The 83,995-nt window shown below is 69.7% G+C and carries 82 protein-coding genes, 1 other RNA gene and 2 pseudogenes; 39 read left to right on the forward strand and 46 right to left on the reverse strand.

The window, feature by feature from the left end; genetic code table 11:
• Nucleotides 1-31: 31 nt before the first annotated feature.
• Nucleotides 32-1,909, reverse strand: coding sequence for a cellulase family glycosylhydrolase (locus tag ACWEOO_RS36665; RefSeq protein WP_452146960.1), 1,878 nt, complete (start codon nt 1,907-1,909; stop codon nt 32-34).
• Nucleotides 1,910-2,027: 118 nt separating this feature from the next.
• Nucleotides 2,028-2,936 carry a LysR family transcriptional regulator gene (locus ACWEOO_RS36670; RefSeq protein WP_452146961.1) on the reverse strand — a complete coding sequence of 303 codons (909 nt, stop codon included), beginning with the start codon at nt 2,934-2,936 and terminating at the stop codon, nt 2,028-2,030.
• 73 nt (nt 2,937-3,009) lie between these two features.
• On the opposite strand from ACWEOO_RS36670, the gene ACWEOO_RS36675 reads away from it, so the two are divergent.
• Nucleotides 3,010-3,924: an EamA family transporter gene (locus ACWEOO_RS36675; RefSeq protein ID WP_452146962.1), complete on the forward strand. Its 915-nt coding sequence runs from the start codon at nt 3,010-3,012 to the stop codon at nt 3,922-3,924.
• Here ACWEOO_RS36675 and ACWEOO_RS36680 read toward each other — a convergent pair.
• Entirely contained in the window at nt 3,871-4,509 is a 639-nt protein-coding gene (locus ACWEOO_RS36680; protein WP_452146963.1) for a flavin reductase family protein, read from the reverse strand. The genes ACWEOO_RS36675 and ACWEOO_RS36680 overlap by 54 nt on opposite strands.
• Before the next feature lie 33 nt (nt 4,510-4,542).
• Between ACWEOO_RS36680 and ACWEOO_RS36685 the strand changes: the two genes are divergently transcribed.
• Entirely contained in the window at nt 4,543-5,589 is a 1,047-nt protein-coding gene (locus ACWEOO_RS36685) for a serpin family protein (protein ID WP_452146964.1), read from the forward strand.
• Here the strand turns inward: ACWEOO_RS36685 and ACWEOO_RS36690 are convergent.
• Both ACWEOO_RS36690 and ACWEOO_RS36695 read right to left on the reverse strand, forming a co-directional pair.
• Complete coding sequence (locus tag ACWEOO_RS36690; protein WP_452146965.1) at nt 5,580-6,254, reverse strand: TIGR03943 family putative permease subunit; 675 nt, start codon at nt 6,252-6,254, stop codon at nt 5,580-5,582. The two genes, ACWEOO_RS36685 and ACWEOO_RS36690, sit on opposite strands and share 10 nt — an antisense overlap.
• Nucleotides 6,251-7,267, reverse strand: coding sequence for a permease (locus ACWEOO_RS36695; RefSeq protein ID WP_452146966.1), 1,017 nt, complete (start codon nt 7,265-7,267; stop codon nt 6,251-6,253). The genes ACWEOO_RS36690 and ACWEOO_RS36695 overlap by 4 nt, the downstream gene beginning before the upstream one ends.
• Before the next feature lie 74 nt (nt 7,268-7,341).
• On the opposite strand from ACWEOO_RS36695, the gene ACWEOO_RS36700 reads away from it, so the two are divergent.
• A complete protein-coding gene (locus tag ACWEOO_RS36700) occupies nt 7,342-8,481 on the forward strand; it encodes a serpin family protein (RefSeq protein ID WP_452146967.1) in 1,140 nt (379 codons plus the stop codon).
• Nucleotides 8,482-8,518: 37 nt separating this feature from the next.
• On the opposite strand, the pseudogene ACWEOO_RS36705 reads toward ACWEOO_RS36700, so the two are convergent.
• From ACWEOO_RS36705 to ACWEOO_RS36715, 3 genes and pseudogenes are all read right to left on the reverse strand, one after another.
• Nucleotides 8,519-8,611: pseudogene (locus ACWEOO_RS36705) on the reverse strand (TetR/AcrR family transcriptional regulator); the annotation flags it as partial.
• Nucleotides 8,612-8,908: 297 nt separating this feature from the next.
• Nucleotides 8,909-9,004, reverse strand: a pseudogene (locus ACWEOO_RS36710) (TetR/AcrR family transcriptional regulator); the annotation flags it as partial.
• Nucleotides 8,979-9,410 (reverse strand): SRPBCC family protein, encoded by a 432-nt coding sequence (locus ACWEOO_RS36715; RefSeq protein ID WP_363711230.1) that lies wholly within the window; start codon nt 9,408-9,410, stop codon nt 8,979-8,981. The gene ACWEOO_RS36715 and the pseudogene ACWEOO_RS36710, both read right to left, overlap by 26 nt.
• A gap of 141 nt (nt 9,411-9,551) precedes the next feature.
• Between ACWEOO_RS36715 and ACWEOO_RS36720 the strand changes: the two genes are divergently transcribed.
• The 9 genes from ACWEOO_RS36720 to ACWEOO_RS36760 all read left to right on the forward strand — a co-directional run bounded on the left by ACWEOO_RS36720 (nt 9,552) and on the right by ACWEOO_RS36760 (nt 16,569).
• A complete protein-coding gene (locus ACWEOO_RS36720; RefSeq protein WP_355473040.1) occupies nt 9,552-9,746 on the forward strand; it encodes a hypothetical protein in 195 nt (64 codons plus the stop codon).
• A gap of 1 nt (nt 9,747) precedes the next feature.
• The gene (locus ACWEOO_RS36725; RefSeq protein WP_452146968.1) at nt 9,748-10,422 is read left to right on the forward strand and encodes a PhzF family phenazine biosynthesis protein; all 675 of its coding nucleotides are present in this window, start codon (nt 9,748-9,750) and stop codon (nt 10,420-10,422) included.
• Between the two features lie 67 nt (nt 10,423-10,489).
• Nucleotides 10,490-11,098 (forward strand): T6SS immunity protein Tdi1 domain-containing protein, encoded by a 609-nt coding sequence (locus ACWEOO_RS36730; protein WP_452146969.1) that lies wholly within the window; start codon nt 10,490-10,492, stop codon nt 11,096-11,098.
• 22 nt (nt 11,099-11,120) lie between these two features.
• Nucleotides 11,121-11,990: a hypothetical protein gene (locus tag ACWEOO_RS36735; protein WP_452146970.1), complete on the forward strand. Its 870-nt coding sequence runs from the start codon at nt 11,121-11,123 to the stop codon at nt 11,988-11,990.
• 384 nt (nt 11,991-12,374) lie between these two features.
• Nucleotides 12,375-12,587, forward strand: coding sequence for a hypothetical protein (locus ACWEOO_RS36740; protein WP_452146971.1), 213 nt, complete (start codon nt 12,375-12,377; stop codon nt 12,585-12,587).
• Nucleotides 12,588-12,710: 123 nt separating this feature from the next.
• Nucleotides 12,711-13,214, forward strand: coding sequence for a hypothetical protein (locus tag ACWEOO_RS36745; RefSeq protein WP_452146972.1), 504 nt, complete (start codon nt 12,711-12,713; stop codon nt 13,212-13,214).
• A 50-nt stretch (nt 13,215-13,264) separates the two neighbouring features.
• Complete coding sequence (locus tag ACWEOO_RS36750; protein WP_452146973.1) at nt 13,265-14,137, forward strand: nitrilase-related carbon-nitrogen hydrolase; 873 nt, start codon at nt 13,265-13,267, stop codon at nt 14,135-14,137.
• A 22-nt stretch (nt 14,138-14,159) separates the two neighbouring features.
• A complete protein-coding gene (hydA, locus tag ACWEOO_RS36755) occupies nt 14,160-15,566 on the forward strand; it encodes a dihydropyrimidinase (protein ID WP_359936830.1) in 1,407 nt (468 codons plus the stop codon).
• Nucleotides 15,567-15,576: 10 nt separating this feature from the next.
• The gene (locus tag ACWEOO_RS36760; RefSeq protein WP_452146974.1) at nt 15,577-16,569 is read left to right on the forward strand and encodes a TIGR03842 family LLM class F420-dependent oxidoreductase; all 993 of its coding nucleotides are present in this window, start codon (nt 15,577-15,579) and stop codon (nt 16,567-16,569) included.
• Here ACWEOO_RS36760 and ACWEOO_RS36765 read toward each other — a convergent pair.
• Genes ACWEOO_RS36765 through ACWEOO_RS36775 form a run of 3 tightly spaced genes read right to left on the reverse strand, consistent with a single transcriptional unit; the run spans nt 16,553 to nt 19,088 of the window.
• Complete coding sequence (locus ACWEOO_RS36765; RefSeq protein ID WP_452146975.1) at nt 16,553-17,401, reverse strand: DUF1028 domain-containing protein; 849 nt, start codon at nt 17,399-17,401, stop codon at nt 16,553-16,555. The genes ACWEOO_RS36760 and ACWEOO_RS36765 overlap by 17 nt on opposite strands.
• Nucleotides 17,402-17,409: 8 nt before the next feature.
• Nucleotides 17,410-17,820, reverse strand: a complete 411-nt coding sequence (locus ACWEOO_RS36770) for a cytidine deaminase family protein (protein WP_452146976.1) — start codon at nt 17,818-17,820, stop codon at nt 17,410-17,412.
• The gene (locus ACWEOO_RS36775) at nt 17,820-19,088 is read right to left on the reverse strand and encodes an ABC transporter substrate-binding protein (protein WP_452146977.1); all 1,269 of its coding nucleotides are present in this window, start codon (nt 19,086-19,088) and stop codon (nt 17,820-17,822) included. Before ACWEOO_RS36775 ends, ACWEOO_RS36770 begins: the two co-directional genes overlap by 1 nt.
• A 199-nt stretch (nt 19,089-19,287) precedes the next feature.
• On the opposite strand from ACWEOO_RS36775, the gene ACWEOO_RS36780 reads away from it, so the two are divergent.
• The 3 genes from ACWEOO_RS36780 to ACWEOO_RS36790 all read left to right on the forward strand — a co-directional run bounded on the left by ACWEOO_RS36780 (nt 19,288) and on the right by ACWEOO_RS36790 (nt 21,178).
• Nucleotides 19,288-20,457 (forward strand): MFS transporter, encoded by a 1,170-nt coding sequence (locus ACWEOO_RS36780; protein ID WP_452146978.1) that lies wholly within the window; start codon nt 19,288-19,290, stop codon nt 20,455-20,457.
• A 68-nt stretch (nt 20,458-20,525) separates the two neighbouring features.
• Nucleotides 20,526-20,735, forward strand: a complete 210-nt coding sequence (locus tag ACWEOO_RS36785; protein ID WP_355697017.1) for a type II toxin-antitoxin system VapB family antitoxin — start codon at nt 20,526-20,528, stop codon at nt 20,733-20,735.
• A gap of 11 nt (nt 20,736-20,746) precedes the next feature.
• Nucleotides 20,747-21,178 (forward strand): PIN domain-containing protein, encoded by a 432-nt coding sequence (locus tag ACWEOO_RS36790; RefSeq protein WP_452146979.1) that lies wholly within the window; start codon nt 20,747-20,749, stop codon nt 21,176-21,178.
• Between the two features lie 12 nt (nt 21,179-21,190).
• On the opposite strand, the gene ACWEOO_RS36795 is transcribed toward ACWEOO_RS36790, so the two are convergent.
• The gene (locus tag ACWEOO_RS36795) at nt 21,191-22,240 is read right to left on the reverse strand and encodes a carbohydrate kinase family protein (protein ID WP_359936811.1); all 1,050 of its coding nucleotides are present in this window, start codon (nt 22,238-22,240) and stop codon (nt 21,191-21,193) included.
• Between the two features lie 102 nt (nt 22,241-22,342).
• Here ACWEOO_RS36795 and ACWEOO_RS36800 point away from each other — a divergent pair, with 102 nt between their 5' ends.
• The 10 genes from ACWEOO_RS36800 (at nt 22,343) to ACWEOO_RS36845 (ending at nt 30,490) form a co-directional block, all read left to right on the forward strand.
• Complete coding sequence (locus ACWEOO_RS36800; RefSeq protein ID WP_452146980.1) at nt 22,343-22,723, forward strand: hypothetical protein; 381 nt, start codon at nt 22,343-22,345, stop codon at nt 22,721-22,723.
• Nucleotides 22,716-22,883, forward strand: coding sequence for a hypothetical protein (locus ACWEOO_RS36805; protein ID WP_355697024.1), 168 nt, complete (start codon nt 22,716-22,718; stop codon nt 22,881-22,883). The genes ACWEOO_RS36800 and ACWEOO_RS36805 overlap by 8 nt, the downstream gene beginning before the upstream one ends.
• A gap of 186 nt (nt 22,884-23,069) precedes the next feature.
• Nucleotides 23,070-23,759, forward strand: coding sequence for a cell division ATP-binding protein FtsE (gene ftsE / locus ACWEOO_RS36810; RefSeq protein ID WP_355697026.1), 690 nt, complete (start codon nt 23,070-23,072; stop codon nt 23,757-23,759).
• A 26-nt stretch (nt 23,760-23,785) separates the two neighbouring features.
• Nucleotides 23,786-24,697, forward strand: a complete 912-nt coding sequence (gene ftsX / locus ACWEOO_RS36815) for a permease-like cell division protein FtsX (RefSeq protein ID WP_363711257.1) — start codon at nt 23,786-23,788, stop codon at nt 24,695-24,697.
• An 84-nt stretch (nt 24,698-24,781) separates the two neighbouring features.
• Nucleotides 24,782-26,230, forward strand: a complete 1,449-nt coding sequence (locus tag ACWEOO_RS36820; protein ID WP_452146981.1) for a M23 family metallopeptidase — start codon at nt 24,782-24,784, stop codon at nt 26,228-26,230.
• Nucleotides 26,231-26,251: 21 nt separating this feature from the next.
• Nucleotides 26,252-26,725, forward strand: coding sequence for an SsrA-binding protein SmpB (smpB, locus tag ACWEOO_RS36825; RefSeq protein ID WP_355473012.1), 474 nt, complete (start codon nt 26,252-26,254; stop codon nt 26,723-26,725).
• 43 nt (nt 26,726-26,768) lie between these two features.
• Nucleotides 26,769-27,512 carry a hypothetical protein gene (locus tag ACWEOO_RS36830; protein WP_452146982.1) on the forward strand — a complete coding sequence of 248 codons (744 nt, stop codon included), beginning with the start codon at nt 26,769-26,771 and terminating at the stop codon, nt 27,510-27,512.
• A gap of 160 nt (nt 27,513-27,672) precedes the next feature.
• Nucleotides 27,673-28,233 carry a DUF1707 and DUF4870 domain-containing protein gene (locus ACWEOO_RS36835; RefSeq protein ID WP_363711261.1) on the forward strand — a complete coding sequence of 187 codons (561 nt, stop codon included), beginning with the start codon at nt 27,673-27,675 and terminating at the stop codon, nt 28,231-28,233.
• A 95-nt stretch (nt 28,234-28,328) separates the two neighbouring features.
• Nucleotides 28,329-28,706, forward strand: a transfer-messenger RNA (tmRNA) gene (ssrA, locus tag ACWEOO_RS36840).
• Nucleotides 28,707-28,903: 197 nt separating this feature from the next.
• Nucleotides 28,904-30,490 carry an MBL fold metallo-hydrolase gene (locus ACWEOO_RS36845; RefSeq protein WP_452146983.1) on the forward strand — a complete coding sequence of 529 codons (1,587 nt, stop codon included), beginning with the start codon at nt 28,904-28,906 and terminating at the stop codon, nt 30,488-30,490.
• Here ACWEOO_RS36845 and ACWEOO_RS36850 read toward each other — a convergent pair.
• The 22 genes from ACWEOO_RS36850 to ACWEOO_RS36955 form a co-directional block, all read right to left on the reverse strand.
• The gene (locus ACWEOO_RS36850; protein WP_452146984.1) at nt 30,429-31,115 is read right to left on the reverse strand and encodes a sugar transferase; all 687 of its coding nucleotides are present in this window, start codon (nt 31,113-31,115) and stop codon (nt 30,429-30,431) included. The two genes, ACWEOO_RS36845 and ACWEOO_RS36850, sit on opposite strands and share 62 nt — an antisense overlap.
• Before the next feature lie 8 nt (nt 31,116-31,123).
• Nucleotides 31,124-32,200, reverse strand: a complete 1,077-nt coding sequence (locus ACWEOO_RS36855; protein WP_452146985.1) for a hypothetical protein — start codon at nt 32,198-32,200, stop codon at nt 31,124-31,126.
• Nucleotides 32,197-33,480 (reverse strand): lipopolysaccharide biosynthesis protein, encoded by a 1,284-nt coding sequence (locus tag ACWEOO_RS36860; RefSeq protein WP_452146986.1) that lies wholly within the window; start codon nt 33,478-33,480, stop codon nt 32,197-32,199. The genes ACWEOO_RS36855 and ACWEOO_RS36860 overlap by 4 nt, the downstream gene beginning before the upstream one ends.
• On the reverse strand, nt 33,480-34,772 hold the full coding sequence (locus ACWEOO_RS36865) for an O-antigen ligase family protein (RefSeq protein WP_452146987.1): 1,293 nt from the start codon (nt 34,770-34,772) through the stop codon (nt 33,480-33,482). Before ACWEOO_RS36865 ends, ACWEOO_RS36860 begins: the two co-directional genes overlap by 1 nt.
• Complete coding sequence (locus tag ACWEOO_RS36870) at nt 34,769-35,821, reverse strand: aminoglycoside phosphotransferase family protein (RefSeq protein ID WP_359936773.1); 1,053 nt, start codon at nt 35,819-35,821, stop codon at nt 34,769-34,771. The genes ACWEOO_RS36865 and ACWEOO_RS36870 overlap by 4 nt, the downstream gene beginning before the upstream one ends.
• Nucleotides 35,818-36,249 carry a hypothetical protein gene (locus ACWEOO_RS36875; RefSeq protein ID WP_452146988.1) on the reverse strand — a complete coding sequence of 144 codons (432 nt, stop codon included), beginning with the start codon at nt 36,247-36,249 and terminating at the stop codon, nt 35,818-35,820. The genes ACWEOO_RS36870 and ACWEOO_RS36875 overlap by 4 nt, the downstream gene beginning before the upstream one ends.
• Complete coding sequence (locus tag ACWEOO_RS36880) at nt 36,246-37,400, reverse strand: glycosyltransferase (RefSeq protein ID WP_452146989.1); 1,155 nt, start codon at nt 37,398-37,400, stop codon at nt 36,246-36,248. Before ACWEOO_RS36880 ends, ACWEOO_RS36875 begins: the two co-directional genes overlap by 4 nt.
• Nucleotides 37,400-38,401 carry a hypothetical protein gene (locus ACWEOO_RS36885; protein ID WP_452146990.1) on the reverse strand — a complete coding sequence of 334 codons (1,002 nt, stop codon included), beginning with the start codon at nt 38,399-38,401 and terminating at the stop codon, nt 37,400-37,402. The genes ACWEOO_RS36880 and ACWEOO_RS36885 overlap by 1 nt, the downstream gene beginning before the upstream one ends.
• Nucleotides 38,402-38,409: 8 nt before the next feature.
• The gene (locus ACWEOO_RS36890) at nt 38,410-39,639 is read right to left on the reverse strand and encodes a hypothetical protein (RefSeq protein ID WP_452146991.1); all 1,230 of its coding nucleotides are present in this window, start codon (nt 39,637-39,639) and stop codon (nt 38,410-38,412) included.
• A 25-nt stretch (nt 39,640-39,664) separates the two neighbouring features.
• The gene (locus ACWEOO_RS36895) at nt 39,665-43,873 is read right to left on the reverse strand and encodes a PKD domain-containing protein (RefSeq protein ID WP_452146992.1); all 4,209 of its coding nucleotides are present in this window, start codon (nt 43,871-43,873) and stop codon (nt 39,665-39,667) included.
• 16 nt (nt 43,874-43,889) lie between these two features.
• Entirely contained in the window at nt 43,890-45,350 is a 1,461-nt protein-coding gene (locus ACWEOO_RS36900; protein WP_452146993.1) for an RtcB family protein, read from the reverse strand.
• A 33-nt stretch (nt 45,351-45,383) separates the two neighbouring features.
• A complete protein-coding gene (locus ACWEOO_RS36905; RefSeq protein WP_363711287.1) occupies nt 45,384-46,859 on the reverse strand; it encodes a polysaccharide biosynthesis protein in 1,476 nt (491 codons plus the stop codon).
• Nucleotides 46,856-48,079: a DegT/DnrJ/EryC1/StrS family aminotransferase gene (locus ACWEOO_RS36910; RefSeq protein WP_452146994.1), complete on the reverse strand. Its 1,224-nt coding sequence runs from the start codon at nt 48,077-48,079 to the stop codon at nt 46,856-46,858. Before ACWEOO_RS36910 ends, ACWEOO_RS36905 begins: the two co-directional genes overlap by 4 nt.
• 99 nt (nt 48,080-48,178) lie before the next feature.
• On the reverse strand, nt 48,179-48,892 hold the full coding sequence (locus tag ACWEOO_RS36915; RefSeq protein WP_452146995.1) for a response regulator: 714 nt from the start codon (nt 48,890-48,892) through the stop codon (nt 48,179-48,181).
• Nucleotides 48,889-49,503 carry a LuxR C-terminal-related transcriptional regulator gene (locus tag ACWEOO_RS36920; RefSeq protein ID WP_452146996.1) on the reverse strand — a complete coding sequence of 205 codons (615 nt, stop codon included), beginning with the start codon at nt 49,501-49,503 and terminating at the stop codon, nt 48,889-48,891. The genes ACWEOO_RS36915 and ACWEOO_RS36920 overlap by 4 nt, the downstream gene beginning before the upstream one ends.
• Nucleotides 49,500-50,144 carry an ATP-binding protein gene (locus tag ACWEOO_RS36925; protein ID WP_452146997.1) on the reverse strand — a complete coding sequence of 215 codons (645 nt, stop codon included), beginning with the start codon at nt 50,142-50,144 and terminating at the stop codon, nt 49,500-49,502. The genes ACWEOO_RS36920 and ACWEOO_RS36925 overlap by 4 nt, the downstream gene beginning before the upstream one ends.
• Before the next feature lie 232 nt (nt 50,145-50,376).
• A complete protein-coding gene (locus ACWEOO_RS36930; protein ID WP_452146998.1) occupies nt 50,377-51,702 on the reverse strand; it encodes a right-handed parallel beta-helix repeat-containing protein in 1,326 nt (441 codons plus the stop codon).
• Nucleotides 51,703-51,979: 277 nt separating this feature from the next.
• Nucleotides 51,980-53,059 (reverse strand): sensor histidine kinase, encoded by a 1,080-nt coding sequence (locus ACWEOO_RS36935; RefSeq protein WP_452146999.1) that lies wholly within the window; start codon nt 53,057-53,059, stop codon nt 51,980-51,982.
• Entirely contained in the window at nt 53,031-53,696 is a 666-nt protein-coding gene (locus ACWEOO_RS36940) for a response regulator transcription factor (protein ID WP_452147000.1), read from the reverse strand. The genes ACWEOO_RS36935 and ACWEOO_RS36940 overlap by 29 nt, the downstream gene beginning before the upstream one ends.
• Nucleotides 53,697-53,838: 142 nt before the next feature.
• Nucleotides 53,839-55,035 (reverse strand): epoxide hydrolase family protein, encoded by a 1,197-nt coding sequence (locus ACWEOO_RS36945; RefSeq protein ID WP_452147001.1) that lies wholly within the window; start codon nt 55,033-55,035, stop codon nt 53,839-53,841.
• Nucleotides 55,032-55,463, reverse strand: a complete 432-nt coding sequence (locus ACWEOO_RS36950) for a MarR family winged helix-turn-helix transcriptional regulator (RefSeq protein WP_452147002.1) — start codon at nt 55,461-55,463, stop codon at nt 55,032-55,034. Before ACWEOO_RS36950 ends, ACWEOO_RS36945 begins: the two co-directional genes overlap by 4 nt.
• A gap of 30 nt (nt 55,464-55,493) precedes the next feature.
• A complete protein-coding gene (locus tag ACWEOO_RS36955) occupies nt 55,494-57,515 on the reverse strand; it encodes an FHA domain-containing protein (RefSeq protein WP_452147003.1) in 2,022 nt (673 codons plus the stop codon).
• 442 nt (nt 57,516-57,957) lie between these two features.
• On the opposite strand from ACWEOO_RS36955, the gene ACWEOO_RS36960 reads away from it, so the two are divergent.
• Nucleotides 57,958-60,261 carry a M4 family metallopeptidase gene (locus tag ACWEOO_RS36960; protein ID WP_452147004.1) on the forward strand — a complete coding sequence of 768 codons (2,304 nt, stop codon included), beginning with the start codon at nt 57,958-57,960 and terminating at the stop codon, nt 60,259-60,261.
• Nucleotides 60,262-60,333: 72 nt separating this feature from the next.
• Here the strand turns inward: ACWEOO_RS36960 and ACWEOO_RS36965 are convergent, their stop codons facing one another.
• The 3 genes from ACWEOO_RS36965 to ACWEOO_RS36975 form a co-directional block, all read right to left on the reverse strand.
• Nucleotides 60,334-61,512 carry a hypothetical protein gene (locus ACWEOO_RS36965; RefSeq protein ID WP_452147005.1) on the reverse strand — a complete coding sequence of 393 codons (1,179 nt, stop codon included), beginning with the start codon at nt 61,510-61,512 and terminating at the stop codon, nt 60,334-60,336.
• Between the two features lie 165 nt (nt 61,513-61,677).
• Nucleotides 61,678-62,364 carry an SRPBCC family protein gene (locus ACWEOO_RS36970; RefSeq protein ID WP_452147006.1) on the reverse strand — a complete coding sequence of 229 codons (687 nt, stop codon included), beginning with the start codon at nt 62,362-62,364 and terminating at the stop codon, nt 61,678-61,680.
• Entirely contained in the window at nt 62,361-62,927 is a 567-nt protein-coding gene (locus ACWEOO_RS36975; protein ID WP_452147007.1) for an ArsR/SmtB family transcription factor, read from the reverse strand. Before ACWEOO_RS36975 ends, ACWEOO_RS36970 begins: the two co-directional genes overlap by 4 nt.
• A 67-nt stretch (nt 62,928-62,994) precedes the next feature.
• On the opposite strand from ACWEOO_RS36975, the gene ACWEOO_RS36980 reads away from it, so the two are divergent.
• The 9 genes from ACWEOO_RS36980 to ACWEOO_RS37020 all read left to right on the forward strand — a co-directional run bounded on the left by ACWEOO_RS36980 (nt 62,995) and on the right by ACWEOO_RS37020 (nt 72,688).
• Entirely contained in the window at nt 62,995-63,903 is a 909-nt protein-coding gene (locus tag ACWEOO_RS36980; RefSeq protein ID WP_452147008.1) for a nucleotidyltransferase domain-containing protein, read from the forward strand.
• A 150-nt stretch (nt 63,904-64,053) separates the two neighbouring features.
• Nucleotides 64,054-66,177 carry an alpha-galactosidase gene (locus ACWEOO_RS36985; protein WP_452147009.1) on the forward strand — a complete coding sequence of 708 codons (2,124 nt, stop codon included), beginning with the start codon at nt 64,054-64,056 and terminating at the stop codon, nt 66,175-66,177.
• 36 nt (nt 66,178-66,213) lie between these two features.
• Nucleotides 66,214-67,158, forward strand: a complete 945-nt coding sequence (locus ACWEOO_RS36990; protein ID WP_359936704.1) for a carbohydrate ABC transporter permease — start codon at nt 66,214-66,216, stop codon at nt 67,156-67,158.
• A complete protein-coding gene (locus ACWEOO_RS36995) occupies nt 67,155-68,036 on the forward strand; it encodes a carbohydrate ABC transporter permease (RefSeq protein WP_355472965.1) in 882 nt (293 codons plus the stop codon). The genes ACWEOO_RS36990 and ACWEOO_RS36995 overlap by 4 nt, the downstream gene beginning before the upstream one ends.
• A complete protein-coding gene (locus ACWEOO_RS37000) occupies nt 68,036-69,391 on the forward strand; it encodes an ABC transporter substrate-binding protein (RefSeq protein ID WP_452147010.1) in 1,356 nt (451 codons plus the stop codon). The genes ACWEOO_RS36995 and ACWEOO_RS37000 overlap by 1 nt, the downstream gene beginning before the upstream one ends.
• Nucleotides 69,392-69,561: 170 nt before the next feature.
• Nucleotides 69,562-70,062, forward strand: coding sequence for a DUF1707 SHOCT-like domain-containing protein (locus ACWEOO_RS37005; RefSeq protein WP_452147011.1), 501 nt, complete (start codon nt 69,562-69,564; stop codon nt 70,060-70,062).
• Entirely contained in the window at nt 70,059-70,472 is a 414-nt protein-coding gene (locus ACWEOO_RS37010; protein ID WP_452147012.1) for a hypothetical protein, read from the forward strand. Before ACWEOO_RS37005 ends, ACWEOO_RS37010 begins: the two co-directional genes overlap by 4 nt.
• Nucleotides 70,465-71,916, forward strand: coding sequence for a multicopper oxidase family protein (locus tag ACWEOO_RS37015; RefSeq protein ID WP_452147013.1), 1,452 nt, complete (start codon nt 70,465-70,467; stop codon nt 71,914-71,916). Before ACWEOO_RS37010 ends, ACWEOO_RS37015 begins: the two co-directional genes overlap by 8 nt.
• 43 nt (nt 71,917-71,959) lie before the next feature.
• Nucleotides 71,960-72,688, forward strand: a complete 729-nt coding sequence (locus tag ACWEOO_RS37020) for a hypothetical protein (protein WP_452147014.1) — start codon at nt 71,960-71,962, stop codon at nt 72,686-72,688.
• Between the two features lie 2 nt (nt 72,689-72,690).
• Here ACWEOO_RS37020 and ACWEOO_RS37025 read toward each other — a convergent pair whose 3' ends face one another.
• The 6 genes from ACWEOO_RS37025 to ACWEOO_RS37050 form a co-directional block, all read right to left on the reverse strand.
• Nucleotides 72,691-72,870 (reverse strand): hypothetical protein, encoded by a 180-nt coding sequence (locus tag ACWEOO_RS37025; RefSeq protein ID WP_452147015.1) that lies wholly within the window; start codon nt 72,868-72,870, stop codon nt 72,691-72,693.
• A gap of 84 nt (nt 72,871-72,954) precedes the next feature.
• The gene (locus tag ACWEOO_RS37030; RefSeq protein ID WP_452147016.1) at nt 72,955-74,052 is read right to left on the reverse strand and encodes a sulfite oxidase; all 1,098 of its coding nucleotides are present in this window, start codon (nt 74,050-74,052) and stop codon (nt 72,955-72,957) included.
• A gap of 42 nt (nt 74,053-74,094) precedes the next feature.
• Nucleotides 74,095-74,703 carry a response regulator transcription factor gene (locus ACWEOO_RS37035; protein WP_359936679.1) on the reverse strand — a complete coding sequence of 203 codons (609 nt, stop codon included), beginning with the start codon at nt 74,701-74,703 and terminating at the stop codon, nt 74,095-74,097.
• A gap of 10 nt (nt 74,704-74,713) precedes the next feature.
• Nucleotides 74,714-75,847, reverse strand: coding sequence for a sensor histidine kinase (locus ACWEOO_RS37040; RefSeq protein ID WP_452147017.1), 1,134 nt, complete (start codon nt 75,845-75,847; stop codon nt 74,714-74,716).
• Nucleotides 75,848-75,871: 24 nt separating this feature from the next.
• The gene (locus ACWEOO_RS37045) at nt 75,872-76,606 is read right to left on the reverse strand and encodes an ABC transporter permease (RefSeq protein ID WP_355697074.1); all 735 of its coding nucleotides are present in this window, start codon (nt 76,604-76,606) and stop codon (nt 75,872-75,874) included.
• Nucleotides 76,603-77,505: an ABC transporter ATP-binding protein gene (locus tag ACWEOO_RS37050; protein ID WP_359936673.1), complete on the reverse strand. Its 903-nt coding sequence runs from the start codon at nt 77,503-77,505 to the stop codon at nt 76,603-76,605. Before ACWEOO_RS37050 ends, ACWEOO_RS37045 begins: the two co-directional genes overlap by 4 nt.
• A 372-nt stretch (nt 77,506-77,877) precedes the next feature.
• On the opposite strand from ACWEOO_RS37050, the gene ACWEOO_RS37055 reads away from it, so the two are divergent.
• On the forward strand, nt 77,878-78,369 hold the full coding sequence (locus ACWEOO_RS37055; RefSeq protein WP_359936670.1) for a DUF1269 domain-containing protein: 492 nt from the start codon (nt 77,878-77,880) through the stop codon (nt 78,367-78,369).
• Between the two features lie 9 nt (nt 78,370-78,378).
• Here ACWEOO_RS37055 and ACWEOO_RS37060 read toward each other — a convergent pair whose 3' ends face one another.
• On the reverse strand, nt 78,379-79,341 hold the full coding sequence (locus tag ACWEOO_RS37060) for a glucuronyl esterase domain-containing protein (RefSeq protein WP_452147018.1): 963 nt from the start codon (nt 79,339-79,341) through the stop codon (nt 78,379-78,381).
• Nucleotides 79,342-79,403: 62 nt separating this feature from the next.
• Here ACWEOO_RS37060 and ACWEOO_RS37065 point away from each other — a divergent pair, with 62 nt between their 5' ends.
• Entirely contained in the window at nt 79,404-80,045 is a 642-nt protein-coding gene (locus ACWEOO_RS37065) for a phosphotransferase (protein WP_452147019.1), read from the forward strand.
• Between the two features lie 2 nt (nt 80,046-80,047).
• On the opposite strand, the gene ACWEOO_RS37070 is transcribed toward ACWEOO_RS37065, so the two are convergent.
• Both ACWEOO_RS37070 and ACWEOO_RS37075 read right to left on the reverse strand, forming a co-directional pair.
• A complete protein-coding gene (locus tag ACWEOO_RS37070) occupies nt 80,048-80,623 on the reverse strand; it encodes a GNAT family N-acetyltransferase (protein ID WP_452147020.1) in 576 nt (191 codons plus the stop codon).
• Nucleotides 80,623-81,249 (reverse strand): TetR/AcrR family transcriptional regulator, encoded by a 627-nt coding sequence (locus ACWEOO_RS37075; RefSeq protein WP_452147021.1) that lies wholly within the window; start codon nt 81,247-81,249, stop codon nt 80,623-80,625. The genes ACWEOO_RS37070 and ACWEOO_RS37075 overlap by 1 nt, the downstream gene beginning before the upstream one ends.
• 67 nt (nt 81,250-81,316) lie before the next feature.
• Here ACWEOO_RS37075 and ACWEOO_RS37080 point away from each other — a divergent pair, with 67 nt between their 5' ends.
• Together ACWEOO_RS37080 and ACWEOO_RS37085 are read left to right on the forward strand one after the other, a co-directional pair.
• On the forward strand, nt 81,317-82,771 hold the full coding sequence (locus ACWEOO_RS37080; RefSeq protein ID WP_452147022.1) for a flavin-containing monooxygenase: 1,455 nt from the start codon (nt 81,317-81,319) through the stop codon (nt 82,769-82,771).
• A gap of 51 nt (nt 82,772-82,822) precedes the next feature.
• Nucleotides 82,823-83,995: hypothetical protein (locus ACWEOO_RS37085; RefSeq protein ID WP_452147023.1), on the forward strand; the 1,173-nt coding region annotated here is incomplete at its 3' end.

Here is an 83,995-nt window from a genome sequence, read left to right on the forward strand (position 1 = left end):
GGCCGCCGGGCAGGGCGGCCGGGGAGCTTTGTCAGGTGACCGGGATGCCTGGGTTGGTCAGGGCCCTTCCGCCGGTCATCGTGTTGCTGCGGTCGACGGTGACCTTGCAGCTGCTCGCGTTGAAGTTGGTGATGTTGAACGCGTACCGGCCGCTGCCGGTCGCGCCGGTCAGGTCGGAGGTGTTGCCGCGGAACACCGTCCCGCAGCCCCACCCGGACTGCTGGGTGTGCGTCTCGTAGCCGTTGTTCGTGGTGTTCTTGCCGGTGTTGTTCTCGATGACGTAGTTGTTGCCCTTGACATCGATCCAGCTGTCGTCGTAGTTCGCGCCGGTGAGGCCGCGGCCGTCGAAGCTGTTGCCGGACACCAGCCCGCCGGTCGTCCCCTCCTTCAGGTCGACCGCCTCGCCGCCGACGTCCGGGCCGATTGTGTTGCCGAGGATCTGCACGTGGTCGGACTTGTCGGAGGTGCCGCCCGCGCTGCCGACGTACACCCCCTCGCCCATCCCGCGACCGTCGTTGCCGGTGTCGTAGATGCGCGAGTTCTTGATCACGCCGTACGTGCTGCTGTTGCGGAAGTGCACGCCCTCCATGTCCAGCCCGTGCACGGTGACGCCGTCGATCGTCACGTGGGTGGCGCTGTCGATCATGATGCCTTTCTGGCCGCCGGTCACGGTGAAGCCGCGCACGGTCCAGTACGACGCGCCGTTCAGGTGCAGGCCGTAGCCGCCGCCGGCCTTCAGTACGGCGTTCGCGGAGCCGGTCAGCGTGATCGGCGCCGCGGACGTGCCGTCGACCGTGGTCTTGAAGTTGCCGGTGTAGGTGCCGTCGGCGAGCTTGATGGTGTCGCCGGGCTTGGCGTTGGTCAGCGCGGCGGTGAGCTGCGCGGAGGTGCTGACATCGATCGTCGCCGTGGCCGACGGGCGGTTGCGGATGTGGTCGCGGATCCAGACGCCGGCCGGCTTGAGCATCGCCGTCCCGGTGAAGTCGTCGCCGTCGCACGTGCCTTCCTTGAAGACCGCGCCGGAGCGGAAGTCGTCGGAGAAATTCCAGTTCGTCCAGCCGATCTGCTTGCTCTCCAGGAAGTCCAGGTACTTCTGCGACCAGGTGAAGTCGTTGCTGCCGTCACCGGTGTAGGTCTGGGTGCCGAACTCCGTGACGAACAACGGGATCCGGTCCGCGGCGCGCGCCAGGGCGTCGAAGTACTCCTGCTGGTGCGAGGCGGCGTAGAAGTGGAACGTGTACATCAGGTTCGACGCGTTCACCGGGTTGTTGATGACATCGGCCTCGCTGGCGCCGTCCGAGACCCCGAGCGAGGCCCAGCCGTGGGTGCCGACGAAGATCACGCCGTCGGGGTCCTTGGCGCGGATCACCGGCACCATCTGCTCGGCGTACGACTTGATGCCGGCCCAGCTGACGCCGTTCGGCTCGTTGGCGATGTCGTAGATGATGTTGACCTTGTCCTTGTGCCGCTCGGCGATCTCGGTGAAGAACCGCTTCGCCAGGTCGAGGTTCTCGTTCGGGTCGCCGGGGTCGAGTTGGTGCCAGTCGATCAGCGCGTACAAGCCGCGCTTGGTCGCCTCCTCGATGAGCGTGTTCACCAGATTGGTGTACTTCGCCGGGTCGGTCTCGTAGCCGCCTTCCTGCACGTACATCGAGATGCGCAGGATGTCGGCGTTCCAGTCGTTCGCTAGGGCATCCAGCGAGGAGGTCTTCAGGCAGTTGGCGTACCACTGCAGGCCGTGCGTGCTCATTCCGCGCAGCTGGACGGGTTCGTTGCGCTCGTTGCAGAGCTTGGTGCCGCAGACGTGCAGCTGGCCGTTGCGGCCAACCGGGGTGTCGGCGGCCGGCGTGGAGACAGGTAGCAGGGCCGAAGCAGCCAGCAGCGCGCCGGCCAGGAGTGAGTGGATCATGAACGTCCTCCGAGGGGGCGTCGGGGAGGATGATTAGGAAGGTTTCCTAATAGTTCACGAGAACGTAGCGGTCGACGCGGAACGCTGTCAACCGGTCGCGCAAAGTGATCACAACCGATCAGGCGGTGTCGCGGTCGGGCCAGGCGGCCTTCAGCGTCGCGAGCGTGACGGTGATCGCCGGGCGGCGCGAGGTCGTGGTGCGCCACACGGCGTACAGGCGACGGCTCGGGGCAGGCTGCAGTGGTACGACGACCACGCCGTCGGGGACCGGTCCGCGGCCGAGGCGGGGGAGCAGGCCGATACCGAGGCCGCGGTCGAGCATCGCCAACTGGGTCTGGTACTCCGCGACCGAGTACGCGACCTCCGGCTCCACGCCCGCGCGGCGCATCGTCCGGATCAGCCACTCGTAGCAGATCGACCCGACGGGCTGGCAGATCCAGCGCTCGCCGACGAGATCCTCCGCGCGGACGAACTCCTTGCCTGCCAGGCGATGCGTCGCCGGCACCAGGACGTCGGCGGGGTCCGTGCCGAGCTTCACCCGGGACAGCCCATCCGGCAGGGCGAGCGGGGTGTTGTGCCAGTCGTGGACGATCGCGATGTCGATCTCGCCGCGGTTCACCGCCGCCACGGCCTCGAACGGATCGGTCTCGAGCACCCGGACGTCCAGTTGCGGGTGATCGTCGACCAGCCGGGCGAGAGCGGGCGGCAGCAATCCGCGGGCCGCGGTCGGGAACGCGGCGATGCCGAGCGTCCCGATCGCCTGACCGCGTTGCTCTTCCAGGGTCAGCTCGGCGTCCTCGACCAGCTCGAGGATCCGCGCGGCCGTCGAAGCCAACTGGCGGGCCGCGTCGGTCAGCACGATCCCGCGGCCCTGACGCTCGACCAGCGTCGTCCTGGTCTCCCGCTCCAGTTTCGTCAGCTGCTGCGACACCGCCGACGGCGTGTAGCCGAGCACCTCGGCCGCCCGGTTGACCGATCCGTACTGCGCCACGGCGTGTAGTGCGCGGAGCCGCCCGAGATCGATCATGTAGCTCTCCTACATTGATAGCGGTAGTAATCGGTGCTGGTCCTTAAGTGTACTCCGGCCGAGACTGGACGGCATGAAGCCTCGTGACCTGCTCCTCGCCCTGGCCGCCGTCGTTGTCTGGGGCATCAATTTCGTGGTGATCGAGGTCGGTCTGGAAGGCGTTCCGCCGCTGCTGCTGTCCGCGCTGCGGTTCTTCTTCGTCGCCGTCCCGGCGATCTTCGTGCTCGGCGGACCACGGGTCCCCTGGCGGTACGTCGTGGGCGTCGGACTCGCGCTGGGCGTGGCGAAGTTCGGTCTGCTGTTCATCGCGATGGACCACGGCGTACCGGCGGGCCTGGCGTCGCTCGTGCTGCAGAGTCAGGTGATCTTCACGGTCCTGATCGCGATCACCGTCCTGCGGGAACGCCCGCGGCCCGCACACCTCGTCGGCATCGCGATCGCCTGCGCCGGGATCGTCCTGATCGTCCTCGACCGCAAGCTGTCCGCCCCGCTCGGCGCGCTCGTCCTGGTGATCGTCGCCGGCGCGTCCTGGAGCATCTCCAACACGATCACCCGCTACGCCAAGCCGCCGGACATGCTGCGCTTCATGGTGTGGATCAGCGCGGTTGCCGTCGTACCGCTGCTGATCCTCTCGCTGCTCACCGAAGGCCCGCGCGCCGACGTCGAGGCACTCCGCACGATCGACCTGACCGGCATCGGCGCGATCGCCTACCTCGCCTTCGGGGCCACCCTGTTCGGCTTCGGTGTCTGGGGTTACCTGCTCCGGCAGTACGCCGCCAGCACGGTCGCGCCGTTCTCGCTGCTGGTGCCCGTCGTCGGCATGTCCGCGGCGTGGGTGCTGCGGGGCGAGGCCGTCGGTCCGCAGCAGGCGATCGCCGCGGTGCTCGTCATCGGGGGCATGGCGTGCACGATCGTCCGACGGCCCGCGCCGCGGTCAGCTGTTCGTACCGACGGCCATCGGCGGCATCTGCCAGCCCCGAGCAAGTGACGACGGGTACGCCGGTGCGCCGCCCGCGAAGTACTCGGTGAACTTCATGATCAGCGGATCCCAGCGCAGCGGGTCGATGTAGCGCTCGTTGCTCATCAGCAGATCCTCGCGCACCCGGACCCGCTCGACCTTCATCTCCAGCGCGCACAGGCGCGAGTCCGGCCCGCCGATCCCGGTGATCGACTCGATCCTGCCCTCCAGGTTGATTGGGCTCTCCAGGACCGAGTCGAGGCCGGACAGCTCGCTCGGCTCACGGGTCAGCCCGCCGGCCGCGAACTTGTCGGGCTCGTGCCGGTACCCGCGGGCCCGCTTCGCGTCGGACATCTCCGCGGACCCGGTCAGCAGCGCGATCCGGTCGAGCGCCGCGACCATCGCGGGGTCGACCAGGTTCAGCACCAGCTCCGGCCGCTCGGTCAGGTTCTTCACGGTCTGTGCGCTCGTCCCCATCCCGAGCATCGCGGTGTAGCCGAGCCACCAGGCCGACGACATCGGGGCGAGATTCGTGGTGCCGTCGGGGTTGGCGGAGCTGATCAGGACGACCGGCGTACCGAAGTACAGGACCTTGGGCTCGACTGTGCGCTTCATGGAGATGAAACGCTGGTGCGCCAGGATGTGTGAGTGGACGCATCTCAAGTCGGTCGCCTGACCGCACGATGGATCGCCGAACTGCCCGGCGAGGACAGCACCGTGATCTCCGGTCTCGGCGTCCAGCCGCTGCTCGCGATGCTGGCCGAGGTTGCGGACGAACCGGCCCACACCGAGCTGGCCGACGCCGCCGGCGGCCGGTACGGCGGTCTGCTGGAGGCGCCCGATCTGCGGATGGCGTTGGGACTGTGGACGCGTCCGGAGATCGAGCTGCAGCCGGGCGTGGACCGGTTCCTGCCGCCGGAGGTCCGCGGGACGCTGACCGACCGCGCCGCCCTGGACGCCTGGGTGGTCGAGCGGACGGACGGGTTGCTGCGCCGGATGCCGGTCCAGCTCACATCCGACGTGTTGCTGGTGCTCGCGTCGGCGCTGGTGCTGAAGACGGAGTGGGTGCTGCCGTTCGAGGAGTACCCGCGCAGCGATCGGCGCTGGCTGAGCCGGGCGGATCCGGACCTCGACAGCCTTCAGGTGTACGACACCGCGACGGGTCCGTTGACCGTGGTGACGGTGCGCGGGATCGGGGAGTTCGACGTACGGCTGGTCATCGGTGACGGCGGGCGGGCGGCGGTGCTCGGCACGGCGCTGGAACTCGACGGCGACGGGCTGAGTGGTACCGAGGTGCTGGCGGCCGAGCGGTCGGCGCCTGGTGTCGAGGTGATCGAGTCGATGCAGCCGGTCGTCGCGCTGTCGATGCCGTACTTCGAGATCGAGGCGGAGCACGACCTGCTGGAGCATGCCTCGGTGTTCGGGTTGGGCGCGGCATCCGACACGCGGACAGGACATTTCCCGGGGCTGAGTCCGCAACCGTTGGCGATCGGCCAGGCGAAACAGGCCGTGCTCGCACGGTTCTCGGCCACCGGCTTCGAGGCGGCCGCGGTCACCGCGATGCCGATGGTCGCGGGCTCCGCGGCGTTCGGCGCGAAGGCGCTGTACGTGAACCTCGAGCGGCCGTTCGGCTTCGTCGCCGTACATCGGCCGACCGGTGTGCCCGCCGTCGCGGGCTGGGTGAACTACTCGTAGGGGTTGGCTGGGGCGGTCACCGGCTTGACCGTCGTGATGGTGAGCGCGGCGACGTCGCCGTCGACCCGCCGCGTCGGCTCCGCCCACTCGCCGGTCACGGTCACCCATTGGTTCTTCGCGGGCGCGGCCTGGCCGCGGGCTTCGACCATGAACGCCGTACCGTCCGCGACGCAGCAGGTCAGGCCGATGCGCGTTACGTACCAGACGCCGCTCCTCGCCGGGGTGACGAAGCCGGTCAGCTGGAACGACTTGCCCTTCATCGTCTCCTTCTCCCACACCGCCCAGACGGCGTAGTCGCGCACCGCGATCGGCTTGGGGCCTGCCGACCCGTCCCAGTACGCGTTTCCCTGCGGGGCGACCGGTTTCGCGGCGACCGGTGACTGCCGTTGCGCCGCGTCCGCGCCGAGCGCGGGCGGATCGACGACGAGCAACGCGAACACCGGGACCAGCAACAACCACGCGGCCCGCGGCAGAGCGTGGTCGTGCGCCGCGCGGGTCCGCACGAGGACGTCGGTCACCGCCAGCGCGATCAGGATCAGCCCGGCCGCGAACAGCATCCACCGCATACCGGGCTTCACATACCGCAGATACGTCCCGGAGGTCGCGAGCTGCACCATCGCGGCCCCCACGAACACGATCACCAACCCGGCAACGTTGCGTTTCACAACAACCACCATCCGGCGAGCAGGCTGGCAAGGATCGCGACCACGAAGGTGGCCGGGGCGAACCGGACCGCGAACTTCGGGCCGAAGGTTCCGGTCTGGAGGGCGATCAGTTTCACGTCGACGATCGGGCCGACGACCATGAACGCGAGCCGCGCGGTCAGCGAGAACTGGGTCAGGCTCGCCGCGACGAACGCGTCCGCCTCGGAACAGATCGCCAGCAGGACCGCGAGCAGCCCGAGGATCAGCACCGAGAGCAGCAGGTTCCCCGCGACGTGGTCGAGCCAGGCGCGCGGTACGACGACGTTCAGCGTGGCCGCGGCGGCCGCGCCGATCACCAGGAACCCGCCGGCGTGCAGGAAGTCGTGCAGCATCGCGGACCGGAACACCTCGAACTTGCCGTCGTCGTGCGCGTGCCGGTTCTTCGGCAGCTTCAGCCACGACCCGCCCTTGCCGGTCAGCAACCACAACCAGCCGAGGATCATCGAAACCGCGAGCGACGTGACCGCGCGGGCGACCACGACCTTCGGCTGGCCGGGGAACGCCACCGCCGTCGACGCCAGCACGACCGGGTTGATGGCCGGCGCCGACAACAGGAAGGCGATCGCCGCGGCTGGGGTGACACCGCGGGTCATCAACGCCGCCGACACCGGCACCGACGCGCACTCGCAGCCGGGGAGCACAACGCCGGACGCGCTGGCCACCGGTACGGCGAGGGCGGGATGTCTCGGGAGCGCTTTGGCGAAGAACGACGCAGGGACGAACGCGGTGAGGGCCGCCGACAGCAGCACGCCGAGCACCAGGAACGGCAGGGCCTGCACCGTCACGCCGACGAACATCGTCGCCCACGTGCGGATCCCGTCGCCGGTGAACCACGCGTTGAACAGCCGCCGCCCGAACAGCGCGAGCCCGACCAGCAGCACCAGAGTGCCGGTGAACACGATCGACGACCCGGAAGGCTCCCTCGCCGCTTGAGCCTCCTGGGCCTCCGGCGTCTCCTGCTCGGCCGCTGTCATGGGCGGAATGCTGGCAGAAATCCCTTGGAAATGAAAATCACCGTCATGTATCAGGTGTGTGGCAGTGTTGAGGTATGGATGCCGATGTGGTGCGCGCAGTCAACGACCTCACCACCCGCTGGGCCCGGATCTTGCCGGCCGAGAACACGGTGGTGGCCGGGCTCGGCCTGTGGCCGTTGCTGGCCCTGCTCGCGACCGGAGCGGACGAACCCGGGCGCTCCGAGCTCGCCGCCGCGGCCGGTGTGGATCCGGCGACCGCGGCAACCGACGCGATCCGGTTGGTCGAGACCATCGAGGACTCCGCCGATCTGAACGCCGCGCTCGGCGTGTGGGTCAGTGAGGACCTGAAGCTGGCGGAGACGTTCGACAGCGTGCTGCCGGCGCCGCTCGTCGGCCTGCTGACCGGCAATCCGACGGTCGACAAGGCGAAACTCGACGCCTGGGCCGCCGACCACACCGACGACCTGATCCGGGAGATGCCGCTCGACATCGACGGCGACCTGATGCTGGTGCTGGCGTCGGCGCTGCTGCTGCGAACCACCTGGGTGCGCCCGTTCACCGAGCAGATCCGGCGCATCGCCGGCGGTCCGTGGGCCGGTTCGTGGCATTGGCTGGAGCGCACGGACACCGACCTCGATTCGGTACGGCGGTACGGCGAGCTGACCGTGGTCACGGTGCGCGGCGAGGCGGATGTCGACGTACTGCTGGGGATCGGGGAGGACGCGCTGCCCGCGCTGCTCGAGGCGGCGGCCCGGCCGGGCGACGGCGTACCGGGCAGTCAGCTGATCGACCAGGACCGGCCCGGTCCCGGGTTGACGATCGGGAAGACGACGGCGGCGCGGCCCGACCTGAAGGTGTCGTTGCCGTCGTTCAGCATCGAGGTCGAGCACGATCTGCTGGCGTCCCAGGAGTTGTTCGGTTTGACGGCGATCGCGTCGGATCCGGGCGCGCGCGGGCATTTCAGTGCGCTCAGCCCGACCCCGCTGCAGCTCGGGCAGGCGAAGCAGAAGGTGCTCGCGCGGTTCTTCGCGACCGGGTTCGAGGCCGCGGCGGTGACCGCGATGGCGATGACGCGGGCCGCGATGATCACGTCGCAGGAGCGCCGGCTGGAGGTCACGTTGGACCGGCCGTTCGCGTTCGTCGCCGTACTGCGGGACTCGCGGTTGCCGATCGTGGCGGGCCGGGTCGAGCGGCCTACCGAACCGGGAGAGTGAACAACCGGTTGAGCAGCGCGGACGCCTCGTCGACGCCCGCGCGATCACCGGTCAGCAGCAGGTCGAACAGCAGGCCGCGCGAGGCGGCCAGACCGAGCCGCGCGTACGCCGGGGCCTGATCCGGCGGGATGCCGGCGCGGACGCAGAGCTCGATCAGCGGCGGCAGCCAGACGTTGATCAGGTCGGCCTTGAGGGGCTCGGTGTGCGGCAGGTCCTGCATCGCGTGGGCGCTGAGCTCGAAAAACAGCGGGCCGTACACGAGCGCAGCCTCGGTGACCCGGCGCCAGAACTCCTCGGCCTGCTCCGCGATCGGCAGGTCCGACAGCGTGGCCAGCAAGTCGCGCTGCTGCTGCTCGACCGTCCGCACCACTTCGGCGAGCAGACCCTCGCGGGAGCCGAAGTGGTAGATCAGCATCCGATGACTGGTGCCGATCGAGGTCGCGATACTGCGCAGGCTCGCGTCCCCGATCCCGTTCTTCGCAAAGTGCTCGATAGCGTCAGCCAGCAGGGTTGCTCGACTCACTGACTTCCTTCAGTTTGGCGGTCTCGGTGGCGATGTAGTCGCGGGTCAGCTTCGCGTACAGCCGGCCGAAGAGCCAGCCGAGCGGGCCTTCCTGGATGATCGTCGCGGTCGCGACGGTGCCGTCCGGCGTACTGACGACGCGGTGGCCGCCCGTGGTCTTGATCCCGGGAGCCTTCGAGACCCACTCGAAGTACTCACCCTCCTTCAGTTCCGTCACCTCCCAGACCGCGACCGGGAGCTTGGGCTGACGGATCCGGGTGCGGGCGCCGACGTGGATCCGGCCCGCGTCCAGCCGCTCGACGGAATCGACGGTCGGGGTCCAGTCGGGCCACCGCTCGACGTTGCTGAAAACCTCCCAGACCCGCTCGGGCGCGGCCTGGATCGTACTCGAGTGATCGAAGCGCATGTACCAAATGGTACATGGACCTGAGACACTCACCAACGGGTTCGCAGGGCGTCGACCGGAGCGGGACGCAGCGTGAGCGGTAGGTAAAACCGGGCCCTTGGTGAGTGGCTGGGGTCCGGGGTGCCGGTAGGGTCTGGGGCCATGGCTGACCAGAACGTCCCGCAGAACGTGGAGAACGAGCAGGACCCGGGCGCGAACACGCAGATGTTCCGCGCCTTCGTCAACGAGGGCCAGACCGAGGCCGCCGCCGAACCCAAGGTGAACGGCCGGATGCTGGCGATCGTGGGCGGTGCGGTGCTGCTGATCGCGATCATCGCCGCGATCGCCGTCCTCTGACTTGAACCTCCCCGTCGAGGTCGTCCGGGTCTTCACCGACCCCGACGGCCGGTTCGGCAACTCCCTGGGCATCGTCGACGGCCGCCTCGTCGGTGAGAGCGACCGGCAGCGCGTGGCCGCCGAGCTCGGCTACAGCGAGACCGTGTACGTCGACGACGCCGCCACCGGCACGCTCCGTATCTACTCCGCCACCGGCGAGATGTCCTTCGCCGGCCACCCCACCGTCGGCGCCGCCGCCTGGCTCCACACCCACGGTCACCCCGTCGACACCCTCCACGTCCCCGACGGCCCCATCCCCGTCACCCGCTCCGGCGACCTGTACTCCGTCCGAGCCGACACGACCTGGGGCAGCGCCTGGGACTGGCATCAGCTAGCCACCCCCGCCGACGTCCTGGCAGCCGACCCCACGTCGTACTCAGCCGGCCATACCTTCCTCTGGTCCTGGCAGGACGAGCCCCGCGGCATCATCCGCGCCCGAGCCTTCGCTCCCGCGATGGACGTGACCGAAGACGAGGCCACCGGCTCCGCGGTCACCCAACTCACCGCCCGACTGACCCGCGACCTCCTGGTCGTCCAAGGCGCCGGCTCCCACCTCCACACCACCTGGCACCCACCAACCCACGCAACCGTCGGCGGCCGCGTACTACCCGAAGCCCCGCGCATCTTGCCTCTGTAAGTCCCCGCGGAACCGGTGATGCGCTCGACCTGCAGAGCACATCACCGAGTACGTCAATATGTGACGGGTGAGTGAGACAATGCTGGAGCGGTTCAGCGCGGCCTTCGAAGTGACCGCCGGCTCGCCGAAGTCCCTAGCGGCTGCCGCCGTGGGGACAGGTGCGCACGGAATTCGCGCTCACTTCGGTGGGTGCACTTTCGAGCACGGTCTGTACCGGATCCACACCGACGTGTCAGCGACCGCCGCGGGTGAACTCGTGGACGCCGCCTTCCCGGAGTTCACGGGCCGGTTCGAGTGCTTCGGCTTCGACTGGCTGGGACGTCAGTTCGCGGTCGACCGGCAGCGTGGTCGCAGCGCGGAACCGGAGGTGATGATGCTCGAGCCCGGGACCGGTCAGGCGCTCGAGATCCCGGTTCCGGTGTCACGCTTTCATGACGAGGAACTGGTCGACTATCCGGAGGCGGCGCTCGCGCGCGGCTTCCACTCGGAATGGGTCACTGCACGTGGGCCGTCGTTGCGCTTCGATCAATGCGTCGGCTACCGGGTGCCGCTGCTTCTCGGCGGTGCGGACGAACTCGACAACCTCGAGGTGTCCGACCTGGAGGTGTACTGGAACCTGATGGGCCAACTGCGGTTGAAGGTCATTGGCTCATCGGCTGAGGGGATCGCGGAGTGAGACGGGATTCCCAGGATTGCCGATGGTGATGGACGAGGGGTTCTCGATCGGGCCGCGACCCGACGGGACTATCGAGATGGTGGTCACCGGGCCGTGGTCCGACGAGGCCGGCGCGGCGTTCGTCGATCAAGGCGCCGGCACGCTGGTGCTGAACTATGCCCTCGGATTCGACCTGCCTGACCTGCGATTCCTCGACGACCTGCCGGTGCGGAACCTGGTAGTCATCGATCGGCGCCTGCAGTCGCTGGATCCGGTCTACGGCCTTGCTTCGACGCTGAGAAGCCTGAGCCTCATTGTGGATCCTGCGTTGACCGTTGATCTCGAACGACTGCCCGAGCTGATCGAGCTCCGGGCGGACTGGCGCCAGATCAGGCAGACGTTCCGCTTCGCGGTTCACCTTGTGCGACTGTTCGCGACGCGATTCACGGAGGACGACCTATCGGTTCTGGCGCCGGCCGGCCACCTCGAGACGCTGGTGCTCAAGGATCGGCCGCGCTTGAAGTCGCTCGACGGACTCGGCGGCCTCCCGGGTCTTCGGCATCTCGGCGTCTATCTCGCGGCACGGCTCTCGGATACCGGAGCAGTCCGTGGGTCAATGCTGCGCGAACTGCATCTCGAGGCCTGCAAGAAGGTGACCGTTCTCGACGACATCGCAACGTGTGGTGATCTCGAAGTCCTCAATTTGAGTGACGGCGCAAGCTTCTCGAGTGCTGAACCACTGCGCGCGCTGACGAAACTGCAGGAGCTTCTTGTGTCCGGCTCCACGAGGATCCTCGACGGCGATCTGAGCCCGATCGCCGACCTTCCGCAGCTCCGGGAGCTGCGCATGCAGAGCCGGCGACAGTATCGGCCGAGAGTCGAAGAGATCCAGAAAGTCATCTCCGAGCGCTAGTAGTCCTGCCGGCGGTGGCGCGACAGCCGGCCAAGACCCGTGGCGCGGGAAGACGCGCGATCGCGGGTCTGCGGACCTCAGGTGCCTTCGATCGTGTCCTAATGTGCGTTCCATGACGGATGTTCTGGGTCCGGAGAGCTGGCGCCGGGTCGGCCGGGGCAGGAGAAGTGAGTTTCCTGACCTGAGAGCCGAGCAGATCGGAGCGGTGCTTGCGGCACTTCCGGCCCATCTCGGTCCTTACCGCCTGGTGCTGCACGAGCTCGTTCCCGGACCTGAGCGGTGCGTCCCCCGCACGCGCCGGGTCGACCCGGCCCGGCTCGCCGAACTGGTCGTCGAGGGCCACTGGAACTACTTGTCGTCAGCGAACGTCTGTCGCCCGGCGTCGTGGCGAAGCTGCCCGACGTCGACTCGGCCACGCTGTCCCTGAACGGAGCCATCAGCCTTCAGATCGGCGCCCGGAACCGCCTGGGCCCGGAAGCGCCGAGCCTCGGCATCGTCGCCAAGGTCGCAACCCGAGCCGGCGAGTCCCGAACCCACGACGAGTACAGCAAGATCTACGACGCCGCACTCCGCGCCGTCCGCAAAGTCACCAGCTAGTCTCCGTCACTCGGCGCTTGCACGCCGGAGTCGGAGGAAGTCCGTCGCGACTATCCGGAGCTTCGTCAGGCCCTGGGCGGTGCGGGGTGGGCGTTCGGGTCGGTTTCGTGCCTGGTTTCGAGGATGATGGAGATCGATCGGGTTCTCGTGAGCGAGGGGCTGATGCATACCTACAACCTGGTCGGTCCTGCGGTGGGGGACGACTATCGCGCGTTGTTGCGGGCCGTGGCGCCCTTGGCGGAGGTGTTCGGGGTGCTGGACAAGGGCCCGGGGACACGGATGGACGAGTCGGGGAGCGACGTACTGCGGAGGCTCGGCGGGCATCTGCTCGAGGCTGGTGAGGTGCAGGCCTGGCCTGGCTCCCTGATCGTGGGTACGTCGACCCAGGATCGGTACCTGTTCCGGCTGGACGAAGAGTCGCTCGAGGTGCTCACGACGGCCGCATCGAGCCTCTTCGACTGGGTCTGGCCGCGGCTGCCTGAGGATCTGCATTTGCTGCGGGCTGACGGGTCGACCGTGCTCGGGACGGTCGCGCAGGAGGACGATGCCTGGCTCGAGTTGACGGCGGCGGAGTACGACGCGGTGGTCGGCCGGCTACCCCGGGGAGTCCGGCTCGGGCGGGGATGAGGGGCGGGATCGGGGACATCCGTTGACGGGTGACCCGGCGCGGATGGAGCATGGGGACTCGGCTACTTGGGGAGGTTCTTGTGGCGGAGGTTGTCAGGGCTGCGCTTGTTCAGACGTCGTGGACGGGTGACAAGGAGTCCATGATCAAGGCGCACGAGGACTACGCGCGGCAGGCGGCCGCGGCGGGTGCGAAGGTGATCTGTTTCCAGGAGTTGTTCTACGGGCCGTACTTCTGCCAGAAGCAGGACGCCGAGTACTACGACTACGCCGAGTCCGTCCCGGGCCCGACCACTGAGCGGTTCGCAGCCATCGCCAAAGAGTTCGGCATGGTGATGGTGCTGCCGGTGTACGAGCAAGAGCAGCCGGGCGTGCTGTACAACACCGCCGCGGTCATCGATGCCGACGGCACCTATCTGGGCAAGTACCGGAAGAACCACATCCCGCAGGTGAAGGGCTTCTGGGAGAAGTTCTACTTCCGGCCGGGCAACCTCGGGTACCCGATCTTCGACACCGCGGTCGGGCGGATCGGCGTCTACATCTGCTACGACCGGCATTTCCCCGAGGGCTGGCGGGCGCTCGGCCTGGCCGGCGCGAAGATCGTGTTCAACCCGTCGGCGACCAGCCGCGGCCTCTCGGCGTACTTGTGGAAGCTCGAGCAGCCGGCCTCGGCGGTCGCCAACGAGTACTACATCGGCGCGATCAACCGGGTCGGGATCGAGTCCGAGTTCGGCGACAACGACTTCTACGGGACGTCGTACTTCGTCGACCCGGAGGGGAAGTTCGTCGGCGACGTCGGGCACGACCACGATCCGGAACTGATCGTCCGCGACCTGGACCTGAGCCTGCTGGACACCGTCCGCGACCGCTGGCAGTTCTACCGCGACCGCCGCCCCGACGCGTACGGAGACCTGACGAAACCGTAGCGGGGACAGAAGGGGACAGGGAATGTCGTTGCTCGTCAAGGGTGGAACCGTCGTCGGACCGACCGGGACCCGGGTCGCGGACGTGCTGGTCGAGGGCGAGAAGATCGTCGCGGTCCTGGATCCGTCGTTCAGCCCGACGATCACGGTCGACGAGGTGCTCGATGCCTCCGGCAAGTACGTGATCCCGGGCGGGATCGACGCGCACACGCACATGGAGCTGCCGTTCGGCGGGACGGCGGCCAGCGACACGTTCGACACCGGCACCCGCGCGGCGGCGTACGGCGGGACCACGACGATCATCGACTTCGCCGTGCAGCGCACCGGCGAGGTGGTGCAGGACGGGCTCGCCGCCTGGCATGCGAAGGCCGACGGCGAGTGCCACATCGACTACGCGTTCCACATGATCCTCGGCGGCGTCGACGCCGACGCGCTGAAGGCGATGGACCAGCTCGTCACCGACGAGGGCATCACGAGTTTCAAGCTGTTCATGGCCTACCCGGGCGTCTTCTACTCCGACGACGGGCAGATCCTCCGCGCGATGCAGACCGCGCGGGAGAACGGCGCGATGATCATGATGCACGCGGAGAACGGCATCGCGATCGACGTTCTGGTCCAGCAGGCGCTGCAGCGCGGCGAGACCGACCCGATCTACCACGGCATCACCCGCCCGGCCGCGCTCGAGGCCGAGGCCACCAACCGGGCGATCGCGCTCGCCGAGGTGGCGCAGGACTGCCCGCTGTACATCGTCCACCTGTCGGCCAGTCAGGCGCTGGAGCACGTGGCGGCGGCGCGGGACAAGGGCCGCAACGTGTTCGCCGAGACCTGCCCGCAGTACCTGTACCTGACGCTCGAGGACCAGCTCGGCGCGCCCGGCTTCGAGGGCGCGAAGTGGGTCTGCTCGACGCCGCTGCGCAGCAAGCACGAGCCGCACCAGCGCGACCTGTGGAAGGGCCTGCGGAACAACGACCTGGCGATCGTGTCGACCGACCACTGCCCGTTCTGCATGAAGGACCAGAAGGAGCTCGGGCTCGGCGACTTCTCCAAGATCCCGAACGGGATCGGCGGCGTCGAGCACCGCGTCGACCTGGTCTTCCAGGGCGTCGTCGACGGGAAGCTGTCGCTGGAGCGCTGGGTGGAGACGATCTCGACCACGCCGGCCCGGATGTTCGGGCTGTACCCGCGCAAGGGGATCGTGCAGCCCGGATCGGACGCCGACCTGGTGATCTACGACCCGAACGGTACGACGCGGATCGGGGTCGCGACGCACCACATGAACATGGACCACTCGGCGTACGAAGGGGTCGAGATCAAGGGCCGGGTGGGCACCGTGATCTCGCGCGGCGAGGTGATCGTGGCTGACGGCAACTACCATGGCCGCAAGGGCCGGGGGAAGTTCCTGAAGCGCGGCCTCTCCTCGTATCTGATGTAAGGGGGATGTCGTGGACTTCGGTGTGGTGTTCCAGTGCGATCCGCCCGCGTCCACGGTCGTGGAGCTGGCCCGCAAGGCGGAGGACGCCGGGTTCTCGTACGTGTGGACGTTCGACTCGCACCTGCTCTGGCAGGAGCCGTTCGTGATCTACAGCCAGATCCTCGCGACCACGCAGCGGGTCGTCGTCGGGCCGATGGTGACGAATCCGGGGACGCGGGACTGGACGGTGATCGCGTCCCAGTTCGCCACGCTGAACGAGATGTTCGGCAACCGGACGATCTGCGGGATCGGGCGCGGCGACTCGGCGTTGCGGACGCTCGGCGCGCAGCCGGGCACGATCGACGAGCTGAAGCAGTGCGTCGAGGTGGTGCGGTCCCTCGCCCGCGGCGAGACCGTCAGCTATCGCGGCCAGGAGCTGAAGTTCGCCTGGGTCGACAACGGCGCCCTCGACGTGTGGGTCGCGGCGTACGGGCCGCGCGCCTTGAAGGCGACCGGTGAGGTCGGCGACGGGTACATCCTGCAGCTGGCCGACCCGGACATCGCGGCCTGGATGATCGCGGCCGTACGGCGTTCCGCGGAGCAGGCGGGCCGCGACCCGATGGCGATCAAGTTCTGCGTCGCGGCACCGGCGTACGTCGGGGACGACCTGGCGCACCAGCGCGACCAGACCCGCTGGTTCGGCGGGATGGTCGGGAACCACGTCGCGGACATCGTCGCGCGCTACGGGGCGTCCGGCGCGGTCCCGCGGGCGCTCACGGACTACATCGAGGGCCGGAAGGGGTACGACTACACCGAGCACGGGCGGGCCGGGAACACCCACACGGATTTCGTGCCGGACGAGGTCGTGGACCGGTTCTGCATCCTCGGCCCGGTCGAGAACCACCTGGCCCGGCTGGCCGAGCTGAAGGAGCTCGGCGTCGACCAGTTCGCGTTGTACCTCCAGCACGACGCCAAGGAGGAGACCCTGGCGTCGTACGGGAAGGACGTCATTCCGGCGTTCTGACGGCGGCGACCTGACGGCGGAGCTGCTCCAGGACCACCGGGTCGAGCTGGCCGTCCACCAGCCGCTCCTCGAAGTTCTCGGTGCCTGCCCAGGTGTCGAGGGCATCGGCGAGGTCGGCGGCCGGATAACCCAGCGTTTCGAGGGCGTCAGCGACCTCGGATGCCAGTTCGCCTTCCAGTGGCAGCAGGGTGGCTGGGTCCGGTTTGCCGAAGTACAACGTGTGCAGGTCGAGGAGCCGCCCCAGTTCCTCGATGGGTGTCCGGTGGTCATCGGCGCGCAGGTCGATGGCGGTGTCCAGCACTCCGCCGTACGCCGCTCCGGCACGCCACACCCGCAGCGCCGCGCTCTGGCGCCCGCGGCGATCTCCACCGGCCCGGTCGCCGGCCGCCAGTGCCGTGACGAGTCGTCGCTCGAATGCCTGGTCGGCGTGCGCCTGCCACGCCTCAGCCATCGCCTCGACCACCTGCGGGCCGGCCAAGATGTTGCCCTGGATCGCGAACCCGTCGCCTGCTCGACCGCCTGCCCAGTCCAGGCAGGACGGTCCCGTGAACGTGGCGCCGCGGCCCTCGGCATCGACCAGGCCGACCTGGCGATGATCACGCTCGTCGTCGGCCCCGGTCAGCTGAGCCACGGCGTCGTCGGCGGTCGCGCCGCCCGCGAGCAGGTCCAGGCCGTCCGGTCCGTAGGAGAGGTTGGCCGTGGCCTGGGTGGCGACCGCGCCGGCGCCGGCCCGTCCCCAGGGCACGACCGCACCCACCGCCAGGAACTTGGACGCGACCGCGATTCCCCAGGACCGCGAGTCCGGATCGAAGGCCACGATCGAGAACGTCATCGCAACTCCTACGGGTTCGGGGTCCAGCGGTAGGCGCCGGGCAGCAGGTCGGTGACCAGGACCGACGCCGGGCCGTCGGGTGTCGGCAGGATGACGCGGATCGTCGGGTGGTAGTCGACGAGGACCTGGCGGTCGCGGCCGCACGGGGCGACCACACCGCGTCCTTCGTTGCCGACGGCCACGATCGTGGTGAGCTCGCGGGCGCCTTCCGCGCGGGCCCGGCCGAGCGCGACCAGCTCGGCGCAGGGGCCGCCGGTGAAGTGGTACAGGTTGATACCGGCGTACATCCGGCCGTCCACGCCGCGGACCGCGGCGCCCATCGTGTGGACGCCGTCGGGTCCGTCGGTGTTCGCGTCGACCGTCCGGCGAGCCAGCTCGATCAGCTCGCGGTCGTCGTCGGTCAGCGGGCGCAGCTCCATCAGCCGGCGATCCGCTGCAGCTCGGCGTCGACGACCGTCTTCACCTTCTTGATCTCGGCCGCCGGGTCGGCGCCGCTGCGGATGATCCGGTTCAGCGCGTCGGTGTACGCCGTACCGGACTTCGGCGACCACAGGATCGGGGTCTGCGCGTGCCCGTTCTCGGTCGCCAGCTTGGCCGCGTCGGCGGCCGGGCCGGTCTTCAGCTTCTCGGCCTTCTCGACCAGGCTCCTCCGGGCCGGGATGTGGAAGCCGTAGGACTGCGCGAAGTCGACCTGGTCGTCGGTCTGGTCGACCCAGAGCCATTTCACGTACTTCTTCGCGGCGTCGACGTTCTTCGACTTCGCGTTCACGCACGACCCGTACGCGCCGACCGGGACGCTCGGCTTGCCGGTGGTGGCGTTGAGCCTGGGCCAGGGGAGTACGCCGTAGTCGCCCGGCAGCGCCTTCTCGATCGCGGGCAACGTCCACAGCCCGGTGAACTGCATCGCGGTCAGGCCCTGCGTGAACGCGGACGGGTCGGACCAGTCCGTCGGGGCTCCGAGCAACAGCACCTTCGCGGTCCAGAACTCGCGCAGCTTGCGCAGCGACTCGACGGCCTTGGGGTCGTCGAACCCGAACTGGTTGTCCGCGGTCAGGTAGTCGAGCCCGGCCGACCACAGCGCCGGCCCGCCGAGGATGCCGACCCCGCCGTCGTTGCCGACGAACAGGCCCTTGACCTTGTCGTTGGTGAGCTTCTTGGCCGCCTCGAGCAGCTCGTCGACGGTCTGCGGCGGTTGCACGCCGGCCGCGCTCAGCAGGCTCTTGCGGTACACGAGCAGCTGCATGTCGACGACCTGCGGAACGCCGTACAGCTTGCCCTGGTACGTCATCCGCTCGATCAGCGCCGGGTTGAAGTCGGCCTTCGCGTCACCCAGGACGTCGGTGAGCTCGACCACCTGGTTGGCCTTGATCATGTCGATCGTCGGCCCGTTCCCGTACTCGAACACGTCCGGGCCCTGGTCGGTCAGCAGTGCCGTCGACGCCTTCTTGTCGTAGTCGCCCGGCGACCACTGGATGCTCACCGTCGCGTCCGGGTAGGCCTTCGCGTACCGCTCGACGGCCTGCTGCGTGCCCGCCTCGCCGTACTGGTGGTACCACTGCTGGAGCGTCGGTTTCGACCCGTCCGACCCACCGGGCGACGGCCGCCCGGAGTTCGATCCGCATCCCGCCACCGCCATCGCGGCCAGGCCGGCCCCGAACCCGAGGACCTGCCGCCGACTGATCGTCATCTCACGTACCTCCGTCCGGCGCGGTCCCACAGCCCGCGCACCACCCACCGACCCTACGACCGCGCGGGCCCAGAACGCCGCGTTTTCCAGCCGTCGAGAACGGTATGCTGTCCGGCATGTCTTGTCCCCGTGACTAGAGACGGCTCCCACGCCTCGCGTGGTCGAGCCCATTCCGTCGTGAATCTCTAGGAGCGTTCTCGTGTCCGGCACAACTCGTGCCGGGAGCTACCGTGCTGTCCTGCTGTTGCCGTCGGCGTTGCGCACGTTCGTGCCTGCGTTGCTCGGCCGCTTGTCGTACGGTCTGCTCCCGTTGTCCCTGCTCTTCACCGTCCGGTCGTCGACCGGTTCCTTCACTACGGCCGGCGCTGCGGTCGCCGTCTTCGGAGCGGCGTCCTTGTCGATGCCGTTCAAGGCACGTCTCGTCGACCGTTACAGCCAGCGCCGCGTCCTCCCGCTGCTCGCGGCCGGCTCCTCGGCCGGGTTGGTCGTCGTCGCCACGGCCGGTACGACGCCTGCCGCCGTCCTGCTGCTCGTCGGCGCGACCGGACTGCTCGCGCCGCCCTTGGGGCCGTCGATGCGGTCGAACTGGCGCCTGCTCACCGAGGGCACCGCGCTCAAGGAACGCGCGTACGCCGTCGACGCGGTATCGGAGGAGTGTCTGTTCCTCGGCGGGCCGCTGATCGCCGGCACGCTGATCAGCCTCCTGTCGGCGCCGGTCGCGCTCGGCTGCTCGGCGGCCCTGATGCTCGTCGGCACGCTCGCGATGGTGACGAGCCCGGTGACCACGCACACCGCGGCTTCGGCGCCGGCCCGGCATCCGTTGGGGCCGCTGGCGATCTCCGGGCTGCGGTGGATCCTGCTCGTCATCATGGTCACCGCGTCCGGGATCAGCGCGGCGTACGTGTGCGTGGCGGGTGTCGCGGCACACGCGGGACGTCCCGGGGCGGCCGGGTACGTCGAGGCGGCGATCGCTCTCGGGAGCGTGATCGGCGGGCTGCTCTGGGCACGCCGTACGCACACCCGGTCCTGGACGACGCAGCTCGCCGGGCTGATCGCCGTACTCGCCGCCGGACTGGTGGCGGCCTCGTTCGCGACCGGCCTGATCATGCTCGGCGCCCTGCTCGCTGTCGCCGGTGTCGCGGTTGCGCCGATGTTCGTGGTCGCCTACCTGGCGGCCGACAACGTCACGCCACCCCACCAACGCACCGAGGCCAGCACCTGGATCAACACAGCAAACAACCTCGGCTCCGCCACCGGCTCAGCACTCGCCGGCCTGATCGTCGACCATTCCACCTCCGCCTGGGGCTTCCTCGCCGGTGGCCTCCTCCTGGCCCTGGTCGCCACGACCCTCGCGGCGTCAGGCCGTTGACAACGATTGAGTGAATTTGTATATCCGGCCATGTAGGTCTATATATATCGGAACATACTCTCGGTGCTGTGAAGACAGTGATCGATGTGGACGACAGGGTGCTGGCACTCGCCGCGAAGGAGCTCGGGACGGTGACGAAGAAGGACACGGTCAACGCGGCGCTCGCGTTCGTCGCCCAGCGCCGGGAGCGCATCGAGGCGCTGCTCGACGATCCCTACGCGCTGGGCGTCGGCCCCGACATCGATGACCCCGACGTCATGCGCGAGGCGCGCCGTTGAGCAGTGCTGCCATGGCCGGCACGGTCGGCAAGTTGTACCTGGTCGACACCTCGGCCCAGGCGCGGAGCAAGCACCCGCTGGTGCGCTCGGTGATCGCCGGATTGATCGTCGACCACGCGGCCGCCACCTGTCTGACCGTCGACCTCGAGGCCGGATACTCCGGCCGGAACCACGCCGACGTGCGAACGATCGCCGAGCGGCGGCAGGCGTTGTACGTCGACCTGCCGATCACCGACTCCGTCGCGAGGCGCGCCCGCGAGGTTCAGCTTCGGATGGCGGCCCGTGGACAGCATCGGGCCGCCGGCGTGGTCGACGTCATCACCGCCGCGGTCGCCGAGCAGCACGGCGCGATCATCCTCCACTACGACGCCGATTTCGAACACATCGCTGCTGTCACCGGGCAACCGCACCTCTGGGTGGCGCCGCGCGGGACGCTGGACTGAGCGGGCGCGTGCTCAGGCGTCCGACAGGCGGGCGATGGTGGCTGAGGCGCGGCGGACGATCGGGACCGGGCCGGCGGGGAGGACGTCGCCGATGAAGGCGTAGTGCCGGAGGACGTCGGGGTCGACGTCGCCGGGGCGGTGCCGGCTGTGGTCGCGGACCCAGTCGATGATGTCGCCCCAGCCGGGCGCCGCGAGCGAGCCGCCGAAGTGCTGGACCGACAGGCCCGCGCACAGGTTGCCGAAGGCAAGCCGGTGGGCGAGCGGCCAGCCGCGGAGGGTGCCCAGGACGAGGGAGGCGAGGAACACGTCGCCGGCGCCGGTCGGGTCGTACGAACGGACCGGCAGCGCCGGCACCTGCTCCTCCTCGCCGGTCTCGGAGTCGATCGCGAGGACGCCGTCGGCGCCGTTCGTCACCACCGCGAGCGGCACCCGGTCGGCCAGCTTGTGCAGCGCGGCCTTCGGGGTGTCGGTGCGGGTGTAGGCCATCGCCTCGCTCGCGTTCGGCGTGAAGGAGTAGAACCCTTCGAGTACGTCGAGAACCGCCGGCGACCACTCGTCGGTCGGGTCCCACCCGACATCGCCGAACAGCAGCGCGCCGGACTCCCGCGCCTCGACCGTCCAGCCGGGCAACTCGTCGGCCACCGGGACGATCGCCGACCGCGTCTTCAGCCCGGGACCGACCAGTTTGCTCGGGTCGCCCGGCGCCTCGTGCGCGTGCGTGACCATCGCCCGGTCCCGGTCGATCGACATCGACACCGTCACCGGCGAGTGCCAGTGCCCGATCCGCCGCGAGTGCGACAGGTCCACACCCTCCTGGTCCGCGAGCGTCCGCCAGCAGAAGTCGGCGTACGCGTCGTCGCCGAACACCGACGCGAGCCCGGTCCGCAGACCGAGCCGCGCGGCCGCGATCGCGAAGTTCGCCACCCCGCCCGGGCACGACCCCATCCCCTCGGCGAAGATCTCGGTCCCGGTGGTCGGGGCGGTCTCGAGCCCGGTCATCACGATGTCGAGGAACACGGTCCCCTGCACGAACACGTCGTAGCGGTCCTGCTCGTCCGTCATCGTGACACTGCTCCTTGTCATCCTGTGTTGTCGGTGGCGGGTGGAATGGTTCTTTCGTAGCATCATCGGCCGATCAAGACCACGGAATTGGGAGGGGTGTCCGTGATCCCTACCTGGATCTCGGTTGTCGGGGTCGTGGTGACGGTGCTGAGTCCGCTGCTCGCTCTCGGAGGCGTGCTGCTGGGGTCGTACCTGACGCGGAAGTCCGATCGCGAGCTCGACACCTGGCGGCATCGTGAGGAAACGATGCGGATGGTCCGGTGGGCGGTGGAGCAGATCCTCGAGGGGGAGGACGCCGGGACGGACGCCGGTGTGGTGACCCTGCGTTCGCTGATGAGGTCGGAACTGTTACAGCCGGAGGACTACGACCTGGTCGCCGCGCTGACCGCCGCCGTTGCGATCGACCGGGTCGGCCCGGCCGCGTACGCTGATATTGCGGACGCGGATATCGAGGTCGTCGAGGGAGACAGTGAGCATGGCTGAGAAGAAGACCGTGAAGGTCTCCCGCCAAGCCGTCGAACTGGCCCGCCTGCACGTCGAGGCCGCCCGCCGCGCGGGCCGCAAACCCGACGCCGGCGTCGCCCGCATCGCCGACGCCCGCCCCGACAACGGCAACGGAGCCCCCGCCGTAGCACCCGCCTGAGCGCAAGGCGTCGTACGGGCGTTTCAAACGGACCGGGTATCGGACGGGGGCGTACGGACCGGCAGGTCTGGTCGGCGGCACGCCGTGGAGCGCCTAGACTGATCGCCGGCCGCTCCGGTGGCGTACGGTGCACTTCGTGGTTACCGTCGCGTCGCTCCCTGTTCCCGACCACGGCCGGATGAACCCGTGATCCGCTTCGAGAATGTGTCCAAGACGTACGAGGGCCAGTCCAGGGCCGCTCTGCTGAACGTCAACGTCGATATCGAGAAAGGCGAGTTCGTCTTCCTGGTCGGTACCTCCGGGTCCGGCAAGTCGACGTTCCTCCGCCTGGTGCTGCGTGAGCAGCGGACGTCCAAGGGCCACATCATGGTGGCCGGCAAGGACCTGAACCGGCTCGCGAGCTGGCGGATCCCGCAGATGCGCCGCCAGATCGGCACCGTGTTCCAGGACTTCCGGCTGCTGCCGAACAAGACCGTCGCCGAGAACGTGGCCTTCGCGCTGCAGGTGATCGGCAAGCCGCGCTCGCACATCCGCAAGACGGTGCCCGAGGTGCTGGAGCTGGTCGGTCTGGACGGCAAGGAGGACCGGCTCCCGGACGAGCTGTCCGGCGGTGAGCAGCAGCGCGTCGCGATCGCCCGCGCGTTCGTGAACCGGCCGATGATCCTGATCGCCGACGAGCCCACCGGAAACCTCGACCCGGGCACGTCGGTCGGCATCATGAAGTTGCTGGACCGGATCAACCGGACCGGGACGACGGTCGTGATGGCCACCCACGACGTGTCGATCGTCGACCAGATGCGCAAGCGCGTGATCGAGTTGCAGAACGGCCACGTCGTCCGCGACGAGTCGCGCGGCGTCTACGGCTACCAGCACTGATCGCCGAGCACAGGGACTGACTGAAGATGCGCCTGAACTACATCCTCTCCGACCTCGGCATCGGCCTGAAGCGGAACCTCTCGATGACGATTGCGGTCGTCGTCACGATCTGGGTCTCGCTGGCGCTGTTCGGCAGCGCGCTGCTGGCCAACTCGCAGGTCAGCCTGATGAAGGGCAACTGGTACGACAAGATCCAGATCTCGGTGTTCCTGTGCACCAAGGACTCCGGCGGCCGCGGCTGCTCGGGCGCCGAGGTGACCCAGGAGCAGAAGAACCGGATTCAGCAGGTCATCCAGACCAACCCGGACACCGCGCCGGACGGCGTGTTCTCGGAGTCGAAGAAGGAAGCCTTCGAGTCCTTCAAGAAGCTGTACAAGGACTCGCCGATCGTCAGCACGGTCACCGAGGACCAGATGCAGGAATCCTTCCGGGTCAAGCTGAAGGATCCGCAGCGCTACCAGAACCTGGTCAGCGCGGTCGCCGGCCTTCCCGGCGTCGACACCGTCCAGGACCTCCGCCAGTACCTCGATCCGTTGTTCAAGGCCCTCAACGGCCTGCAGATCGGCGCGATCTTCGCGGCCGGCCTGTTGCTCGCCGCGGCCCTGATGCAGATCTTCAACACCATCCGGCTGGCGGCGTACGCCCGGAGACGGGAGATCGGCATCATGCGCCTGGTGGGCGCGTCGAACTTCTATATCCAGCTACCGTTCCTGCTCGAAGCGGTGCTGGCCGCGCTGGTCGGAGCGGTGCTGGCGTGCGGCACGCTGTGGCTCGGGGTGTACCTGATCGTCATGCAGCGGGCCCAGGAGACGTTCCGCGTCTGGCAGTGGGTCGGCGCGACCGAGACCTTCCGCGCCATGCTCTACATGGTGCTGGTCGGCGTGATCCTGGCCGTCATCCCGACATTCCTGACAACGCGGAAATACCTCAAAGTCTGACCCGGGTGACCTATCGTGCAGTAACAGGAGTAACAGCAGTCACTCCCGTACCGCACAACTTCATCCAGAGCAAGGGGTCGACCTGTGGTCCCGCACTTCCCCGGTGCGAACCCGCCTGAGCGGGGGAGCATCAAGCGAGACGACAGCACCGGCACCTCCGCAGCGCCGTACCCGCGATCACGCACGCGACCGCCGGGCCGGCAGACGGTGGTTGCCGCATGCTGCCTTGTCCTGTCCCTGTCCGCCGGTGTCCTGGCCGCGGTTCCGTCCGCTCCGTCCGCGGAGGCGAAACCGCCGGACCCAGCCGCCAAGAAGAAGCAACTCGACTCGCAGATCAACCAGTCCAAGGCTGATCTCGACGACGCCTCCGACCAGCTCGGCAAGTCCGTTGCCGCGTACAACCAAGCTGTCGTGAAGTACCAGGCCGTCCAGGTCCGGTACGCCGCCGCGCAGGGCCAGTTGGCCGCCGCGAAGGCCGCCGACGCGGTGGCCGCGGGCAAGCTTGCCGCAGCCGAGGCGGCGCTGCGGGTCGCGGTCTCCGACGTGGAGGCCGGCGAGAAGCTGATCGCGGAGAAGCGGTCCGTGGCGGGTCGCGCGGTCCGGTCGGCGTACCAGCAGCAGAACGGCCTGGTCGGGCTGACGATCGCGCTGCGCGGCGCCGCGCCGGCCGACATCGCGACCGGGATGCAGGTCCAGCGGAACGTGTTCGGCATCCAGAGCAACGCGATCACGAACCTGAACAACGCGCAGGCGCAGCTCGCCAGCAAGCGGGTCAAGGTCGCGGCCGCGGAGAAGGACGCCGAGGGCGCCCGGGCCGAGGCGGCGGCGACGGTCAAGCGTGTGACCGAGCTGACCAAGCAGGTCGCGGCCGACCGGGCCGAGGCCGCGGCGATCGCCAAGGTCAAGCTGACCGCGTTCAAGGCCGCCGAGAAGGAAAAGAACACCGAGCTGGCGCAGTACAACTCGCTGCTGCGCGAGCGGAACCGGGTCGAGCAGCTCCTGATCGCGCGGGCGAAGGCCGAGAAGGCCGCCGCGGCCCGGCGCAAGGCCGCGGCCGAGAAGGCGGAGCGGGCGAAGGCGCGCAAGGAGAACCGCCCGCCGCGGAAGATTCCGGACAACCCCGGCGGCGGCGACAGCGGCGGCGGGCTCAGCTATCCCGTCAGCAGCTACATCACGTCGCCGTACGGCATGCGGTTCCACCCGGTCCTGCACTACTGGAAGCTGCACGATGGCACCGACTTCCGCGCTCCGTGCGGTACGCCGATCCGCGCCGCGGCTGACGGCAAGGTGACGGACAAGTACTACAACGGCGGCTACGGGAACCGGCTGTTCGTTTCACACGGTGTGATCGACGGGTCCTCCATCACCACCGTCTACAACCACCTCTCGCGGTACAAGGCGCACGTCGGTGAACGCGTGAAGAAGGGCGAGATCATCGGGTACGCCGGCACGACGGGCTACTCCACCGGCTGCCACCTGCACTTCATGGTCTACCAGGACGGCCGCGTGGTTAATCCCATGAAGTGGCTGTAGACGATCTGGGATACTGGTCGGATGGTGAAACAGTCCGGCCGGGAGAAGCCGATCGCGCAGAACCGTAAGGCGCGACACGACTACCACATCGACGACGTGGTGGAGGCCGGGCTGGTGCTGACCGGGACGGAGGTCAAGTCCCTGCGGCAGGGCCGGGCCTCCCTCGTCGACGCGTTCGCCGCCGTCCGCGGGAACGAGCTCTGGCTGCAGGGCATGCACATCCCGGAGTACAAGCACGGCACGTGGACCAACCACGAGCCCCGCCGGACCCGCAAGCTGCTGCTGCACAAGGACGAGGTGCAGAAGCTGATCCGTGAGGTCGAGCAGCAGGGCGTGTCCCTGATCCCGCTGTCGCTGTACTTCAAGGACGGCTACGCGAAGGTCGAGCTCGCCACCGGCCGCGGCAAGAAGGACTACGACAAGCGTCACGCCCTCGCCGAGCGGCAGGCCAACCGCGAGGCCCAGCGCGCCCTGTCCGAGCGTCGCCGGGGGTAGTGTCCGGCGCCTCGCGGACCTGGGGGTCGGCTAGGTTGCGACCGTGCTCGCTCTCTCGGTGCCGCGCTGGCTCGAAGCCGTCGGTGGGATGCTGCTCGGTTTCGCGCTGTTCATCGGCTTCGCCGTCCTGTTCGGCCTGGTGATCGCGCGCCTCGGCGGTCCGTGGGTGGACCGCGCGAAGGCCCAGCTCGCCCGCGAGCAGGCAGGCGCCGAACGGTACGGCTGGCACCCGGGAGCCGACGTCGACGGGCAGCTCCTCACGGCCGGCCGCCGTATCTTCGCGCCGGACGGGCAGCTGCGCCGGATCCTGATCGGCGAGTACCAGGGCCGCCCGGTGCGGATGGCCGAATTCGTCCACACGACCCGGGGCCGGTACCTGCCGACCACATGGGTCAACCACCTGATCGCGGTCGAGCTGCCGGTCCGGCTGCCCGACCTGGCCGTCGGTCCGGACCTCGTGTTCGGCGCGGAACCCGTCGTCGGTGACGGAGCGACCGTCGAGCCGGGTATGGAGCGGGTCGAGGTCGAGAGCGAGGCCTTCAACCGGCAGTTCCGGGCGGCCGCCGTGGACGTCCGCTACGGTTCGGCCGTGCTGCACCCGCGGATGATGGAGTGGCTGCTCGACCAGCCGCGGGTGAACTTCCGGGTCTGCGGCAGCCTGGTCGTTGCGTATGCCGCCAAGCCGTGGACGGTGCCGCGGACGCTGACGGTCCTGCCCGTCCTGAGCGGTGTCGCCGACCTGATCCCGCCGTTCGTCCTGGCCGACTACGGCCGGCAGCTGCGCTGACCAGCCGCTGAGCAGGCGCTGACCAGCCGCTGAGCAGGCGCTGACCAGGCGCTGATCGGATGCTGGTCAGGCGCCGTTCCGGGGCTTCCGGGGTCGGGTCAGGGGTCCGTCCGGGCTGAACCCGATGGGGTGCGCGGTGTCCCGCGCGCACAGTGGAACCATGTCCACTTCAGAGCTGCTGGTGACGACGGCGCAGCGCGACCGGGCCGTCGAGATCCTGAAAGAGATGTACGCCGACGGCCGCCTCGACCACATGGAGTTCGACCTCCGGCTGGACAAGGCACTCAAGGCGCGGACCCGGGCCGAGCTGAACAGCACGTTCGACGGGCTGGTGTCCCGCCCGGTGCCGACGTACGCCCCGGCCGCGTTCACCCGGCCCGCGCCGCTGCAGACCTACCGCGGCGACGGGCGCGGGATGGGCACGATCGCGCACTGGCTCGGGTACCCGACGTTCTTCGTCGGCCCGGCGCTGGTCGTCGCGAGCGCGGGCCAGAAGAACCCCGCCGTACGCCGGCACGCCGTCGAGGCGCTGAACTTCCAGCTGACCGCGTTCGGCGCGTTCGCGCTGCTGGGGATCGCCACCGGCATCACCCACGGGTTCCTGTCGTTCCTGTTCCCGGTCCTGGGCATCCTGTGGTTCCTGCTCACCGGCATCGGCGGCCTGGCCACCGCGGCCGGCGGCAAGTTCCGCTACCCGTTCACACTGCGCCTGATCAAGTAGGTCCCCCGGAGGGGAATGTCGGGTGCGGGCAGCCTGTTGGACTTGGTAGTGTGGATCTTCCACCGCGGTTCGGGTGGGAGTTTGACAACTCAACAGGGGGTGAACGGTTTCGACTTTGGACGTACGTTCCAAGGGAAGCGGGCCGAGGATCCAGGGTTATCTCGTTAACGATCTCTGGAAACCAATAACTGCCAACGCTAAGCGCAGTAGCTTCGCTCTCGCCGCCTGACGGCCTGAGCACTTAAAGAAGCGGTCAGCCCGGGGATGCTCCCGCCCCGGCTCCTGGCCTCATCTAGGGAGCTTGCTTTGTTAGCCCGGTCACGGGGCTAACACGGGACATTTACAGTGACTGAGCCTGTCAGCGAGATGTCTGTACAAACGCTGGGGCTGAGAAAAGCGACATCCAGACTGCGCCCGGAGAAGCCTTGAAACGACGCCGAAGGACGCGGGTTCGATTCCCGCCACCTCCACCCCTTGAGAACGCCCAGGTCAGAGCACATCCGACCTGGGCGTTCTGCTGTCTGCGACCACGTGGACGACCACTTGTGCCGCCACCTTCGGTGTGAACGAGGTCGCGGGCCGGGACTGGTTGCGGGCGCGCTGAATGGCGTAGGGGTTCTCGTGCGGGTGGGGGATGCCGGGGGTGCGGGGGGTCGGGAGGCTGGGGGTTATGAGTGAGGGGACTGTCACTGCGCTGGGGCATGCCGGGTTGCGGGTGGACGGGGGCGGGGTGCGGATCCTGGCGGATCCGTGGCTGTCGGACGGTGGGGCGTTTCTGGGCTCCTGGTTCCCGTTCCCGGACAACTCGCATCTGGTCACGCCGGAGTTGCTCGACGTCGATCTGGTGGTGGTGTCGCACGAGCATCTGGACCACCTGGACCTGGATCTGATCGCCGGGCTGCCGGAGAGCGTGCCGGTGCTGGTCCCGCGGTATCCGTCGACGATCATGCAGCGCCGGTTGCGCGCGATCGGGCGGACCCGGGTCGTCGTGCTGGACGCGTGGCAGCGGTACCCGCTGAACGAGCGCGACTGGCTGACGGTGATCCCCGAGCAGTGCCCGATGAGCCACGACTCCGCCGTCCTGCTGAAGCTCGGGGAGCGCAGCGTGCTGCACACCAACGACGCCCGGATCTCGCTGTCCCAGGCGCGGCGTGCGATGGCCGAGGCCGGCGGGCCGCTGGACGTGATGGGCGTGCAGATGTCGGGCGCGAGCTGGCACCCGGTCCGGTACGAGTACGACGAGGTCGAGCGGGAGCGGATCTCGACGATCAAGCGGGTCGGCAAGTTCAAGGCCGTCACCCGGCTGGTCCGGCAGGTCCGGCCGCGGCTGGTGATGCCGTACGCCGGTCCGCCGTGCTTCCTCGACGACGAACTGTTCGAGCTGAACAGCGGCCTGCGTCCGGGCGGGATCTTCCCGGACCAGGGCGAGGCGCTGGCCTGGCTCGCGGACCGGATCCCCGACCAGCGCGGGGTCTGTCTGCTGCCGGGTGACCAGATCCGGCTGGACGACCTCACGGTGGTCCGGGACGCGCACTGGAAGGACTTCGCCCTGGACGCCGGACCGGAGGAGCGGCGGCGGTACCTGAACGAGTACGCGGCCCGCCGCCGGCCGGCCATCGACGCCGCCTGGGCCGCGAACCCCGTGTCGCGGCCCGGGCTGGCCGATCGCTTCAAGACCCACCTGGAGTCACTCGGCACGCTGTCGGAGTACTTCCTCGCCCGGATCGGTATGACGCTGCGCTTCGACGTGTCTGGGCCGCACGGCGGGGTCTGGGACGCGCACATCGGACCGGACCGGGTGGTCGTCGATCTCGACGGCGGCGCCGGGCACGCCGACTACCGCCTGACCATGGACGGCCGGTGGCTCGACGGCGTGGTGTCCGGCCGGACCCGCTGGGAGGAGCTGCTGCTGTCGATGCGCTTCACCGCCCGCCGGCAGCCCGACCGGTACAACGACTACCTGGTCGGCCTGCTCAAGCACGCCGACCGGGCCGCGCTCCGGGCCGTCGAGCGGTTCGAGGCAGCCCGTGACCCGGAGGAGACCACCACGATCGTTGTCGGTGGCAAGCAGCTGCGGGTGAGCAGGTACTGCCCGCACGCCGGTGAGGACCTGGCCGAGACGGGCGTGGTGGTGAACGGCGTACTGCGCTGTCTCGGCCACAACTTCGAGTTCGACCTGACCGACGGGACCTGTCTCAACGCCCGCTGCGACCCGGTTCTGGTGAAGCCGGAGCCGGATGTGGAAGAGGCGGTCTGACCGGCACCTGGAGATCCGCCAGCCCGGCCACGAACAGCCCGGTGAGCAGGACGTAGTACAGCGTGCGGCGGATCGTCGGGCGGTCCAGGTACTCGCGGTCTGCGGCCACCCGCAGCGGCACGAGTACGTCGAGGTACCAGCGCTCCACGTCCGTCCAGGTGTCCGGCGGTACGGCGGAACGCTCGCGGTACCGCAGCTGCGCCGGACCGGTCAGCCCGGGCCGCGCCAGCAGCACCGGCCGGAACGCGTCCGGATAGCGCGCCGCCAGAGTCGCGCTTTCCGGCCGCGGACCGACCAGCGTCATCTGCCCGCGAACCACGTGCCACAACTGGGGCAGCTCGTCGAGCGCGGTCCGCCGCAGGAACGCACCGAGCGGTGTGATCCGGGCATCTGTGGCGGTGGTCACTTCGGGGCCGGAGGCAACTGTACGCATGGTCCGGAACTTGTACAGCGTGAACGACCGGCCGTTCTCGCCCACGCGGGCCTGACGGAACAGCACCGGTCGGCTGCTGGTGACGAGCACCAGTACCGCGACGATCAGCAGGACTGGCGACACCGCCACCAGTAGCAGCCCCCCGATGAGCACGTCCAGAAATCGGCGGCCCGGACCAACCTGTGCTGACATTCTGTCTCCTAACCGGTACCGGCGGCCACGAAGACCGCGGTGAACGCCTGGGCCGCCAGATCGCACTCGTGGTCGAACGAGGCGGGATCGGTGGGCATCGTCGACGGCGTCATGTGGGTGATCAGCTGCACTCCGTGCCGTCGTTCCTGGATCAGGGAGGTCCAGAGCGGGTTGGCGGCGAGGTCGGGCGCGAGCAGGCTGAACACCTTGCCCTGGTAGTGCTGACGCCAGGCCCAGATGTCCACGGCCTTCGCGCCGGCCGAGACGGGCGCGGCGATGTACGTGGCCGTGTCGGTGGCGGCCTGGGTGGCTGATCCCTGGTAGCCGTCGGCGGCCGCGAGTGCCTTGCGGGACTGCAGCGTGGTCAGCGATTCCCAGCCCTGGCCGCGGATCCGGCTCCAGATCTCGGCCTGTGCGGCCTGCTGGGTCAAGCCCCAGCCTGCATAGGTGCCAGGGCTCAGCAGCCCGGTGCTCAGGTCGAGCCGGTCGATCAGATGGCCGCGCAGGTAGCTCTCGACCGCCGCCGCACTGGCCGCCGGGTACTTCAGCCGGACCCGTTGCGCGCACCCTTCCTGGTTGCCGCCGCGCCACGGCAGGCACCCGAGCTCCGGTACGACCGCGTCGACCAGGATCTGCTTGCCGGGCGCAACTTTCGCGAGACTGCTCCGGGCCTGCCGGAGGAAGCTGGTGGCCTGCGCCGGAGAGGTCAGCCCGTCCCCGTACCCGATCTCGTCGGAGATCTTGAACCCGACTGTTCCCGGGACCGCGGCCAGCTGCCCGAGCCGGGCGACCGCTCCGTCGAAGGCGGCCGGCCCGTCGAGCCAGCGCTTGACCAGGTCGGTCTCCCACCAGATCGCGACGCCGCGGTGGTGCAGCGCGGTGGCGAGCGCGACGTACCGGTCACCGGGCAGCACGGCCGCTGCACCGCCGGTCACCGGGCTGCTGGGTGGCGGTTGGGTCGGGTCGGCCGGCGTACTCATCGGCGGTCCGCTGTCCGGGGACGTGGTCGGCTGACCGCTCGGCGAACCGTTGGAACAGCCAACGAGCAGGACGAGCAGGCCGGCGGCGATCGCGGTAGCTCTCATGGTGTTCCCTCGCCGATCACGAGGGTCGCGCGGCGGCGGGCCCGCGGTGCGCTGAGCCGCAGCAGCAGAACGATCAGCAGGGCATCGGTCGACAGGTACGCCGCGGTCGACGCGACTGCCGCGCCGAGCGCTCCGTGCCGCGGGATCAGCGTCACGTCGAGGACCACGGTGACGACGAGCCCGGCGCCGAGCACGATCGAGTTGAGCCCCGGCGTACCCCGACCGTAGAGATAGGCGCTCGCGACCCCTGAGGCGCCGGCCAGGATCATGCCCGCGACGAGGATCCGGGCCGGAGTGACCGCGGGTGCGAACGAGGCACCGTACAGCAGCCGCATCACCGGTCCGGCCAGGATCGCGACCGGGATCGCGGCGGCCGCGACGCCGGCCAGAGTCGGCCGGATCAGCCGCCGGGCCAGCTCGGCGGCCCGCTGCTCGTCGAGTTTCGCCAGGCGCGGATAGAAGACCCAGGTCAGTGCGGTACCGGGCAGCCGCAGCAGTTCGGCGTACTTCGAGGCGACCGCGTAGCCGCCGAGGACGGCGGGTCCGGCGATCGCGCCGAGGATCGCGACGTCGAGGCGGAGGTTCAGCAACGTGATCAGGCCGCCCACCTGACCCCGCAGTCCGTACGACGCGACCTGCCGCGCGAGGTCCTTGTCCGGGCGCCCCCACCAGCACGCGACGCCCAGGCGCCGCCACCCGAGCCGCCGGCCGACCCGGCGCCACGCGTCGACCGCGACGACCACGTCGGCGAGCCCGAGTCCGAGGATGATCGCACCGATGCCGTGAACGCCGACAAGCAGCGGGAGCACGAAACAGGGCAGGAACGCGAGTTCCTCGGCGGCGATCACCACGTCACCACCGCGCCGGTCCTCGAGTCCTTGCAGGGCGGTCTTGCCGAGCGTCAGCGCGAGCTGGGTCGCCACGGTCGCCCCCGCGGCCGCGATCAGCCACGGCGCCTCGTGCGGGAAGAAGACCTTGGCGAGCAGCGGCGACGCGACCACCCACAGCGCCGTACCGACAACCGCTCCGGCGGCTCCGATCGCCATCAACGTCGGCCAGAGCCGCGGCAGGTCGCGGCGCGGTACGGCGAGGAAGTAGGCGAGGGCCCCGGGCAGGCCGAGGACGCACAGCACCCCGACCAGGCCGGGCAGCATCCGGAGCAGCGCGTACTCGCCGACCGCCGACGGTCCGCCGGTGCGCGCGACCAGCACGGTGGCGAGCGTGAGCCCGAGGATGGCGAGCAGCCGCGCCGAGGTGTTGGACAGGACGGAACGGATCATCAGGCCTCCTCGTGCCGGTCCTGCATCGCGAGGACGAGCGCCGCGACGAGGCCGAGCCAGGTCCACAGGTGCCGGAAGTGCAGAACCTCGTAGAACCCCGCGGCGGTCGCCATCACCGGTCCGATGACGGCGAGCAGCCAGGGTCTCGGTACGAGTTCGGCGTACGCCTTCGGCAGGTTCCCGAAAACCAGCCGCAGGCAGCGGGTGAGCACGCCGACGCCGAACAGCAGCAGACCGATCGCCCCGATCACCCCGCGTTCCAGCAGCGTCGCGAGGTAGTCGTTGTGGGCTTCCTTGACGTACGGCGCCTGCGTGGCCTCCAGGGTCGCCTTCGTCCGGGCCGGCCCGTAGCCGGCGGCGTCGCCGCGGAGGAAGAGGTTCGTGCCCTCGCTGACGATCGTGGCCCGCTCGCCGCTGGAGTTCGCGCTGCGCCCGAACGAGTCGCGCAGCAGTGGCACGCTGCCGGCGGCCTGTTCACGGAGCTGACCGAGGTCGACGCGGGGCATGACGAACCCCGCCATCAGCCCGCCGGCGAGAGCCGCGCTCGCGAGTACGGCAAGGCCGCCGACCGCGCCCCGGCGGCGGTAGGCGGTCACCGCGGCGGCCAGGACCAGGCCGACCAGCAGGGTGAGCATCGCGCCGTTCGAGCCGGTGAACCCGATCGCCAGGAGCACCAGCAGGTAGGCGATCCGACGGACGCCGGGGGACCGTGGATGCTTGCACGCGGCCATCAGGAACAACGAGACGACCAGGTAGTTACCGGCCAGGTTGGGATCACCGAACGTGTACGGCGCACGCACACCGTCCTTGGCCGACACCCCGGTGATCGCGTTCAAGCCGACCAGGTACGCGGGCACCATGACGCCCGAGTAGAGCGTCGCCGTGTGGCACCAGGACACCGTGACGGCGCGGACGATCGCCGGATTGTGGCGACCGAGAGCGAGCGCCGCAGACCACGCGAACAGCAGCAGATCCTGGATCAGCACCAGCGCGGTGCCGACCGGCGCGACCGAGACGTACGCCGCGAACGCGCCGCCGAGGATCAGCCCGGCCACACCGGTGGCGTACGGCAGCTTGATCGGCAGTTGTTCCCGGCCCGCCCACAGCATGCTCAGCACGACGCACAGCAGGATGCCCGCGTCCGCCAGGGCCGTGTTGCCCGGACCGGCGGGCACCAGGAACGGCAGCAGGCACGTCGTCAGGCCCATCATCGCCACGAGCGCGTCACCGCGCGGCGTGCCGGGTGAGCCGACGATGCCGGCCGGTCGTACCGGCTGGGTCGAGGTGCTCATCGCGGTTCAGCTCCGTCGGTGAGCGGCCAGTACGGCAGACTCGCCAGCAGGTCCAGGTGCTGTGCGGCGAACTCGTCGTCGTTGGCGTTCGCGGCGATCTCACCCAGCCCGGCCAGCGCGGCGCCGTACCACAGGATCGTCGGCAGGCCGAGAGTTTCGAGCCCGGTGCGCAGGTACAGCCGGACCAGGTCCGGCAGCCAGCCGGCCTCGAGCAGGCCGTACCTGATCCCGGCCCCGAACCCGGTACGCCGCAGGCCGCGGTGTCCGCGCACCTCGCGACCGGGCCGGGTGTGGCGGTCGAGGTAGAGGCAGTAGCTGAGCGCGAACCGGACGAGGTCGCGCAGCGGCGAGCCGGTGCGCGCGCCGCTCTCCCAGTCGACGACTCCGGAGATCCGGCCGTCGTCGACCAGCAGGTTCCCGAACCAGTAGTCGCCGTGCACCACCGTGGTGGCGACCCGATGAGCGCGCAGTTGCCGGTCCGCGGCCGCGACCCGGACCTGTGCGGCCTCGAGTTTCGGATGCCCCGGCCAGCGGGCACGCAGCTGGCCGGCGACCTCGCCCGCCCAGGTGATCCGGGACCGCTCGCCGGCTGTCGCCAGCTGCAGGTGCCGGAGCCATCCGCCTGCCAGCGCGAAGTCCTCGGCCACCGGACGCTGCCGCGAGGTGTGCAGCCAGCGGTGGTACGCGACACTCATCGGGACGCCACGCAGTACCGTCGTCACCACGGCCGGCAGGCCGTCGCTGTCGAGCGTCTCCAGGTAGCGCGGAACGGTCCTGGCGAGTTCGCCCAGGTCCGTCTCGCCGAGCGCGATCAGCATCCGGGTCTCCCGGGAGACCGCGCCCGCGGCTGCGACCGTGACGGGGATCTTGATCGCCACCGGCCCGGCCGGGCCGTCCACGTAGGTACCGGCGGGTGGCGTGACCACGAAGGTCCGCTTGGCGTCGGGATCCTTCGACGTCGCGATCAGCACGCCCCGGCTTCCGGGCGCGAACAACAGGTCGTGCACCGACCGGGGGCGCGGCTGGAACGCCTTCGGAGCTTCGGTCATCGCCGCCTCCCGACGACGACGCGGGCCGGTGCGAGCGCGCCGGTCCAGCGCCAGGGTGCGCGTCGTGCCAGCCCGAGCAGTGCGGACGCCGGTACGGCGAACGCGAGTCCCGGAGGCACCGTGGCCACCGCGGTCCAGAAGTGCCTGATCGCCTCCTCGACGTCGTCGATGACCACCATCGGCCGGTCGAGCGTCGGCAGGACGACGAACTCGCGCTCCACCACGACCCCGAGCTCACGCGCCGTCCGCCGCAGCCGGCGACGACTGCGCGGCCGCTGGTCGATCAGTACGACCGGCCCGTCGGTGGACACCTGATCCGCCCGGAGCGGTCCGCAGCGGAGGTCGTGCTCGACCGTCCCCGGCGGGCACAGCTGCAGCCAGGGCGACATCGGCCGCCGGATCCGCTCGGCCGTTTCCGGACTCGTCATGACCCCACCAGCTCCGCCGGCCGTCCGGCGGAGTACACCTGGTCGAGCACCTCGGCCAGGCTCTCGGCATCGTACGTACTGCCGGCCGACGCCTGCCCGCGCCGAGCCATCCGCTCGGCCTTCGGGCGGTCGTCGAGCAGGTCGTCGACCGCTTCGGCCAGCAGTCGCGGACGTCCCGGTGGAACCAAGATCCCGCTCTCGCCGGGGATGACCAGGTCAGGCACCGAGTTGACTGCGGTCGCCACGACGGGGAGGCCGCAGCGCATCGCCTCCACCACCGCGCAGGGCAGACCCTCGTACCGGCTGGCCATGGCGAACACGTCGAACGCCGGCAGCAGTTGGGGTACGTCGGACCGCTCGCCGGCGAAGACGAACCGGTCGGTCAGACCCGAGCGGCGGACCAGCTCCTTCGCCTCGCGATCGCCCGGACCCGAGCCGATCCAGACCGCGACCGCGTCGGTGTGCCGCAGCCCGGCGACCGCGGCGATCAGGTGTTCCGGCGCCTTCTGGTAGTCGATCCGGCCGACGGTGCCGATCAGCGGGGTGGTCGCGCCGACCCCGAGCTCGGCCCGCGCCGCTGTACGCGAGCTGTCCGTGCGCGGAACGGTGACCGACTCCACGACGGGTGTGATCGTGCGCAGCGAGCTCGGCGTCGCGAGCCCGAGCCGCAGCGCCTCGGTCGCCACCCCGGTTCCGATCGCGAGCACCGTATCGGTGATGCGCGCCAGCCGGCGCTCGACGGCGATGTACGCCGTACGCCGCAACGGGTTCTGGAACTGGTGGAACGGAAAGCCGTGATAGGTGTGCACGATCCGCGGCACACCGGCCCGGTGCGCGGCGAGCCGGCCGAGCGCCCCGGCCTTCGCGCTGTGCGTGTGGACGACGTCGTACCTGCCGGCGGCACACAACGCGGTCAGTTCCCGCAGGGCCCGGCGGTCGTCGGTCGGTGACAGCGGTGCGACCAGTGACGGCTCGATCAGGACGCGCATCCCGGCGGCTGCGGCCCGGTCGGTGAGTGGGCCGCCTTGTCCGGTGATGATCGTGACTCGGTAGCGGTTCGGGTCGAGCGGAAGGACGCCGCGCAGCGCGACGCCACCGGCACCGGCGATGAAGCGGGTGACGATCTGGGCGACCTCGATCCGGGTGCCCATCAACCGGCCCGCCCGGTCCGGACCGCGGCGAGTGGGCGGCGGAGCAGTTCGGTCAGTCCGGCGCCGGGCTCCCGGCCGAGCAGCAGTTCGACCGCGGGCAGCCGGGTCGTCAGCCGCGCGGCGATCTCCTCGATCGGCGGGTGCACCGGCCCGCATCCCGTCGCGGTCGCGACGAGCGCTGCGATCGACCAGAACCGGCGGAGTTCACCGGCCGCGTAGGTGCCCGCGACGAGCCGGCGAGCCGCCTCCGCGGGGCTGAGTTCGCGCAACGTGGGCGACTCCTGGGTCCCGCGCCGCAGGACGACGACGAGCTCCGGCGGCAACGACCTGACCCGGTGCATCCACGGCTGTTCGCGCCGCCCGTGCAACGCCCGCCGCCCGGCACCGTCCAGCAGCCGCAGTGGTTCGGCCACGCCGTACGCCGTCATTCCGTCGCAGGCCGCGAGGTTGTCGCACGTTGCCCGCGAACCGTCGGCCAGGGCGCGCGCGACCAGCGTCGACTTGCCGACGCCGCCCGGTCCGGCCAGCAGGACGACGACACCACCGATCTCGACGACCGAGACGTGCAGCGGCGCGAACCGCTGTTGCATCGCGAACCACAACGCCGGGTAGTGCAGCAGGACCTGGCTGTTCAGCGCACGCTGCCGAGCCGGGAGCAGCCTGGCTGCGACGGACTCCTGGTACGACGGCCGCCACCGGCTGGCGACCCGGAGGCCGTCGACGTCGACCGCCCACCGCTGGTCGAAACCGGATCCGCCGACGTTCGTCAGCACCACTTCGCCGCCCGGTGTCGCCCAGACGCCCCGCGTGATCACCTCCGCCCCGTCCGTGCGGAACGGCCGGCGGGTCTCCTCGATCGCGAGGACGACGTTCGGCGGATCCGCCGCCGCGAGCCCGGGTCGCTCGGGCCCGCCCGCGGCCGCGAGCAGCGTGCGTACGGCGCTGTCCGGACCGTGCAGTGCCACGCGCTGGCCGGCTGTGTGGAGCATGGCGGTTGTCATCCGGCTGGTCACCGCAGCCTGCCGAAGCGGCGTGGTGCCGGACCGTGCACAATGCCCAGCACCGGCCAGCGAACGGCCTTCAGGACGTCGTCGAGGTCGTCGAGCCGGCGCAGGAGCACCGTGCCCCTGGACACGACGACGACCCCGGCCGTCATCTCGTCCTCGGGCGTGACGGCCGACAGTCCGGTGAAGCGGACATCGGTGAAGCCGTCGATGTCGAAGACCGGCCCGCCGTCCCCCGGAGCGGCAGGTTGCTTCGTCTGCTTCGAGGCGTGCGTGCGTCCGGACAGCGAGAACAGCAGCTTGCTCACGGTGTCCGCGTCCTCGTCGTCGGCGCCCATCAGCACGACCGCGTCGACGCCTTGCCGCCGGGCTGCCAGCGCCATCGTGTTGCGGAGCGACTCGATGTCCTCGGTCGACTTGCCGAGCACCGGCGCCTGCAGCAACCGGGCCAGCGCGCGGATGCCGGTGACCCGTGGGCGGAACGTCTCCAGGACCGTCGCCGCGGTCAGGCCGAGCACCAGACCGAGCAGCAGTGCCAGCGCGAGTTGCGGAAGGATCGAGTGCGGTTCGCGCCGGATGTCGGGCTGGGTGCCGACCATGACGACCTGGTCCTTGGTCGCGTTGTCCGCGACCAAGGTCGCCCGTTGGCTGCTGAGTTGGCTCAGCAACTGGTTGGCCGACTGGATCTGCACCCCGAGGTCGGCGCGGGCGGTCACGTCGGCAATGCCTCGCAGTTGGGCGACCAGCTTGTCCCGGCGTGCGGTCGCGGCGTCGATCTGGCTGGTCAGGTCCGCCAGGGTGCTGCGGAAGGTTGCCTGGTCACCCTGGTTCATGAACGCCGCGACCCGGGCGGCGAGTTCGGAGACGACCCTTCCGGCCACCAGCGGGTCGTTGTCGCTGACGCTGAGCTCGACGATCGAGGACCCGCCGATCCGCTGCGCGGCCACGTTGGTCGCCGCGTACGTGTCGACGTCGCGCTGCGCCTGCGCAGTCTCCAGCGCCGCACCGAGCACACTCGGCGTCGTCGCCACCGCGAGGACCCGGCTGTTCATCCCCTCGGCCTCGGTCGCCGACTTCGGTGAGCCGGAGATGACCTGGAGGCGGATCGAGGCAATGCTCGGGTCCGGCCGGTTCGCCACCAGGATCGCGGCACCGGCCACCGGTACCAGGATGCACACCAGGATCAGTGCCAGGTGCGCCCGGACGATCCGGCGGAACATCTCTTCGAGCGTCATAGCTGAGCCTTCCTCGTGCCGTCCATCACTGGACCTTCACGCTCTTGGTGGTGGTGCCGGTCAGCCCGCCCGTGTCGGTGACGACGACCTTCACGGTGAAGGTCCCCGCGGCCGGGTAGGTACAGGTCGTGGTCGGGGCCGTCTGCGGCGGCAAGGTGGTGCCGGTCCCACAGCTGAACTGGTAGGTCGCGATCGGCGTCTTGTCCGGGTCGGTCGAGCCGGATGCGTCGGCGGTGATCGACTGGCCGCGCTTGATGGTGTTCTTCGACAGGTTCAGCGCCGCGGTCGGTGCCACCTCGGCCAGGATCCTGACCTTGGTGGTCGCCCGGCTGGTGAGCCCGTCGGTGTCGGTCACCGTCACCGCGACGGTGTAGGTGCCGGCGGCCGGGTAGTCACAGGTCGTCGTCGGTGTGGTGATCGGACCTGTGGTGTGCCCGTTGCCGCAGTCGAAGGAGTAGGAGACCAGCGGCCGGCCGTCGGCGTCCGAGGACGCGGAGGCGTCCAGTACCACCTGCTGCGGTGCGTACGCCTGGCTGGGTGTGGCCGTGATCCGTGCTGTCGGTACGCCGTTCGGCTTCACCACGATCGGCGCACCGGTCCAGGTGGCGGTGGCGCCGGTGGAGTCGGTGACTGTCGCGGTCGGCGTGAACGTCCCTGCCGCACCGTAGTGGCAGACACCGCTGGACTGTGTCAGCACCGTGCCGTTGCCACAGACGATCTGGTACGACGTGATCGGCGCGGGGCCGGCGCTGTGCGAGGCGTCGATCGTCACGTCGAGCGGTGCGAAACCACCGGTCGGGGAGACGGTCACGACGATCACGAGGCCGTTGAACTCGAAGGCACCGAGATCGGCGAAGGTGACCGGGCCGGTGCCGGTGTTCGCGACGGCCGGGTCGTCGATCGGGGTGCCGCCGTCCTTGTCGGTCGCGCTCCAGCCGGCCGGCGACGTGTCGGCGGCGTCGATGGCCGGGGAGGTCCCGGTCAGATGCAGGTCACGGCCGGCCAGGTTGACGAACTGCGGGTTCGCCGCCTTGCCCGTCGGTTCCTGCCCGCTGACGGCCTGGTAGGAGCTGAGCGTCGTGTACGGCTGCGACGCCCACTCGAACAGGGGTCCGCCGTTGCTCTGGAACACCAGGTCCCGGTCCAGGCTGGTGCCCTGGCTGGACGTCTCGTCGACCCGGATCTCGCCGATCGTCCGGGTGCTGCCGACGGCGTTGTCCATCGTCACGTTGTCCCGGGTGAGGGCACCGGTCGAGCCGCCCTCGAAGTTGATCCCGGCGGTGGCGTTGCCGACCACGGTGTTGCCGATCACCCGCGAGCCGGGCGCCTGGAAGTCGTCGATGCCGTGGTCGCCGTTGTCGTAGACCACGTTCCGGCGCACCAGAGTCCCGGTCGCGCCGGTGTAGGACTCGATGCCCGAGTCGTCGTTGCTGTAGGACAAGTTGCCGTCGACAACGGTGTTCTGGGCGGCCGACGACACGTCGATACCGGCCGCGATCCGGGTCGAGAGCCGCTTGTTCCGGTACGTCGTCACGCCGGTCACCGTGTCCCGCGCGCCGCCCTGCACGCTGACGCCGTGGAAGCTGTTGTCGTGCGTGACCGAGGTCTTCACCGTGCTGTCGGTGCTGCTGAACAGCCGGATGCCGATGGACTGGTTCGCCGACGCCTGGATGCCGCTCAGCATGACCTGGCTGGAGTTGTCCGCGGTCACGCCCTGGGCGCCGGACTGGGCGGTGTCGACGGTGTCGAGGGAGACCCGCTGCACGGTGTCGAAGTACACGCCGCTCAGGTTGGTCTGCCGGACTGCGAAGCCGCTGACGTTCACGTCGGTGACCTGGCGGAGCAGGATGCCGAAGCTGCGCGCGCCCGCGCTGACGGTGTGCCCGGTGGCCGGGTTCGTCCCGCCGGTGTCGACGTACAGCGTCGCCGTCGGGGTGTCGTAGAACCACGTGCCGCTGGTGGTCGTCGTACTACTCGTTGCCTTGGCCAACGGTTGGCCGTCCAGGAAGACCTGCGCGGGCACTGGGGTGAAGGCGTGCTTCCACGCCGTCGTCGACGTGGCGGACCAGCCGGCCGCGTCGGACACGTCGTTCGTGCCGAGGATGACCGCCGACGGCGAGGTCGCCCGCAGCGTGATCGGCGCGCCGGCCTCACCGCTCGCGGTGACCTGGACCTGTTCACGGTACTGGCCCGCGCCGACCAGCGCGGTGTCGCCGGCCAGCATCTTCTTCGTGGCCGCGCCGATCGTGCAGAACGGGGTGGCGGTGGTGCCCGGCCCGCTGTCGCTGCAGGACGGGTTCGTCTGCTCGACGGAGTACGTCTGCACCTGCCGGAGGCTGACGACCTCCTGGGCGGTCGCGGTGTCGGTCAGCCCCGCGGTGTCGGTGACCGTGGTGGTGACGGTGAACGTGCCGGTTGCCGCGTACTTGTGGGTCGCGGTCGCCGTCGCCTGCGGACCGACGACGGTGCCGTCACCGAAGTCGAACGTGTACGACGCGATGCCGTTCGTGTCGGCGTCGCTCGAACCGCTTGCATCCGCGGTCACCGGCGTCGCCGGCGGCATGTTCACCGCGCTCGGGTCGAGCACCACGGCCGCGTGCGGCGGGTAGTCGGCCGGGCCCGCGATCGGCTGGTACTCCAGCGCGCCGCGGTCGGCGTACGCCGGCGTCCCGGCGCCGGTGTCCGGCACGATCGGGTCGTCGGCGAGTGCGTTGCCACCCTGGTCGGCGGCGACGAAGTTCGCCGGCGACGAGTCGGCCGAGTCGACCGCGGCGGAACCGGCGGTCAGCCGGAAGTCCGCGCCGGCCGGGTTGACGAAGTCCGGGTCGACGGACAGGCCGTGGGCCTCCTGACCGGTCGCGGTGGCGAAGGCGGCCAGCGTCTTGTAGATGACGCCGTTGACCTTCGTACTCGGTGCAACCACGTGGTTGTAGGCCATGTCGCGGTCGGCGGTGAGACCGGAGTACGAACCGGCGTCGACGTACAGGTCGTACTCGGTCGCGGTGGTGCCGTTGTCGACCAGGAGGTTGTTGACAACGGTGGCGCCGGTCGAGGTGCCCTCGATCGAGATGCCGTCCCGGCGGTTCCCGTACGCCGTGTTGTTCAGGTATTGCACACCGGTCGAGGTCAGCGTGTCGAAGCCGTGGTCGCCGTTGCCGTAGGAGATGTTGCGCGCCACCAGAGCCCGGTGGCTGCTGCTGTAGACCTGGAACCCGCTGTCCTGGTTCTGGTAGGCGACGTTGCCGATCACACGGTTGTCGGGCGAGCTGGTGTCGACGTCGATGCCGTTGGCGGTCGCGTTCGGATTCAGTGAGACGTTCGCGTACGTCGTGTTACCGGTGAGCAGGTTGTTCGCCGAGGTGGCAAGGCCGATCCCGTGCAGGCCGTTGTTGTGGCTGCCGGACGCGGTGACGGTCACGCCGCTGGACGCGTTCAGCTTGATGCCGGTGGACAGCGCGTTGTCGACGGTCGCGGAGCGGATCGTGATGGAGCTGCTCGGGCAGGTGTCGACGAGGACGCCGTTACCGGCCGACTGGGACGTGGTGACGTGGTCGACGGTGATCCCGGACGAGGACAGCAACCGAACACCGGCCAGGTTGGCGCGGTCGAGCTCGAGGTTGCTGACGACCACGTTCTGCTTGCTGCTGGTGGTGACGCCGAACGACTGGGCGCCGGCCTCGACCTGGTGCCCGTCGCCCGGGTTGGCGCCGCCGATGTCGACGTACAGAACCTTGGCGGTCCCGTCGTAGAACCAGCTGTTCGGCGTCGTCGTGGTGGCGGAGGTAGCGGTCGCGAGGCGTTGGTTGTCGACGAAGACCTGCTTGGGCGCGGACGGAGGCGCGTACGGCGTGGACCAGGCCGTGGTAAGGGTCGCGGTCCAGAGCGCTGCGCCGGCCAGGGACCGGGTGCCGAGCACGATGACGCCCGGGGCGTCCCCGACGACGGTGATCGGGTCCGTGGCGGTGCCCGACGCGTTGATCGTGACCTGCTCCCGATAGGTGCCCGGAGCAACATGCACGGTGTCGCCCGGAAGCACGGCCTTCTTGGTGCCCTGCGAGATCGTGCAGAACGGCGCCGCCTGGGTTCCCGTGCCGGTGTCGCTGCAGGTGACGGTGTTGTTCACCCAGTAGCCGGTGCCGACGGCGTTCGCCGGGCTGCTCGTCACGACCAGCACCAGCGCCGCGGTCATGCTGATGACCGTGGCCGTCGCCAGACTCCGTAGCCGCTTGTTCATGTTCTCTCCCGAACCGTCAGTGCAGAACTGCGACAGGTCGCATCCGCGCTACCGGCTTGACCAGCCCGTGGCGGACGAGGACGTCGAGGGCCGCGTTCACGCCGCGATCGTCGAAGTGGTGGGCATCGGTGGGCGCGCCGTCGTCGTAGCGGTAGCGGCGGGTCTTGTGCTTCAGCGGGTGGTCGCCGGAGATGCCGCGCGCCACCAGGTCGGAGACCACGGTGCCGGCGCCGTGACAGGCGGAGTACAGACTGCTCGCCGCACGGTCGCCCGCCACGGCCAGGTAGCTGGAGGTGCGGTGCGTACCGGGCAGCAGCACGGCCTGTCCGGTCTCGGCGAACGTCGTCCCCGGCGACATCATCGAGGCCGGGAAGGCACGGCAGGAGTTGTGCCGGTGGACGACGCCGGTACGGTCCCCGACCGGCTCTTCGTAGATGCTGTTGTGCGGCGAGTCGACCACCAGCCGCCCGGTGGCGCCGCCGAAGGAGTCGGCCGCGATCCGGCGGAGTGCGGCGTACGTCGCGGTGCGGAAGGCGAAGCCGTAGTTCATCGCGGCCGCGGTCGCGAGCATCAGCCGCTGGCCTTCGTCACTGGCCAGCGGAAGCGGCGTGCAGCCGGCGGTGAAGTACAGACCGAGCCGTGCGCGCAGTTGCGCGAAGGAGCGCGCGGAGCGGAGGTGGAACCACGGCTTCAGTGCCGCGTTCACGGCCTTGATCTGAGCGGGATAGTCCTTGCGACGGAAGAACAGGCGCCCGATCTCCCCGGTGAAGACCCCGCCGCCGCCGTGGTACTGGATGGTCAGCTGGCCCTCGGTCACTCCGAGCTTGGCGGCCCGCTCCGGGTCGAGGATCTCCTCGACCCGCTGGAGCTCGACGAAATGGTTGGACGGGCCAATGGTTCCGAAGCGGTACCGGGCCAGCTGGAATGCGATCCCCGGAAGCTCCGCGCGCAGCCGGTCGAGGCCGCCGTACCGCTCCAGGTCGATCCGGCCGCCCTCCTCGATCCGCTCCAGGTCCTCGGCCGGTGCGCCCCAGCGCTCCACACTGAACTCGGACCCGGCGCCGACCGCCTTGGCGACCTCCTGGCGGCTGAGTTCGGCGGTGCCCCGGGTCGGGTACGGATAGCGCTCGCGGACCGCTCGCATGAAGACGTCGACGGCCTTGTCGTCGGGGACCTCGGAGTCGACCGCGATCAGCGCCATCCCGCAGTTCACCGACGAGCTGGTCAGCTCGGGACGGACAGTGCCGCTGGTCGCGACCGCGACGCTCGACGGCAGCTCCATCTTCGACTTGTGGTGGAAGTCCGGCAGCACCACTGGCGGGGCGGCCAGGTCCGCGCCCTCGACCCGATGTCCGAGCGCCGTGATCGTCGCCCGGCCCGCGGGGAGCAGGGTGGGGTCATCGAAGACCGTCGGGGGAACATCGACGGTACCGTCGAGGACGCGGACGTCCAGTGGCGGCCTGGCCTCTGTGGTCATGCTGTACTCACAGTCTGTTGTCGGGTGGGCAGGTCAGAAGTCGTCGGGATAGGGCGCGCAGGCCGACACCAGACCGGGCGTCGGGCTGTACTCCGGAACGAGCCGGCGCAGGTGCCGGAAGACCTCGTCGGGCCGGTTGTGCGCGGCGGCGTCGTACAGCTCCTGCAGCCCGGCCCGGAAGCCGGCCGGCGGCGGTGGCGCCACGGTCATCGAGATCCGTGGATGATCGGTGGGCGTGGCTTCCTCGCCGGCGCCGAACAGTTCCTCGGTGAGCTTCTCGCCCGGCCGCAGACCGGTGTACTTCACGTGGACGTCGCGGACGTTCAGCAGGCCGGCGAAGTTGTGGACCAGGTCGACGATCCGCACCGGCTCGCCCATGTCCAGGACGTACGTCGCCGAGCCGTGCGACATCCGTGCCGCCTCCAGGACCAGCCCGACCGCTTCCTCGATCGTCATGAAGAACCGGCTGACGTCGGGATGCGTGATCGTCACCGGTGTGCCGCTGGCGAGCTGGTCCCGGACCACGTGCAGCAGCGAGCCTCGGCTGCCCAGCACGTTGCCGAACCGGACCGCGGTCAGCACCGTCGGGGCCGGCTGCTGCGACTCCAGCACAAGCTCGGCCAGCCGCTTGGTTGCCCCGAGCACCGAGGCCGGGTTCGCGGCCTTGTCGGTGGAGATCAGCACGAACCGTTCGACGTCGTGGACGACGGCGGCCTCGACCAGGTTCTGGGTGCCGCGGACGTTCGACTTCACGCCCTCGCACGGGTGTTGCTCCAGGACCGGAAGGTGCTTCAGGGCCGCCGCGTGGAACACGATCTGCGGCCGGTGATCACGGAACAGCTGGAACAGCCGCTCGCTGTCCCGGATGTCCGCGACCACGGTGTTCTCGGTGTCCAGCAGCGCCTCGCCCCACAGCTCGAGCTGCGTGCGGTGCAGGTTGGACTCGTCGTGGTCGAGCATGATCAGTTGCTCGGGGCCGAAGCCGTACACCTGACGGCACAGCTCGCTGCCGATCGAACCGCCGGCGCCGGTGACCAGGACCCGCTTGCCGGCGATCGCGTCCCGGGCGTGCCTGCTGACGACGTGCATCTCCGGCCGCCCGATCAGCGGGCCGATCTGCAGCGCCCGCATGTCGGTCCCGGCGATCTGACGCTGCAGCACGGAGAGGAACGGCGGCAGGTGCAGCACGGTCGCGCCCAGCGCGGCGGCGCGCAGCCCGAGCTGCTTCACCTCGTGCGACGGCATCGACGGAATGGCGACCACGACGACGTCGGCCCCGGTCCGCTCGAGGACCTCCTCGAGATCAGCCAGGGTGCCGAGCACCTTCCGCCCGCCGTACCGCCGGCCCGCCTTGCCGGGATCGTCGTCGAGGAAGCCGACAGGCTCCAGCCCGAACGAGCTGACCCGGTGCAGGTCGCGGGCCAGTGCGACCCCGGCCTCACCGGCCCCGACCACGACGGTCCGCAACAGGCCGTTGTCGCTGTCGTGTAGCAGCAGAGGCTCACTCATTCCGTTCCCTTTCCCGAGATGCCCTGATGCGCGATGTCGGTGACCGCCGTACAGACCGCGTCGACCTGTTGCCCGGTCAGCCGCGGGTACATCGGCAGCGACAGCAGTTGGTCGAACAGTGCGTCCGCCCCGGTCAGTCCGGCCGACGGAATCAGGGCCGTCTGGCTGAAGTACGCGAGTCGATGGACCGGGATGAAGTGCACCGAGGTACCGATGGCGCGAGCGGAGAGCGCGGCGATCACCTCGTCGCGATCGATCCCGCCGTGCAGGCGGAGCCGGACCGGGTACAGGTGCCAGGCGTGCGTGCCCTCCCCGGGGGCCGGCCGGTGCGGCAGCCCGACACCGGGCAGTCCCGCGAGCCGATCGTCGTACTGGGCCGCGATCTCGGCGCGCCGCCGCTGCCAGGACGGGAAGTGCGTGAGCTGCGCGCGGCCCATCGACGCCTGGATGTCGGTCATGTTCGCCTTCAGGCCGGCGTCGGCGACGTTGTAGCGCCAGTTGCCGCCGGGCAGGTAGCGCCGCCAGGCATCGGCCGTCATCCCGTGCAGGCGCGCCCCGCGCAGCCAGTCGGCGCGCGCCGCGTCGTCGGTGGTGATCATCCCGCCCTCGCCGAGCGGGAGGTTCTTGGTGGCGTAGAAACTGAAGCAGGTCGCGCCGGGGCCGGAGCCGATCGGCGCGTCGCCGGCGTACGTGCCGAGCGCGTGCGCGGCGTCCACCACGACGTGGTCGAGCGGCACACCGGCCGCCTCGGCGAGCGCCGGTACGTCGGCCACGTCGCCGGCCCAGTGCACGACGGTCAGGGCAGCGGGCCGGCCGAAGGACTGTACGGCGGCTCGGACCGTCGCCGGTGTCGGCATGCCGGTGACCGGGTCGACGTCGACCAGGACCGGCTGGTGCCCGGCGTGCACGATCGCCTGGACCGCGCCGCAGAACGTCATCGTCGAGCTCAGCACCAGCGACCCGGGTGGCAGCCCGAGCGACCGCAGCGCCAGCTCGATCCCCTGTGTGCACGACGATACGGCCACCGCGAACTCTGCGCCGACCGCGGCCGCGAACTCGGTCTCGAACGCCGCCACCTCCCGGCCGGTGGTCACCCACCCGGACTGCAGGACCCGCAGAACGGCGGCCTGCGCCTCGGCGGTGATGTCACAATCCGCGAACGGTACGGCGATCTCCGCCGCCGGTAGCGGACGCGCCGCAGCAGTGATTCGGGTAGTCATCCCGATGCCCCCCTCGAGGCCCCCACGGGCCCTGATGTCCCTCGACGCTACGAAATGTGACCGGCACCCGCGCCCGCCTGCGAGACGAGAACCTCTACGTCAAGAGGATGATCCGCGCCCGGTGGTCATTACGGACCCGTCGTTCTCGTCGATCCCCGTCACACCGTGTGAACGGGCAAAGGCGACCAGTGCGAGCGCCGAGTGCTGCTCCGACCGGCGGAGCAGGCTCTGGATGTGGGTCCGGACCGTGTTCGTGGACAGGAACAAGTAGTCGGCCGCCTCGGCCCTGGTCATCCCGGAGACCAGGCAGCGCAGGACATCGAGCTCGCGAGGTGTCAGCCGATCCACGAAGCCGGCGGCCGCGCGCTGCCGGCGCAGATCGCCCAGGAGATGGCTGAGCACCGGTCCGAGCGTCGCGGGCGCGAGGTACAGATGGCCGTCGAGGACCTGCCAGATCGCCGCAACCAGGGCGGGCAGCCGGGTGGTCTTCGCCAGCCAGCCTCGAGCACCTGCGTCGATGGCCTGCACGATCAACCGCGGGTCGGTACTGCCGGACAGCATGATCACGGCCGGCGGGTCGGGTTCGGCCATCACTTCGGCCAGCAGGTCGGAGCCGGACTCCTCGGCCAGCGACAGGTCGAGGAGGATCACATCGGGCCGGCCGGAACCGAGCAGCTTTCGTGCGGCGGTCAGGTTCGAGGCGGTGCCGACGTGGCCGATGCCGGGTTCGGTCGCGAGCAGGGCCGCCAGCGCTTCGGCGAAGACGCGATGGTCGTCGACCAGCAGGATCGCCACCCCGGACGAGTCCCTCACCGGCGGCCGCCCTCGATCAGCTCCTGCACGTCGACCAGCCCGGCGTCGGCGGCCGCGCGGGCGAGCTTGCCGCGGCCGTGCACGCCGAGCTTGCGCAGTACCTGCTGGACGTGGGTGCGGATGGTGTGCCTGCTGACGCCGAGGACGCGGGCCATCTGTTCGGTGTTGTAGCCCTGGACGACCAGGTGCAGTACCTCCAGCTCCCGGCCGGTCAGGGCGTCGACCACCGGCCGTTGCTTGCGCCGGTCCGCGGCCGGCCGCCCGGCCGCAATGTGGTGGCCGTTGGCAACCGACTCGGTGGCCTCGAGCAACGTTCGTAGACTGCAGGTCTTGCTGACCACACCGTCGGCCGTCCCGGTGTCGAAGGCGTCCCACGCCCGTTCGTCCTGCGGATCGGTGAGCAGGACCACGTACGGCGTCCGGTCACCGCGGTGCGGCAGTTCGGTCACGGCGGAGCTGTCCAGGACGTACAGGTCCGGACGGCGGCCGGCGCCGTCGAACAACTGGCGCGGATCGTCGGTGGTCGTGACGACCTCGTGGCCCTGCAGTTCGAATGCGGCGGCGACGACCGAGGCGAACAGCCAGTTCTCCTGACAGATCGCGAGCCTCATGCCGACCTCACCGTGGGGTGCCCCCCACGGGGCAGACAGAGCCGGACGGTGGTTCCGCGACCGGGCACGCTGCTGATCTCCAGCCGGCCGTCGAAAGCGCGCGCTGCTGCCGCCACCACCCGCAGGCCGTGGCCTGTTCCGGCGGCGACGTCACCGAAGCCCGGGCCGTCGTCGGACACCTCGACGTACGCCTCCCCATCGGCCGACTCGTCGGCACCGACGCGGACGTGGACGTGCCCGGTGCCGCCGGCCGCGCGACAGGCGTTGTCGAGCAGGTTGCCGATGGCACGCCGCAGCAGTGCCTGGTCCCCGGCAACCACGACCCGCGCGACGCGGTCGAAGATCACCGGCGCGCGGTACGTCAGCCGAACCACGTCGGCGCACTCACCGGCCAGCTGGGTCAGGTTGACCCCGCCGATCCGCCGCGCGGGCACCTGCTCGACGTCCAGGAGTTCGGCGATCGCGTCGAACTGCTGACGGATCAGTGCCAGCCGCGCCGGTACCGCGTCGAGCTCGGCCGTCGGTTCGGACAGACACAGACCTGCGGCGACGTACTGCCGCAGATCGTGGCACAGGCGCAACAGGTGCTCCGGGTCGCCGGCAAATCCACCCCTGGCCGGCGACGCGTCGGCAGCGCTCATCGATGACCCCCCTCAGGTCCCCCGACCGAGCAGGCCGCCCACCGCGGCCACACGCACCGAGCCCTCGACGACAACGGACGGTCATTCCTTCCGTCCTGGCCCCCCGCTGTGGCCCCCCACGGCACGCGTCCCGGTCTTAAGGGACCAGTACAGGCCGTCACCAGGTGAAGAGGCAGGGGCAGGCGGCAGACGTCATGATTCGGTCATCTTCACGTCATGTTTCGGCCGGAGGTCAGGGCTGGTACTCGTAGGCGCCGAGGTCGTCGTAGCGCCGCGGCCCCTCCGCGAAGGTGTTGGCGGTCGCCGGATCGTCGACCCTGGACAGCCCCTCGATGTCGGTGGACTGGGCACCGGACACGCCCGAGTTGGCGCGGTCGATCGCCGCGGACCCGGCCCCGATGTGCAGGTTCCACGAGCCGGCTGACACGAAGCGGGGATCGCTCTGCACCCCGTGTGACTCCTGGTGGGTGGCCGCCTGCATGGCCGCCAGCGAAGTGTAGGTCGTACCGAAGGCGTACATCTTCCCGCTCGTCGTCAGCCAGACCAGGTTGTGGTCCACGGTCGTGGATGCCGGCGCCGAGTCCCAGATGCCGATGTTCCCGGCCCGCCGCGTACAGGCGATGCCGTTGTACGCCGGGTACACCGCGTTGTCGACCGCGACGTTGTTCGAGACCACATAGTTGCCGGACGTGCCCTCGACGTTGATGCCGGTCGTGCAGTTGCGGTACACGGTGTTGCCGATCAGCCGGCCACCGGTGACGTTCAGGTCGTCGATGCCGTGGTCGCCGTTGTTGTACGTGACGTTCAGCGCCGCCAGGTTGTCGTTGCCGCCGGTGTAGAACTGGATACCGGAGTCCTCGTTGTCGTGCGTGACGTTGCGCAGCACGGTGTTGCCGGCGCTGATCACGTTGATCCCGTTGGCGTTCCGGCGGTACCCCTCGGCGTTGAAGCTGGCGGAGTTGCCGCTGACCACGATCCCGGTCGACCCTGACGTGAGCAGGATTCCGGTGCCGTTGTTGTGGTTCACGTCGTTGCCGCTGACAACCGTCGAGCTGGACGAGCGGATGCTGATCCCGTATGCCGTCTGGCCGGAGACCGGATGCCCGGCGCCGGTGACCGTGTTGCCGCTGACCGTGATGTCGTGGCTGCCGGTCACGTACACGCCGTCGTACTTGGTCCCGGTGAAGGTGAGACCCGACAGGGTGAGGTAGGCGCGCGAGGAGATGTTCGCGCCGAAGCTCGTAGGCGTGAGGACCGGGTGCCGCCCCGGCCAGGCGGTGATCGTGATCGGCGCGTCCGCCGTCCCCGAGACGACGGGTTTGATCGTCTCGCTGTAGGTCCCGTCACCGATGTACAGCGTGAACCCTGCGGCGAGTTTCGCCACCCCCTTGGTGACGGTGCAGTACGGCGTGGTCGACGTACCCGGGCCGGCGTCGGAGCATCCGGCCATGGTCCGGTCGACGTACAGAGTCGTCGTCGCGGCGCGCGCGACGAGTGGACACGCGAGTGCGGCTCCCGACACCAGGAGCACGCCGGCCAACCGGACACCAAGCTTCATAACCACAGACTGCGGCCGGTTGGTGCCGGTCCGCATCGCCCGTTCGGCGTAGTTGATCGTGCCGACGGCAGGAGAACGGCTGCGTACGCCTCGTGACCGGGCCGGTCAGGTCTTCCGGTCACGACGAGGGGGGTGTCGTGGACCGGGACCGGCGCGGCGCCCGGAGCATGTGGGGTGCGTCCGGGGTTCGGCGGGCGTACGCAGCAGGTTCCCCCCAGCAGGGTGGGACCGGACGCCCGGGCGTGGCAACAAAGATGACGTGGCCGTCATCGACTGGTCAGTTGGCCGGCAGTTCCAGCTCGAAGAGCGCGCCGCCGTTCGGGCCGTTCCGCGCCGACAGCCGGCCACCGTGCGCGAGTGCGGCGGACCGTGCCATTGCGAGCCCGAGACCGGTGCCCGTCCGGCCGTTCGGCGGCGGCCGGTGCCAGAACCGTTCGAACACGTGCGGCAGGTCTTCCGGCTCGATCCCGGGGCCGGAGTCGGCCACTTCGACGACGCAGCGGTCGGCGGATCGCCGGCAGCCCAGGCTGATCTCGCCGCCCACCGGCGTGAAGTTCAGCGCGTTCTCGATCAGGGCGTCCAGGGCCAGTTCGATCCACTCCGGGTCGGCCGGAATCCAGCCGGTCGGTTCGCAATCGACCTGCCAGTCGCGGTCCTCCTGGGCCGACCAGTTCGAGGCCAGCTCCCGGACCAGGCTGCTCAGGTTGGTCGGCTGTTCGGACAGTGCGCCACCGGAGTCGAGCCGGGCGACGGCCAGCAGCCGGTTCGACAGCGCGCTCATGCGTTCGAGCTGCAGCATCGCGACCGACAGGTCCGACCGCACCTCCACGTCCAGGTCCTGTGCGGCCACGAGCTCCAGATGGCCGCGCGCGATCGTCACCGGGGTCCGGATCGCATGGGACGTGTCCCGGACGAACTCGCGTTCCCGCTGGGCCGCCTCGAGTTGCCGGCCCGCCATCTGTTGCATCTCCTCGATCGCCGCGACCCGGCGCCGGACGTGCCAGATCATCACCAGCAGCACCATCGGCATCAACGGGATCTCGGCGAGCTCGGCTTTCGGCAAGTGGCCCTCGGCAGCCTGCCTGACCATCAGCCAGCCGGCCAGCAGGGTGAACGCGGTGGTCGCGGCCACGGTCGGGACCGGTGGCCAGATCCGGTAGCCGTAGGCGATCGCCACCGCGAGGAACATGACGTGGAACGGGCCCGCCTCGAGGCTGGGCTCGATGATCATCAGCCCGAGCATGCCGACGACGACGACGGCCACCGCGATGTCGATCAGCAGGCCGATCCGCCGCGACGGGCGCCGGACGGCCCGCGGCACCGCCAGCTCAGGCGCTTTGGAGCTGATAGCCGACATTGCGCACCGTCACGATGAGGTCGGGCCGGATCTTCGAGCGCAGCCGGCCGACGCAGACGTCCACCACGTTGGTGGACGGGTCGAAGTCGTAGCCCCAGACCTCCGACAGCAGTTCCTGCCGGGAGCAGACGACATCGGGATTGCGCATCAGGTGCCGCAGCAGCAGGAACTCGCGTTTCGGCAGGACCGTCGGCCGGCCGTCGATCAGCAACTGCCGGGCCTCCAGGTCGAGCACCATGTCACCGACGCGGAGCCGGTTCTTGCGCCGGTTGCTCGCGTCCTCGCCGAGCCGGCCACGGACCCGGGCGACCAGCTCGCGGATCGCGAACGGTTTCGCCAGGAAGTCGACCGCGCCCTGCTCCAGGCAGCTGATCCGCAGCTGGATGTCCGCCGTGGCGGACAGCACCAGGATCCGGAACGCGGGATCCTGCGCCAGCAACGCCGACAGCACCGCCTCGCCGTGCATCCGCGGCATCAGCAGGTCGAGCACGATCAACGCCGGCTGGTGCTCGAGCGCCAGCCGCAGGCCCCCCAGCCCGTCCGCCGACCCCAGCACCTGGTAGCCCTCGGCCTCGAGCGCCCGCCGGACGAACCGGATCAGGTCCGGCTCGTCGTCGATCACCAGAATCTTGGTCATCCGTGCCCCCCTCAGGATGATGACCTGTAGCCCCTGGGGGCCCATTCTCGGTTTTTCGTGCCGCCTATGGAACCCCCTTGTGGCGCTTTCGTGTTCACCTTCCGTTAAGCAAATGTTTGCCTGGGCTCCTGACCTTCCTGAACTACTTCCGGCGTACCTGAGCGAAGGTGCGGCGTAGGTCGTCGGTCCATTCCGTGGGGGCCTCCCACGGGATGAAGTGGCCGCCGTTCGGGTGGGCGGTGATGTTCGTGTGGTTGTACCAGGCGGCCCGGTCGCTTGCGAGGAAGTTCTGCACGCGCTGCTCGGGTGTGCTGACGCCGGGCGGGTTCTCGTAGCCGACGAAGGTGATGCCGGTCGGAGCCTCGACCACCGGTGTCCGGTCGTGGGACGGCGTCCACGGGTAGCGGTTGTTGTTCGCGTACGTGCGGATCGAGGTGTCGATCGCGTCGCCGGCCCAGAAGATCGTCGCGTGCGTGAGCAGGTCGTCGTCGGTGAACGCGGCGTCGCCCTCGGACCAGCTCAGCCAGCGCTCCATGATCCACGCCAGCATCCCGGCGGGGGAGTCCGCGAGGCCGAAGCCGAGCGTGGTCGGGTGCAGCACGTGCGCCGCGAGATGCGCGGCGAAGCGGCGCTCGAACCGGACGATCCCGTCGTGGATCTCCGGCGGCAGCCCCTCCGGGATCGGCCGGCCGCCGCTCAGGTCCCACCCGCGGTCGCCGTTGAAGAAGTCGAGTTTCAGTGCCGATCCGATGTGGATCCCGTACAGCTCGTCGGCGTACTTGTGCCCGAGTTGCCCGGTCACCAGCGCGCCGACGTCGCAGCCCGCCGCGGCGTACTTTCCGAAGCCGAGGACGCCCGTCATGAGTTCGTGCCAGACGTCGGCGATCTTCCAGAAATTCATGTCCGGGCGGGTCGGCGTCGAGAAGCCGAACCCGGGCAGCGACGGGACGATCACGTCGAACGCGTCGGCCGGGTCACCGCCGTACGACGCGGGGTCGGCGAGCGGGTCGATCACCTTCGACCAGTGCCAGAACGTCCACGGCCAGCCGTGGCTCAGGATCAGCGGGACCGGCCGCGGGCCGGCGCCCGGCCGGCGCAGGAAGTGCACCGGTACGTCGCCCACATCGACGCGGTAATGCTCGTACGTGTTGATCTTCCGCTCGGCCGCGCGCCAGTCGAAACCGTCCGCCCAGTACTCGACGAGCGGTTGCAGGCGCGTCCGGCGGACGCCGTAGAAACCGTCGTCGTTCCCCGCGTCACGTGGCCACTTCGTCGCGCGCAGGCGCCGGCGGAGGTCGTCGAGGACGTCGTCGGGTACGGCGATCGGGGTGGGAATCATGCGGTGTCCTCCGCGAGGTCGGTCAGGCGGTGCAGTACGTCGATCGAGCCCGCGAGGACCGCGCGCTCGTCGGGACTGAGCCGCGCGACCAGGGCGGCCAGTTTCTCGACCCGGTTCGCGTGCCGGGACCGGACGAGCTCCCGGCCGGTGCGGGTCAGGGACAGCAGGCTGGCGCGGCCGTCGGCGGGATCGGGCCGGCGCTGCAGGAGACCGTCCTGCTCGAGTTTCGCGACCAGGCTGGTCAGCGCGGGCTGCTTCAGCTGCTCCGTGGCCAGCAGGTCGGTGAGTCGCAGCGGTCCGCGCCGGCCGAGGGTGTGCAGCACGGACAGGGCCGAGAAGTTCAGCCGCCGCACCGACGGCAGGCGGATGAAGATCGTGTTGAAGTCCTCGATGACCGTGGTCAACCGGTCGACGTCCAGGTCGGGCACGGACGCGACTATATCAAAAATCGATGTACTTCAGTGGCTGAGCGCCACCGGGACGGCGAACGTGGTGCTGCCGGACTTGAAGGTGAGGACGGCCGCGTCGGCGCTGTCCGGGAGGTGGCCCTTGAACGTGATCGTGCCGTGCTCCGTGCCGCCGGCCGCGATCCGGCTCGGCCACGAGCTCTTGCCGGGGTCGGCGCGCAGGACGGTGCCGTCGGCGGCGGTGAACGTCGTCCCGTCGATCGGGATCTTGACCGCCTCCTTGGCGGTGCTGGTCAGCTTGACCTCGACGCGCGTGAAATGGCTCGTGTACGTGACGTTCTCGACCGTCATCGTGATGCCGGAGCCGGCCTTCGCGACCGGTTTGATCAGCCGGTCCTCGCCGGACTCGTTGCCGGTCAGGTAGCCGCCGACGTACTCCGCGCCGGCCGTCAGCGCGAACCCGCCGACACCGACGCCGGCGAGCACCACCGCGATCGCGACGAGCACCGACACGTCCAGGCGGCCTCGGCGGCGGGTCGTCGGTGTGGCTGCGTCGAGCAGTGCGAGGACCATCGCGACGACGAGCGCGATGCCGGGCGGTACGAGCCAGCGGAGTGCTCCGTCGGGGCCGTCGGCGAGGAACGTGACGACGAGGTTCACGATGATGCCGAGCAGGATCACGCCGCCGGCTGCGACGAGCACCCGTGCCAGGCGTACGGTTCCGACGGCGTCGTCGTCCGTACTGCGATCGGTGGCGGGCAGCCGCTGCGCGCGAGCTGTTTGCTCGGATGAGCGCCTGCTTGGCTGTTCCGTGCCGTAGCCGTCGTAGCCTTCGGTGCCGGGTCGTGGGGTGGTCGAGCGGCGGTCAGCTCCCGCTGCGCGGCGGTCCCGCGAGGCGCCGCGCCGGTCGGCGCCCGTCCGGCGGTCTGCGCCCGTCTGCTGGTCCGCGCCGGTTCGCTGGTCCTTGCCGGTTCTTGGGTCTGTGCCGATTCGTGGGTCCGGGCCGGTTCGTGCGTCGGGCGTGGTCCGGCGGTCGGGTGCGGCCGGCGTGGGGTCGGGCCAGCTGGCCGACTCGTTCCAGTTCGGCTCGGCGTGGTCGATCTGGCCGGAAACCTCCCAGGGGGACCGGACCGGTTCCGCGCTGTCCGCCGACGGGTACGCCGCCCACGTCCCGCCGTCACCCGACCGCTCGAACCCAGGAACCATCCCCGCGGCGCCGTACTCCTCCGCGTCGCCCACGCGCTCGCGTGCGAACGGATTGCCGGCCCCGTACTCCTCCGCCTCGTCCATCCGCTGCTGTGCGAACGGGTTCCTGTCGGCGCCGTACTCCTCGGCGTCGTCGGCCGGTGCATGGTCGACGGGGGATCGGTCGGCCGGTTCGTAGTCGGCCGGTCCGTGGTCGGCCGGTGGGTAACCGGCCTCAGCCTGGTTGGCCCGGTCGGACGAGCTGGGCGCGGGGGAAGGGGGCGGCGGCGTGGGGGCGCCGTACTCGTCGGGCGAGGGCGGCTCTGCCTCGGGCCAGCTGCCGGCGGCTGGCGGCGGTGCGGCGGACGCGGCCGGTGGCACAGCCGACGGCGGTGCAGCGGCCGGCGATGCGGAAGACGGCGGTCCCGCGGGAGCGGCTTCTTCGGGGGACGCGGCAGCTGGCATCCAGGCCGAAGACGGCGGCGCAGGATCCAGCGGCGTCGAAGGCGGTGGTCCCGAGGGTTCTGCGGCGGACGCGGCCGGCGGCACAGCTGTCGAGGACGGCGGCGGGGTGGGGTCGGTGCGGGGGGAGGGGGTGCTGGACTTCGTGAAGGTCAGGACCGAGCGGCCGATGTGGATCTTGTCGCCGGTGGTGAGCGGCGTCGGGCCGGTGAGGCGGCGGCCGTTCAGGCCGGTGCCGTTGCGGGACTCGTCGTACAGGGTCCAGGTGCTGCCGTCGCGGTCGAGGCGCGCGTGGATGCGGGAGATCTGGTCGTCGGCCTGCAGCCGGATGTCGGCGTTCGAGGCGCGGCCGATGGTGATCGTGTCGGTCCCGGCCGGCAGCGTCCACTGCTGCTCTCCGAGCGACAGCACGAATTCGGTTTCCACTCACACCCCAGCCGGCGTCGTCTGATCGCGATCGGTCCCGCCGCCGGCGCGTCGCACCCGTGGCAGCCATCCCGTCGGCGCGATTCTGCCATTCACACCCGCCCCGGACCACCGGCAGTCCCACCCGACCACCCTCCGCGACAAGCCGCTCACCGATCCGGGCCGGCCGTGATGATTCTCAGATTCGGGCGGGTTTGTCAGCGCTTGGTAGCCATGACAACGCGGTCAGTTGTCATCGGGGTGCCAACGGCACGACAGCGCCTTGCCCGGCCGCGGTGGCGGACATAGTGTCCCTCCGCGCGATCCATCGGGGCTGGATGGACAGGGGTCCTCCGCCGGCCCGGTCGATGGGTAGGCCGGAGGTTCCAGCCGGAGTGGTGCACCGACTGCAGTCCGGCGAGGCGCAACCCGCCCAGCACCGCATCGTGAAGGGACCACATCCATGGTCTTGTTCCAGCGTTTCCGCAAACCTGCTGTCGTCCTGGGGCTGACCGGCCTCGCGGCGGCGGCACTCGCCGGGCTCGGCTCATCGGCCGCCGGCGCGGCCCCGAGTGCGGCACCCCCGCCACGGCCGACCCAGGCGGAGTCCAAGGCGTTCGCGGCCGGCTCCGCGTCGTCGCTGGTGGCCGGGCGTCCTAGCGCCCTGCACGCCTCGAAGGACGACAGGTTCGTCGCGAAGCCGGTTATTTCGGAGCAGAGCGGTCTGCAGTACGTCCCGTACGAGCGTTCGTACAAGGGCCTCCCGGTCGTCGGTGGTGACTTCGTCGTGGTCACCGACGCGAAGGGCGCCGTGAAGTACACCTCGGTCGCGCAGACCACCGCCGTACCGGAGCTGTCCACGACCGCGAAGGTGACCTCCGCGGCCGCGAAGCAGACCGCGAACAAGCAGCTGAAGCAGGTCAAGGAGTCGACCACGCCGACGCTCGCGGTCTACGCCCTGAACGGTACGCCGAAGCTCGCCTGGCAGTCCCGGGTCACTGGCAGCAACGGCCACGAGCCGTCGAGCTTGTCGGTGTACGTCGACGCGCAGAGCGGCAAGGTGCTCGGTACCAAGGAGCACGTGATGGCCGGCAACGGTACGGCGGTCTACAGCGGCCCCAACCCGGTGCACCTGGACACCACCCTGTCCGGCAGCACGTACTCGATGAAGGACCCCACCATCACCAACCTGTCCTGCCAGGACGCGGCGAACAACACCACGTTCTCCGGCCCGGACGACAACTGGGGCAACGGTACGGCGACCAACAGGGAGACCGGCTGCGTCGACGCGCTGTTCGCCGCCCAGACCGAGAAGGCGATGCTGACCAACTGGCTCGGCCGCAACGGTATGGACGGTAGCGGCGGCGCCTGGCCGATCCGGGTCGGCCTGAACGACCAGAACGCGTACTACGACGGCACGCAGGTCCAGATCGGCAAGAACACGGCCGGCGGCTGGATCGGCTCGATCGATGTCCTGGCCCACGAGATGGGTCACGGTATCGACGACCACACGCCGGGCGGGATCTCCGGCAGCGGCACCCAGGAGTTCGTCGCCGACACCTTCGGCGCGGCCACCGAGTACTACAGCAACCAGTCGTCCGCGTACGACCCGCCGGACTTCCTCGTCGGTGAAGAGGTCAACCTGGTCGGCAGCGGGCCGATCCGGAACATGTACAACCCGTCGGCGCTGGGCGACCCGAACTGCTACTCGAGCTCGATCCCGGGCACCGAGGTGCACGCGGCGGCCGGTCCGGGCAACCACTGGTTCTATCTGCTCTCGCAGGGCAGCAACGGCTCCCCGACGAGCCCGACCTGCAACAGCTCGACCGTGACCGGTATCGGCATCCAGAAGGCCATCCGGATCATGTACAACGCGATGCTGATGAAGACCAGCAGCAGCTCGTACCTCAAGTACCGGACCTGGACGCTGACCGCGGCCAAGAACCTGTACCCGGGCAGCTGCGCCGAGTTCAACACCGTGAAGGCGGCCTGGGACGCGGTGAGCGTGCCGGCGCAGACGGGTGACCCGACCTGCTCCACCTCCGGCGGCGTCACGGTCACGAACCCGGGCAACAAGTCCGGCACGGTCGGTACGGCGATCGCGTCGTTCACGATGACCGCGTCCGGCGGCACCGCGCCGTACACCTGGTCCGCGACCGGTCTCCCGGCCGGCATCACCATCGGTTCGTCCACCGGCACCGTGTCGGGGACGCCGACCGCGAGCGGGACGTTCAACGTCACCGTGACGGCGACCGCGAGCGCAGGCGGATCCGGCAACACCTCGTTCACCTTCACGATCGGCGGCACCGGTGGCTGCTCCGGCCAGCAGCTCGGCAACCCGGGCTTCGAGACCGGTACGGCGGCCCCGTGGTCGGCGTCGGCGGGCGTGATCGACAACACGGCCTCCCAGCCGGCCCGCAGCGGCACCTGGAAGGCGTGGCTGGACGGCTACGGCACGACCCACACCGACACCCTGAGCCAGTCGGTGGCGATCCCGGCCGGGTGCAGCGCGACGCTGTCGTTCTACCTGCACATCGACTCCGCCGAGACCACCACGACCACGCAGTACGACAAGCTCACGGTCAAGGCGGGCTCGACCACGCTGGCGACGTACTCGAACCTGAACAAGGCGAGCGGATACTCGCTCAAGTCGTTCAACCTCTCGTCGTTCGCCGGCCAGACGGTGACCATCAGCTTCACGGGCACCGAGGACATCTCGCTGCAGACCTCGTTCGTCATCGACGACACGGGTCTCAACCTGAGCTGACCTGACAGCTGAAACGGCCGCCGTACCCGGGCGAGGGGTGCGGCGGCCGCTTCGTGTCTGTGTCGCTGTCGATCAGTTGAGCGTCATCCGGGGTTCGCCGTTGACGAGGCCGGTGCCGGAGATGGTGCAGGTGCCGCCGCGGTTCTGGTTGTAGGTTTGGCGGACACAGGAGCGCAGCGCCAGCTGGGCCCAGTAGTTCGGGTGCAGGGACTCCTGGATGTAGTAGTTCGAGCCGACGGTCGTCACGGTGCGGATCTGGTTGATCCATTCGGTCTTGTCGACGGCGGTCGACTGGGTCCACGAGCTGAGGCCGACCTCCTCGTACAGGCCGACGGTCTTCTCGCAGAGCCGGCGGCCGTTGAACGCGGACTGCAGCTCGAGCAGGCGGGCGTTGCCGAGGCCGGACTGGCCGATCGCGGCGCGGACCGTGTTGTTGATCGTGACGAGGGCGGTGGCGTTGGCCCAGTCGGCGTCCGCGTTCCAGAAGCCGCAGCCGCCGACGCTCTGCCGGGTGTAGCCCGACTGCCCGTAGCGGAAGCCGCTGGACGCCGGGATCGGCGACGGGTACGTCTGGACGACGAGGCTCCACGCGCTGTCGCCGTACCCCGCGTTGCGCATCGCCGTCCGGACGTTCTGGAACGCCGTCGCGATCTTGCCGCGGACCGTCGTGATGTTGGCGGAGGTGAAGTTCGCGACCACCGACGAGTCGTCGCGGCAGTAGTCGGGGTTCCAGGACGGGGAGAGCAGGAAGTCCTGCACGCACTGGGTGACGATCGACGCGAAGTTGAAGTCGTTGCCGCCGATCGAGACGACGACCTGCCGCACGTTGTGGGTCGCCGCGAAGACCTGCAGCATCTTCGCCTGGCCCTGGTGGCCGGCGCCGTCGTCGTAGAAGTCGATGCCCGGCTTGAAGTAGTCGCCGGTCGAGGTGGTGGTGCGCGCACCCGAGCAGGCCAGGTTCAGGCCGCCGACCCCGCCGCCGATGTACGCCTCCGCCGACAGGCTGCGGTGGCACCGCGGGATCACCTCGGCCGTGTGGCTCGCGTTGTCGTGGTAGGCGTGCGAACCGAGCGCGTCGGCCGGCGTCTCGGAGTCGTTCGAGCTCCCGGCCCAGCGGCCGGCCTCACCCGAGATGTAGGAGTCCCCGACGGTCACGACGTACGGCGTCCCGGAGCCGGGGCCGTCGGCGTGCGCCGGGGGAGCGACCAGGCCGAGCCCGGTCAGGGACAGTAGGAAAATTGCGGCTGACACTCGACGACTTCTGGATGGTTTCACCGGAAGGCCTCTCTCGCCGGAGTTCAGTGATCGTTCGATCACTGTCGGCAAGATACTTCCCGGTAACACCGTCCGGTAGACCGAGTGTGCTGACACGTTTGCGCGCTGTCACGGCAGTGTCAGGGCTCGGTCAGGGGTCGGTCAGGGCTCGGTCGGGAGCTCCAGCTCCTCCGGCCAGCGCTCGCTCCACCAGGCGCGCCAGCGGGCGTCGACAGCGTCGCGGTCCACGTCGCCGTACAGCGACAGGATCGCCATCGTGGCGCCGTCCGGCTTGCCGTCGCCGGGCGGGATGTGGCTGAGCACCAGCAAGCCGTTGCCCCAGGCATCTACTGTGAGGCCGAGCTGGTGGTCGGACCGGTACCAGACCTCGCACGTCACCCGTTCCCCGATCAGGTCGAGCTCGAAGGCGTCACCGGCCGGGATGTGCAGTTCGTCGATCGGGGACACGGCGCCGTTGCCGGAGTAGAACAGGGTGCGCCGGGGGTCGTCGGGATGGCGTTCGACGGCGAAGCGGAGCTGGTGCAGGAAGGTGATCCAGCCTTCGGTGATGTCGTCGTAGTACGCGTCCCAGTCCGGGTCGGCGCCCAGCGGCGCGCGGGTGAGCGTGACCCGGGACCCGCCGTCGACGGCCTCGACGGCGAACTCGTCGCCGTTGCCGAGCCGCAGCGTGGTCCCGTCCTCGACCGCGCGGGTGAAGTAGATCAGGTCGATCTCCTCGTCGAGGCCGCCTTCGTACTCCCAGCCGTGCCAGTGCCGGATCTTGTCCTTGTTCCGCAGGGCGTCCCACACCGTCGCCACCGGCGCGGCCACCGTCACCACGATCTTCATGTCCCTCCCTCGGTCCGGCGGGGCGCGGGATGACCACCCGCGATCAACCGGTACGGCCGCCCGCCCTCGCTGTCGAACTCCTCGACCACACGCTGCATCGCCGCGGTCAGCGCGTCGGCGAACCGGTGGACGTCGCCTGGCTCCGCGAACCGCACCTGTGCCTCGAGCGTGAACGTCAGCAGCCGCTTCCCGTCCGCGTCGGCGGCGCTCTGCATTCGCGCCACGTCCCGCACGGTCCCAGCGGCGACCTCGACCAGGTGCTCGGCGGCGTACTGGTCCTGGATCTGCGTGAACGCCTGCCCCAGCACGGCCGGATCGATCACGAAGGCCGACGCGCGCAGGATCCGCTCGGTGAACCCGCGCCGCCGCCGCTCCTCGACGAGCTCGACCAGGCCGGCCTTCTCCAACTCGCGCAGGTGGTAGTTGACCCGCTGCCGCGGCAGGTCGAGCGCGGCCGCGAGCTGGGTCGCCGACGCCGGCTCGCGCAGCAGGTCGAGCAGCCGCCGCCGGATCGGCGACAGCGCCAGCCGCACCTTCTCGGGCTCCTCGACGTACCGCAGCATGCCCTCAATCTCCACTTGACAGAAAAATTTGTCAATAGATCGACCGCGCGGATGGAACGATGCCGGTATGGGTCCGCAGTTGCCGGTGGGTACGCAGGTGGTGTTGCGCGTCGCGGCGCCCGATGGCCGGGGCGGTACGGCGCAGCGCGGGGCGACCGGGCGGGTCGCCGGGATCACTGCCGACGGCCGTTACACGGTCCGGCTTGTCGACGGGCGGGAGACCGTGGCGCGGCGTGATCAGCTCAGTCTGCGGACGGCGTACCAGGACGAGGCGATCGAGCTGGACCAGCCGGACGGCGACCGGTTGGTGCGCGAGCACACGATCTATGCCGCGGTCGTCGGGTCGCGTGCCTTCGGGCTCGACACCGACGACTCGGACACCGACACTCGCGGCGTGTACGTCGCTCCGACCGAGGCGTTCTGGTCGCTCGCGAAACCGCCGGCCCATGTGGACGGGCCCGAGCCGGAATGGTTTTCCTGGGAGGTCGAGCGGTTCTGCGAGCTCGCGCTGAAGTCGAACCCGAACCTGCTCGAGGTCCTGCATTCTCCGCTGGTGGTCCGGCAGACGTCGCTGGGCGAGGAACTCGTGAGTCTTCGCCGGTCCTTCCTGTCCCAGCTGGCCTACCAGACGTACTCGGGCTACGTGCTCAGCCAGTTCAAGAAGCTGGAGACCGACTTCCGCCGCGACGGCAGGCCGAAGTGGAAGCACGTCATGCACCTGATCCGGCTGCTGCTGTCCGCTCGCGAGTTGTTGCTCGAAGCAACCCTCGTCGTCGACGTCGGCCCGCACCGCGAACGGCTGCTCGCGGTCAAGCGCGGCGAGCTGCCCTGGGACGAGGTCGAACGCTGGCGCCTCACCCTGCACGAGGAGCTCGACAAAGCACTGCAGCACACGGTCCTCCCAGCCACGCCCGACGTTGCCCGGGTCGACAGCTGGTTGCGGTCCGTCCGGAGACGGAGTCTCGGCACCGCCTGACCGCGGCTGTGGAAGCGGTTGCCAAAGCCGCTGTCCTGACAGCGATGTCAGCTCTAAGCTATTTACTTAACTTCGTGAAGCATTGACAACCGGCTCGGCGGGGTAAATAGTTCCGTCCTGAAATCAATCAGAAAGCAGAGTGAATCAACAGTGTCGAACATCGAGATTCTGCAGCTCCGTGCCGGCGGCGTCAGCCTGGTGCTGGACTGCTCCGGTCCCGGCTTGCCGTCCGTCCTGCACTGGGGTGCGGACCTGGGCGAGCTGACCGAGAACGCTCTGCTGGAGCTGCGCCGCGGCGCGGGTGCGGTCCAGGACGGCAACGGCCTGGACGAGAACCGTCCGATCGCGATCGTCCCGGAGTACTCGTCCGGCTGGTTCGGCCTCCCCGGCCTGAGCGGGCACCGCGACGGCCAGGACTTCTCGGCGAGCTTCGAACTGACCAGCGTCGCTCAGACCGGCAACAGCGTGCGGGTCGGCGCCGCCGACGCCAAGGCCGGTCTGCGACTGCTGCTGACCGTCGAGCTGACCGATTCCGGCCTGGTCAGGTCACAGGCCGACCTGACCAACACCGGCGCCACGCCGTACACGGTCGACGGGCTGTACCTGGCGCTGCCGGTGCCGACCGAGGCGACCGAGTTGCTCGACATGACCGGCCGGCACATCGGCGAGCGGCACCCGCAGCGGCACGCGTTCACGCAGGGCGCGCACATCCGCGACAACCGCCGCGGCCGCACCGGCGCCGACGCGACCCTCCTGCTGCTGGCCGGCACCGAGAGCTTCGGCTTCCGCGCCGGCGAGATCTGGGGCGTGCACACCGCCTGGAGCGGCAACCACCGTTCGTACGCCGAGCGCGGCATGAGCGGGTACGGCGTGATCGGCGGCGGCGAGTTGCTGCTGCCGGGCGAGGGCCGCATCGCACCGGACGGCACCTACAGCACGCCGTGGATCTACGGCTCGTACGGCGTCGGCCTCGACCAGGTCTCGCAGCGCTTCCACGACTACCTGCGCGCCCGCCCGAACCACCCGGCGACCGAGCGCCCTGTCGTCCTGAACACCTGGGAAGCGGTCTACTTCGACCTCGACCTGGACAAGCTGAAGGCGCTCGCGGATGCGGCCGCCGAGGTCGGGGCCGAGCGGTTCGTGCTGGACGACGGCTGGTTCCGCGGCCGGCGCGACGACCACGCCGGGCTCGGCGACTGGTACGTCGACGAGGGGATCTGGCCGAAGGGCCTGCACCCGCTGGTCGACCACGTGACCGGCCTCGGCCTGCAGTTCGGGCTCTGGGTCGAGCCGGAGATGGTGAACCCGGACTCCGACCTGGCCCGCGAGCACCCGGACTGGATCCTCGCCGCCGGCGACCGGATGCCGCCGACCGCACGCCACCAGCAGGGCCTCAACCTCGGCGTCCCGGCGGCGTACGACTACATCCTCGAGCGGCTGGACAGCATCCTGTCCGAGTACGACATCGCGTACCTGAAGTGGGACCACAACCGCGACTTCGTCGACGGCGGCAACCAGCACACCGGGACCGCGGGCATCCACGAGCAGACCCTGGCCGTGTACCGGCTGATCGACGAGCTGAAGCGCCGGCACCCGGGGCTCGAGATCGAGTCCTGCTCGTCCGGCGGCGCCCGCGTCGACCTCGGCATCCTGGAGCGCACCGACCGGATCTGGGGCAGTGACAGCAACGACGCGCTCGAGCGGCAGACCATCCAGCGCTACACCCAGCTCCTGCTGCCGCCGGAGCTGATCGGCTGCCACGTCGGCCCGCCGCGGGCGCACACCACCGGCCGGACCCAGACGCTGTCGTTCCGCGCGATCACCGCGCTGTTCGGCCACTTCGGCATCGAATGGGACATCGCGTCGGCCTCCGCCGAGGAGCGCGCGGAGCTCAAGGGCTGGGTCGCGCTGCACAAGGAGCTGCGGCCGTTGCTGCACTCTGGCCGTGTGGTCCGCGCCGACCGCGGCCCTGAGGACGTGCTGGTCCACGGCGTCGTCGCGCAGGACGGAGGACGTGCCGTGTTCAGCGTCGTCCAGACGAAGCAGTCGGTGACCTCGGCCGTCGGTCGGGTTCGCCTGCCCGGGCTCGAGCCGCAGCGGACGTACCGGATCAGCAAGGTCGCGACACCCGGGCCCGAGTCGCGGTCCACGGCCTGGTCGGCCGACGGTGGACGCGTGGAGCTGAACGGTGCCGCCCTCGCCTCGGTCGGTGTGCTGATGCCGGCGCAGTGGCCCGAGAGCGCGATCTTGCTGGACGTGACAGCGATCGGGTAAGCCCGCCCGATCGCCGGACAGAGAAGGAGATCCCCCGTGACCGCGACCACCAACGCACCACCTACCAGGAAACGAAGTCACGGGGAACAGGCGGCGCCGCCGGGGAGGCGGCGCAGCCTGGGCGACCTCAAGGTCGCGATGATCTTCCTCGCTCCGGCCACGCTCGGCTTCGTCGTGTTCTACATCTGGCCGACGCTGCGCGGCGCGTACCTGAGCTTCACCGAGTACAGCCTGCTGTCGGCGCCGAAGTTCAACGGCCTGGCCAACTACGAGCGGATGCTCCACGACAGCTTCTTCTGGAACGCGCTCGTGGTCACCGTCGAGTACGTCGTGATCAACATCGGCGTGCAGACCGTGCTCGCGGTCGGCATCGCGATGGTCATGTACCGGCTGACCAAGTCGATCACGGTCCGCGCGGTCATCCTGGCGCCGTACCTGGTCGCGAACGTTGTCGTCGCGCTCGTCTGGTACTGGATGCTGGACTTCCAGGTCGGCATCGTGAACCAGGGGCTCAGCTGGCTGGGGATCGACCCGGTGGCGTTCTTCGGCGACTCGCACTGGGCGATCCCGACGGTCGCCGGGATCAACGTCTGGCGGCACATGGGGTACACCGCGCTGCTCGTCTTCGCGGGGCTGCAGACGATCCCGGCGTACGTCTACGAGGCCGCCGAGGTGGACGGGTCGACCGAGTGGAAGACGTTCTGGCGGATCACGCTGCCGCTGCTGCGGCCGGTCCTGGTGATGGTCCTGGTGGTCACCATGATCGGCTCGTTCCAGATCTTCGACACGGTCGCCGTGACCACGCAGGGCGGTCCGATCAACGCGACCCGGGTCATCTACTACTACATCTACGAGCGCGCGTTCACCCGGTTCGACTTCGGGTACGCCTCCGCGATGGCGCTGGTGCTGTTCGCGATCCTCGCCGTCGTGTCCCTGGTGCAGCTGCGGCTGCTGCGGGCCAAGGAGAGTGATCTCGCATGAGGCGGCAGGTGAGCGTCGGCCGTACGGTCGCCTGGGTGCTGCTGTTCATCCTGCTGATCGTCACGCTGTTCCCGTTCTACTGGATGTTGCGGACGGCCTTCTCCGACAACACCCAGCTGCCCGGCCACCCGGGTTCGCTGCTGCCGGTGGAGAGCACGCTCGGCGCGTTCAAGCGCGTGCTCGGGCTGTCCACGATCGAGGAGGCGCAGGCCCAGGGCGGCTCCGGCGCCGCCGTCAACTTCTGGCTGTACCTGCGCAACTCGTTGGTGGTGGCAACCATCACGACGGTGTGCCAGGTGTTCTTCAGTGCGATGGCGGCGTACGCGTTCGCGCGGCTGCGCTGGCCCGGGCGGGACAAGGTGTTCGCGCTGTTCCTGGCCGCGCTGATGGTGCCGCCGATCTTCACCACGCTGCCCAACTTCGTGCTGATCAAGAACCTCGGGCTGCTGAACAGCTTCGCCGGCATCATCCTGCCGGGCGCGTTCATGACGCCGTTCGCGATCTTCTTCCTCCGGCAGTTCTTCCTCGGGATCAACCGCGAGCTGGAGGAGGCGGCGATGATCGACGGCGCCGGGCACCGGCGGATCTTCTTCGGGCTGATCATCCCGATGAGCGGCGCACCGATCGCGACGCTGGCGATCCTGACCTACATCAACTCGTGGAACGACTACTTCTGGCCGCTGCTGGTCGGCCAGCAGGAGAACGTCCGGGTGCTGACGGTCGCGCTGGGCGTGTTCCGGTCCCAGACCCCGCAGGGCGGCCCGGACTGGGCGGGCCTGATGGCGGCGACGCTGATCGCGGCGCTGCCGATGATCATCTTGTTCCTGGCGTTCGCCAAGCGGATCACGAACTCCATCGGCTTCTCGGGGATCAAATGATGAATCTCTCACGCAGGACCCTGCTGAAGGCCGGACTGGCCGCGCTCGCCGTACCGTCGGTTGCGGCGTGCAACAACGGGGCGGCGGCCCGCGGCGACGGCGAAATCATCTACTGGCTGTGGGACTCGGCCCAGCTGCCGATGTACACCGAGTGCGCGAAGGTGTTCCACGAGCAGAACCCGCAGTACTCGGTGAAGATCGAGCAGTACGGCTGGAACGACTACTGGTCGAAGCTGGTCACCGGGTTCATCTCGGACACCGCACCGGACGTGTTCACCGGGCACTCGTCGAAGTACCCGCTGTTCGCGGACAAGGGGCAGGTGCTGCCGATCGACGACTACGTGTCCCGCGACAACGTCGATCTGAGCATCTACCAGAAGGGTTTGGCGGACCGCTGGATCGGCAACGACGGCAAGCGGTACGGCCTGCCGAAGGACTGGGACACCGAGGTCTACTTCTACAACAGCGCGTTCACCGAGGCGGCCGGGGTCAGCACCGAGCAGCTCAACTCGATGACGTGGAACCCGCAGGACGGCGGCACGTTCGAGCAGATCGTCCGCCGGCTGACGGTGGACTCCAAGGGCCGCCGCGGCGACCAGCCGGGCTTCGACAAGGACAACGTCAAGGTCTACGGACTCGGGTACGGCGACGCCGGCGGCGGTGACGGTCAGACCAGTTGGAGCTGGTACGCCGCGAGCAACGGCTGGAAGTACTCCGAGGGTGAACCGTGGGGGACGAAGTTCTTCTACGGCGACCCGAAGTTCACCGCGACGATCGGGTGGTGGCGCTCGCTGATCACCAAGGGGTACATGCCGACGTACGCGCAGGCGAAGTCCGGTGTGGACGTGACGACCTCGTTCGGCGCCGGGAAGTACGCGATCACGCCGAACGGGTCCTGGATGCTCGGGACGTACGGCGGGCTGAAGCAGGTGAAGACGAAGCTCGCCCGGTTGCCGCTCGGTCCGGTCGGGAAGCGGATGTCGATGATGAACGGCCTCGCGGACACGATCTGGGCCGGGACCACCCGGCGGGACGCGTCCTGGGCCTGGGTGAAGTTCCTCGGCTCGCAGACCGCGCAGGACATCGTCGCGAAGGCGGGAGTGGTGTTCCCGGCGGTGGCGGCGAGCATGCCGGCCGCCAAGGCGGCGTTCGCGAAGAGCGGGTGGGACGTGACGCCGTTCCTGGAACCGGTCGAGGCGGGTGACGTCTTCGCGTACCCGGCCAACCCGAACGCGGCCGACGTGACCGCGGTGATGACACCGGCGATGGACGCGGTGATGTCGTTCGAGGCGGAACCGGCGTCGCTCGCGAAGGCGAACGAGGACGTGAACCAGATCCTGTCCGCGAACAGCTGAGGGTTCACCCTGGGGTGTCCTACGCCCGGGGGAGTACGTCGTACTGCGTCCTGCGGTGCAGCGTGCTCCTCCGGGGGTAGCGGAGGTGTCGCCGCTGGGGCGACGCGGTGAAAGGGGTCTGAAAGCCAGTCTTGGTGCCGTTGGAAGGACCACGAGCACCGAGGAGTGTCATGAGCGACGAGAGGCCGGGCGGATCGATCCGCATCGGCGACAGTGAGCGTGAGGACGCGGTCAAGCGTCTGGGCGAGCATTACGAAGCCGGCCGGCTGAGCGCCGAGGAACACTCGGAACGCGTCGACCAGGCCCTCCGCGCCAGAACCGGCGCGGATCTGGAGGCGTTGTTCGCCGACCTGCCCGGGTCCCATCAGGCTACCGGTGCCGAGGGGGCTGAGAGCTGGGCCGGCCCATGGGGATGGAGCAAGCCGCCGTGGACGGCTCCGGAGGACGCCGCTAACACCAGCGGTCCTGGGCCCGGCAGCAGGCCGCCGTGGGCTTCGCGTGGGCCTCTAGGGCGGATCCCGTTCCCGTTGCTGGCCCTGCTCGGCGTGTTCGCCGTGCTGGCGTCCGTCGGCTGCGTGGTCGGCGGTGGGCATCCGCCGGTGCTGCCGTTGCTGCTGATCGTGGGGGCCGTGCTGTTCGTGCGGAAGCGGCGGACGGAGCGGCGCGCATGAGGAACGTGTACCGCGTCCTGGGGCTGCTGATCGCGATCGCGGTCGTCCTGCAGGTCGCCTCGATCGCGTTCGCCGGATTCACGATCGCGAAGGACGCCGACGACGGCACCTCGATCGGCGCCGACTACAGCAACTTCGGGCAGAGCTACCACAGCATCGCCGGTTCGGTGATCGCGCTGCTCGCGCTGGCCTTCCTGATCGTGTCGTTCCTGACCGACGTCCCGCGCGGCCGGGTGCTGGCCGGGATCGTGGTCGGCCTGGTGGTCCTGCAGTTCCTGCTCGCGGTGGTGTCCTTCGGGGTGCCGGCGCTCGGCCTGCTGCACGGCATCAACGGGCTCGCGATCGCCGGTGTGGCGAGCGCGGCCGCACGCCGGGCCGCGGTAGCGAAGCAGCCTGTGACCAGTGCCTGACGTCAAGAAGCGCCGGTGGGGCCGGCTGCTCGCTCTGGGGATCACCCTGGCGGTCCTCGTACCGCTCGGGTACCTCTGGGCGACCAGCCTGGTCCCGGGGGAGTACGACCCGGCGGAGATGGGGTACGCCGACTACGGCGGCGGTCCGTCGTCAGGCCACGAGCATCACCACGGCGGGACGAGCGTGGCGGACCTGACCGGACCGAAGACGGGGACGCCGGACGTGGACGTCACGCTCGTCGCGCGGAAGCAGAAGTTCCAGCTGGCGTCCGGCGAGACGGTCGACGGGTACACCCTGAACGGCGCCTCTCCGGGTCCGCTGATCCGGGCACGCGTCGGCGACCTCGTCCAGGTCACGCTGGTGAACGAGTCCGTCAAGGACGGCGCGACGCTGCACTGGCACGGGATCGACGTGCCGAACGCCGAGGACGGGGTCGCCGGGGTGACCCAGGACGCCGTACCGGTGGGCGGGAAGCACGTGTACCGGTTCAAGGCGGAGCAGGCCGGGACGTACTGGTACCACTCGCACCAGGTGTCGAGCGACGAGGTGAAGGGCGGGCTGTTCGGTTCGATCGTGATCGCGCCGCCGTCGCCCGGTGAAGTGGTGGCCGCGATCCACACGTACGACGGGAAGCGGACGATCAACGGCCGCACCGGGACCGCGAGCATCGACCTGAAGCCGGGTACGACGGCGCGCGTGCGGGTGATCAACACCGACAACGCGATCCTGCGGGTCGGCCTGACCGGGACGCCGTACAAGGTGGTCGCGGTCGACGGCCGGGACGTCCACGGCCCGGCAGCGGTCACGGCGGCGTTCCCGTTGGCGGCCGGTGCCCGCGTCGATCTGGAGGCGGTGGTGCCGGCGGGCGGGATGCGGCTCGTGGCCGGTACGCCGGCGTTGTCGCTCGGCATCGGTCCGGGTGACCCGGCGAAGGGCGAGCTGCCCGCGGAGACGGTTGATCTGCTGACCTACGGGACGGCGGCACCGATCGGTTTCGATCCGGCCGCGGCGGACCGCAACTTCGAGTACCGGATCGGGCGCCGGCCCGGGTTCCTCGACGGTGTGCCGGGGTTGTGGTGGACGATCAACGGCCACAAGTTCCCCGACGTACCGATGTTCATGGTCGCCGAGGGGGACGTGGTCCGGATGAAGATCTCCAACACCAGCGGCCAGGCGCACCCGATGCACCTGCACGGTCACCACGCCGTCGTCCTGTCCCGCAACGGTGTCGCGGCGACCGGCTCGCCGTGGTGGGTCGACACCCTCGAGGTCGGCAACAAGGAGACGTACGAGATCGCCTTCGTCGCCGACAATCCCGGCCTCTGGATGGATCACTGCCACAACCTCCCGCACGCCTCCGAGGGGCTGATGACCCACCTGATGTACGAGGGCGTGACCACGCCGTACCGCGTCGGCGGCGACTCCCGCAACGAACCGGAGTGAAACCGCCGGCCGTCGCGGGGCGTCCATCACTCATGATGTTTCGATGAGCACGCCTGACGACGACCTGCACGGCTGGCAGGCGGTGTTTCTGCTTGTCTTCTTCGGCGCGGCCGGCGGCGGCCTGTACCTCGTCGGCCGGCTGACCCGACCGAGCTTCTTGTACGACAATCCGCTCGTCTGCGCGGCGATCGCGGGCGGGGCCTGTTTCCCCGCCCGCTTCCTCGCCGAGCGCTTCGCGTGGTGGAACCGGCTCGAGCAACGCCGCCAGGCCCGCCGGGACCGGCTGCTGAAGCGCGCGCTGGCGGATGCCCGGCACCGGGCCCGGACCGGGAGCCGGCGCCGGATCGGGTGGGCCGAGGGACTGATCAGGGCGGTGCGGATCCTGGTCGGCGTGCCGATTGCGCTGGGGTCGTTGGCGATCGTGCCGTTGGGGATCGCGGCCGGGAACGACAACCAGCAACTGGTCGCGAACGGTCCCGTCCGGCAGGCCGTGGTCGTCTCGGTCGAGGAAGACAAGTGGTCCAAGTACGACGACGTGATCGTGAAAGTGGCCCGGCCGGGTGACGGTGTGCCGGTCGAGGTGGACGGCGGCAACGATCTCGACCCGAGGCCCGCGGTCGGCGACCGGATCGACGTGGTCGCCGACCCCGCGGACCCGTCGTACCTGATCGCCGCGGCGGTCGACTGGTCGACGCCCTGGTGGGCGTGGCCGCTCGGCATCATCATCAGCCTGCTGTGCCTCTGGATGGGCGTCGCGATCGCGTTCGCCTGAGGTCAGGAGGCCCGGCGGAGCGCCGCGAGGCGAGCGCAGGCTGCCTCCAGTGCCGCGGGCTGGGTTTCGTACGCACCCCACCAGAGGGGGTTGTCCGGCTGTGGGTCGAGCTCGTCGTCGACGTCGGCGTACCACTCGTCCGCGGTCCGGAAGACCCGCGCGTGCAGCTGGTTGTCGTTCACCGCACCACTCCTGGAAGTGAGAACCGTGTACGTCTCCAGGATGTGACCGCGGTCCGCAGGAACGCGCCAGCGACACGCGGTGGTTCAGGTGACCAGGACCGTGATCCGCTGGGCGGTGTTGTTGCTGAAGCCGCCGCGGTTCCACTCGGCCTCGATCGGCTGCTCGTTCCCGGCGGCGTCGTACGCGCGGACCGTGAGCACGTGCTCGCCCGGCGTCGCCTCCCAGTCGTAGGCGAAGGCCCGCCAGGCGAGCTCGTCATTGCCCAGGGCATCCAATGTCGCCTCGTGCCAGTTCACGCCGGCGTCGGTGCTGACCTCGACACGCTCGATCGGCGCCCACCCGGACCAGGCTCGGCCGAACAGCGGAACGGTGCCGGCGGCAACGAATCGGTGCCGGCTCATGAAGTCCGGGAACCCCGGCGGGATCAGCAGTGCGCGCGGCTGGATCCGGGTGATCGCGCTCCCCGGGTCGTCCGCGTCGGCCCGGATCCGGTACGCGACGGAGTTCTGGAAGCCGTCGAACGCGTGGTCGATCACCTCGATCGACCGCAGCCACTTCACGCTGGCCATCCCGTACCAGCCCGGTACGACGAGGCGCAGCGGGTACCCGTGCTGCGGCGGTAGCGGCCCACCGTTCATCTCCCACGCGACGATGGCGCCGGAGTCGATCGCCTCCGCCACCGACAGGCCGCGCTGGTAGTCCTGCTCGACCCCGCGCTCCACCCCGTGGTCCGCGCCGGTGAACACCACGTCCACGGCGTCTGCGCGCAGCCCGGCCAGCCGCAGCAGGTCGGCGAGCAGCACACCGGTCCACTCCGCCGTACCGACCGCCTCCGACAGCCACGGCTGACTGATCGGCCGCGGCTGCAGCGTCGCCCGGCCGTTGCCGGCGCACTCCAACGTGACCCGGACGGTCCGGCGGCCCATCGCGCGCAACTCGGTCAGCCCGAACGACAACGGCTGCTCGACGCATCCGTCCACGCTCAGCACCCAGTCGCCCGCGTTCGTCGCCGGGATGTCGTAGTGCACCAGCACGTAATGCAGTCCCGGCGGCGTCACGTCGTACCGCAGACCCTCCAGCGGCATGCCGTGATTGCGCGCCGCCAGCTGCAACTCGTCGGCGGTGATCCCCTCACCCGTGTCCGCCAACCGCCCCCGAACGCTGAAACTCTCGATCGACATCGCAGATCCCTCCCCTGAGGCAACCCTAGAGGTAGGGACTGGCTACAACCAGCCGTTGTCCAGAGCGATCCGAGCTGCTTCGGCGCGGGTCCGTGCGCCGGTCTTGCCGATAGCGGCCGAGAGATGGTTGCGGACCGTTCCCTCGGACAGATGCAGCTCCTTGGCGATGTCCGCCACGGTGCCTCCCTCGCGGGCAGCCCGCAGTACGTCGGACTCGCGGCCCGTCAACGGGCTCGTCCCGGCCACCAAGGTCTCGGCGGCGAGCGACGGGTCGACCACGCGCAGCCCCTGATGGACGCGTCGTACGGCGTCCGCGAGCTGCGTCGCCGGGGTGTCCTTGACGACGAACCCGGCAGCCCCGGCCTCCATCGCGCGACGCAGGTACCCGGGCCGGCCGAACGTGGTCACCATCAGCACCCGCACCCCCGGTACGGCGGCGCGCAGCGCGGCGGCCGCCTCGATGCCGTCCAGCCCGGGCATCTCCACGTCGAGGAGGGCGACATCCGGCCGGGCGTTCTTCGCCGCGTCGATCACCTCGTCGCCGCGACCGACCTCGGACACCACCTCCAGGTCGGGCTCCAGGTCGAGCAGGGCGGCCAGGGCACCGCGGACCAGAGCCTGGTCGTCGGCGATCAGCAGTCGGATGCTCACCGCACCATCCTCACAGCCCGACGTTCATTGCCAGCCGGAACCCGCCGCCCGGCGCCTGACCGACCTGCACACTCGCACCGGCCTGGTCCGCCCGTTCGCGCAGCCCGACCAGCCCGTGGCCGGACGCGCCGCCGCCCGGCGTCGGGCCCTTTCCGTCGTCGAGTACTTCGATCTGCGTCGCCGAGATCCGGATCGTGCAGCGCTTCGCACCGGAGTGCCGGACGACGTTCGTGACGCCTTCCCGAACCATCCAGGCGAACAGCTCGCGGTTCTCCTCGGGAACCTCGTCGACCGCGGTCGGGAGGTCCGCCTTGATCTCGGCGGCCTGCAGCGCGGCGCGGGCCGAGACCAGCTCACCGGCCAGGCTCAGCTCGCGATACCCGGCGACCGCCGCCCGCACGTCGGCCAGCGCGGCCCGTGCCAGGCTCTCGACGTCCGCGACCTCGGCGGCCGCTCGTTCTGGGTTCGCCGCGATCAGCTTGCCGGCCAGCTCCGCCTTGACCGTGATGACCGTGAGCGAGTGGCCGAGGATGTCATGCAGGTCCCGGGCGAACCGGTTCCGCTCCTCCTGGACGGCCAGCTCGGCCATGTCCTTACGGGCCGCGTTCAGCTCGAGGCTGCGCTGGATCGCCCGCCGCATCCCGAACACGGCCAGCGCGCCGAGGAAGATCGCGAACCCGTAGCTGCCGTCGTCGGTCCAGCCCGGCACGATCCGCATCGACAACTCGGCGCCGCCGAGCAGCAGCGCGACGATGCCGATCGCGATCCGGAGATCGACGGCCATCATCGCGACCGCGGAGATGTAGACCAGGCAGGTCAGCGCCTGCTGACCGGCCGCAGGCAGCATCAGCAGGCAGAGGGCGAGCATGCCGCCGATGTACAGCAGGCGCTGCCACGTCGGCATCCCGCCGGCGCCGAGGCCCACCCAGCGGACCCAGCCGAAGAAGCCGAGGTACGACAGCGCGAACAGCGACAGCGTGACCAGACCGAGGACCCGGGTCGTTCCCTGCCGGTGGATGATCTCCTCGAACGGCTGGGACAGGTAGAACAACCAGACCCCGGCCGCGAGCCAGCCCCACCGCCCAGGTCCTGGGCGGCCTCCGCGCTCGGCGAGCGCTTCCACGAGCGTCGGCGGTGTCTTCACGGTGGTCACGCTATCGCCCGGTGCTCAGGCGCGGGCGGTGTCGGCCCGGAACCGGCGCAGGCCGATGAACCCGAGCGCGACGGTCCAGCCGAGCACCACCAGCAGCGCGTGGGTGTCCAGCCCGCCCTGCGCCAGCGCGCTCCGCGAGGTCTGACCGGTCCAGTACGCCGGGGTGAGCTGGGCGATGTGCTTCATCACCGACGGCATCTGGTCGACCGGGAGCCACAGGCCGCCGAACGCCGCGATCAGCATCGTGCTCAGACCGGTGATCGGCTGGACGCTGTCCGGCTTCGCGATGTACCCGATGACCAGACCGATCGCGGCGAACGGCAGCGCGCCGAGCCAGGACACCAGCGCGACCGTCAGCCACTGGCCGGCGCTCAGGTGCACGTGCCCGAACGTCATGCCGCACAGGAACACCACGACCAGCGGCGGGATCGCGAGCAGCAGGCTCAGGATCACCTTGTTGACGACGTACGCCTGCGGCTTCAGCGGGGTGAGCCGCAGTGTGCGGTTCCAGCCCCCGTCGCGCTCGGCCGCGATCACACCGCCGCTGCTCATCGCCGCGGACATCGAGCCGAACATCGCCATACTGACCATCACGTACGCGATCGCGGAGATCCCGGCCTCGTTGGCGTCCTGCGGGATCGTCAGGCCGAAGATCAGGAACAGCACCAGCGGCATCAGGATCGAGAAGATCAGCACCCGCCGGTTCCGCAGCGTGCGGCGGATGTCGAAGATCAGGTAGTCGCGGTTCATGCCAGGCTCTCCTCTTGGGCCGCGCTGATCGCGAGGACGGCGTCCTCGAGGTCGGCGGACGTCACTTCGATGTCGTGGGCGCTCGTGTTCTCGAGCAGGTGGCGCAAGGTGCCGTCGGAATCGCCGCACTGCAGCAGCACGACGTCACCGCGGGTCTCGACGTTGCGCACGCCGGGCAGCGACGCGAGCGCCGCCAGGTCGGCGCCCGGGATCGTGGCTCGGATGGTGCGGCCGGACACGCTCGCCTTGATCTGCGCGGCGGTGCCGTCGGCAACGACCTTGCCGCTGCGCATCAGCACCACGCGATCGGCGTACGAGTCCGCCTCCTCCAGGTAGTGGGTCGCGAACAGGACTGTCCGCCCGCGGGCGGTCTCGGCGTGCATCGACGCCCAGAAGTCGCGGCGGGACTCGACGTCCATGCCTGTCGTCGGCTCGTCCAGCACGATCAGGTCCGGCTGCGGGATGATCGCCATCGCGAACCGCACCCGCTGCTTCTGGCCGCCGGACAGGGCCTTCATCGTCCGCTTGGTGAGGTCCGCGATCCCGGCCCGCTCCAGGGCCTCCCGTACCGGCATCGGGTCGTTGTGCAGGCCGGCCACCAGCTCCAGCAGCTCGCCGACCTTGGCGTCCTCGATGATGCCGCCGCTCTGCAGCATCACGCCGACCTGGCCCTTGGCGATCGCGTCCGTCGGCGTACCGCCGTACACCTGGACGGCGCCCTGGTCCGGCTTGACCAGACCCAGCAGCATCTCGATCGTGGTCGACTTGCCCGCCCCGTTCGGCCCGAGCAGCGCCACCACCTCACCGGCCCGGATGGTCAGATCCACCCCGGCGACGGCCTGCACGTCCGCATACCTCTTGGTCACACCCCGCAGGCTGACCGCAGTCGTTGTCGTCATACCCAGAAGCCTGCTGGACCACCCCGCCGCACCCCTGGATCGCTCGTCACGACCCACCCATGACATCCGTCAGCCGAAACCCTGTGAGGGATACCTGGGGGTGGGTGAGGTCTGGTTCATGGGGGTTCGTGGTGGTGGACTGCTTGATCGGGGTGGACAGGCGGCAACTGATTGGGGTTAGGGAGCGTCCAGTGGAGTGTTGAGGAAGGGAACGCGATCGGGGTGGGTGCTGTGGGTGCTGGCGTGCGTGGTGCGGCGGGGGTCGTGCATGGCGGGGTGGGTGTGCGGCGGACTCGGGGCGGGCTGCCCGCGGGGGTTCGGGTCCGTGTGCACGGGCGGGAGACGGCGGGTGGGTGTGAGGGGAGCGGTGTGGTGGCGACGTTGACGGTGTGGAAGTTCGAGAGCTGGGACGGGGCCAACCAGGCGATCGGGACGTTGGAGAGTCTGGCGAAGCAGAAGCTGATCCGGATCCATGACGCGGCATCGGTGTCCTGGCAGCCGGAGAAGCGGCGGCCGCGGACCCGGCAGGTGCGGAACATGACGGGGCCGGGCGCGGTCGGCGGGCTGTTCTGGGGAATGCTGTTCGGGACGATCTTCCTGATGCCGTGGGCGGGCGCCGCGATCGGAGCGGCGGCCGGCGCGGTCGCCGGATCGCTGATCGACGTCGGGATCGACGACGACTTCATCAAGGAGGTCCGTCGCCAGGTGACGCCGGGTACGTCGGCGCTGTTCCTGCTGTCCAGCGACGAGGTGACCGATCAGGTCCGTGCGACCTTCCAGCGCACCGGCCTGCGCGCCAAGCTGATCCACACCGACCTGACCGACGACCAGGAAGCCGCCATCCACGAGATGTTCGGCGACTGAACCGCGGCTTCAGCCGCGTTTCGCGAAGTCCACGACGTACAGCCAGTCCTCCTCGAGGAGGTCGTGGCCGCCGGGGCGCAGGTGATAGCCGATGGCGTTCGGGGCGAACGACGGGCGGGCGGCGACCACGGCGAGGTGTTCGCCGATCGGATCGGCCCAGGCGTCGTCCTCGGCGCTGGTGACGGCGACGCGGCGCGGGGCGATGCTCGTCAGGAGCTGGTGCTGGTCGACGGGCAGGTCGTTCTCGCGGCCCGCGTACGCCGCGAACGACGGCACGAACCAGTGCGGGAACCGTGAGGTGATCGCCGCGATGTCCTCGCCCGCCGGGTGCCGGAACAGCGCCGCGCCGCAGCAGCCGGAACCGTTCGCGGCAGTGACGGCGAAGCGCTCGTCTTGCGCGCCGGCCCAGAGCGCGGCCTTCCCAAGCCGCGAGTGCCCGAGCACGACCGCGCCGACGGTGTCGATGCCGGAGATGCGTCCGGCAATGTCGAGCAGGCGCGAGAGTCCCCAAGCCCAGGCCGCGACCGCGCCCCAAGCCTCCGCGGGGAACAACGCGCGGACGCCGGGTGCGGACGGCGCCGGGTCGTCCGGCTCGATCTGCTGGTAGTCGACGGTGAGTACGGCGTACCCGGCCGCGGTCACCGTCGCGTACGGCCAGGTCTCGATCGTCTCGTCGTTGCCCTTGAAGTTGAGCACCACGACGACGGGCGCGTCGCTCGCGCCGGACGGCAGGTGGGTGAGCGTGTCGAGCTCGAGGTTGCCGAGCGGGCACGCGATCACCGCGCGGTGCCGCAACCGATCGGCCGCGCCGTCGAGCACACCGTCGTCGCGCGAACGCAGGACCAGCTCGGTCACCTCACCACCCGTCGGCGTACGGCCGTAGATCGTGCGTGCGAACTCGTCGACGACGTCCGACCCGGTTGCCGGCAGCGGTGGTACGACGGCGCGCTGCCACGCCTCAGGAAGCTCCACGAGGTAAGTACTCGAGGGGAAATCGGTTGACCGGCCGGCGTGGCCGGTGTGAGGGTCGCGCCGTGACGGGTGTGCCGAAGCTGCATGACGACGAGGTAGCGATCGACTCCGCGTTGGTGGGGGCACCGTTCGCGCCGGAGTCGGTCGACGCCGTACGAGGTGCACGGGATCTGGCTGCTTTCGTCCGGACGCTGCGCGAGGTGGACACCACCGGTGCGCCGGTGCCGGACGGCGACCCGTTCACCCGGGGTACGCCGTTGGCGCCGCGTGACGTGATGTTCCGCCAGGCGTTGGACGAGCTGAAGGAACACTTCGACACCGGTCTGCTGACGGCCGCATGGGAGGAGTCGCTGGGCGCGGACACCTGGGACGGCGTACCGCGGTGGATCCACGGCGACCTGATGTCCGGCAACCTACTGGTTGCCGACGGCAAGCTGTCGGCGGTGATCGACTTCGGTACGGCGAGCGCAGCCGACCCGGCCGGCGACGTACTGCCCGCGTGGTGGCTGTTCGAGGGCGCGTCGCGGGCGGCGTACCGCGAAGCCCTCGAGATCGACGACGCCACCTGGCTCCGCGCCCGCGGCTGGGCGCTCTCCCTGGTGGTCATCGCGATCCCGTACTACCTCGACCGCCGCCCCGGCACCCTCGCGGACGGCCAGGAATCCGTCGCCGACATCCTGAGCGACTTCACGTCGAGCGCCTGAAGTCACCAGAGCTTGTCGATCGAGCCCGGGTAGAGCTCGATGCGGGCGTTGTGAAACGTCGGGGCGAGTTGCCGGGCGGTGGAGGTGAAGAACGCGGCGAGCGTGACCTTGTCGAAGCCGGGCTGGTCGCTGGGGAACGGGTCGTCGGGCGTGCCACCGATCAGGACCGTGCCGGCAAGGTGCTGCCAGCCTGCTGACTCGTAGAACGGCTGCAGAGCACGGTCGCAGGTGAAGACGCCGAGGTCGAGGCGCAGGTCGGCCATCACGTCGCGGGCCGCGGCGACCAGTTGGTGACCGTACCCGCGGCCCCGGAGTGTCTCGCGGGTGACGACAGTGCTGAGGCCGCCGGCGCGAAAGGTGGTGCCGCTGTGCTGGAGCGGTTTGCGAAGGACGTCCAGCGCGGCGACCACCAGCCCTTCGTCTACGAGAAGCATCGAGAGCGGATGCAGCGCCGGGTCGTGGACCGGAGTATCGGCGGGTGACGGGGGATCGGACGGCCAGGCCTGGTTCTGTAGCTCGTGGACCTGGGCGCGAAGGGCCGCGGGTACGGCGGTCTCCGGGTAGGACTCGACCTGCATCAGCTCGACTTCAGGGTGTGCAGGCCCTGCCAGAGGAGGTCCTGGAGGGTGCGGGCGACCTTCTCGGGGGTCGGTGGGGTGGGGGTGCGGGTGCGCCAGATGGCCAGGCGCTCGGTGGCGCCGGAGATGGACTGGGCGACGATCTGGACCTCGTCGTCGTCGACCGCGCGGCCGGCGGGGAGGTTCATCCGGACCATGGTGGCGATCAGTTCGATGAAGGCCGCGCGGACCTCGTCGGTCGCCTCCGCGGCCGGGCCCGCGCTCAGCATGCCCTCGTCGACCAGGACGGACCACGCCTGCGGGTGCTCGTCGAGGAAGCGGAACCAGGCCAGGAATCCGGCGTACAGCGCGTCCTCGGCATTGGGGGCGGCCATCACCGCGTCGGCCACGGTGTCGAGCAGGTGGCCGCGGAGCCGGGCCAGGCAGGCGAGGAACAGGCCGTCCTTCGAGCCGTAGTACTGGTAGATCAGCGGCTTCGACACCCCGACCTTCGCGGCGACATCGTCCATCGACGTGCCCTGGTACCCGCGCTCGCCGAAGATCTGCTCGGCCGCCTCGAGGATCTCCCGCTCCCGGGCCGCGCGATCACGGCGGCGTTTCGGTGGACGTTCCGTGGTCGAGGTCACTTGCGCAGTCTAACTGACTCCGAGTAACTTACTGCGAGTAAGTTCTACAGCCGAGCGGAGGCCAGGCATGGGCGAGCGGCATCGGATCGTGGTGATCGGGACCGGGTTCGCGGGCATCGGGATGGCGGTCCGCCTGAAGCAGGCCGGATACGACGACTTCGTCGTGCTGGAGCGCGCCGAGGACGTCGGCGGCACCTGGCGCGACAACACCTACCCAGGCTGCCGGTGTGACGTGCCGTCACACCTGTACTCGTTCTCCTTCGCCCCGAACCCGGAGTGGTCGTCGACGTTCTCGCCGCAGCCCGAGATCGAGGACTACCTGCGCACCGTCACCGACGCGTACGGCGTGCGCCCGCACATCCGCTTCGGCAACACCGTCGAGTCGGCGCGCCGGCAGGACGGCAGCTGGCAGATCACCACGAACCGGCAGACGTTCACCGCGGACATCCTGCTGTCCGGGATGGGCCCGCTGGCCGAGCCGTCGTACCCGAAGCTGCCCGGCATCGAGGACTTCGAGGGGGAGGTCTTCCACTCCGCGCGCTGGAACCACGACCTGGACCTCAGTGGCCGCAAGGTCGCCGTGATCGGCACCGGCGCGTCGGCGATCCAGTTCGTGCCGGCGATCCAGCCCGAGGTCGAGGAGCTGCACCTGTTCCAGCGGACGCCGCCGTGGGTGATGCCGCGGCCCGACCGCAAGATCACCGCGGCCGAGAAGGCTGTGTACCGCCGTTTCCCGCTGGTGCAGAAGGCTGTCCGGGCCGGGATCTACTGGGGTCGCGAGTCGATGGTGCTCGGGTTCACGAAACTGCCGGCGATCATGAAGCAGGCGCAGAAGGTGGCCGAGAAGCATCTCGCGCACCAGGTCCGCGACCCGCTGCTGCGCGCCAAGCTGACGCCGGACTTCACCCTCGGCTGCAAGCGCGTGCTGATCTCCGACGACTACTACCCGGCGCTCGCCCGGCCGAACGTCGAGGTGGTCACCGACGGGATCGCCGAGGTGACGCCGACCGGCATCGTCACCACCGACGGCGTGAAGCACGAGGTCGACACGATCATCTACGGCACCGGCTTCAAGGTCACCGACCTGCCGGTGATGGACATGGTGCACGGCCGCGACGGCGTCTCGCTGCGCGAGGCCTGGGCCGACGGCATGGAGGCCCATCTCGGGACGGCGATCGCCGGCTTCCCGAACTTCTTCATGCTGATCGGGCCGAACACCGGCCTCGGTCACAGCTCGATGGTGTTCATGATCGAGTCCCAGATCGCGTACATCCTCGACGCGCTGAAGACCATGGACGTGCGGGGCCTCCGGGAGGTCGAGGTACGGCGGGATGTGCAGCGCGCGTTCGTCGACGGGGTCCGCTCGTCGATGCGGAACACGGTCTGGACCCGCGGCGGCTGCACCAGTTGGTACCTGGACTCGGAGGGCCGCAATACGACCCTCTGGCCGTCGTTCACCTTCCGGTTCCGGCAGCTGACCCGGCACTTCGATCCCGGTGAGTATCAGACGCTTTCTATGTGACATCGTGCGTGTTACATTCGATCGGTCTGATACTGATCGGAGGCGGCGCGCGTGCTGGTGCAGTTGCTGCCGCTGCACGGGATCGGCGGTCGAGGAGACCTGCCGGTGCCGCTGTGGCTGGCGATCTACTCCGCCGGTGCCGCCGTCGCGGTGTCGTTCTTCGCGCTGGCTGCCTTCTGGTCGCGCCCGCGGTTCGAGGGGACCGTGGGCCGGCCGCTCGGCGTGCTGACCCGGATCGTCGACGCCCCGGTGACGCGTGTCGTGCTCAAGTTGGTGGGGCTGGTACTGCCGGCGCTGCTGCTCGGCGCCGCCTGGCTCGGCGACCCATCGCTGAACCCCGCGCCGACCTGGCTATACGTGTGGATGTGGGTCGGGATCATCCCGCTCTCACTGCTGTGCGGCCCGATCTGGCGGCTCGCGAACCCGTTGCGGACGATCGCCGGCGTCGTACGGCGCACGTCGTACCGGCCGCTGCCCCGCGGGATCGCGTACTGGCCGGCCGTCGCCGGACTGGCCGGGTTCCTGTGGCTGGAACTTGTCTACCCGGAGGGATCCGACCCGCGGGTGGTCGCGCTCTTCGCCACGACGTACGCCGTGCTGAATGTTGCCGCAGGCATCGTTTACGGGCCGGCCTGGTTCGGGACCGGGGACAGCTTCGAGGTGTACGCCGAGGTGCTCGCGCGGCTGAGCCCGCTCGGGCGCGGCGATCACGGCCGGCTCGAGCTGCGCAACCCGCTGGCCGGACTGGCGACGATGCCACAGCAGCCGGGGATCGTCGGGTTGCTGTGCCTGCTGCTCGGGTCGACGGCCTTCGACGGCATCTCTCGCTGGTCCGTCTGGACGCGGCTGACGGGTGGGATCGCCCACATTCCGGCGTACACGCTGGGATTGGTCGTCACGGTCGCGATCGTCACCGGGCTGTTCCTGCTGGCCGCGCGCACCACCGGCGCGGCGCGGATCCGCCCGGGTGCGGTCGGGACGGCCGGACTGCCAGGAGCGTTCGCGCACTCGCTGGTGCCGATCGAGATCGGGTACGCCGTCGCGCACTACTTCTCGTTCGCGCTGTTCCAGGGGCAGGCGGGCTGGCTGCTCGCGACCGACCCGTTCGGGCGCGGCTGGGACCTGCTCGGCACGAGCGGGACGCCGATCGACTACGCGTTCCTCGGGACCGGTCTGATCGCGGGAGTCCAGATCGGCGCGATCGTGCTCGGACACGTCCTCGGG

Source organism: Kribbella sp. NPDC004138 (assembly GCF_053603655.1).

What these genes read in the sequence shown, in the direction of transcription:
- ACWEOO_RS36940 (WP_452147000.1), bottom strand. Translation starts at nt 53,696, where the DNA reads ATGACCAAGATTCTGGTGATCGACGACGAGCCGGACCTGATCCGGTTC.
- ACWEOO_RS36870 (WP_359936773.1), bottom strand. Translation starts at nt 35,821, where the DNA reads ATGACCGAAGCTCCGAAGGCGTTCCAGCCGCGCCCCCGGTCGGTGCAC.
- hydA (WP_359936830.1), top strand. Translation starts at nt 14,160, where the DNA reads ATGTCGTTGCTCGTCAAGGGTGGAACCGTCGTCGGACCGACCGGGACC.
- ACWEOO_RS36860 (WP_452146986.1), bottom strand. Translation starts at nt 33,480, where the DNA reads ATGATCCGTTCCGTCCTGTCCAACACCTCGGCGCGGCTGCTCGCCATC.
- ACWEOO_RS36750 (WP_452146973.1), top strand. Translation starts at nt 13,265, where the DNA reads ATGGGGACTCGGCTACTTGGGGAGGTTCTTGTGGCGGAGGTTGTCAGG.
- ACWEOO_RS36700 (WP_452146967.1), top strand. Translation starts at nt 7,342, where the DNA reads ATGGATGCCGATGTGGTGCGCGCAGTCAACGACCTCACCACCCGCTGG.
- ACWEOO_RS37020 (WP_452147014.1), top strand. Translation starts at nt 71,960, where the DNA reads ATGAGCACGCCTGACGACGACCTGCACGGCTGGCAGGCGGTGTTTCTG.
- ACWEOO_RS36715 (WP_363711230.1), bottom strand. Translation starts at nt 9,410, where the DNA reads ATGCGCTTCGATCACTCGAGTACGATCCAGGCCGCGCCCGAGCGGGTC.
- ACWEOO_RS36905 (WP_363711287.1), bottom strand. Translation starts at nt 46,859, where the DNA reads ATGAGTGAGCCTCTGCTGCTACACGACAGCGACAACGGCCTGTTGCGG.
- ACWEOO_RS36795 (WP_359936811.1), bottom strand. Translation starts at nt 22,240, where the DNA reads ATGACGGACGAGCAGGACCGCTACGACGTGTTCGTGCAGGGGACCGTG.
- ACWEOO_RS36970 (WP_452147006.1), bottom strand. Translation starts at nt 62,364, where the DNA reads ATGAAGATCGTGGTGACGGTGGCCGCGCCGGTGGCGACGGTGTGGGAC.
- ACWEOO_RS36920 (WP_452146996.1), bottom strand. Translation starts at nt 49,503, where the DNA reads ATGAGGCTCGCGATCTGTCAGGAGAACTGGCTGTTCGCCTCGGTCGTC.
- ACWEOO_RS36880 (WP_452146989.1), bottom strand. Translation starts at nt 37,400, where the DNA reads ATGGGCACCCGGATCGAGGTCGCCCAGATCGTCACCCGCTTCATCGCC.
- ACWEOO_RS36980 (WP_452147008.1), top strand. Translation starts at nt 62,995, where the DNA reads ATGGGTCCGCAGTTGCCGGTGGGTACGCAGGTGGTGTTGCGCGTCGCG.
- ACWEOO_RS36720 (WP_355473040.1), top strand. Translation starts at nt 9,552, where the DNA reads ATGGCTGACCAGAACGTCCCGCAGAACGTGGAGAACGAGCAGGACCCG.
- ACWEOO_RS36855 (WP_452146985.1), bottom strand. Translation starts at nt 32,200, where the DNA reads ATGAGAGCTACCGCGATCGCCGCCGGCCTGCTCGTCCTGCTCGTTGGC.
- smpB (WP_355473012.1), top strand. Translation starts at nt 26,252, where the DNA reads ATGGTGAAACAGTCCGGCCGGGAGAAGCCGATCGCGCAGAACCGTAAG.
- ACWEOO_RS36895 (WP_452146992.1), bottom strand. Translation starts at nt 43,873, where the DNA reads ATGAACAAGCGGCTACGGAGTCTGGCGACGGCCACGGTCATCAGCATG.
- ACWEOO_RS36670 (WP_452146961.1), bottom strand. Translation starts at nt 2,936, where the DNA reads ATGATCGATCTCGGGCGGCTCCGCGCACTACACGCCGTGGCGCAGTAC.
- ACWEOO_RS37010 (WP_452147012.1), top strand. Translation starts at nt 70,059, where the DNA reads ATGAGGAACGTGTACCGCGTCCTGGGGCTGCTGATCGCGATCGCGGTC.
- ACWEOO_RS36695 (WP_452146966.1), bottom strand. Translation starts at nt 7,267, where the DNA reads ATGACAGCGGCCGAGCAGGAGACGCCGGAGGCCCAGGAGGCTCAAGCG.
- ACWEOO_RS37070 (WP_452147020.1), bottom strand. Translation starts at nt 80,623, where the DNA reads ATGCAGGTCGAGTCCTACCCGGAGACCGCCGTACCCGCGGCCCTTCGC.
- ACWEOO_RS36805 (WP_355697024.1), top strand. Translation starts at nt 22,716, where the DNA reads ATGGCTGAGAAGAAGACCGTGAAGGTCTCCCGCCAAGCCGTCGAACTG.
- ACWEOO_RS36665 (WP_452146960.1), bottom strand. Translation starts at nt 1,909, where the DNA reads ATGATCCACTCACTCCTGGCCGGCGCGCTGCTGGCTGCTTCGGCCCTG.
- ACWEOO_RS36675 (WP_452146962.1), top strand. Translation starts at nt 3,010, where the DNA reads ATGAAGCCTCGTGACCTGCTCCTCGCCCTGGCCGCCGTCGTTGTCTGG.
- ACWEOO_RS36680 (WP_452146963.1), bottom strand. Translation starts at nt 4,509, where the DNA reads ATGAAGCGCACAGTCGAGCCCAAGGTCCTGTACTTCGGTACGCCGGTC.
- ACWEOO_RS36885 (WP_452146990.1), bottom strand. Translation starts at nt 38,401, where the DNA reads ATGACAACCGCCATGCTCCACACAGCCGGCCAGCGCGTGGCACTGCAC.
- ACWEOO_RS36900 (WP_452146993.1), bottom strand. Translation starts at nt 45,350, where the DNA reads ATGACCACAGAGGCCAGGCCGCCACTGGACGTCCGCGTCCTCGACGGT.
- ACWEOO_RS36775 (WP_452146977.1), bottom strand. Translation starts at nt 19,088, where the DNA reads ATGACGATCAGTCGGCGGCAGGTCCTCGGGTTCGGGGCCGGCCTGGCC.
- ACWEOO_RS37050 (WP_359936673.1), bottom strand. Translation starts at nt 77,505, where the DNA reads ATGACGACAACGACTGCGGTCAGCCTGCGGGGTGTGACCAAGAGGTAT.
- ACWEOO_RS36890 (WP_452146991.1), bottom strand. Translation starts at nt 39,639, where the DNA reads ATGACGCTCGAAGAGATGTTCCGCCGGATCGTCCGGGCGCACCTGGCA.
- ACWEOO_RS36975 (WP_452147007.1), bottom strand. Translation starts at nt 62,927, where the DNA reads ATGCTGCGGTACGTCGAGGAGCCCGAGAAGGTGCGGCTGGCGCTGTCG.
- ACWEOO_RS36850 (WP_452146984.1), bottom strand. Translation starts at nt 31,115, where the DNA reads ATGTCAGCACAGGTTGGTCCGGGCCGCCGATTTCTGGACGTGCTCATC.
- ACWEOO_RS36995 (WP_355472965.1), top strand. Translation starts at nt 67,155, where the DNA reads ATGAGGCGGCAGGTGAGCGTCGGCCGTACGGTCGCCTGGGTGCTGCTG.
- ACWEOO_RS36960 (WP_452147004.1), top strand. Translation starts at nt 57,958, where the DNA reads ATGGTCTTGTTCCAGCGTTTCCGCAAACCTGCTGTCGTCCTGGGGCTG.
- ACWEOO_RS37080 (WP_452147022.1), top strand. Translation starts at nt 81,317, where the DNA reads ATGGGCGAGCGGCATCGGATCGTGGTGATCGGGACCGGGTTCGCGGGC.
- ACWEOO_RS36945 (WP_452147001.1), bottom strand. Translation starts at nt 55,035, where the DNA reads ATGATTCCCACCCCGATCGCCGTACCCGACGACGTCCTCGACGACCTC.
- ACWEOO_RS37005 (WP_452147011.1), top strand. Translation starts at nt 69,562, where the DNA reads ATGAGCGACGAGAGGCCGGGCGGATCGATCCGCATCGGCGACAGTGAG.
- ACWEOO_RS37045 (WP_355697074.1), bottom strand. Translation starts at nt 76,606, where the DNA reads ATGAACCGCGACTACCTGATCTTCGACATCCGCCGCACGCTGCGGAAC.
- ACWEOO_RS36875 (WP_452146988.1), bottom strand. Translation starts at nt 36,249, where the DNA reads ATGACGAGTCCGGAAACGGCCGAGCGGATCCGGCGGCCGATGTCGCCC.
- ACWEOO_RS37000 (WP_452147010.1), top strand. Translation starts at nt 68,036, where the DNA reads ATGAATCTCTCACGCAGGACCCTGCTGAAGGCCGGACTGGCCGCGCTC.
- ACWEOO_RS36790 (WP_452146979.1), top strand. Translation starts at nt 20,747, where the DNA reads ATGGCCGGCACGGTCGGCAAGTTGTACCTGGTCGACACCTCGGCCCAG.
- ACWEOO_RS36770 (WP_452146976.1), bottom strand. Translation starts at nt 17,820, where the DNA reads ATGGAGCTGCGCCCGCTGACCGACGACGACCGCGAGCTGATCGAGCTG.
- ftsX (WP_363711257.1), top strand. Translation starts at nt 23,786, where the DNA reads ATGCGCCTGAACTACATCCTCTCCGACCTCGGCATCGGCCTGAAGCGG.
- ACWEOO_RS36930 (WP_452146998.1), bottom strand. Translation starts at nt 51,702, where the DNA reads ATGAAGCTTGGTGTCCGGTTGGCCGGCGTGCTCCTGGTGTCGGGAGCC.
- ACWEOO_RS36925 (WP_452146997.1), bottom strand. Translation starts at nt 50,144, where the DNA reads ATGAGCGCTGCCGACGCGTCGCCGGCCAGGGGTGGATTTGCCGGCGAC.
- ACWEOO_RS37030 (WP_452147016.1), bottom strand. Translation starts at nt 74,052, where the DNA reads ATGTCGATCGAGAGTTTCAGCGTTCGGGGGCGGTTGGCGGACACGGGT.
- ACWEOO_RS36735 (WP_452146970.1), top strand. Translation starts at nt 11,121, where the DNA reads ATGGTGATGGACGAGGGGTTCTCGATCGGGCCGCGACCCGACGGGACT.
- ACWEOO_RS36835 (WP_363711261.1), top strand. Translation starts at nt 27,673, where the DNA reads ATGTCCACTTCAGAGCTGCTGGTGACGACGGCGCAGCGCGACCGGGCC.
- ACWEOO_RS36865 (WP_452146987.1), bottom strand. Translation starts at nt 34,772, where the DNA reads ATGAGCACCTCGACCCAGCCGGTACGACCGGCCGGCATCGTCGGCTCA.
- ACWEOO_RS36765 (WP_452146975.1), bottom strand. Translation starts at nt 17,401, where the DNA reads ATGACGTTCTCGATCGTGGCCTTCGATCCGGACTCGCGGTCCTGGGGA.
- ACWEOO_RS36745 (WP_452146972.1), top strand. Translation starts at nt 12,711, where the DNA reads ATGATGGAGATCGATCGGGTTCTCGTGAGCGAGGGGCTGATGCATACC.
- ACWEOO_RS36910 (WP_452146994.1), bottom strand. Translation starts at nt 48,079, where the DNA reads ATGACTACCCGAATCACTGCTGCGGCGCGTCCGCTACCGGCGGCGGAG.
- ACWEOO_RS36935 (WP_452146999.1), bottom strand. Translation starts at nt 53,059, where the DNA reads ATGTCGGCTATCAGCTCCAAAGCGCCTGAGCTGGCGGTGCCGCGGGCC.
- ACWEOO_RS36845 (WP_452146983.1), top strand. Translation starts at nt 28,904, where the DNA reads ATGAGTGAGGGGACTGTCACTGCGCTGGGGCATGCCGGGTTGCGGGTG.